Genomic DNA, 115,343 nt, shown 5'->3' on the forward strand with positions numbered 1-115,343 from the left:
AGGGCAGTGCAGGGTCACGATGATTGTTTGAAAAGAGACGTTGGAATAAGAGGTGGGCAAACGCGTGGGCCACGCGGGAACTAGCTCAGCAATTCTTCGAGGCGTTGAAGCTGCGCGTTCAATCCCGCTTTGATTTCACCACCGGTTTGTCGAACAGCAATCTCGCTCACCGCCAACGACGCGTCAGGGACCACCTGGGATTGTTCGGGAAGATCCGGCGATGCAAGTAGCTCGTCAAGTTGCTCGCCAATCTGAACTAACATCTCAGGATGCACGGCGATGCTCAACCGCGATGCGGACCGAGCGCTATGGACGGCTTCAGTCGCCCAATTCACCATCAGGCTTGCCTCATTGGCAAGTTGGTGTCGACAAACTTTTTCAGCAGCAGCTAAAGCGATGGTATGGAGCGATTCGACGTACGAGTTCATCCAAGCTTCGTAGTTACGGTGCATTTCGGCGACCGCTTTCTGAACCATCTTCAAACTGTCCGCAGCTTGTTTCTTCGCCTCCGCCTTAAGCTTTGCATCAGCGTCTACTTCTGCTTTCTTCAAACCGTCTTGGTAGCCTTGGGTCGTCGCTTCGGCTCTTAAGATCGCTGCATCTTCGCGAGCTTTCTGCAGCAAGTCTTCAACTTGGCTCTGGCACTGCTTCAACCGCAGGCGACCTTCATTGGCAAGATCGTCTAGGTTGAATCCAGCGAGACCCGAGACTTCGCGAGTTGCATCGGTGTTGTGCTGGGATGTGTTGGTCGACTTCAGTACGCTGGCCATGGTAGTGCCTTTAGTTCGCTTGATGCGGCAAGCTATGCAGCAATGAGGTTAGGCTGGCTGGAAGACGATCGAGAAGCTCTTGATCGAACGGAATCCAAAGAAAGTGAGGCGAGAGCGACGCGTTCTTTCGCATCATCGATGTCACGTAAATTAAGTGAACTAAGATTGGCCATCTTAATGCGAACGATCTTGGCTTGATCCTTCGGCAAGATTGCCAGAGCGGCTTCCGCAACCGGATTGGGCAATCCGCAGAGAGTCAGCATCGCCTCTTTCGTTTCGACCTTGCCAAGAGATTGACAGAGTTCGATGGGTGTCAGGCCAATCAAGTGATGGTGAATTTGATCGGTTGAAGTGAAGGTCTCAACTTGGCTTTGGGGTGACTCAGGAGTGAGTGCTTTATCGACGCCCGCAGAGTGTGTCGAAGGTCGACTGGCGACTTCCGGTTCTTCCCGGACAACTCGTAACCGATGAGTCAGATCGATCGCTGAGACATCGGCATCGGAACGCCCCGCGTAAGCATCACGCTGAGGAACGGATTCTTGAACCAGGGCATCGCTTGGCAACGGTGGTTCAACAACGTTCCCTTGCGGCCGAGCAGCGTGTGTCAACTCAGGCTTCACCGCTGCAATTTCTGGACTGGCACTCGACGGCATGGAGGCGAGGATTGCATCAAGCTTGCGTTTGCCTTGCTCGGATTGAGACCGAATTCCGTTTTGATCGATCAGTTTGCGAAAATGCGTTTCGAGATCTTGAGCGGTCGCTGGATCCACGTCTCCCATCCGACCGATGCGGCTAAGCGTGACTGTCCGCAGATGTAGTGGCAACAACGGCAACACCGCACCCGCTTTTTCAGGTCGCACCGACGCTAGCACAATCGCGATGGCTTGAGGATGCTCGGCAACCAGCAATGAGGCAAGATCTTGATCGGCGACCTGGTTCAGGAAACCAAGTGGTGATCCGCTCGTATCGGAGGAGTGCAAGGAGTTCGACTTCACCACGGAAGTTCCCGAGTACATCCCGGGTTCCATTCCGCCAGCCTGGTTCCCCATCGGTAATGCCGAGGGATGACCGGACGTGGGATCACTCGGTTGCGAAACGATGGAAACCTTGAACGCTTCCACCGCTCGTCGACGTTCCAAAGGGTCAACGTCGGAAAGCGAGGTCATCGTCCGTCGCAACGCCTGCTTCGATTCGGGATCAATCGTTCCCAGCAGTTTCGCGACCATGGGTGCCGGCAACGTGCTTAACACGATCGCTACTCGGCGCAGCATCGCATCGCGATCGTTCGCCGTCCGTGTTGCTGCATGACTCGTCGCCATCGTCACGTTGACTTCTCCCTAACCAACCAAGATCGTCGATTCCTTCGACCACCCGTCTTTCGACTCCATGGGACTTTAGGAAAAGTTGCCAGAAATTGGAAAGACCGATATCGCGTCGTGGAACACGAATTATCGCCTTTGCGAATCGTTAGGTTCGGCCGTCGGCAACACACACGACGAATTCGTCGCAAATGTCGCGATAATTGCGATACCGATTTATCCCAAGTTCACGCTTGTGGCCGATCTGCGATTGTGGGCGATAGGGGCCGGGACCGGGACCGGGGCCGATCGAAATTGATTGCGGACCCAGGGCTCAGGCCGCCTCGCCAATCCAACTGCGAATCACATTCGCAGCGACTTCCGGATTATCTTCGACTAAACCCAGCAACTCTTCTTTCAGGGTTCCACCGGTAATAGTCATCGAATCACCCTCTTCCACTTCCTCTTCCGGTTCCGCTGGTGGCTGGGGCAGTTCCAAGCCAAAGCCCTCGTTGAATTCCGGAGGAGTCGAACCGCTTCCTTTGGCGGCGGAGCGAGCGACCAACAAGGCAGCAAGGCCAAGGAACACGAGTGCAATCGTTTGCCAGGACTGAGCAAGCCAGTTCAGGGCGATCTTGGCCGTTTGCGGCGGTGCTGCAGCCACGGTAGGAAGATCCACCGTCTCTTTCACAGTGACCAAAGGAAAAGCATCATCACCTGCGGCCACGCCTGGTAAAAGGGGAGTGACAATGGCCTGAATACGTTTTTCAATGTCTGACTTCAACCGAGTCAATTTCGTTTCATCGATCTTGATGTCTTCCGGTTTGATCGAGTTGTCGAGTTGCAGTTCTTGGGTGATGTACTGCTGACGATAGAAACTTGGCGGCAACCCAATCGAAACGGTAACGCGTTTGACCTGCAGCGAAGCCAGTCGCGAATTCTCGTATTCCTGTCCGGCTACCCCACGAGATTCACGATCGTCTTCCTTCACCCGACTCGTCTCGACAGTCTCTTCGATGCTTTGCGGACGGTTGCCGATCGCGTTGGGCACAGCCCCGGGGACACCCCGATTTTGCGGCTGATTGGTCGTCGATTCAATTTTTCGATTCTTGCTGAACAGATTAGTTGGTTCGGCATCGTACTTTAGCGTCGTTTTTTCCACGTCCATCTGCGGATCGATTTCTGCGGTCACGGCAATCGTTGCGGGATAGCCAAGCAGCAGCTTCTTAACCTTTTGGTCAATCCACATCTCCGCTTCTTTTTGCTTCCGCAACATTGGATCTTCATCATCGGAAAGCGAAGATGCCGTTGGCGAGTTCGCGTCGATGACTTGGATGTCGTCGGTACCCAAACCCGCGTAGGAAGCTTGAATCAAATCTTTGATCGCCAGGATGCGTCCACGCGGCAGCGCCGAGGACCCCTCAGGCACCACGAATACGCTGCAAACTTGAGGCGTTGCTCTACCGAGCCCAATTCGTTCCCCCCGATCATGCTCGACCTTCGCCAACATGATCTCTGGGAACGCCATGATGGTGGCAGCAAGTTCTTGTTCCTTCGCAACCATTTCTCGAGCCTCACGAAGATCGCTCGAGTCGAACACAGTGGTTGCATCAATCGCATCCTGGACTCGACTTCGCATCGACATCGGAAGCGACGATGAATCTTCAAGCGCGGCAAGATAGTCACTACGGTTCTGTGAAGGAATCTGAATCCGCGAACCCTCGCGTTTCCAATCGCCCAATCCTGCGCGGCTGAAGGCACGTTCAACGGCCGCCAATTCTTGACTACCGAACGATTGTCCTCCGAAAAGAAACTCCTTCCCGGAAGAGTTGTCGCCACGAACCAAAAACGCCAATCCGATCGTAATGGCTAGCCCCAGCATCACCACGATCACGCGTGATTGCATGGGCATGGAAACAAAAGCTTCGCGTGCCTGATCCGACGACTCTTTGAAGAAACTCATGAACGTTGATATCTAGACGTAGGTAGTTGGAATATGTGCAGCGTCGGTCATCACGCTTCTAAATCTGAATTTGCTGAACTTCGCGATAGGCTTCAATCAGCTTGTTTCTTACTTGCAACATCATGCGAAATGCGAGGTCGGCTTTTTGAACGGCCGTCAACACCTCGGCCTCATTGACGTCACCGCCGGTTAGCAACGAATGCACCATTCCGTTGGCATCCATTTGCATGGAGTTCACGTTCTTGACTTCGCCAACGAGAAGCTCAGAAAACTTCCCGAGTCCATCGGTGGATTGAGTCTTCGCTGCCCCAGCACCCAACGACTTGCCCGCGAAGTCGCCCAGCGGCGACATCGGACGTGGAGGCGGTGCGAGAGGACCAATGGGACGCATAAAAAAAGAAACCGATGTCAGTCGACAGAACTATTCGCTAAGCCAGGATGGTGAGTGTTTCGCGACTAAGATTCTTGGTGATCTCCATCACACCAACGTTGGCTTCGTAGGCACGAGTCGATTCGAGGGCGTCGACCATTTGCGTGGTAAGGTCGATGTTGGGATACGCCACATAGCCCTTTCGTTCCCCATCTTGAATCGCCAAGGGGTGAGTGGGTTGGTAACGATACAGGGGTTCGGATTCGTCCAAACTAACCTCGGCCACCTTCACGCCGGAAGCTCCCGAGATTGTCATCGTATCATCCGTCTGAAACACAACCTCTCGCGCCTTGTAAGGGTTGGGCTTTCCAGTCTCGTCGGTAAGTGACGACATATTGGCGATGTTCCCCGAAACGGCGTTCAAACGCGTACGTTGGGCGACCAACGCCGAGGTGCTGATGTCTAGTGCTTTAAGCATGGCAGGACCGTGAGGCTAGGGTGAAGGAATTAGGCGCGTTCAGTGATCGCGGCTTGCAGCAATGAAAACTGGCTTCGCATGGCTGTGATCGCGAGACTGTGCATGTGTTGGTTCTTTGCGATTTCAGTCACTTGATGTTCAAGGGACACGTCGCTGCCATCGTGAAAGACAACTTGTTCCATCGCATCACGCGGGCCTCGAATCATGTCTTCCCGCGTCGAAGGCGACACCGACTGCGGTCGAGTGCTTGCTTCGATCGAATCCGACAATGCAGAGTGGAATTCACCCACATCGAGATCGCGGGAACGGTAGCCCGGCGTATCGACATTGGCCAAGTTGCCGGCAAGCAATTCATGACGGCGCTGAGCAAACATGGCTGTCTGTTCGAGTGCCGGTATCGCGGTGGTTTGAAAAAGGTTGATCATGAAAGCACCTGTCTTTGAATGAGCCTAAGCAGCCATCCGCCGTTGGCGTTGTTCAGGTGGAAATGCAATCGTGACGCTTCCGCCACCTTGAGGACAGTTTTGCCAACGCAATGTTGCATTGACTGCGGCCGCTGCCATCGGGCGGCTTTGAGCACGATTGCTGATGTCTCGTCCGGTGTCGGCGATCTCGAGCTCGATTCCACAACCCGTGTCAATCGCGATGATTGTCAGGTCGCCACCATCGACCATCTCGTCGAGCGATTGGCGGATAATGGAAGTCAACAGATCGCAGGTTCTAGCCTTGTCGGCCGGAACCGGAAGACTGGTGTCGATGTCGAGTTCCAAGCAGATGGGTGATTGATGCTGAATCAACATCTTGCCAGCAACAGATTCCACCAGAACGGCTAAAGAATCACATTGCGTTGGGTCGATCCAATGATTTGACATGGTCTGTCTCCAGGAAAGGAATAGCGACCACGTTTTCTACGAGAGCCCGTCTTTTTGGGCACTCCTTTGCGGATCGCACCTTGGCTGATAAGCCCCACAGGTGGATCAACGCAAGATGACTTTAGCAAAACTTAGGCGTGAAACTGAATTCTTTGTGATTTCGACCTCAGTTGCTCGACAAATCAAGCCTTGCTCCGCTCGACGAACCCGATGAATTAGTTTGACCGTAGGCTTGTGATCGAGAGTAACCCGCAGCGGCTTGCTGGCCACTGTTCAAACGACCTAGCTGTTCTTCCATGTCACTACGACTGGCTTGCAACGTAGCTTCACACTGCGCCTCGATGGCTAGCAACTGCAGATGCATCTGCTCGCACTGCTGTTGCCGATCGCGGCACTGCTGGCGGACATCCTCACTTTCCCAAACGCGAGTTAGCGGATCGTCTTGTAAAGCAGGCATTAATTGGTCAGTGATACGTAAGAGCTGTTCGATTAGCTTTTGCTTTTGCGACAAAATCCGCATCAGGTCCGACATCCGGTTCTCGTCAATCGTCGCAACTTGATGCTCACTCAGCTCGGTCAATTGAGAGAGCGCTTCGAACTTTGCGTCGACGAGCTGACAAAGGGTATTAGCGTCCATAAGTGGTCGTCCTGGGAAGTTCGTAGTTCATCACGTCAATCATGTGTTGATGGGTAATTGCGACTAGCTGGCGTTGGAACTGATACGAGAGTTCATCCAAGTGAGGTATTCCTGCCAGCCGCGTCGATCAAAACGTGTGGTTTCTTCGAACCGTCCATTCCAATCATCGGGAATACGTCCCAGGACAACGTTAGCTTGCTGGACCAGCAGGTCAGCTTCTTCTAGACGCCCGAGTTCCTTCGCACAATTTGCACGTCCGAGAATCGCTTCCAGTGCAATGGGCTCGTTCATGTATCGCAGTTCAACGGCACGGTAAGCGGTCGCGGCTTCGTCGAGCCGCCCCATCTCGCGCAAGGTTTCCGCTTCGGCCAAACTGCAATTGCGCAGAATCATTTGCTCTTTAGCCGGCAAACGCACCTCCTCTTCGCGGCTAGCAAGGTGACGTTTCAGATCACTAAACCCAGCGTAGGCAATGTTTAGTTCCTGGTCAGCCTGCGTCCGCAGAGAACGGCGAGCCGCTTCAAGAATTTCGGGCGATTGAGATTCCTCGCGAGGCCATCGGGAAGCCATCACGTGTGCTCGCGCGGACAAGTAAGCAGCAGATTCAGCTCTCGGGATCGGCCAATAACGCTCAACGGTTTCATCCAAGTAACGAATCGCATCCTGCAGAACCGGTTGGTTCTTTCGAAGCATTTCTCGACGATCAACCGCCGAGTCTGATTCAGCACTCAACTGGTTCTGGTACGCCTGTTGATAGAGCAGTTCGCCAAGGGTAAATAGCGAATCTCGCCAAGCCGGACTCTGTGGCGTCAGCGAGCCGTCTTGAAGATTCCGCATCAAGAACTCTCGCGCCTTATCAAAATTTTCCTTCTCGACTAATCCTTGCGCAACCAGCAGTCTCGCATCGTATCGAATTGGATCGCGTGGATACTCAACAATGCAAGTTTCCACCTTTTCGATCGCTTTATCGATATCGCCTTCGGCAAGCAAGGCCCGCCCATAAGCGACAAACGCGCGGGGCAGACGTGATCGTTCTTCGTATCGTTCATACGTTTCAAGCATGCTGATACTGCGGCGAAAGTGACGTCCTTTTTGATACGCCTCTATGGCCGACCAAAGCGTTGGCACGTACTCATCGGTGTCGAATCGCAGCTTCGCAGCCTGCTCAAACGCATCGCCCGCCGCACGGTACCGAGACCGAGCCAGCACCGAGGCACTGCGTGCCACTTCGCCGCTGACGTCTGTGCCGTCTTGAATGGTCGCCTCGGCCCATTGTTGGTAGCCAATTCCTTCTTGGATCAATGCCGTTGATAATTCAATGATGGGTGGCAAGCTACGTGCGGTATCAATCGCGTTGGCGTGGTCTCCGCTATTTCGAAGCACCGCGATTGCCTCGATCAGTCGACGGCTAAACTCTTCGTAAGAAATAAGCCCGATATCGAATCCGCTTTTGTCGCCCAACTCACGAATCATGTAGCGAACGGTCTGCAAAACTTCGACTCCGCGTCCCCGGGCAGCCAAGTATTCGATTTCTTCTAAACCGCCAACAATCGCTTCGCCATGAAAAGGTCGCTGTTGGCGAACGCTAGTGAGTTGCGACAACCCCTCATCAGCATCACCCACGCAGAAGAGAGCGCGTGCTAGCCAGATCTTTGACCTTGCGGCCGTCTTGGGCCTTGCTTCGCGATGCAATCGACCAAGTCGCACAATGATTGGATCGAGCATCAATTGCGCGTCCGAGCGATCGGCGAACGGTTCCGGTGGTTCTTTCCCGAAGGCGGCGATCGCTTTCTGCACTTCCGCTATGCAAGAGTGCAATTCAATGCGATCTAAGAAGTCTTGTTGTTCGGTTTCAAGCAGCACATCATCAACACGTGGCCGCAATTCTATCTCGCGCACCATTTGGTCAGCCTCTTGATACTTCCGAGCCTGGACCAATGATTCCAACCGAATCACTTCAGCTTCCCATCGCTGTGGGTGACTAAGCGTAGGATCGTTTAAGTACCGAGTGATGGTATCGAGTGCTTCCAGGCTATGGTCACCTGGAAGTCGAAGTTCAGCACGTGCGATAAGCGGCAACAGTTCTCGCTGCAACTGCGGAGATTGACTAACGGCTTGCCGAAGCGCGAGTACGGCTTCGACATAGCGACCGAGTTCATAGTACGTCTTGCCGATGATGCGATTGCCTTCGGTGATACGCCCCGGGGGAAATCCACCTTTTTTGGCAGCTTCAAGAGGACCGATCGCATCGAGAAACAATTGGCGTTTGGGGCGGTCCCCCACCGCTCGCATCGCGCGATCAAAACGGCCAGCGCCCACCAGGAAATCTCTCACGCGAATCCACTCAGCCTGCTCACGTTTCTCTTCGTCAAGCTTTTCTTGAAGAGCGGGGCTTAACTCGGTTTCTTCATCAACGGCCTCAGCGGAATCTTCCGATAGCGACTCTTGCCCCAATTTGTCCGGGTCGGTTGCGAATTCAACGGTCTCGGCCAAGTCACCGGCCAAAACGACATTCCCAGCAACGTACTCCTGTGACGCCAGACGCAGAATTTGATGGGGATCCGAGATATCGGTACTCCACCAAAGCGAGAACAACAAACCAAACCCCGCCAAGCTAGCGATTGCCGCAACGCCCATCGCCGCAACCGAGACCATGTCTCGCTTGGCGGACGCACTGCTGCCGTCGGATTGTTGAGATTCAGGTTCGGCCACGTCTTCCCATCCTTGGTTTGTAAGGTGGGTAAGTATCAGAAGCCCGGGACAATTGGCAAGATCATCCCCATTTTCGAGCGAGTCTATCCGCCGCTGGTAAAGCGGCTAGGCTCGCGTGAAACTCGCTGTACGAGAATAGGAAGTGAATCAATTGCCGCACAACGGACCAAATCATCTTCAAATCCAAGCCGGATCAAGTTTCGTCCTCCGCGAGTTTCACGAAACGTACGTGCGATTGAATCAGTTGTCTCGCGATGCCCAAAACGATTTCGCCATGCGTTGATCACAATGGCAGTGCTGTCACAAGATTCGACCGAAGGATTCAAGTTCGTCAGCCGGTCCGCGATTGCACCGGCCAACCAGACATCCTCGCCGGTTAGATATCCGTCGGTGCCAGCGCAAACGAGCAACACCGATTTTTGGTTCCGAATGTGCTGAGCCGTTCGCGTCAAGTTCAGGAAACTGACGGCGTAGACCGCGCGTGCCAAAGCCGCCGTTGCAATTGCCCGAGTCCCATTGGTCGTGGTCAAAACGAGCGTCTTTCCGTCTACCCGATCTGACGAATATTCGGCCGGCGAATTCCCCAAATCAAAGCCGTCAATTTTTTGACAGGCTCGTTCGCCACATAACAACGTGTTCTTACGGTCACGAGCTGCTAGTTTCACGGCTTCGTTTACCGTTAGACAAGTGACGATCTCGCTAGCGCCTTTTGCCAATGCCGTGGTCATTACGGTGGTGGCACGCAGGACGTCAATCACTAGCGCAACATCCACTCGTTCGACATCAAGGCGGCTACCGGGCGATAGGGAAGTGTATAGTTTCAAGGTGGGTGAAAGTGAGGCTTTCGATGCAAAGAGAACGGCTGATTCGACCTGATTAGGGTGTGAAGTAGCGGAGCCAGTTTCGGAAGTACTGTCCGGGCACGTAGGCTTTGGGTTGGCCTATCAAACCCTGCCCGACTTGCACCATGTTTTGCTCTTGGCCGAACGTCAACAATGACCCCACAGGTGCCGCTGATGCCGTCGCAGGCACCGCCGGACCGAGGCTTGGATAGGACGGCGGTGCAACACCACCCGGCATGATCGCCGGAGCCGCAATCTGAGCCGGAGGCGCTAGGTAGGGAGTACAGGGAACCGAAGTTTGATAATTGACCGGAACACATCCCGAAGGTGAGGCCGCTGAATACGTCGACGGCCCCGAGACACACGCACAATTATCCAACGTGGCGTACTGGTTGGACAACATTGGCTGGCTTAGTGGCTGCAGATCGCTATCCATCGGCACCGGAAAGGATTGAGGCTGCGAATATCCGCCTGCTTGCGGCAATGATCGCGGCGTTGATAACACAGAACCCTGCATCGACGGTCCTTGAGGCAACGGCGAACCGGGTAGTGACGAACCGGGTAGTGAAGCATTGGGTAGCGACGGCGGTTGGCTGAGACCGGTGTTGGAATCGGGCGCCGGATTCAAGAACGCACCTTCGGGCATCGCCATTTGCATGGCCGTCTGACGAACGCTTCCTTGGTCGCGGTAGGCTGTCTCGCGGACCAAAACGCTTTGCCCCACTCTATCGCTCGAACCATCGACATTACTCGAACCATCGAATCTAGGGACCTGATCGTTGGTCATCGTCGAATTGCCGTCGAGTCGACCACTACGGTATTGATCGACGAGGCTCGCCGATCCGATGGGGCGCATTCGGGATTGCGGCGAATCGACCTGTTGCGCTCCAGCGGTCAATGGGAACATCACGATGGCCACGACGACCAACATGGGTCCGCGGGTACTCGGTGATATCGGCATGAAGAGAATTCCTCGTTGATTTTTCATGTTCGTCAGTCCTTCCATAGGCGAATTGCTAGTCATTGAATTGGTTACGATGCAAGATCGATGCCGCTGACGTCCGTTTTCAACGAGTTGCCAAACTTAAGTGAGGCGATCGCCAACGGCCCCACCTAACCACAATGAAACATGCGATTGAAATTTGTCCGACTCGGACATGCATGAGAGGCTGAATCAATGCAACGATGTAATTGTTACAAGCGATTGAAAGGGCCGAACCTAAGCGATGTCTACCGACGAGTTTCCCGCTGCGTCGTTTCCCGTTGCTTGGTTTCCCGCAGACTCGTTCTCAGTGGTCTCGTTTTCAGTAGTCTCGTTCTCAGAGGTATCGTTTTCAGTGGTCTCGTTCTCAGCGGGTGCCTTTCCCAACAAGCGAACGAGTGTTAGCAACATTATCACCCCCATCGCCAAACAAACCCATGGCGAAACGTTCAAAGCAGAGGGAATCGTCCCGGCGGCGACGCAGACAATCCCAACGAGTAGTGCGTAGGGAAACTGAGTTCGCACGTGAGCCAAGTGGTCGCAACCGCTAGCGCGACTCGACAATACGGTGGTATCAGAAATTGGCGAGCAGTGATCGCCAAAGATCGCGCCCGCTAAAACAGCGCCGCATGTCGATAACGCAATCGCTCCGCCCGGACCGGAAACTGGATCCAAGCGAATCGCGAGTGCAACGGAAAGCGGTGTCAGGATTCCCATCGTTCCCCAACTGGTTCCCGTCGCAAATGCCATGGCACCCGCAATCATAAAAACTACCGTGGGTAGCAATTGTGGATCCAATCGTTCGGACAAAACCGCCGCCAAGTATCCGCCTGTGTCGAGCTTGTCCGGCTCCGTCATGGCGGACAACGCCCAAGCAAACCACAAGATCAACATCGCAGGCATCATTTGGCTAGCCCCGCGCAGCACAGCCATCCCGAGTATCCGATAGCTAATCCATCCGATGATACGGTGCAGCCCAAACGCCAAAACCAAACCGACCGCTCCGCCTACGATCAATGCCAGATAAGAGTCGCCTTCGCCCAGTACATCGCTAACCGTCTTTAACCAACCCGACGTACCATTCCTATCGACGTCGGCGCCCTCGATGCCAGTGACGACCAATACGATCAACACCGATGCCACGCACCCACATACGGGCAAAACAGCCGCCAGCCACAACAGACGAGGATAAGAGGTAACGCGTTCCCCCGATGATTCATCGGAGGTTTGATCTCGGATCGCAAGCGATGCTTTTTCAGCTTTGGCCATCCCTGCAAAGTCGCGTCCCGTCCATGCGATAATGAAAACCATCGCCAAGGCGAGCCAGGGATAAAAACGATAGGCAATCGACTGCAAGAACATTTCAAAGGCGGCGGTACCTTCGGGAACACCCGCGATACGAAGCCCGTCGGCTATGTAACTGATCTCGATCATCGCCCACGTACTGACGACCGATAAGCCAGCCACAGGCGCCGCGGTGGAATCGACAAGGTAAGCCAACTTCTCTCGTGAAATGCCGAACTTGTCGGCGGTGCTGCGCATCGTGCCACCCACCAAAAGCGTGTTGGCATAGTCGTCAAAGAAAACAGCGAGACCAGACGCAGCGATTAGGCACTGACCACCGCGCCGCGTCCGAATACGGCCGGACAACTTAGCGATCAAGCACTGCATTCCTCCGCCGGCTTCCAATACTCCCACCATCGCGCCGAGCAAGACGCTGAACAACAGCGCTTGCAGATGCGTGGTCGAAAACACCGACACCCACATCGATTCATAAAACACGCTGAAGCTGTCCCACCAGGGCGCACTGTTTTTACGAGCCAGCAAAAGCGAGCCGACAAACACACCCGAGGCCAGCGGCAGCACGACTCGCCGCGTGGCGATGGCAAGGACAATCGCAACAAGCGGCGGAAGCAAAGATTCTGAACCGCCGGAAAACACGCTAGTGCTTCGCTGCTGCCGACCCGAGCACAGGCGGGACGAGGAAGTATTCGTCGTCAGTAGAAGGAGCGTTTGCCAGGGCGTCTTTACGATCGAGGCTAGCAACCGACTCATCCGCGCGCCAACAATTGTCGACATCTAGCGCGGTCGTCATGGGTTCGACGTTATCCGTATCGAGCTCGGAAAGCTTGTGAACAAATCCGAGAATGCTTTCCAGTTGCGGCCTGACCGATTCAACTTCGGCAGCCGAAAGTTCCAACCGCGCAAGCAACGCTAGCTTGGCAACATCATCGTTGGACAAGGACATTCGCGAATCACTCAGTAAGAGCAGCAGAGCATGGAGACAATGACAAGCGAACCGCCTGTCATACAGGCAAGCTACTTCTTGCTTGCTTTTCCGCTGACATCAAACGGCTTGGTTTTGACCGTCTTTCGCACTACACCGCTGCGAATGCATTGAACACAAATCCGCATCGACTTGTTCTCGCCACTCGGAGTGGTGACGTGAACTTTTTGCAGGTTCGGAATGAACTTTCGACGGGTGATGCCGGTGACTTTGGTACCGACGCCACCAAGGTATTTCGCTTTACCACGCGTTTCGATGCGGTTGCCCATTTGGACTTTTTTGCCGCAGACTTCACATTGGCGTGCCATGAAAAATCTCAGTATGTGATGAATGATTTGGGGGAGTTTGTTTTGGGAAGCCCGGCAATATACAGACCATCGGACTTCCCGTGAAGCAGGAAAAAATTAGTCCGTTCGGTCTAAAGTTCACGGGAATTCGTGCCGATGGACCAGATAGACACCCTAACCGGCAAACCTTACCAAGCCGGACGAGTCACCCCAATCCGATCCGCTGCGTGCCTAAATCCCCGTGTTTTGGGCACCTATAGCGGTCGAACCAAGCTCGTACGCCTTACGCGTCAGCCCTTCCAACACGCTCATCACCATCGGATTCCGGAAGCTACGTCCTCCCACGGCTATCTCCCATGAAAACAAAATTTCAACGCTTCTTGTCGATGGTTCCGATCTTGGCATCCAGTCTTGCACTGTGCCTTAGCGGCTGTTCAGCACTGCGTTTGCCTTCGATGAACGTCCTGACGAGCAAAACGATGGCCACACCAGGCCTGCCAACCATGCCCGGTTTTGGTGGAGCCGAAGAATCAACCGATCACTACGTCGCGACCGACGGAGCGGCCCCGTTGCCCAGTACGGCGTCCGAAATGGTGTATTTTGCGACCCGCCAAGCCAAGACACAGGGTGGGATCGTGCTGCACGTCGAAGGTGCCGAACCGCCAGTACGCGTTCTCCCTTTGCCGGAAGATGGTCGCGGTGTGTACGTCAGCCAGTTGATCTCACAATCAGGAGTCGACAAGAAATTGGGTTCGATGGAGGCGACATTGTTCCGACACACGCCATCCTCAATCAACGGAATGCCGATGGACTGCAAGATGACCTCCGACGGACGCCAAGTCCGACCCGAAAGCGATTACGCTCTTCAACCCGGCGATCGCCTGCGAGTCCGCAAATCGTCCAGTGGCGGCCTTTCCGGAATCGTGGACCTTGTGCTCGCTCGCTAGCATCAGCCCGTAGGCCAAATTTGCATGATTTTCCAAGGCTTCTCAGGTTCAATTGAACACTCCGAGGGTTCAAACTGTAGAACGAGCTAGGCCGAGGCAACTTTGCCAGGTTCAGCCAACTGAAGATCCGCAATGAATGCGGATGTCATTCGATTGCGTGGGACGAGACAGATCGAGCCTCCTCGCTTTGCTTCCGTCGGAAAAAGATGCTTGCTGCTACGTCAATGCCGAGGCTCGTCAAACGATGCCCATCGAACCGGGCATGGCGGCATTGGTGTGGATCAGAATACGCAGGATCAAGCCGCACCGACCGCCAAGGTTTTACCCTCGTTGAACTTCTCGTCGTGATTGCCATCATCGCGATATTGGTTGGGTTGCTATTGCCCGCAGTTCAAGCTGCTCGTGAAGCGGCGAGACGAGTGCAGTGTCAAAACCGGGTCAAACAAATTGGCTTGGCGATGCACAACTATGAATCAACATACAAAACTCTGCCTTGGGGAGCCAAAGGCGGATGGGGGCAAAGTTGGACGTCCGACATCTTACCGTTCTTGGATCAAAACCAGATCGCAGCGATCGTTCCGCAAGGCGAACCCGGCTTTGGCAACAACACCACCGTAACCCCCGACGGTAGCCGCTTCCGCGAGCTCGCCAGAACGTTGGTCCCCACCTTTCGATGTCCGAGCCAACCTGGACCGACCCACTTCTCACTTGCCGATGATGACATCTCGGGGCGTGCCATTAATTCCTATCTCGGAAATGCAGGCAGCAATGTCACCCGCAACGGCTACACGTCGTCGCTGACATCGGGGCAGGGGATGGATGATTCCAATGGAGTGCTACGGGTTGCAAATTGCGTGTCCCGCCCCTGGCTTCCGCCTCAACCCGCAGCCATCAAGTTCAACGCCATTCTCGATGGGCTTACCCACACGGTGCTGGTGGCCGAGACGAAGTACATTGATTTCTTCGATTGCGATATCTGCGACCACTACGCTCTTTACCACCCAGAGTTTGATCGCTCGCAGGGTTCAGATTTTTCTGAAGTTCTGTTTTCGATGTACTACCAAACCAATCGAATTGTCGCGGTCAAACGCGAGCTTGAAATGTCGGCCGGAAGCTATCACCAAGGTGGTGTTCATTCCGTCTTCTGCGATGGCTCCGTTCACTTCTTAACCGACTCGATGGACGAAAGTGTACGTCGAGCCATCGGGTCGCGAGCTGGCGGTGAACACTATGATCAAACGGCAATCAATTAGCGCGTTCAACTAAGTATCGGTGCAGGATTGAACGGCATTGCTACGTGAGGCCTCAGTCCAAAGGCTTGACGCGAAGATTTTTGAAGTACACCTTGCTCATCGGATCGTGGGCTTGTAACGCGAACGTTCCTTCCCCCAACAATCGCTCAAAGCTTTTGTCAAATGCCTTTTGGTCTTCGGGCTGAGTGTATTGGACCATCGTCTTGCCGTTGACCTTTAGAGTCACCTCATTTCCCTTGACGATAATCTCTTGTGTGTACCACTGGTTGTCCTGGATACCGTTGGCAGCCAATTGGTCGGCGTCGACGTTTTCGACCGCGTACAGACTGCTCGTTTTCTTAGGGTCTTTGTGGCTGACATTAACTTGGCATTCGAAACCATACTTCGGCCATCCCGTCGCTTGATACTTGGTGTGAAAGTAGATCCCGGCGTTGCTTCCCGGTGTCGTCATCACGTCGGCTTTAAAATGAAAGTTCTTCAGCGGTGCAAGTTCGCCGTCGTAGAACAGGTGGCATCGTTCGCCCTCACAAACCAACATGCCATCAACCACTTGCCATGCATCAGAGTTCTCTTCAGCCTTTTTCCATCCGTTCAGTGACGTTCCGTCGAAGAGAGAAACGAATCCAGATTCGGCCTCAACGGCGACCGTATTTTCTAACGCCTCCTGGCCTTGTACTGAAACACACAACGGGAAAACGAATAGCAAGACGCAGCAAAGATTCTTCATCGACATGGTGGGATAGTTGGTTGGAGGGAACGCCGACTCGATGAGTCGTGTGGGCAAAAAAAAAATCGCTGTCTGAATCATAATTCAGACAGCGATCGTGATGTTGGACTTCCAAGCGAGCCGTTGTGATGTATTTCCTTCGTGATCGAAGAACTTACAGTCCAGCGTCAGTGGCTGGCAACTCGTGGGCTTCGATCTTCTCGCCGAACTTCTTGCCGTCGGCGCTTTCCTTCTCGTTAGCTTTCTTGAAGCCTTCGAGGATCTTAGCTTTGGCCTCTTCTGGATTTTCTTTCAGGTAGTCCTTCGGAAAGTCTTCCTTCTTCAAGAACTCATGAACCGCCTTGCCATACTCGTTGCGAGCCTTCTTCTTGTCGGGGTGATCTTTGACGTGGCAAACGTTGCAGTTGACCTTCTTAACTTCCTTGTAGAAGGCTTCATTGCCATCTTTGGGTGCGAACTCGTTCTTCCATTGCTTGCCAAACTCGGGGGTTGCCATCGCAGTGGTTGCGAAGCCAATCGAACATGCCAACAAAATGACCAATCGTTTCATTCATTCTCTCCAGTGGAGTAGGTTTGGTTGAGAACCCCGAACTACGTAATCCCGGTCTCGTTCAAAGAGGGTTTTCAATACTTGGGGATTTTCAAAAAAGGTAGGCGTCAAACGGGAGGTAGATGACTCAAAGATTGTGATCGTAGTGAAGACAACGTCAATCCATTGGATGACCGGTTTCTGACGATCAAAACACAATTCATCGACCGCTAAGGTGGGAAAAGCGGGATTTTCACCTCCCGCCCTGAGACCTAATTAAGCCTGCCTGACCCCAAATGTCAAATCTAGCAAATTGAATACCGTAACTCAGCGGGGTTTGAAAACCCGTTCCCGTGACGAAGCACCGGGTCCGAATCGAGAAACTAGAGGCGGCAAAGGCAGTGATTTTTCGTCAAATCCCGGCGTCAAAGTCTCGTCCTGACGATAGTCCGCCGGGCGATGAAGGCTAAAGGGACCATCGGGCAAACCGCCCAACGACCAAAGGACATTCCACCGCGGAAGGTTTTCATCCATCCAGTCGCGTGGCTCTTGAGCCAGCACACTTGTCGGAGTCGTTACCACTTGCCCATCCGCAAAGGTCAATCGAAGGATCGGGTCCACTAGTGTCGGTTGAACAACATACGCATTGGATGATCCCTCCATTCGCAGCACCGCGCCTTCGCCACTGGCACTGATACTGGAATCTCTGATGGCCGAACCGATGACGCCGTCAGTACCGACCGACAACGGTACGTTAATGAACTCGAATTGTGGTTCGCCTGGGTCAACGATAAAGACACTGTTGCGGGCAATGCGATAAATCGAGAACGGATAGGAACCACTGACTCCTAGTCGAACCCGCCCGATGCCTGCCGAAGCTCTCGCGGTAACACGTGACAGCGAAAGTTTCATCGGACCAGAACTAGTCGTTAGCTCTTCACGTGCGCCCGACGTATCGATCATGTACCGAGTCACTGCCATAAGGCCGTTATCCCAGTTCAACCACAAACGCGCCGCGTAGTCCATGTGGATCATCGTCATTTGACCACGCACAATCACATTGCTCAGATCCAACTCCACTAACGGGAACGGATCTGAACTGCTGGACCGACGCTGTGCCGCGGTTGGCAATTTTTCAGGATCGGTGACGTAATCAAACGCATAAACTTCATCTCGGAGCGCGGAATTGTTGACGGTGATCGTGCACTGGCTCATCCGCGTTTGGCTGCGCGGTCCCAATTCGAACAGCGAACCACCATCGACTTCACCTTCGGGGACATCCCAAACAAAGTGAACGCCCTCGAACGCAATAATACTTGATCCTAACGAACACATCGCCGGTCGCTGCATGGCGACCACATCGTTTGAGTCAAATTCAATCACGGTTCCGCCGACCGACGAGAAGACACGCATGTTGTCCGTGTTGATCTTCAATGGTGAGCTGACGATTTGCGAACTGGCGAGTTCAATTTGCTCAAGTTGATATCGGTTCGCAATGTCGACGGCTTGTTGCAACGACGTCAATCGCAATTCACCAGCGCCCACTTTGCGAAGTGACGCTGCCCCCGAAACACCGAAGACTCGTATTCGTTCCGGCACAAACTCAATACCCATTTCATCGAACAAGCGATCGCCATCGTCGATGATCCTTGTCGATTCCGCTCCGATCACCTTACTTGTTTCGCTAAGGATCGATGTACTGCTATCGCGTGAACTGCTATCGAGTGGACTTCCCGATTCAGCCATCGCTACCGCTGATCGAGAAGCATCCGCCGACGGGCGGGCTTGAGGGTCCGACAAGGTTTCGGGAAATGGAAGCGCCGACGGGGACTCTGTTTGAAGATTCGAGTTCGTCAAAGAATCGCTCGCAGGCCCCACTGACACGCCACCATTTGCAGCCGAAGCGGTCATCGCAGATTCTGAAAACGGTGAGTCTGCCGAACCGCGCACGGCATCCCTGGCTGCCGAATCAGAACTTGTCTTGTTTTCAAGTTCCGACATGATCAGGCGATTGGGCACATTGGGGATGCTGATGTCGGCTCGCGATACCGCGGATTCCAAATGCAACCAACCAGCTATCACCAGCAATAACAAAACAGCCGCCGCCCAAGGGAAGTGCTGTTCGAGCCGTGACAGCAGTGAATGAGGCCGCTCGGCACCCAAAGCACCAAGGCCACCGGATCCGAGCGTTAACGACAGGTTCAAATTGTCCCGAACAGCCACTTCTCGAAGATCAGCGATCAGGTCCGCAGAGTTCTGATAGCGCCGGGCAGGCTTCTTAGCCAGCATCTTTTCGATGACGGCAGCCAGGTTGGTGGATACCTCGCTTCGCAACTCGCGTGGATTCGGTGACGGCGAGCTTTCGTGATTCAGTAACTTTTGCAACATCGTTCCACCGGGATACGGCGGACTGCCCGTGAGCATGAAGTAAAGAGTGCAGCCGAGCGAATAGATGTCGCTGCGCAAGTCCGCGTCCCGCGGATTCTGGGCTTGTTCAGGTGAGATGTAATCGAACGTTCCCAACGTGACGCCACTGGCCGTCATGTCCTCGCTGAGATCTAGGTTTTCACTTCGAGCAAGTCCCATGTCGACAAGCTTGATGGTGCCTTCACTGCTGATCAAAACGTTTGATGGCTTGACGTCGCGATGAACGATACCGCGATCCGCCGTATGTTGAAGTGCATCGGCTAACTGAGCGGTATAAAAAACAGCTTCATCGATCGGCAGCACACCATTGCTATTGACCCAATCACGAATGTTCGTGCCCTCGACATACTCAAAAACAATGTAGTGCCACTGCGCGCGATTGCCCGCTCCAAACACTTTGGCGATCTGAGGGTGGTCGAGCTTGGCGGCACTTTGCGATTCGTTTCGAAACCGGCGTTGCAGTTCCGGATCGTCACCAACGAAGGGTATGACCTTGATAGCGACCGTGCGATCGAGTTGTTCATCATGCGCACGAAACACAGCGCCCATGCCGCCACCACCGATCAATGCGTCGATGCGAAAGTGATCGAGATGCTGCCCTACTAAAACTTGTGCGACCGCGGCGGGCGTTTGGCGTCGGTTATCCGAGTTCGCTGGTGAATGACTTTTGACAGACGAAGCACGAATTACCGTCTGGGCGTCTTCGAGAATTTCTTGGCCATCATTTCCAAGTGGCGATTCAAGATGTTCGGGTTGTGCCGGTGGTAGGGCCGCTTTCGCAGTCGCGTCATCGGGCAGCGGCAGATCATTATCGGCCGATCTTGGAATCGTCGATCCGTCGGTTCGTGGAAAAGAAGGGTCCGAAGCCATGAAAGGATCGCTATTTTGGACTGCTGCGAATGCAGAAAGACAAGACGACGTCGGGTCGACACCGTGCCTTTAGTCTAATTCGCATGCCAAATCTGGTCAATCAAACCGTCCCTGATCACCAACGACCCGATCTGCGTCAAATGGCCTCAGCCGTATTTAAAAACACGAATCAAAAACACAATCGAATCGACACATCTTGTGACTTGCCACTTCTTTGCCGATCGCCCGCTATCACTCAAAGCGTGATAAAGTAGCACCAGAGCCTTGGCCACAAGTTTGCTCAGTGCCAAGGTGGGAAATCAATCGGCAGGAGCTTGCATCATGATGGCTGTGATTGTTCTGGGGTTAGCGTTCGCGGCATCAGCCTTGGCCTTGTTTTGGGCCAGGCGATTCTTTGTCGAAATGATGAGTGCCGACGAAGGCACTGAGCTGATGCGTGAAATCGCGGAAAGCGTTCGCCAGGGCTCTGATGCCTATTTGCGACAACAAAACCGCGTGGTTGCCATCGTGTTTGTGCTGGTGGCCATTTTATTGAGCGTGGCAGCCTTTGGCATGAACGTCATCGGACCCTATGTGCCGATCGCTTTTTTGACCGGCGGCTTTTTTAGCGGTTTGGCAGGTTGGTTTGGAATGCGCACCGCCACTCAAGCGAGCGGACGAACCGCAGCAGCGGCTCGCATCTCTCTCAACGACGGATTGCAAATCGCATTTCGCAGCGGCGCCGTGATGGGGCTTACCGTGGTTGGGCTCGGCTTGCTCTACATCACCGTATGGTTTGTGGTTTTGTATTACTGCGTTCCGCTGTGGAGCGACACACCGATGACTTTGGCCGAGATTAGCGTCGCAATGCTTTCGTTTGGAATGGGAGCAAGTGCGCAGGCACTATTCGCAAGAGTGGGCGGCGGCATCTTCACCAAGGCGGCGGATGTGGGCGCCGACTTGGTCGGTAAAGTGGAACAAAGCATGGCGGAGGATTCACCTCGCAACCCCGCGACGATTGCGGACAACGTGGGCGACAACGTCGGTGACGTCGCCGGCATGGGCGCGGATTTGTACGAATCGTATTGCGGATCCATCCTAGCGGCATCTGCGCTAGGGGTTGCTGCGATGAGCCAACTATCTGAACTCCCGGAAGGCATGGATACCACAACGGCACAATTGCAGGGCCTGCTACTTCCCATCGCGATTGCTGCCGCCGGGATCCCTTTGTCGATGATTGGTGTGTTCGCGGTCAAAGCGGGCGACCAACTATCGCAAAAGTCGCTGCTTCATTCACTCGCTCGTGGAATCAACCGATCGACGTTGTTGGTCGTCATTGCCTCGATCATCGTTACGTACTTTTTGATGCCCGCCATTCCAGGAACACTCTTGTTCGGGTTCCTGCCGGGCATTTCCTGCAGCATTGTGATTGGATTATTGGCGGGCTGGTTAATCGGCCAGTGGACTGAGCGAGTGACGAGCGATGAATACACTTCGACTCAAAAGTTAGCTGAACAGGCGGAAACGGGATCGGCAACAATCCTGATCAATGGAATCGCCGATGGCATGATGAGCACGTGGGCTCCGGTGGTCGTGATTTGCGCAGCGATGTTGGCTTCATTCGGATTTGCCACCGGCGGACAGTTCAACGAACCAACCTTCTTTTCTCTTGGTCTGTACGGTGTCGGCATCGCAGCTGTGGGAATGCTTAGCACACTTGGAATTACTTTGGCGACGGATGCCTATGGGCCAATCGCTGACAACGCGGGCGGCAATGCTGAAATGTCAGGACTCGAATCCACCGTTCGCGCTCGCACCGACGCCTTGGATAGTTTGGGCAACACGACCGCAGCCACCGGTAAAGGATTCGCCATCGGATCCGCCGCACTAACCGCATTGGCACTCCTCGCGGCGTACGTCGAGAGTGTTCGTGATGGATTTGTGCGTTGGGGAGACGAGGTGGCAATGGAGGAAACCGCAGACGGGCTCTATCGAGTCTCGCCACAAATCTTGGTTCAAAAGCGGGGCGAAACAAACCAAACCTACTTGATCCTTGAACCCTCTGCGGATCGATCAGTGGAACATCGAGAATGGAAAGCAGCAGCGAACGGAAAGATAGACGATAGCGTTGCCGAACTCCCCGGGACAAACCACTTTGGCAAACTGTTCACCAATGACGCGATGATTGTCTCGGCTAAGGACGCGAGCTTGCGTGATTTCTTAACGTTCTATGACGCGACTTTGATTAACCCACGTGTGCTAATTGGAACGTTTCTGGGCGCGATGAGTGCGTTTTTGTTCTGCGCATTGACCATGAAATCGGTAGGTCGAGCGGCCCAAGGAATGGTGCTGGAAGTGCGAAGGCAGTTTGTCGAAAATCCTGGAATCCTCGATGGAACAGCGAAGCCCGATTATGAACGCCCGGTTTCGATCAGCACCAAGGCTGCTCAACGCGAGATGATTCTGCCCAGCGTGATTGGATTGACGTTGCCGATCGGAACCGGATTGATTCTGGGAGTCGCTGGAGTTCTCGGATTGTTGACCGGTTGCCTCACCGCAGGCTTTTGTCTTGCCGTGTTCATGGCCAACAGCGGTGGTTCATGGGACAACGCCAAAAAGTACATTGAAGCCGGCCATCACGGCGGCAAAGGTAGCGACGCTCACAAAGCGGCTATCGTCGGCGACACAGTTGGTGATCCCTTCAAAGACACTTCCGGACCAAGCCTCAACATCTTGATCAAGTTAATGAGCATGGTCAGTGTCGTTGTCGCCGGTTTGGTGGTGCGGTACTCACTCGTTTCGCTGGGGTGGTTCTGATCAATCGCGGGTGGTTCTGATGGATCAAGGCTGGTTCTGATCAACTCAACAACTCTGGATCTGATCAACACAGTCCAGCACCGAATCGAATGCCTAGTTGAGGTCTTGTTCCGCTTCGGCCCAAACGCGAGGTTCGTCCTCGTCCCACTCGACATGGATCACGCTTGGATTGCAGCATACGGGGCAATCTTCCACGTAGGATTGGCTACGGCCAGCGACTGGATCCAGCGGGATGACAATTTCTTCGCCGCAACTATCGCAAATGTAGGTCGCTTCGTCTTGCATCTTGTAAACCCTATACTGGTGGCCGAATTCGAATCCGTCTGTATCTATTGCATCGTGTATCGTCATGGCTGGCAACACTGACCTCGCATCCTTCCTGCCAAAATTTGGCCTCGATAGCTTCCGTCCTGGGCAACGTGACGTCGTTGAAGCGGTTCACCATGGTTCGGATGTCATGTGTGTGATGCCCACTGGGGGTGGAAAAAGCCTGTGCTATCAATTGCCTAGCCTGGCTCGCCAAGGAACTACGATTGTGGTTTCGCCATTGATCGCTTTGATGAAGGACCAAGTCGATTCATTGCAATCGCTCGGCATCCGAGCAAAGCTCATTAACAGTAGCCTTTCGGCGAGCGAACAAACCGAAGTGATGAACGAGATGGCTGCGGGCCTACTCGATCTGGTCTACATCGCCCCCGAACGATTGCGCAACAGCCGCTTTTTAGAAGCCATCAGTTCCGCCAACGTCACGCTGTTGGCGGTTGATGAAGCGCACTGCGTCAGCGAATGGGGTCACGATTTTCGGCCTGACTATTCTCGCCTAGGAATCTTTCGCCAAAAGTATCTCGGCAATGTGCAAACCATTGCCTTAACTGCGACCGCCACACCGTTCGTACGTGACGACATCGTATCGTTGCTGGGACTGCATGAGCCCAAGACGTTCGTAACCGGATTCGCTCGAACCAATTTGCGATTCTCTGTTCATCATTCCAAGACCGATGGCGAAAAAGATTCACGACTGACGAGCTATCTGCAACAGCAAACCGGTTCGGGGATCATCTATGCGGCCACGCGTAAGCGTTGCGAAGAGCTTGCCGAATGGCTTCCCGAGAAAGTCGGACGTCCGATTGGCGTCTACCACGCTGGTTTAGATCCCAACCAGCGACACAAAGTGCAAGAAGCGTTCATGAAGGGTAAGTTGTCCGCGATCGTGGCAACCAATGCGTTCGGTATGGGTATCGATAAGTCCGACATCCGATACGTCGTTCACTACAACTTACCCGGCAGCCTAGAAGCGTATTACCAAGAAGCAGGGCGAGCCGGACGTGACGGCAAGAACAGCGATTGCGAATTGCTGTTTTCGTATCAAGATCGCTACATCCAAGAGTTCTTCATCGACAGCCGTTATCCGTCTCGGGAAACGGTAAAGAAAGTATACGAGTATTTGCTTTCTCTTGAAGAAGATCCTATCGAGATGACGCTTGAACAAGTCCGTCAAGGGTCGGGCGTTAAAGATGGCAGCGAAGCGGTGGGCACCGCGGAAACGCTGCTTGCGCGCGCCGGGGTGATTCGCCGAATGGAACCTTCCGGCGGTTACGCGATGGTGCGAATTGATTCGAACGCTCCAACGCTATTAGATTTCCTACCCAAGGAAGCGAAAGTACGACGCAAAGTGATGCTGGCCATCGAAAAGATTGTGGGTCGGCGACGCAATGAGGACGTTTACTTCAAACCCAATCGCTTAGCTGAACTTGCGGGCGTGGATCGAGACCCCTTGGCTCGCACACTTCGCGAGTTACGAAAGCTTCGGTCGTTCGATTATGTTCCGCCGTTTCGGGGCAGGGCGGTGCACTTCATTCATCGTGATCGGCCTTTCGATGAACTCGAAATTGACTTTGAAGAACTAGAACGCCGTAAGAAAGCCGAACTCGACAAGCTCGAATCGGTGATTGGATTCGCCAATACACCTAATTGTCGTCAACGCTTGGTGCTTCAATATTTCGGTGAAGCCAACGCAACCAACTGTGGAACTTGCGATCGCTGCAGTCCTCTCGATGGTTCGGTGGGACGAGGTAGCGATGTTTCCGTTTCGAGCGAGATCAAAGGCGTCGACTCCGCAGCGCTCATCCGAGGCATCCGTGTCGTGCTTAGCGGTGTCACGCGAATGCACGGCCGGTTCGGCAAGAATCTTGTCGCTCAAATGTTGTGCGGGTCGAAAAACAAGAAGCTCCAACAATTGCGTCTGAATCGGCTGAGTACCTATGGATTGCTTTCGTCGCTCAAGCAATCGCAAGTGGTTGACGTGATGGATGTGCTGATCGCCGCGGGCATGTTGGAACAAAAAGAGGTCAGCGAGCGTCGTCCCACCCTTCATATCACTGACGCTGGCCGCGAAGTGATGCTTGGAAAAGTGGATGTTCCAGCGACCATTCAGATGTCGTTTCCTTTAGCGAAACTGCTGGCCAATTCCGTTGCCAAGTTGGAAACCGGCGACATCCAAACCGAATCAGCAGGAACCGACAACGAAAGTTCCTGCGAGGGAAGTCCAAACGCCGAAGATGAAACGACCAAGGAATTGCTGGAAACAATCAAACGCTGGCGAAGGAAACAATCGGCGGCTTTGGGAATCCCAGCATTCCGTATTCTGACCAATGCGACGCTCGAACGTCTTTCCGAAGTCCGTCCGATGTCGACGTCGGAACTTGAGGTCATTTCCGGCATCGGCCCCGCGACGATGGAGCAGTTTGGGTACGACATCGTCGAACTGATCACCGGCTTCATGCGGTCCCGTGACGAAGTTGCCGAATTGCCGTCTTCTGAACTAATCCCAGAGCCTGAAGTTTCAGAGCTTGAAATCCCAGAACCTGAGATTTTAGAACCTGAGCTAGTCTCAGGTTCCGAGCTAATTCAAGAACCAGAGCTGAATTTGGAACCGGAATCTGAGCTGGCGCTTGCTACCCAAGACCCGTCGGCATTGGAAAACGAGCCTTGTTCGGAAACGGAAGCACCTTCTGCGGTTCACACGGACCAACCCAGTGACGTGACCGCCCGAGCCGCCGGCACGCTTAGTTCAGAGGCCTCAGCCGACGCTTACTGGACTTGGCGGCTGTTTCGCGATGGTTACAGTGAAACGCAAATTGCAGCGATTCGACGGTGCGGCGTAGAGTCGCTGCTAGAAGACTTGATCTGGGCAGCAAATAACGGCCAATCGGTCTCGCTGGAATGGATTAGCGACGAGCCGGCTCGACAACGATTATCGGCCGCGTTGACCACATCGACCAGTGTCGGTTAGTCACTTAGCTTGCCAAGCACTACAATTACGTGGCCGGCGGTCTTTGGAAGACCTGATTTGCCGACGCTCTCGAAAAACTTGACGGAAAATAAGGCTGAAAATCAGCTCATGGATAATCAGAACAACGAAAAAACACCTCCAGGCCAAGAAGCTCAGCCCGCTCGACGCGGCAATAACTCGCTGCTGATCGCTTTGATCTTGGCTGCGCTGGTCATGATGCTTTTCTACAGCCGCACGGATGATCGCTCGGTCGTTTCAGCCAGTTTCTTCCTCGAACAGCTCGAAAAAGAAAATATCGAGCGAGTTCGAATCGACGAGGATCGGGTAATTGGTGAATTTAAGATTCGGCCCGATATTCCGGCATCCGCGAAGGCCGAAACGGCATTGGCCACCGGCAGCGATGGCGACGAACAGAAGTACCTGAAGGAATTCGCATTCAGTCGCCCTACGGATGCTGGGTGGGTGGTGAAGCTGGAAGAGCGACTTGAAAACTCCAAATCCAAGATCGACTACGGCTATGCGCCTCGTGACAACACCGCTCAGTTGCTTTACTTCTTGGCGATGGTCGGGTTGCCTTTGGCGGTGTTGCTGTTCTTCTTCATGATGCTGCGGCGAACCCGTAGCGACATCATGGGCGGTGGATTCCTGTCTGGATTCAGCAAAAGTCCTGCCAAGCGGTTCGAAGCGAGCGAGAAAATGATCTCGTTTGACGATGTTGCGGGACTCGAGGGGGTTAAAGCCGACCTTCAAGAGATCGTTGATTTCTTAAAGACACCCGAGAAGTTTCAAAAGTTGGGTGGGCGGGTTCCCAAGGGTGTGCTGCTCAATGGGCCTCCCGGAACAGGGAAAACGTTGCTCGCTCGCGCCGTCGCTGGTGAAGCTGGCGTGCCGTTCTTTTCAGTCAACGGTAGTGAGTTCATTCAAATGTTTGTCGGCGTCGGTGCTAGCCGAGTGCGTGACCTCTTCAAAACAGCCAAAGAAAACAGCCCGGCGATCATTTTCATTGACGAAATTGACGCAGTGGGCCGTCAACGAGGCGCCGGCCTGGGTGGTGGACACGACGAGCGAGAACAAACGCTCAACCAGATCCTTGGCGAAATGGACGGCTTTACCGGAAGCCAAGCTGTCATTGTGGTAGCGGCCACGAACCGCCCCGATGTGCTTGACCCCGCTCTGCTTCGCCCCGGACGTTTTGACCGACACATCACAGTCGGTCGCCCCACGATGAAGGGCCGCGAGGCGATCTTCAAGGTGCACGTTCGCGACGTTCCGTTGGCCGATGACGTCGACCTTCGACGCCTCGCCGCCGGCACGGTCGGCTTAACCGGTGCCGATATTCGCAACATGGTGAATGAGGCTGCGTTGTGGGCAGCCCGCAACGACAAGAAGATCGTCGACATGAGCGACTTTGACTACGCTCGCGATAAGATCCTAATGGGTGCCAAACGCGAGGAAGTCCTTCAAGAAAGCGAAAAGGAAAAGACCGCTTACCACGAAGCGGGACACACGTTGACCGCTTGGCACCTTGATGGTGCTCACATCGTTCATAAAGTCACGATCATTCCTCGCGGTCGCGCTTTAGGTGTCACTCAGTATGTCCCCAACGAAGATCGTCTGAGTGTTTCCAAACGAGAGCTTGAACATCAGTTGATCGTGCTACTCGGGGGCCGAGCTGCCGAGAAGATTATCTACAGCGAAACATGCGTCGGTGCCGAGAACGACCTCGAACGGGCAACCAGCATTGCTCGTCGGATGGTCACTCATTGGGGAATGAGCCCTAAGATCGGTCCGGTAAGTTACAAGACCAGCGATGAAGACCCGTTCCTCGGACGCGAAATTCATCAGTCACGTCAATTCAGCGAGCACACGCAAGAACTGGTTGATGAAGAGGTTGCCCGATTGTTGATGGAGGCCGACCAAAAGGCCGAGCAACTACTTCGCGAACATCGTAGCGAACTCGAAAAGATTACTCGCGCTCTGTTGGAACATGAAGAACTTGGCGAAGCCGAACTGACTGACCTGATTGGTGAGTCGATCCAGGTTCGAATGCGAAAGAATGATGTTCCCGGCAAGATCGTGGCACCCGAAAGTGCTGCCGAACACCGTCCAGGACCTGTCATCAATCAAGATCAACCTTCGACTTAGTCCAGCGGCAACAGTCCAGCATGAGTAAGAAAAAGCGGCCCAAGCAACGAGCGGAGTTTCGCAAGAACTACCAGGGCCGCGTTCGAACTGGCGATTTGACTCGTGACTTTCATGATGGCAAGTCAGATCAATTGGCCGATGTTCGAAAAAGTGAACGCGTCAGCGGCAAGGGTGAGCTGACGCGTAAACGAACGGTCGCCGAGGACGAGTCCGTCAACGCTGGTGCCGGTAACGAAAACTTGCTTTACGGACGGGTGATCAGCGTACACGGACTCAAGTGTCGTGTACTCGATGACCAAGGCAACGCATTCGAATGCGCAATCCGGCAAGTCTTGAAATCAATGAGTATCGACGGACGAACCGCCGTGGTTGCTGGCGATCGCGTACGCTTTCGAGCCGAGTCGTCGATCGATGGCATGATTGAACAAGTCGAACCGCGACACGGCATCATCAGCCGAACTAGCCGAGGTCAGCAACACATCCTCGTCGCTAACGTCGACTACCTGTTGATCATTGCCAGCGCCGCAAGCCCCGAGATTAAACCGGTACTCATAGACCGCTTCTTGCTTACGGCTGCGCAGTGCAATGTTCAACCCATTCTGGTCGTGAACAAAGTAGACCTGATAGAGCCAGTGTTGTTGCAACAACTCATTGGCGTTTACGCGTCGCTGGGAACGCGCGTTCTAATGACATCGGCCGAAACCGGCGTGGGCGTTGATTACCTACGCCATCTGCTTGCCGGAAAGCAAACCGTCCTAGCGGGGCAGAGCGGGGTAGGGAAGAGCAGCCTGCTAAATGAAGTCCAACCGGGCTTAGGTTTAGCAGTGGGTAGAGTTAGCGATGACAATGACAAAGGACGCCACACCACAACTGCATCACGACTGATTCCCCTGGACGCGGGTGGTGCGGTCTTTGACACACCCGGGATCAGGCAGTTTAAGCTGTGGGACATTTCGGCCAGCGAAGTTGCCGGATTGATGCCCGATCTTCGTCCCTATGTTAGTGCTTGTCGGTATCCCGATTGCCTGCACCTAAGCGAAGATGATTGCGCCGTAAAAAACGCCGTCGCCGACGGTCGAGTCGATGCGCGTCGATACGACGCTTATTGCCACCTGCTCGAAAACGACCTGCTGCTCGATTCCATTTAAACTCAAGTGCCAAGCCATCTCTGATGCCTGCTCAATGCTACATCGGGGCATCGTCGTCGAACGAAAAGTCGTCGTCGTCATACTTGTCAGCGTGTTCGTTGTCGTCGTCGCTTCCAAGACCGACTTCCCCCGTGTCCCCTTCAATCAACTTTCGCATTAATTCGTCAATCGGATCATGGCGGATGGCAAGCGAGTCGTTGTGAGCGAGTTTGCGAAGATGAGGTCCAAACGAATTGGATTCGTTGACAACAACACTTAGCATTCGTTTGATCTGAGTATTGCTGATTTCGCCGTCTTCAATCGGCAATGCAGCCTCCACGACAACCTCGTCGGCACCGCTCAGTCGCCCAATGACCATTTGGTCGTTTCGATGTGCCATGGCTTCCCAAACACGACAACGCCCTGCGTGATCAAATTCGTCGAGGTGGACAAGCGGCTGGCTGCGGATAAGCAAGCACTCGCCATCTTCAAGCAGCCGAACATTGACTCCGGTTTTATTGCCAAACATCAAAAACCAAGATCCATGCTCAGCGTCTTCGCCCGCGCGAAAATAACGCAGTTCTTCTTCCTCAAAAAAAGCTTCGATTCGAAATTGGTTTACCGCCACGTCGTGCTCCTAAAATTTGAGTTCGTATCAACTCAGCCAACCTGATTGTCGCGGCTAGAGCCGAAAAGTCAAAATTTCAGTCTCTTCCTATACCCCAGAGAGAGGATTTAGCGGCCAAATCCGTGCCCAAAAGACTCTTTAGGAAAATTGACAACCAATGAAGCGGCAAGGTTCGGCAAGGTTCAGGGCGAATTCACGATGAGGCAGTCGCTGCGCTCACTTTTTGGACTCCTCGCGATGGACAGCCTACGCGATGATCTCACGACGGTTCTTTACGTAGTCCCACAACACGAACCGGTCCAAGTCACGCCCACTGGTGAAAAACACACGTCCCTTGGTCGTCTGAGCCAAGCGTTGAGCGAAACGAACATCCTCTTCGCTTTGTGACCAACTGGGAATCAAAAAAATGTTGATCGTGATGTCCTCTTTCTTACACATCATTGCTTCCCGCATCGTTGCTTGCTCGGTCCGCGGATCCGGCGGGTAGAGCATGAATAGTTTTTCCTCTTCGAAATGGGCGGTGGGCAGGCCATCGGTGATCAGCACGATCTGCCGATTTGGCGTATCACACGTCGCCAAGTTGCGACGCGCAAGTTGCAAGGAGTGTTGAATATTGGTGAAGTGAGGGTGAATCTGGGCCTCACTGATGTTGGGATCGCTCATGTCCGCGTACAACTGCACCCACGGATCATGGATGGTGACCGGCTTGGGCATCATCTCTATGATCTCGCCCGGAGTTCGCAATTTCGCAAAGGTATACATCTCGATGAATCGCAAGAAATCACCTGGGTATTCGCTTTGAATCAATCCCTGCAAGGCGAGAGCCATCCGCTTGACGTTGATGTATTGACCGTCATACCGCATCGAACCGCTCATATCCATGATGACGGCGGTAGCACATTTGGGATGGTTGCGAGTCTTATGAACTTCGATATCGTCGCTACGCAATCGAATCGGACGCTCGTCACCTTGCCGCAATAACGCATTGATTATCGTTTGCGGCAAATCAATGTTGGCGACACTATCGCCAAATTCATACGACTTGGTTTGCTGTAGCTCGACGGCTCCTTCACCAACAACGTCACCTTCGTGGCGGCCAGTACGCGAAGGGGCTAGTTCACTGAAAATCCGTTGGAGCAAACGTCCTTGAAAGATTTTGTAGGCCTGAGGGGTCAACCGAAAACCTTTCCCATCAGGATTTTTTTCCAATCCCTGACGTTCGGCCTGCTCCCGCATCAAGTTTTCGACTTGGCGACGCATCTCTTCGAGCTGCTCCATATCGCCAGGCTGAGCAAACTCAGACAGTAGATCCATGTCGATGATCCCGATCTGAGCGTTCTTGGCCGCTTCTTCGAGCTGTTTGAGCAACTCGTCGATCTTCTCCAGTTCATCTTTGACTTCAAGTGCCTTGGGAACACTCATCGACTCGTTGCCAGTGAACGTGTACTTCGTCGCCAATTCCTCGATGTTGTGCTTATCGCTCATACGTGCCGCAACTTGCATCAGCCCGCGAGCAAGTTCGCCGTTGTCATCGTCGGTGCGGTACCAAAGCTGTTCGATCATGTACGGCTGTTCGTACGTGACGGCTTGATGGAACGCTTTTTCCATCTTCTTGGGCACGTTCAGGTTTTTCGCAGTGTTTCGAAACGCCTTGCGGGCTTTCTTTTCAACCGCTTTTGTTTCGTAGGTCTCAAGGATCTTGCGTTTGCGTTCTTCAAGCATGGCACGAAGCATGTCCAAGCTCGGACCTAGTCCCGCAATCTGGCTCGGATCCAACTTAACGGCCCGTGCGAGTTCTTCTTCGGTAAGTTCTTTGTAGTTGCCGTACATCATCGCTTGCTCAAACGCCGGTGAGACCAAATCCGGTGGCGGTTGATTGGGCGGTGGGAACTGAACCGGATCGTACTTTTGATAGGCGTGAATCACGCCGCCGGGACGGTACATGCGGGAAGTCTGACGTTTGGAAGGTGAAGGGTGAAAGCTCGCCGCGGGAGCCAATTGGGATTATGACTCGTCGCGTAGAACGATCTAAATTTCGTACTGAATCTTTCCGTGCCGCTGACTACGGCTAATTTTGTCCAAGGCGTAGAGTCCGGCTAATACAAACTCAACACAACTTGCACGAACGGCTTCATTGTCGGAAGAATTCACTTCGAATGCCTTGTCCCACGCTGGCGGGACACTCTGCAACCGCTCTGCGTAATCACTGCTGGGAAGCATATCACCCACTTCGATCCGAACGCCGCTGCGGAAGATCTCAGCGATCTCGGCAAGCCCGTGTTCTTCGATGTACTCGGCAAAAACAACTTGAATCGCTTGCGCAATGGTAGCATCAAGCACTTGTTTTTCACCCATTTGATGAGTGCCCATCAAATCGAGTTCCAACTTGCCCAACGATGACGAATACAAATGCCCAAAATCGCTGATTCGAGGCACAGCCGGCTTTTCATTGTGAATGATGCCGCGCTGCCGTGCCGACGCTACCAACGTTCGGAAGTTCGCTAGTGAGAAACGAGCAGATACACCCGAGGCCTGATCGACATACTTGCTAAGTCGGGCTTGGTTTGTAATTTCCTCGACGAGTTGGTACATGAAATAGGGAACCTGAACGGGATACTCGCCCTCAAGTTCACGCCCCACCTCTTGCTGCAGAATCGCAATTCCCTGATCACGCTCGCTGGGATAGTGCGTTTGAATGATCGTACCGATGCGATCCTTCAACTGGGGAATCACCTTGCCACTACGGTTGTACGTCGAAGGATTCGCAGAGAACAGAATCATCACATCCAAGTTGAATTGGATTGGATAGCCACGAATCTGCACATCTCGTTCTTCGAGAATGTTGAACAAACCAACCTGCACAAGTTCATCTAGTTCGGGCAGCTCATTCATTGCGAAGATGCCACGGTGAAGCCGAGGAATCAGGCCGAACGACAAAGCTTCCTCGGCGCTCATGCTGACGCCGCCGGTCAGCTTTGCTGGGTCGATCTCGCCAATGATATCAGCAAACTTTGTTCCAGGGCTCAATCGTTCGGCATAGCGTTGATCACGATGCCACCATGCGATCTGGATATCTTCGGGATCGTGCTCGGCAACGAGCCGTTTGCCCAATGCCGAAATCGGGTTGGTTGGGTCTTCGTGAACGGGCAGATCTGGATGCTTGATGTACGGGATCCATTCATCCAAAAACCGCGTCAACATTCGCATGATGCGACTCTTCGCTTGTCCCTTTTCACCCAGGAACAACATGTCGTGTCCTGCCAGCAACGCGAGATTAATCTCGGGAATTACCGTGTCGTCGTAGCCTACGATTCCGGGAAAAAGTTCTGTACCTGCAGCGAGCATTCGCGTGAAGTTATCACGAATCTCGTCTTTGACCGATTTGGATTTCCAACCACTGTCGAGCAAACTTTGCAGCGTGGTCGGTTGGGGAGGTGCCAAAAGAGCATTCATTCGAGCTGACCTGAAAGTGTCCAAGACTGGTAATACGGCGATCGTTTGCGACTGCCGAATTGTAGGTGCTTGAACAGCGACTCGAGACACGAAGTCAAAAGTTTATCGACCACTTTTGCATGCACGAACTGAGCCAACCGAGTCCGATCGGACTATTTAACGGTTGGAAACCGTAAGGTGTGGTGGCAAGAGTTCCTCAATCGCGTCGATTCGGCGGCTAGCTTCGAGACGCTCGAGCCCCTCAGAGGAATCATGCACGCGATTAAGAATATCGATCGCATGCAATCGCACAGAGTCGCGCACACGTCCATCAAGACGCTCGGCAACCTTCTCCCATCGCAACGCAACCGAAAGCCAATCTTTCTGGAGATCTGCTACCGCATCGACCTGCTTGATCAGGGATATTTCTTGGCGAGCAACGCTGGCGATCTTAGGATCGGACGCTTGGTCGAGAAACGATAAACCGTCGCTCCAATTGCGAAGCATCAAACACAAATAACGTCCAAGCAATGGTGCCTCTTCGGTAGAGGTATCGACCATTGATATCATGCCATCGCGTTCCATCACGCGGCGGTACGATTTGGATAATCGTTCGCAAACCTTCAACGTATCCGCATTCTGATTCACGACCGAAGCGAGCGAGAAATCACTGGCAAGGGGAAGCGAACGTTGCATTGCGGCATGAATCTGGGCTGCAGCCTCAAGCGAATCGTTAGCGAAAACTCGCTCGAACAATTGCACACCTTCGCTTAGATACTGATCATGTTCTTCCGGTAGATTCAAAACCGATTGCAACTGCTCATAAGCGTCGGCAAGCGATTGATCCGCGTTACGCGAATCAAGCTCAACGGAAATTGCTTCCCGTGATTCAACAACGACCGACTCGGACCCAATTAAATCGGATTCGGAGCCTTCCATTGGCGTCACAGGTTCTTCAGATTCTTGATCGAACGAATCGAAACCCGCAAACGGATCGGGAAGGTAGTCTCCCTGCATGATCTCGGCGTTGTCAGAGGCCATGGGGATCTCAAGCGAGTTGTTACGATCAAGCGATCCAACATTTGCGACGCTTGCCAGGTCGTTTTCGCCCGGTGCCGCCGACGAAGACTGACTCGAAAGTTGTTTCTCGAGATCAACGATCACATCGGAATTAGATCGATCTGTCGCCAGACCATTTACGGGTACGTTATCCATGGAAGGGCTAGCAATGGCTGCGGCCGCTTCGGTGGGGATTTCAGTCGGACCTGGACTTGCAATGACCGGACCTTTTCCTGCAATGACCGGGGCAACCGCAGGATTCATCACGCCGATGGACAGGGGCGCAGCGGTCGGCGGCGCCGGTTCCTGATGAACGGAAGGTCCAGCGACTTTATCAAGAGGCGCCATTGCGTCATCAGACGCGGATGCGTCAACCGACGCAAGCATTGGATCACTGAGTTCGCTGGACTCCGTAGCGGACGATGCAGCGTCTAGCACTTCAATGTCTAAAGATTCACGCTCCTGAGCACCAACAATGCTTGAATCGATACTCGTTGACACACTAATCGCTGACGCATCAATCGACGTTTTGACAACTTCAGAAACGCCAGATTCGAGCTTTGGTTGCGCCATCTCGGCGGGGTCTTTACTTTGAAGATTGGTCGACCGGGATTCCAACAGCACGAACGAGACACTTCGGCGTATCGAAGCAACTCCCAATAAACTACCGATCAGCAACCCGCCCATCGCAAACGCCAACCAGGGGCCAACCAATCGATGACGGGCTCGTCGAAACTTGCGACTCAGTGGTGACGCAGATAGCAGATCATCGTCGCTAAGAGTGATTCGCCAAAGCTCTTCGCTGGAATCATCATCCTCATCACTATCCGAGACTGAATCGAAGCCTGCCTGAAAACTTGATGCCCCATCGACACGAAAAGCCGACTCCGGTGTGAATCCTGGAGGACGTCCAGCCAACAACAATGCTGACGCTGCCAAGAACTGTTCTTCCGAAAACCGAGTCTTGCCAGCGACATGCAGTGTGTTCGGCAAAATACGGCCGACGTAGGCTCGTTGGTGCGGATTCGACCGCTGACGAGGATCCATCAATCGGTAGGCGGAGGTAACCACGCGAGATAGCTGGCGCTCAACTTGTTCCGATGGCGACGCCAACTGTTGCTCTGCCAAAGTGTGGGCGCTACGTGCGGCCGCGCTACGAATCACACTGAGGCGAAACTCGTTGGTGCGAACACCTAAACGCCGAAAATCTTCAACGTTTAAGGCAATCGTTTCGGTGGGAGTGGTTGGCATCTTGAGCGGAGAACTTCTGAACCTGTGAGACGTTTGCTAGGCTCAAAAATTCCTCAACAAGGGCGGAGAAACGTGAAGGTGAGAAAATGTAGGTAGGAGCAAAGCTGCCGAATTCCATCGTGCAGGCTGCCCCTAGTATCGCACGATCGAGGGTACAGACACGATTTTCTTATGTCGGGAAACATAAATCCAGCGGGAAAAACAATGCTGAGGAGATAGACGCCCGTACGGCTGGGCTAATGGTGTCCGAGGTGATGAATTTTCTGAAGCATTGCAATAACTAACCCCACAAGAGGAGTAAAACGCCTCCTTCAAGCCTCAGAATTGCAAGCAATAAAACCGCTTTCACCGAACGATCACACCATTTCCAATGATCGCAACGCCGAATCAAGGGATGGTAATTTCCAACCAAACTGCTCGTTTGCGATCTGCTCGACGTCGCGCGTCCTCGAGGATGGTTTCGAGATTTCCATCGTAGTTGTGCCGGATTGTTCGTGATCCGTAATGAACAACGATCTCACGATTCAGATCGAGCCCGGCCTGAGGACGAAGCAGCAATCGCACTCGATCCGCCGGTGCCTTGAACCTGATTTGGTTGCCCTCGTTGATTGTTCCTTCAACTGGCTTCGATCGAATTTTAGGTGCGTCGTCCCACAGGATCGGATCGATTGCGGTGCCGGGCTTCAAATCTAATAACTCCACCCACCAAAAAAACTGGTCGCCCTGGCGGATCATGTTTGCTTCAAATTCTCGAGGTATCGGTCGTCGCACATGGGCCGAACTCGACATCCACTCAAAGAACCTGGGCGTCTCCTCATAGAAGTACTCACGCCCTCGGCCCCGATACATCACCACCAATGCATCGTGCTTGTACGACATGTAATCGTCCATGATGCCGCCGCTTGCCCGGCTTCCGTCGAGTTCCCCCATCACGAGATACATCGGCACGTATCGCGAATTGGGCTCGTAGTGATGAACCGTTTTGTCCGGCGTGGCACTAATTGCAATCAAGCCAGCCCAAAGATCAGGATGAGCAAGGGCAATGTCCCATGCGGCCGTTCCACCTTCACCTTGGCCAGCCAGAAACACTCGATCGGAATCTATCGAACATCGCCTCATTGCATCTCGCATTGCCGCCAACACTCGTTCATGTTCGGCGGGCGTGTACTCGTACCGGCGTTGAGCAGGCCGACTCCAACGTGGTGCGACGACGATGAACCCATGACGCGAAGCGTGACCAAGCCGAGATGCTAATCCACCTTCGGCTTGCTCGTCATTCAACTGATCGTCTAGTTGTTGCGTGACAGACCCGACACCTCCCGACCACCAATCAATCTGTGCGGCGTGATCACTTCTCGCCGGATGCAGCGCAATGAGGCACGGGTAAGATCGAAGCGGATTGTATTCTGGAGGTAACTGAATCACATACTCGGCAAGATCAGTTTGCACCGAATGCATGCCTTCCACACGATCACTCGCCGACCCTTCGGGCCACGATCGCGTGGGCACAAGCAATGGCAACATCTTATCGATGTACTCTGCCTGAGCCCCTTCTAAACTCCTAAGTTGATCCAGGATCGCTTGGTGTCGATTTCGATCGTCGGTCCCCAAGTAATCGGCAACCAAGTCGCGAACCTGAACCAAAGACGTCACCACGCTAAGGTTTTGCTCGCCTGCCCCCGCCCCCATCAACCAACCCGAAATCGCCAACGCAACGCGGTTGTCCAAAGCAATTGTTTCGGACTCACCCAATCGTGAGTAATCACTCAGTCGCGACAGAGTATCGGCGGATAATCCCTCGCTGATCTCTTGCACAATTGCCTTCAGCTTTCCTTGATCTGCGGCGGCAAGCTGTGCGACCTGTTCGGTCAGCAGCCCGGTCAACCGTGCTGCTTCGAGTCCAGAGGTCTCAATTTCTTTGCGTGCATCCTGAACTTGCAAACGAGTGATTCGCCCAACATCTTTGACCGGGAAGTTATCGAGGATGCGGGCCGCCAACCGATGCTGCCCCGCTTTATTTCGGATTTTCGCTTCATCCAAAAGTTGAGATGCCTGCCGCTCGGTAAGAGCAAGAACCTGCTTCGGCAGATCTGTTTCTTCAGGAAAATCAATGATCGTTTGCTGCAACGCTCGTTTTGCATCGCCGAACCGATCAGCAGAAATGTAAAACCGCACGATCTCTAATCGCGCATTCAAGTCGGTTTCATCAAACTGCGTTTTGAAGAACGCATCCAACGTGCTGGAGTCCATTGTGCTGGTGGCAACACGCATTTCCCAAAGCAAAGACGGTTGTCCTTGGGGAGGCTTAAGTGCCGACAAGACTGCGTACCGCGGGTTAAGTTCCGTGATGCCCTGGATGACTTTTACCGGGCCCGTCGGCCCGCGAATTTGCAACAACCGACGCCCGAATTCATTGAAGGGCGATACACCGAGCACGCTGCCCAATCCGCCCACCGATTTTCCGCCTAAAGGGATTGGCTGCCAAAAGTCGATCCGTTGATCCAGATTCGGTTTGTCGATCGGAGGCACGGACACCATTCCTTTGCCATGGAAATAATGTCGTCGCAATCCATCCTCGATCAGCCAGATAGGCCGCGAAGTGAGCTGGGTGGTCGTGGACGCGCCAAAGCCCTCCTTTAGCGTTGCGATCTCGGCCTTTGACCCAATCACAACCATGCCGTTCTGCAATTGAAAAACCTGCTCGGTGTAAGCCGGCTTAACCATCATGAGCACAAGCATGAATCCGAAAAGCGTCGGGCATCGCTTGAGCATTAGACTTCGATCGAGAATACCTCGGGGATTATTCATGATGTTCGATCCCCGCGACCGCCAGCTAAAATTTTCACAGCCCGACGAAGCGAACGACCAATGGGCGCCACACCTTCACGGACGGATTCTACCGCTGGCATGGTTTGGTCGATCCAGTGCTTAGCATCCACCCAAGACTCAGTTCCCATCGGATTCCACAACGATGTGGATTCCGAATGAGCCACGGCTGCGATTCCAAGCGCCGGCATACTTGATGCGGCAGAAAGCTTAGACACCGAGGCCCCTTTCGACGAAACAACCGCTTGCTGATTACTATGCAGTCTTTGAACTGGAACACTCCGTGGAACCAAGACACTTCGCGCATCAATGCGATTGAGTTCAACGCCTTGGAGTTCACTCTCGTTCACACCGATGGGATCAAACGGTGAAGCAGCCAGGTCAGGGCTAACGAGGCTACCTTCTCTTTGCGATGGATCGTCCCCACCAGGCCGCGAGTGTACAGGCAACATTTCGTCTGACGTTTCGATTTGCAGCTTCGCGATATTTGTTGTTGAGCGTGACTGATGAAATTGAATCATCGCCCACATGATTGTCGCAGCGACCGCCATGGTCGCAATCGTCCGACGCGACCTACGTGGTTGAGCTGGCGTGCTTATTCGCTGCGTTACGTTTGGGTCGTCCACAATATGTTTGCGAGAAGCAGAGTTGCCAAAAACGGGGTCGTCCGAAAATTGCTCTGAACGAAAGGCGACGGCGTCGAGTTGGCAAACCATTGAGAAACGTGCGCCACAACCCGCACACAACTGAGCGTGGCCGCACAACTCCGCATTTTGACTTGGCGATTTTCGCTGGTCGAGAACATCGTTCAGAAGCTCGGCAAATTGATCGCAACTCATGTTATCGATGGTGGGGTCACTATCGCTCATACGTTGACCTCCCGATTCGACAACGAAGACCTTGATGGCTGAGCGGGTTGTCGCCCAATGACTTCGCGACATCGCAGGTGATCAATGATCTGCAAACGTGCACGATGAACCCAGGTCTTTACGGTACCGATAGGATGCCCCATCGATTCGGCAATTTGCTCGTAGGAACTTTGCTGGTGGTGGAAGAGCTCAAACGCAATCCGATGATTCGCGGGTAGGATCGTCATCGCCAATTTCAGCTCTTCACTGAGCTGCTCCGCTGCACGAGCTTCATTCTCGATGTCGGCGGTCGGCTCGATCACTGGTGTTAGCGAACGAAATTGCCGCCTAGCAGCCAGGAAACTACGACACCGATTCCCAGCGATCGTCACGATCCAGGGCTCAATTGGCAAACGTTGATCCCAGTGATCAAAATACCGAATGATGCGTGAGAAGGTCTCTTGCGTAACGTCCTCGGCATCTTGCTGATGACCGAGGAATCGCAGACAGACCCGGAAGATCAACGAATGATAGCGGTCCGCGAGAACGGCTAGCATCTCGCGTTCGTCACTTGGCAGAAGGTTCGCAGGGAGCAATGTTGCGTCGATGGATTTGGAATGCTCCATGAATCATCTCGCAAGTGAGGTGGGGTACTGAGGACTGCGTTAGCTCTCGTCGAACAACGTAGCAGACATCCCGATCACCAAATTTATCTAAATTTCCGCGAATGCGAAGATAAAGGTTGAAGCTATCGACCGCTAAAAAACCGCTTCAGGGCGTTGTCCGCTGCATCACGAGAATTATCGGTCATCGCCTTCTTCAGTCCATCAGGCAATTTACCCGGTTTCTTCTTTTCAGGACGTTTGCGTACGGTGCTATCGTCAGAGTCCTCAACCGATAACTCAGTGCTGTCGCCCCCGGATGATGATTCTTCCATCTGGTCCATGCGGAATTGCCGCGTCTCGGGATCCGACAATTTGCGGACACGATCGATTTGATCCGCTTCGTCTAGCCACGAGCTAACGTCGACCGCTTCAAACTTACTATCCTGAGAACCAGCCTCTACCATCCGCGATGCAGCGTCACCAACGTCTGCGACTTCAGGCTTCTTGGCGGCTTGCAGTCCATGTTCGATCAGAACTTCAAAGTTGAGCTTGCCGATTCTTAGTTGGTCACCAGCCTTAAGCACCTTGGCTTTATCAACTGGCAATCGCTGATCATTAACAAAAGTGCCGTTGCGACTCTTCAAGTCTTGGACCAAGACACGATTGTCTTTCAAAACGATGATGCAGTGCTTGCGACTAACGGATTCACTCTTGGGACGAAGCTGACACGACTCGCTTCGGCCAATGAGGAATTTCTCGCTAGAGATTGCAATCTCTTTACCTTCATGGCTGCCCGTTTGGACCTTGAGCTTTACCTGCATGGATCACCTTGAAGAGATTTGACGAGCGATTGATATAAACTTGGATGCGACGATGTGACTTGCAGGCCCACATCCATCGGCGAATATTTGGCTACGAACGAGCACACGTTCACGGACGAACATACTGCGAATGATGTGCCGGAAGTAGGCGGTCCCTTGGGGGGCTTGACCCGACCACAATCTATCCTCGCTAAGACGCTCCGCGTCCATGTACGAACACCAAATTAGGACTTAAGACAAGCTGAATCTTTCAGGGTTAATTATCGGCAGTACCGAATCGCATCGCCTCTATTCTACGCACAATTTTGAGTGAGAGAATGCCGATCCGGCAAGTTCAACGGCATCTTATACCACCTTGGGCAATTTTAAAGCGACTTAACCACCCACCAGAGGCATAAACGAGTCATCTAGCGACGATGCATCCAAGCGTCGCTACCAAATCGCTCATCCGCAATCTCAGCCATTCGGGCAAGTTCATCTTGAGTTGGTTGTGATGCCACCAAGTTCAGATTGAGCTCTTGCCCCAACTGATCTGCGATAGGCGAAATCAGTTCTCGAGGGACGCCAACCTTTGCCCCCAGATCTCGGATACCTGGTAACTCTGGAGCAAGCGAACTAGCACGCACGAGCAAACTTCCATGCTGCAGTACAGAAACCCGCCCACGTCGCTGCGCGCTACCGAGCACTTTGTAGCCGGCGACAATCAAGTCCTGCTCGGTCCGACGTTGAAAGCAGAGGAAAGGCTGGTCCCGACGGGCTTGCCCATCTGTGTTGGAAGCAAGTGCAGTTCGCGTGCGGTGATAGGCCGCTGAGTGATAAAAGGGAATCGCAGTTACTCCGATTCCGGATAGGACGTTGGCTATCACGCGATGGACTTTTTGATACAGCTCTGCATCTGCACCACGTCGACTATCAACATTTCGAACGACCAGACTGTAGGTCAATTCGTGTTCATGCAAAATCGCACCACCACCCGAAGCGCGACGAACACAAGCCGCCGATTGACTGGGGACGTGCTGACCACGCTGGTCGTAAGCCTGGAAATATCCCAGCGAAAGTGTGGGGACCTTCCAAGTGTAAAATCGTAAGCACGCGGCAGGTGCGGCTAATTCATTTTCAACAACCGCGTCGCGGTGCGTCGGATGACCGTCCTCATGAACACCACATTCAGAATCATCACTGCGTCCTGAGTCACCACGTTCCGATGAGCCAACACGTTCCGATGAGTCAACACTTTGTCCAGAATTGACAGCACCAAGCCGATCCATCGACTCTAGCAAGGCTTGGTCCAACGCCATGTTATCGGCTGGAGCCATCGGCTCGGAAACAATCAAACGCCCCCAGGATTGATTCGTCACTTTCAGCCCGAAGCAGCGCACTGTTTTTCATAAGCAGCGTGATCGAGCAGTTTCTCACGCCCAGCATCGCCATCCACTTTGACTCGAATGATCCAACCAAAGTCGTATGGATCATCGTTAAGTTGCTCAAGCGAATCAGGTAGTCCTTCGTGGACTTCCACAACGGTGCCACTGACGGGACTGTAAAGCGGGCTGACTGCTTTGACCGATTCGACTTCACCAAATTCATCGCCGAACTCAAGCACTTTGCCTACTTCTGGCAAATCCATGTAGACCAAATCGTTGAGCTGTTCGATGGCAAACGCAGAAATCCCGATCGTGGCGATTCCATCCTCACCAGCAAGGTCCAACCATTCATGCGTTTGAGCGTAGAGCAACTTTGACGGATCACGAGACATGAACGTTTCCTCGGGGGCGAAGTTCACAAGATGAAAACTGAAACAGACAACAACGATGAGCTTACCAAGATTCACTGACCTTCAAAAGAACGCCACCCCAGCTTGGATTTGCTGTCGCGTTTGCCACTGGGACCACTTATTTTGCGCGACGATAGAAAGGCAGTTTGGTAGCGACCGCCTCGGCATTTTTCCCGCGAATGTCGATGGTGTAGCGAGGTAGATCCGCCACACCGGCGTCAATGTATGCCACGGCAATCGCTTTGCCCAACGTGGGGGAAGGACCGCCACTAGTGATCACTCCCACAGGTTCGCCGTTGGGTCCTAGAACCGTTGATCCTTCACGCGCGGGGCGCTTGCCTTCAAGGATTAGCCCACGTCGCACTCGCTTGGGCCCCTCACTGGCGATCTGGCGTAATGCCTCGTCACCGATAAACCCACGACCTTCAAGATTGCAGGCGAAAGTTAAGCCTGCTGTGATCGGGTCGATGGTTTCGTCGAGTTCATGTCCGTAAAGTGGCATCGCCGCTTCAAGCCGCAAGGTATCGCGTGCTCCGAGTCCAGCCGGTGCAAAGCCAGCCTCGCGACCGCACAACAATACGTTTTCCCAGATACGCGTTGCTTCCTCGGCCCGGACGATCAGCTCGAAACCATCCTCGCCAGTGTACCCCGTGCGACTAATGATGACTGGTTTGGAAAACTGATCCGTGATGACCGTGCGATAGTACTTCAAGCGTTTCGGGTCAAACTTAAACAATCGCGAGCATACTTCCATCGCCATCGGACCTTGGACAGCGATCATCGCCGTCAATTCCGTTCGATCCGAAACCGTGACAGTGGGATAGTCAGCCAAATGCGGCACGATCCAATTTAGAATTTTCTCTCGATTGGACGCATTAACGACCATCAAGTGGAAACGACGTTGGGAAGGCGTTTCTAAGTTTGAAACCAGCACATCATCGAGGACACCGCCATCGGCATTGCACATCAATCCATATCGAACTGTACCGATGGGCATATCGCTAACGCGGCGAGTTAGAAGATGGTCAAGCAATTGCTCGCTGCCATCGCCGTCAAACCGCAATCGCCCCATGTGGGATACGTCAAATAGGGCAGCAGAAGTCCGGCAAGTTTGGTGCTCGGTGACGATCGACGAGTACTGAATCGGCATTTCATAGCCGGCGAAGGGAACCAAGCGGGCACCGGCGTCACGGTGCCACTGAATCAAGGGTGTTGCATGCAGGTCAGTCGAAGTCACGGAAATTTCACTCGTCAAAGAAGGGAAGGGACTCACACAATGTACGCATCCAAGCACAACCAGTAACCTACCCAACGGCAAGCGACCGCTCCCAAGCGAGGGCATATCGTCGCTAAGATAGTTAAGGCAACGATCGCGCCTGCTACCCGCAAGTCGATGGCGGATCGCAGACCATTGCAGCCATTGCCTATCGACTCTGACTCTCACTTCCCTTTGACGCCGCGAGCCTGAATGTCTGTTTTGCTTCCCGTGATTGATGCTGGATTGCCCACGGGTATTGTGGCGCCTTTTGGACAACGAATCCGTCAGCTCGATGGTGATTTCACACGCACCTCTTTGGCGAATTTGCAAATCAACTTGGGAAAACTGTGTAATCAGACCTGCACACATTGCCATGTCGAAGCGGGGCCCACAAAGACTCGCGAGAACATGAACAGCGAGGTGGCGGACCGGGTAATGGAGCTAGCGTCGCTGACTAAGCGATTGCAAACGGTTGATTTGACTGGTGGCGCCCCCGAGATGAACCCTCACTTCCGTCGCTTGGTTCGATTCTTTCGTTCTCGCGATTTGCAAGTCATTGACCGTTGCAATCTCACCATCTTGACTCAGCCCGGCTATGAAGACTTAGCGGACTTCTTAGCGGAACAAGGCGTCAACGTCGTTGCCTCGTTGCCATGCTACTTAGAGGACAACGTTGACGGCCAACGAGGCAATGGAGTGTTCGCTCGCAGCATCGAAGGCATTCGCATGCTCAACGAACGAGGCTACGGAAAAACATTACCGCTCGACTTGGTCTACAACCCAACCGGACCATCGTTGCCACCTGACCAGACCGCTTTGCAAGCGGATTACAAACGCGAACTGAAGGCACGCTACGACATTGAATTTAACTCGCTGTTCTGCATCACCAACATCCCAATCAAGCGGTATGCCCAGTATCTTGCCAAACGGAACAAGCTAGATGACTACATGCGTTTGTTGGCCGATAGTTTTAATCCAGCCGCCGTTTCGTCGGTGATGTGCCGGTCGTTGGTTTCGATCGGTTGGGACGGGGCAATCTATGATTGCGATTTCAATCAGATGCTCGAAATACCATTGGCCGGAGAGCCGCGTCAGTCGGTTTGGGACATCAACACATTTGACGATGTCATCCATAAGTCAATCGCTACAGCCGATCACTGCTATGGCTGCACCGCCGGTTCGGGCAGCAGTTGCGGCGGAGCCATTGTAAACGAGTGATGGTCCTGTACATGTATGCTTGCCTTACCTTTCTTGAGTTGATGCCTAGATGTTGAACACTGAATCCGCCGTACGTGATCGCTACACCGACGCTGCTCAAAATCAGGAACCCGCCCTTTGTTGCCCCGTCAATTATGACCGACGATACCTCGAAGTAATTCCGCAAGAGGTGATCGATCGAGACTACGGGTGTGGCGATCCGTCAAAGTATGTCAACGCCGGCGAAACGGTTTTGGATCTCGGCAGCGGAGGCGGAAAGATTTGCTTTATCGCTTCGCAGGTGGTCGGCAATCAAGGAAAGGTGATTGGTGTCGATATGAACGACACCATGTTGGAATTAGCTCGCCGCAGCCAACGTGAAGTGGCACAGAAGATTGGCTACGACAACGTGACCTTTCATAAAGGCAAAATTCAAGACATGGTGATCGACCGTGACCGCGTGGACGCGTACTTGGCTGAAAACCCAGTACAGGACGAACCTGGGCTACAGCGGCTCGAGGCGTTCATGACAAACATGCGGCAACAGTCACCGATGATCGCTGACAACTCCATCGACGTCGTGGTTAGCAACTGTGTGCTCAACTTAGTCGACGGCAATGAGAAGGAACAACTGTTCCGCGAGATATTCCGGGTACTCAAGATCGGCGGCCGGGCGGTCATTAGTGACATCGTCAGCGACGAGGCGGTACCGTTGGCGATGCAGCAGGACGCTAATTTATGGAGCGGCTGCATTTCCGGCGCGTTTCAGGAACGGGAGTTCTTACGCGCGTTCGAGCGAGCGGGTTTCATGGGTATTCACATGCCGGTTTTGCAACCAGAGCCCTGGCAAACAGTGCAGGGCATCGAGTTTCGATCAGCCACCGTGATCGCGTACAAGCCAGATCCCAGCGGTTGTTTCGAACACAACGAAGCGGTGATCTACCGTGGGCCATATCGACAAGTCACCGATGATATGGGCAATGTGTTCGAACGCGGTCAACGCACAGCCACTTGCCGAAAGACATTCACGATGATGACATCCGAACCCTATGGTGATGACTTCATTGCGGTTTCTCCGCTGACACCGATCAGTGCGGATGACGCCAAACAATTTGATAGTTCCGCGAATGCTCTTCGTTCCCCTCGCGTGACCAAAGGCAAGAACTTTGACTTGACCATCATGGGCCAAGATTGCTGCGGCGAAGAAAACTGCTGCTAACTCGAGTGACTGACCGTTAGTTCTTCAACGTCATAGGCGCACTCGCATCAAACGAAATTTTCGACGACACCGATCCCATCGATTCCAACGCGGCGAAGCAAATTCGCGACTTGAGTCAACGTGTCCGGCGTGCTCTGGTTGACGTCGTGAACAATCACGGCGCTATCAATCACAGGAGCCAAAATCTGTGCTGCTTGAAGATCGAGCACGGGACCATCAATGATTAGCAAATCAAAGTGCTTCCGCAATGATTCAATCATATGAGCACACTCTATGTGCGATGGCTGGTCAGCCGGACGCATCGGCAAGAGAGGCAGGAACGTCAAATTATCTTCAATTGCATGGACCGCGATCTCTCCGATCGGCAATCGTTGGCGGACATGCTCAATCCAGCCGAAATCCAAATCCAGGCGCAGATCATCGGCAAGCGTAGGATCAGCTAAATCGGCATCAATCAACCCGACGCGTAGACCGGACGATGCAGCGGCAAGTGCAGTTCCAATAGCAACCGTCGAACGCCCTTCGCCCGCCAGCAGACTGGTGATCAACATGGTCTGCAATCCTCCCGTCGCGGCTTCGCTGATGCGATCAGCAAGATCCTGAAAAAGAGAACCTTCGAAGAACAAGTCGGCAATGGTTTGAGGGACGTCAAAAACCTCTACCTCCCAACTGGCCCGAATCGGAGTCGTGACGCCCACACCGGAAGAGGTTGGTGATTCATCGACCATGCGACGGTCGTGTTCGCGTTGGAAGTGAGGCTGGGTTTCTGTTGCGGACGCTGCATAGTGATAGGTTGACTCCGCGGGCGTGATTGGCTCTGCGGGATAGGTTTCCACGAATAAGCTTGGCGAAGCGGCGTGCGACTCCGGTGCATGCTCAGGTTCAGAAACGGGCGGCTTCGTTGAAGATGGGGTTCGAGGGATCGAATATGCCGTGTGGATGTGCTGAAGGTGTCGGTCATCTATCCGAGTTTCCACGACATTTGCACTCACCTGCGATCGCGTGGTTGCTGGACTAGCGACTGGCACATGACTGGTATGAGTGGCGATTCGCTGGCTACCACTATCGATACGCGTGATGGCATCGTCGACCGTACGAACCCATGTCTCAGGCGTACGAATCGCCTCAGTCGTACGATTCAGCTCGGTGGCGTTCGCGTGTTGAACACGATTCGCGTCTTGCTCAGCCGCCGATATGGTCGGATTGCTGGGCTTGCTTTGGCTTTGACGAGCGAACGCTTTGACGAAGGCTTGACCGGTCGTACTCATGATAAAATCGCGACAGTGAAAGATTGGCAAAAGACAGTGAGGAAAATCGACAGCCTCGGAACTAGGAAGCGTCCGGAGCTACGCTTGGCATCGGCGGCAGGTACTGCAACCAATCGGCAACGCCGGCGGGTGTAGCCGATTCTTCGTAAGCAGCGTCGAACTGCATCGGAGCGGAATCCGCTGCACGTGCCGCCATTTCAAGTTCTTCAAGCGAAGGTGCATCGATCGAAGGGCGATTCGGCATGCGACTTGATGCTGGACGAATCACGGAACCGTCGGAAGATGACGATTGTGCGAAATTCGATGAATCGAAACCTGATCGCGTCAGGGATTCATCCGATGGTTCGACTACCGATTCACTGCTCGCGGCGTCGTTGCTAGCGATCGTCGAAACAGCCGGCGACCCAAGCGAAACGGTCGCATCCATTTGGTCGGGCCGAGTTGGTTCAGGTCTAACTCGCGAATTTTCGCCAGGAACACCATGGTCGGTGTGTGCATGCGCGGCCGATGCCGAATCACCCGCCAAATTGTATGAGGGAGCTGCACCGTGCGCGACAGACGCATCGCTTGGTCGCGCCGCGGAAGGCGTTTGAGAAGATGGCGTCATCAATCCCGATGTCGATGATCCCGATGCCATCTTAGTCGAGCTAACACTGTCCAACGGAACTTGTTCGCCACTGGGCGCGGAAATCCCGAGCTCATCTGAAACCACAATCTCACCCGCATCGAAATCCAACACTGATTCCGATGCAGCGAATTGATCTTCAGGAGTCGACGATCCCCGACGACTTGTCCATACCGCTGCCACAACGACGATCAGCAGCAGCACAACGCCTTTGCGATGGGCAACCACCGTTTCCATCCAACTACGACCGGCAGGCTGTCCTTCGTCGCGACGATGACCAGCGGACCGAACCTCGGTTTGCTGATTTGCATCTTGTTCGGACGAGACCATGTGGTCGAGGTTGCCGTTTTGGCCGAAGCCTGCCTCGCTACGGACATGCTCGGCGAATGCATTGTCGCCCAGTGCTTCCGGAGCGGGTCGACCGAGGCCGAGGTCCTGGTACCGGTCGGCTGAAAAACCGAAACTCGGTGACTCTGCGGACGCGAACTCGTTTCTCTGTGCAGTTTCGATCGCTGAACTGGCTGGTTGCTCAGCAAAAGAGGACGCCTTGGCCTCCGCACCTCGAGCTGTTGGAGTCAGATCTCGCAACTGGAACAACGTGGGTGGCAGATCGGTAGATCCTAGTTCTGCAGCGTTGGCCGTCGACGCAGGCTTGCCTGCCTGCCAACGACTGTCGTTGTTAGGCCGATTCGGCGAGACAGTCATACGAGTGTCCTGGTTTGAATGAAAAAAGTCTTGGGGAACATAAAATGACTTGGCTCATTTGCAGTGAAACGAGCGGTCGACGCCGGCAAAGACGTCAACGATCCCCCATGGAATGCATGCACTCTTCATTTATCGGATCGGAGTGTTCACATCTTGAGGGATCTGCGGAATAGACAAACTCGAACGATCAGGCAAGATTGAATAGCGAATTCAGTGGTCTCGAAGTGCCTAAGTGACCAAAAATCACGTTCCGGGGACTCAACCTCGCCTAATCAAGTTGCAAATCAGCTTGCTCAATCGCGTCCCGGGCCACTTGGAAAGCTGCGAACCGGGAACAAGCTGTGGACATTCAGCGAAAACCAGCCAAAATGCTGGTCTCGGCCCTCGGTGTTCTTATGCTCCGTGGCCAAGAGCCCCTGCGTCGTCAGCGATTCGCTGACCGCTCCCCATCACAGCATTTCCTACCCGTCATGCTGCGATTTCAACTCTAGTCGTGAAACTGACCCGAATCCCATGCTTCAACCCAACGCTACTGAATCCCAGCTCAACGAATTGATCCGCGAACGAGTATTGCTGCTCGACGGAGCGATGGGGACGATGATTCAGCGTCTCGGATTCGATGAAGCTGCTGTTCGAGGGGACCGATTCGCTGATCACCACAAGGATCTGAAAAACTTTTCCGATATCCTGTGCCTCACGCATCCTGACAAGATCACCGATATTCACGATGCCTACTACGCTGCGGGCAGCGATATTGTCGAAACCAATTCGTTCGGTGCTTCGCCCGTGGGAATGATCGAATTCGATCTTCCCTTGGAATTGGTTGACGAGATCAATCACGCTGCCGTCGCGTGCGCTAGAAAGGCGGCCGATAAGTGGACAGAGAAGACTCCCGACAAACCTCGCTTCGTGGCTGGGTCAATCGGTCCGACAACTCGCCAGCTTGCAATTAGCACCAAAGAAGACCCCGCTCACCGTGACACTACGTTCATGGAGATGGTCGAAAGCTATCGTGCGCAGGTCAAATCCCTTTGCGAAGCTGGCGTCGATATCCTGCTTCCCGAAACAGCCATCGATACGCTTAACCTGAAAGCGTGCTTGTTCGCGATTCAAGATTACTTTGATGGTGGAGGCCGCCGCGTGCCCGTGATGGCATCGGGAACCTTCGCCGATGGTGGGCGAACATTTGTGAGTGCACAAAGCGTCGAAGCATTCTGGACCGCGATCAACCACTTCCCGTTGTTGTCGGTCGGGATGAACTGCGCTCTTGGGCCTGACGTGATGCGGCCGCACATCGAAGAGTTGTCCAAAGTTGCTGGGATCCCGATCTCATGTCACCCCAACGCTGGACTGCCCAATGAAATGGGGCAATTCGACCTGGGGCCTAAAGCGATGGCTGACAAAGTCGGCGAATACGCTGAAAACGGTTGGATCAATATTCTCGGTGGCTGTTGCGGCACCACGCCCGATCACATCGCGGCGATGGCTGAACGCGTTAAAGGTCTCAAGCCAAAGCAGGAGTCATCGATTCCTTCCTACACGCGATTATCGGGCCAGTTGCCGATGGTGATGCGTCCGGAAATCCCATTCACCATGGTCGGCGAACGCACCAACGTCACTGGCAGCCGAAAGTTCGCAAACCTCATTCGCAACGAAAAGTTTGAGGAAGCGGTCGAGGTCGCTCGCGAACAAGTCGAAAACGGTGCAACCATTATCGATATCAACTTCGACGATGCGTTGCTTGATGGCGAAGAGGCAATGACTCGCTTTTTACGTTTGATCTCTGGTGACGATGTCGCGGCATCAGTGCCCGTGATGATCGACAGCAGCAAATGGGAAGTGCTTGAAGCGGGGTTGCGAAACGTCCAAGGTAAAGCGATCGTCAATTCGATATCGCTCAAGGACGGTGAGGCCGAATTCCTTCGCCGCGCAAGGCTTGTGCGCAAGTATGGTGCCGCCGCTGTCGTGATGGCTTTTGACGAAGACGGGCAAGCCGCCGACGAGGACAACAAAGTTCGCATCTGCAAACGCGCCTACAAGTTGTTGACCGAGGAAGCCAACTTCCCGCCCGAAGACATCATCTTTGACCCGAACATTTTGACCGTCGCAACGGGCATGGACGAACACAACAACTATGCGGTTGATTTTGTAAACGCCGTCGCTCGGATCAAGAAAGAGTGCCCGGGCGCAAAAACCAGCGGTGGTGTCAGCAACATCAGCTTTAGTTTTCGCGGCAACGACCCCGTGCGTGAAGCCATTCATAGCGCGTTCCTCTACAAGGCCGTTCAAGCGGGCCTCGACATGGGCATCGTTAACGCTGGTCAACTTGAAGTCTACGAAGAAATCCCCAAGGACTTGCTCGAACGAGTCGAGGATGTGCTTTGGAATCGACGTGATGATGCCACGGACCGCATGCTCGAATTCGCAGAATCGGTGAAAGGCACCGGTAAAAAGAAATCCGGTGAAGACCTAACCTGGCGTGAACAACCAATCGCTGGCCGCATGCAGCACGCGTTGATCAAGGGAATCGACAAGTACATCGTCGAGGACACCGAAGAAGCGAGGCAACACTATGACAAGTGCTTGCACGTGATCGAAGGCCCATTGATGGACGGCATGAGTGTTGTAGGCGATTTGTTCGGCCAAGGCAAAATGTTCCTGCCGCAAGTCGTCAAAAGTGCTCGTGTGATGAAAAAGGCAGTTGCCTACCTTGAGCCTTTCATGGAAGAGGAAAAGCGGCTTGCTGGTGTAGAGAACGACGCGGCGCGTGGCAAGTTCTTGATCGCAACGGTCAAAGGCGATGTCCACGACATTGGTAAGAACATTGTGGGCGTCGTTTTGCAGTGCAATAACTACGAGGTTATCGACCTCGGCGTGATGGTATCGTGCGAAAAAATCCTCGAAGAAGCCATCAAGCAAGGTGCCGACATGATTGGCTTGAGTGGGCTGATCACGCCTAGCCTTGATGAAATGGTTCATGTCGCTCGAGAGATGAAGCGAGCCGGTATGACCATGCCGTTGCTTGTCGGCGGAGCCACCACTAGCGCGAAGCACACTGCCGTTCGTATCGCTCCGGCTTACGATGGTCCAGTTGTGCACGTGATGGATGCTAGTCGCAGCGTCGGCGTGGTTGAAAAGCTACTTAGCACAGACAACCGAGACGCTTTCTTAAGGGCCAACGTCGAAGAGCAAGAAAAACTCGCTGCCAGTTATCGTGAGCGGACTCAAAAGCTAACGCCTTACGCTGATGCGTTGAAGAATCGTTTTGCTACGGACTGGAAAACAGTCCAGATCGATAAGCCGGAATTTACCGGAGTGCGAGTCTTGAAGGACTACTCACTCGCTGAGATTCGTCCTTATATCGATTGGTCGCCGTTCTTCATGACATGGGAACTTAAAGGCAAGTTCCCCAAGATTTTCGACGATGCTGTTGTCGGTGGGCAAGCCAAAGAGCTGTACGACGATGCTAACAAGATCCTCGATCAAATCATCGCCAATGGTTCGCTGACCGCCAACGCCGTGTATGGGTTCTGGCCTGCTGCGTCCGATGGCGATGACATCATCGTTTACACCGACGAAACTCGCACCCAAGAACTTAAGCGACTGCATTGCCTTCGCCAACAATGGGAACGCAAAGGCACGACTGACTATCGGTCGCTCGCTGATTACATCGCCCCAGTCGACAGTGGTCGTGAAGACTACGTGGGTGGCTTCGTGGTCACCACCGGCATCGGCGCGGAACAACTTGCTGCTAAGTACAAAGCCGATCTCGACGACTACAACGCCATCATGGTGCAAGCCGTTGCGGATCGTTTAGCCGAAGCCTTTGCCGAATTGCTACATAAGAAAGCGCGTGTCGAATGGGGATACGGTCAGTCGGAAAATCTCAGCACCGAAGAAATGATCGGCGAAAAGTATCGAGGCATTCGGCCGGCGGCTGGGTATCCGGCTTGCCCCGATCACACCGAGAAGCGGACGTTGTTTGACTTGCTTGATGCTGAGAAGAACACGAGTGTGGAATTGACGTCCAGCTACGCAATGACCCCGGGCGCAGCCGTCAGCGGTTTGTACTTTGGTCATCCGGAAGCTCGCTACTTTGCGGTCGACCGAGTTACCAAGGACCAAATCGAAGACTACGCCAAGCGAAAGGGAGTCAGCATCCAAGAGTGCGAACGTTGGCTCAGCCCCAATCTCGCGTACACCCCAGAGTAGCCGCGTGCGCGCTCTGCGGGCTACCTTGCTTCTTGGCCAAGCCCTTTCTTTAGTCTATTTGCAACCACGCTTCCTCGCCGAGGAAGTGTGGCAGGTCCTTGAGGGTTGCTTTTTCGTTCAAACGCAGCGACTAAGTAACGACGATTAAGTAACGACGTGGTCGTGCTTAGCGATGCTGGCCGAACCGTGACAAAGATTTGCTGGTTTTCTCAAACCACATGCTGAATGAACCTCGCATCGCCATGTTCGATTTCTGCGAACGAGGCGTGTGCGGGAACTGGCTTGTAAACGCGGAAGTGTTTCATCAATCCCAAAGTCGCCGCGCTTTCAAGCGGCCCCACGAACGCGGACGTGGGAATTGCAAAATCGGTTTGCTTGCTCCAGTGCTCTAGCTGTTCGGAAGACAAGAAATAGCATCCCGAATGAGGATTCAACGGTCGCATGAATCGAATCGAGCGTCCTAGTGCTCGACCATCCAAGAAAGGTGTGTCAGAAATGTCTTGAAAACTTGCGGTCGCCGCAGAACTGACGTCACCATCGATGTAACACTTCCGCAGCTTGCCAGAGGCTTGGCATTCGTATCGATTCGGTTGCAAGACGTTGCGCGGCGAGGTCATCTCAACGAACCATGACAACTTTGTGATCAACAATGGATCGTGAATCCAAATGTCATCTTCCAAATAAGCATAGTGATCGTACTGGCCCAAACTTTCCGCCAACACTCGCTGACAAGCAAACCCCAACTGATCTGCCGGTTCATCTACAACGATGTGCTCGACGACCTGGTCGGCGCCCAGGATGTCGCCTAACAAATGATCCGAATGGTTCGTGACCATGACAACCTTAAGCAACTTGTCTGTCATTTCGTTGACAGGAATCACACGACGATCGCGAATTTGGATCATTCCTTGAGCAGCGCCAAAATTCTGGTGCAGCAAACGAATCGTCTTCGCCAAAACTGCAGCGCGTCGACTGCGGTTCTGGACCGTTTCGGAACCGTGAAGAAGTGATTCGTTAGCCTTGTGCTGGCTGGAAAAATAGTGGGGAATCGCAACCATCAAACTCATCAGGCGGACTCCCCAGGGATATCGTTTTGCTTCACGTAGGTGCCTGGATAAATACTTTGATCCGGCTTGATACGGTAAACCAATTGGCGAGCACAACGTGCCGATAGCGGAACCCAGTTCATCACTCCCGTGTCGATGACCACATCGACATCGGAATTCTCGTTCACCAATCGTCGCACTTGCTCGCTGATAGTTGCGTAGAGCAATTTCCGAGCGCGTTGTGGTGGGACGCCTTGTGACATGCGAGCCATGTCCCATTTGGCACTCCGATAGAGCCGATTGATCATGTGACTTATTCGGCGATCATCCCACTCATGAAACTGCGTTCGCAATTCATCATCATGATCCAAGTGAGTCACCCAACGATCATCGTAGACATCGCCGCGGATGCCGTGGAATTGCAACGAGTCCAGCAAATCATCATCTTCCTCACCCCAACCTTGATAGACACAATCGTGCAGTTCGGCTTTGACAAACGATGACTTTTCCGCCAGGAATGTTCCGCCGGTGCCTTCAAGAATTGACGAACTCCGCAAGAACAGCCCCCTCTTCATGCGATCTCGCAAATGATCGGCAAAGTCGGGTGCAAGAATGACGTCTGCATCAACAAGGCACACCCAATCGGTCGGACTTGCCAAGATCCCGGCATTCTTGGCCTCGCTGCGATCAAACTTTGTTCGTCCCTCGACTCTTACCACTGTCACTTGGCTGGTGTCAAAGTTCTCTCGCACCCAATTTCCCGCACCATCCGGACACGAATAGTCGACAACCACAACATGACTATGAGGCTGGGCGACCAGCGTTGGCAATGTTTGCTTCAACTGGGAAAGCCGTCCCATGCATGTCGTTGAAAACGTAATGCGATTGTCGTCGGAATACTGATTCACACCGCGAACACGCCTCGCAGACGACGAACGCGGACCAACAGCGTCGACGAGTTTTAACAGATCAAACTTCAAAGCCCACGCCGCTGTTTCGGCAACCATTGAACTGGTTTGCTCTGAATCTTGGGCGTCTGATGAAAGTTCCACACTGAGTGCGGCAATCGAATTCGACCTTGCAGTTGTCCCGCTACCCAAGGAATCTAACAACCGTTGAGTTGCAGCGACCGGAAGCCTGGCTGCGCCACTGTGGTTAGCAAGCGGAGAACCAAACAGGTCGTTAAGGCTGCCCAATGCTTGATCACCTCGACATAGTGCTGTCTCTGCATCCAACCAAGCTGAAGGATACAAAGAGAAAAGTTGTTCCGTCGTCGGGTTGGCGAGGCGATGGTCGATGAATCGAGCCGGATACTGATGGGGAGCATCGGCTTCTACTGGCAGCTCGTTCGACGGTGCTGAATCGGTAGCCTGACGGTACCGGGAAATTTGCATTCGCTGTTGATTCCACAGTTCTTCAGTAGCTGCAATGACATTCTGCCAAGTGAACTTAGCTTCGACGCGGCGACGGCCCGCATCGCCCATCGCCCGACGAAGCCCGTCATCTCGGAAAAGTGCAACTAGCCGCTGTGTCACCTTGTGCGGATCCACCCAGATCCCCTGTCCGACTCGTGCGAGAAAGTGATCGTAGGTAATGTCTCCCTGCATCATTTCGTCAATCGACTCTGATCCGATTCCTCGTATCATCGCGGTCGGAATCAAGAATCCCGTTTCTTCATCCACCACGGATTCTCGATAGCCATTCCAATCGCTAGCAATGACGGGCAACTTGCGACTCATCGCTTCGATAATCGTCAGACCGAAGGTTTCCTGCACACTATCCGCCAAGGACACAAACACATCAGCTAGGTCCCACACCCGATCTCGATTGTTGGGCTTAGTTGCGTCCACGAATCCGACCTTGACGTTGGGAGCCACACGTGCGGCTTCGCGAACAAACGCATCACGAACTGCCTCGTTTGCGAACCATCCCGCCATGACCAATGTGATCGGCTTGGAAGTGATGCGTTGGGCTTGCTCACAAGCGAACATCAACGGCAGCGGGTTGCTCTTGGAATGATGAGACAAACGCCCCACGAACAAAACGACGTTGGCATCGTCCGCGATCCCGAAATGACGCCTAGCCGCCACGCGGTCATCTGAAGAAGCAGGACGATGATGATCAAGATCAACGCCAAGCGGAATTGTCTGTAGCCTCAGTGTTGAGCGTCTACTCGCACTGCTTGTTTGCGCAGACTCGTTCATCAATTCAGACCAGTGCGAGATAATCGCATCGGCAGTTGCCGCCACAGCGGATGATGTGCAGACGAGACGATCATAAGGCTCGACCGGCGACATTACAAAATCTCGCAGCGCGGAAATTGCAGTTGGCGAGCACAAGGCATGAGTGATACCGCAAACAGCAAATTTGTCACGTGCGTGTTGATGACGCAGCCAACTCCAACGGCTCGATGGAGGTTGCGGTTCCCAAACGACTCTTGGGCTCCCGCGGCCAAGCCAAAATCTAGCATTCTTCAGCGGGCCCAAGCGAATCACTTTCTCTTGGGGAGAATGTTGAGCTAACGTAGCTTCCAACGATGCTCGATCCGCGTTCTGGTATAGCAAGAACCCGAGCGACTTTTCTTTCCCATACTTGAGCAACGCTTCCAACCAATGTCGGTTGGCAACCTCACGACCAACCAGGCCGGCTGGTCCGTGACTAGGCGTCGCACTGGGTGAACCGACTATCGTTTCACTGTAGTACTGTCTCCGGTATGGCAGTACCGTACCGGCGGCAATGGGACCGAGCGTTGCCATTCGGGGATTATCCTTGGAAGAAACAAACTCATGAGCACGACTCGACAGTGTCATCGTTGGAGTCTGCGATGTACGATCGGTCTCTATCGTAGACAAAGCCAAATCAATCGCCATGCCACAATACCACTCATCACATAACCGCGCACCCTATGCACATTCTCTTTTTGCATTCGAACTACCCGGCCCAATTTGGTGAGATCGCCGCTAATTTGGTCGCCCAGCATGGCGATCGCTGCACATTTGTAAACGAACGCGTCTCTGGCGATCAACAAGGGGTGAAGTGCGTCACCTACAGACCCGCGAGCGGAGCGACCAAGCAAACGCATTTTTGCGCAGCAACGTTCGAGAATCAAATTTGGCGTTCACATGCTGCCGCCGAGTCGGTTGCGCAGTTGTTCCGAAGCAACGGGGCGCTCGCTCATGATCGCCCTGACCTGATCGTTGCTCATAGCGGCTTCGTGTCGGCTCTGTTCCTAAAAGAAGTTCTTCCTGAGGTCCCCGTAGTCGGCTACTTCGAGTATTTCTACCACCGATACAACAGCGACTTTGATTTTCGATCCGACCTTCCGCCACAAAGCGAACTATCGGCGATGCGGCTGCAGGCACGCAACGCAATGCTGTTGCTCGATCTGCATCACTGCGAAGCCGGCTACTGCCCTACTGATTTTCAACGCGAGCAGATTCCAGCGGAGTATCAACCCAAGTTGCAGACGATCTTCGACGGCATCAATACTGATTTTTGGAAACGCGACGCTTCTTTATCAGAATCACACGCGACGCAAAGAATGGTCGCGGGAGTCACAATTCAGCCATACGAAAAAGTCGTGACGTACGTCAGTCGTGGATTCGAATCGATGCGAGGTAGCGACCAATTCCTAAAAGTCGCCGACCAAGTCTGCAAAAAGCGAAGTGACGTTCGGGTTATCGTTGTCGGTGAGGATCGGATTGCTTATGGCGGTGATGCAAGGTTCACCGATGGCAAAACCTTTCGACAATGGGTCATCGACAACAATGATCTTGATCTTTCCCGTATTCATTTCGTTGGTCGGGTCTCGCGTGAGGAACTCATCCGCGTATTCTCGGTTAGCGACGCACATCTCTACTGGACGGTGCCATTTGTCCTTTCATGGTCAATGCTCAATGCCATGAGTTGCTCGTGCCCCGTGATCGCAAGCAACACCGCTCCGGTGCAAGAAATGGTTCGCAATGGCCAGAACGGACTGCTAGTCGATTTTTTCGACATTGAGCGTTGGGTTGAGTGTGTTTTGCAAACGCTGGAAAGCCCGCCCGAAACACAGCGAATGGGCAGCAATGCGCGTCAGACGATTGAGCAGAACTACTGCCTCACGTCTTGCCTGGATAAAATGCGATCTCTGTATCAGAACGTACGCATGCGTTGAAATAGCTTTACTTCTGTGTTTGGGGGTAGACATGAGGTTGATTAACCAAACGGACATCGCTGCCGTGCCAGAGAAATCCTCCATTTGTTCATTGCTGTTCGCACTTCCACCGGCTATCGTAGATCCCCTCGACGGCAGGGAACAGCTATGCAGGTTCGGGATTGGCGACTTGGCGTGATTCGCTGTGCTCTGACCTTGCATTTAGGCTCGATTTGCCTTGCCTGAATTCAAACTCTAGTAAGTTCAGCCGATGTTCAAGCGGACCACTCATCAAGCGCGTCTACGCAAACTCCGCCAACGTAAACTTCTACACCAAAGAAAACTTCTGTTCGAGAAGTACGAGGCCCGCAAGATGTGGGCTGGCGACACCTTCGCGGTCGCGAGGCCCCAAGCGGCGGGTGACTTACTTGATCACTATGTCGATCAGGATACTCCGGTTCACAACACGCAAGCCATCGAAGACATCACGTTCGTCTATGGCAAAGATTCAACGGCTCCGGATGTAAGCATTGACGACGATGTCTTTGCGGGTGATTGGGGTGGGCTTGGATTTGATCAAGTCGGAACGGCCCGGAACAACACCGGACAAAAGCAAATCCTTCTGGACACCGACCGTGACAGTGATGCGGAATACCTATTCCACTTCGGTGCGGGAACGGGGACCGGAACCGCGTTCGGCGGCGACTTCAACGGCGATGGGTTTGGCGACGTCGGTGTTTGGTTCGCTGATCCCGGTGCTGGGGCCGGCATTATCATTCACTTGAAGTACGGTTCGACCACCGGCGATGTCTTTCCTCGCAACCAAGCCAACACATCTCCGATTACACCTGATGCGGTTTTTCAGTTCGGACTTAAAGCAACGGACGTAATCGTTGCAGGTGACTTCTCGGGTGACGGCCGAACCGATATCGCCGCGGTGCGGAACAACGGCGCCAGCCCCAAAGATTGGTTCATTAGCAATGCGGCTTCCGCTGGTAACCCTTATCCGAATGATAATTCGGTGATCGGCGTTTCGAACACCTACCAATTTGGATTGACCGCACACATACCGATTGTTGGTGACTGGGACGACGATGGCACCGACAATTTTGGAGCCATCAGTGAAGGCACCAACGGCGGTGGGGTTAACGAGTGGTTTCTCGACACGAACTTCGACAGCACTGCGGAATTGACCGTGGACTACGGACTGCCCGGTGATATCCCCTACACAGGACGTTTCGCAGATGTGCTGTGGGATGGAGAAGCCCCCGGTGACGGTTGGATCGACGCCGCGAACTGGTCTGGTGATGCGGTTCCGACAACGGGGCAATCGGTCCTGATCGATCAACCAGGCTCGTTGACGGTGGATTACGATTCGGGCGATCGGACTTACAACACGGTCGTTGCGTCCGAATCAATCGAACAAAATGGTGGAAACTTAGTGTTGGATGGCAACATCCAGATCCCCTCACTGATCAACACCGGCGGTACGTTGCAGATCGTCAATAACGCAAACATTGACGACTTGACTGTCAACGTCGAATTACGACTAACCGGAAACGTCACGCTGACGGATCCTTCGGTTGCAATCGGCGGAGTAGTTCGCGCATATGGCGGCGATGCGACGTTCGGAAACGACATTGTATTGAGCGGTGTCCTTCCACTCGATGATGACGGCAATGTCTTGACGTTACAGGGAGACATCAGCGGGACGGGATCCATCGACAAAGTCACCGGCAGTAGCGGTACGACGATCCTTGCGGGAACCGGCACTTACAGCGGCGAAACGGTCATTCGTGCTGGCGTGCTGCAGTTGAATTCTAGTGACGCCATACCGGACGCCTCGCTTGTCTCGTTTGCAGGCCCCGGCAACCTGGATTTGAACGGCAACTCGATCACTGTTGAAGGCCTCAGCGGTGGTAGCGGCTCGACCGTTTTCATGGACCAGAGCGAGACGCTGACGTTAAATACTCAAACCTTTACGACATCGTTCGACGGAAACATTTCGGGGAATGGGAACGTCATCAAGAATGGCACTCAAACAATCACGATCCGAGCAGCCACTACCTACACTGGCTCGACGGTTATTAATGATGGAACCGTTGTGGTAAACGAGAATGCCACTTTGGGCGACGCTGCATCCGGGACCACGATTGCTGGGACCGGCCGTGTCACGCTAAATACGGGCACGCATACCGAACCTTTCTCACTTGCCGATACAAGCCGCTTGCGACTCAATGACGGTGCTACGCTCAATGGTGATATCGATCTGACATCTGGGTCCAGTCCACGCATTGAAACTTTAACCTCATTTGTCTCGGCGACGATCAACGGAGTTATCAGCGGATCGACCACCAACAGCGTTCAGATTCGTGGCGGTGGAACGATTACTCTTGGATCCGACTCAACGTACACCGCGCCCACGGTGGTAACCGCTACCACGCTGTCGACCGATCATGTGATGTCGACATCTAGCATCCACTTGAGCAGCGGAAGCCGTCTCACTGGAAACGCAACCATCATCGGATCTTTGAACGCTAATAGTGGCGGCAACAATGTAATCGCCCCCGGCAATAGCCCGGGTGTGATCAACGTCGGCGACTTTGATTTGGTCGCCGGCAATGCGTTGGAAATTGAATTGGGTGGGATCGGATCGGGCGTCGGCACAACCTACGACCAAGTCAATGTGACCGGCACGGTAACGCTTGCCGGCACACTCGATGCGATATTCTTGAGCGACGTGGTTTTCAATGAAGAGTACGTCATCATCAATAATGATGGTGTGGACGCAGTGCTCGGCGAATTTGCAGGGCTTCCTGATGGTTCCCAGGTACGTGCCGGAGCAGCGACTTTCATTATCTCCTACAGCGGTGGCACCGGTAACGATGTTGTGCTCACGTCGCAGAGCACGACCAATTCATTTTCCTGGGATGGTGGCGGCGACGGATCGAACTGGAATGATCCCGCAAACTGGGAAGGAGATGTTCTTCCAGGGATTGGGTCCGACGTCGTAATCCCCGCCACGGCAGGAACCGTTTTTTCGACCGGCAGTGTTCTCGTTAACTCGGTATTTAGTGAGTCGGCGATTGTTCTTACAAGCGGATCATTTGCGTCTGCCGGTGAAGTGGAAGCACCAAGCGTAACGGTCGATGGAGCGAACTACGTTGCGGATCATACATTGACGACCAATGCGTTCACGTTGGACTCAGGCACGCTGACGGTCACGCCAAATACATCAATTAGCGATAGCGATATTGATGTTTCAGGCGGCACGATCGAAACCGAACTGACGGGATCTGAGTTCGTCTTTGATAGTTGGATGACACTGACTGGTGACGTCACAATCAACAATGCGAACGACCTTATGCTCAGTGGCCTGCATTCAGGCACGGGCGGGATCATCAAGAACGGATTGGGAGTCCTGCGATTAACAAACAGCAATTCGTACGAAGGCGTGACCACGATCAATGCCGGTGAAATCTTCCTATCAAACAGCGGACTGCTAGGAAACAGCACCAGTGGAACGCTTGTCGATGGCGGAGCCGCTCTGCGGATTGGCCAAGGAGTGATCAACAACGACGAAGTGACCTTGCAGGGAATCAACCCAAACTTGCTAACGTCCGCTGGCGCGACGGCCCGCCAAGATGCAAATGTCATTCTGGCGGCAACCAATGACGCCACGATTCTGGCAACCAGTCAGTTCACCATTCGAGGCCAAATCAGTGGATCAGTTTCCGGAGCGGGGCGACTAAACGTTGGCGGTACGACTGACGCTGGTACGATGCAGCTTCAGCCTTCGACCGACAACACGTTTTCCGCAACCACGATCGTAGCCGACGGCAGCCTTCAAACGCTAACAAGTGACACGATTGCGGTCCCGGGTGACATCGTCGTGGGCGACTCCGATGGCACGCGAGCGTTCTTGTCATTAGCTCGACCCAATACCCTGGCAACGACGTCCAATGTGACGCTGCTATCGGACGCTTACTTCGATCTGGACACTCGCAATAGTGGCAATCCGTTCGCGGTTGATCAAACGATCAATGACTTGACTGTCACTGCAACATCCTTGGCTGCTCCTGTTCAAACGGCGTCCCAGATTGATACGACCAGCACTCAGCATGCCTTCGTGGGGACACTAACGGTTGCGGGCACCTACACTCAGGTCGCAAGCAGCGAAGTGACCAGCATCACAGGTCAATTGGCGTTGACCAATACCGCAAACGCATCCAACTTCGTCGTTCAAGACGGAGTATTCGAACCCGATGTGACGCTGATTAATGTTTCGTCATTGGTGGATGGTGCGACGGCAACCGAATTGAATCTCTCGGGCGGCGGTACGTTTGACATCGACGGCACTACCTCGCACACCGGAGGGACCTCCATCGCGAATTCGCACCTGAACGTCGATGGATCGGTCGGCGACGTAGAAGTGCGAACGGGCGGTATTCTCAGCGGCGTCGGAACAGTCGGCGATGTGACGACAACCGGCGATGGGGTGATCTCCCCCGGCAATAGTCCTGGAATACTCATCACGGGCAATTTCAACCTGGGTAGCGGCGCGTCGCTGGAAATGGAGATCGGTGGAAACCCGTTGGCTCCGGGAGTCACGTTCGATCAGGTGGACGTCACCGGAACAGTGTCGCTGGCAGGCGATCTCGACGTGGTGATGATTGACTCGACCGCTGGCGGTTCGGCTTTCACGCTCATCAATAACGATGGGGTCGATGCAGTATCAGGGACCTTTGCTGGACTTGCCGAAGGTGCAACCCTAGAGATCCCCGGGGGACTTTTCACCATCAGCTACGTGGGTGGTGACGGCAACGACGTCGTTCTAACGGCAACCGTCAGTTCATTCATCGTCACCAACACCAATGACACTGGCGTTGGCTCGCTGCGGGACGCGATCAACGACGCCAACGCCGAGGGTGGTGGCGTTCCGATCCCGATCGGCTTCAACATTCCCGGCCCCGGCCCACACACGATTCAGCCCGCGTCAGCGCTACCAACGATCACTCGTTCCATCCGTCTAGACGCCACCGGCGAACCCGACTTCGCGGGCAATCCGATGGTGGAGATCGATGGCAGCCTTGCGGGTGCGACCACGGATGGATTCGTGTTGAGTGCCGGATCCAGCACGATCCGAGGGCTGGTGATCAACAACTTCGGTATCGATGGCGTCGTCGCAAACGGCAACAGTAACTCAATTGTAGGAAACTGGTTCGGACTAGATCCTGATGGATTAACCGCACAGCCTAACGTGCGAGCGATGCGGATTAATTCGGACACGAACTTTATCGGCGGTCCAGATCCGAGCGATCGAAATGTAATGAGCGGCAATTCAAACACCGCTGTCTATCTAACCAACGGTGCCGATAACAACACCTTCGAAGGCAACTATTTCGGCCTCGACTGGACGGGCACAATCGCGGTTCCGAACGCCGGGGGTGGATTGGGCAGTGACAACGCCAATGGAATTCAGTTTGGCGTTGCTGGCGGCCAGCCCAACGTTGTCGCTGGCAACATGTTGACAGGAATTACGCTTTTTTCATCGAGCAATCCGGTCATTGTCAACAACTTCTTCGGAACGGATGCCTCAGGCTTAAACGCGATTCCAAACAGTTTTCAGGCGATCAGATTTACTGGAACTTCATCGGGCGCTGTGATCGGTCAAGTAGGAGCCGGAAACGTAATTGTCGGCAGCTCAGGCAATGCAACCCCCTACGCGATTCATCTGGACGAAGGCAATCTCAATACAGTCATTCAAGCAAACCTGATTGGTATTGGAGTTGATGGGAGCACCCAATTAGTCGGCGAATCAGGCATTCAAATCGACTCCACAGCAACTGGCACCACGATTGGTGGAAGCGGCGTGGGCGAAGGGAATGTGATCAGTGGGCACAGTGACACTGGCATCATTACATCAGCGGCTAACACCACGATCGAAGGCAACCTGATTGGAGTCGCTGCCGACGGCGTCACCATCACTCCGAACCATATTGGCGTTCAATTGGATGGAGCAACGCCGCTGACGCTGGGCGGCGATGGTGCTGCCGCCAACACGATTGTCGGCAATACAGGGGGCGGAGTGATCACGACCGGCACTGCCAACCAACTGCATGTGATCGCCGAGAACGCGATTTACGGCAACGGTGGGCTCGACATCGACCGGGGGAATGACGGTAGGGACCTGGCCATCGTATCGATTGACCCGGTCATCGGCGACGGATCTGGCGGAATATCGGGAACACTCGATTTACCCAATAGCACCGCCTACGATGTCTATCTGTTCGAGTCCGATACACTGGGCGGCGAGCGAACGTTTGTCCGCAAAATTAGTGCGACGACACCTGCGGCAGGCACTGGTCCTCACGCTTTCTCCGACGCTGGCGCAGTCGATCCATCGAAGACGTACAGCGCCTACGTCTCAGGTGCATCCTTTGGTTCGAGCGAGTTTGCACCTGCGTTGCAGCGTTTCATGGTCACTAACACCAATGACAGTGGACCAGGGTCTCTTCGGCAAGCGATCATCGATGCGAACGCTGACAACTTTAAGGACTTGATCAACTTTGATATCCCTGGTGCCGGTCCACACACGATTTTGTTGGCGACCGAACTCCCCGATATAGTTGCAGTCGTGGATTTGGATGGGACATCCCAGCCCGGCTACGCTGGCGTACCGTTGATTGAATTGGATGGCGACGGGAACGCGTTTACAGAAATGTTGGCACTTAAGCCCGGTAACACTTCGGGCAGCCGGATTGCTGGATTGTCGGTTTACAATGCAACCGGGACTGGAATACTGGTCACTGGCATCAACAATGTTGAACTGGTCGGTAACTACGTGGGAGTCAGGGCGGACGGGGTTTCGCCGGGAGTGAACCCACTGGCCGTCGGAGTTGACATCGTCAATGCAACAAACGTCATTGTTGGTGGATCCGACGCCGCCAGTCGCAATGTTGTCTCCGGCGTCACCACGGGCATTCTGGTCAGCGGTGCCACGTCTAGCGACAACATCATCGAAGGCAATTTCATCGGCACCGATCGTTTTGGTTTCAATGCAATCGGGAACGCCATTGGAATCGTCGTTGATTCAGGTGCGTCCAATACATTGATCGGACAAGCAGGTGGGTCTCCCAATGTGATTTCTGGTAACACCAGTGGAGGAGTCTTGGTGCTAGGCATTGGCACCAATGGTACGGTGATCCAAAATAACTTTATCGGAACCGATCGTTTCGGCAACTCTGCGCTTGCCAACGGAAACCAAGCCATCGATGTACGGCAAGATCCCGATCCCGTGATGATCGGCGGCGATACTCCGGAGCACCGTAATATCATCGTCGGATCACCGGCGGCCACCGAAGTTATTCGCATTCAGAATGAAGATTCTCTCATACACGGTAACTTCATCGGCACCGACGTGACGGGCATGTTGGCCCTGGGCGGACAGACCGGAATCTTGATCGATACTACGGCTGCATTCACCAAGGTTGGTGGCTCGGTCGATGGGCAAGGCAACCTGATAAGTGGCCTGTCCTCATACGGTGCGATTGATCGCGGCGACTCGACGTTTTATCGCGGCAACTTGATTGGCACCGATGCAACGGGACTAGCAACACTTGGTGTGGTTGATGCCGGCATCTTCTTGGACGGTGCAACCAGTTCCTTGGTTGGATCCGCGAATGCCGGCAATACGATTGCGGGAGTCGCCAACGGACTTGCTGCCGCCGGTCACGGGATTCTGCTGAGCAACGGTGCCGGTGGATCAGGAAACCCAATTGAGATCGAGGGCAACCGAATCGGCGTCGGAGTTGACGGCACAACGCTGTTGCCCAATGCCACTGGCAGTGCCGGTATTCAAGTCTTGGCGGGAACACGGGCGACGATCGGCGGATCCGGCAGCGGACGCCCCAATGTGATTGGGGGCGCGGGCGTCGGTGTATCAGTCATCGGCGACGCCACGTTGGAAGGCAACTTCATTGGCGTCTCAGATGATGGCGTGAGCCCGCTACCCAATCAAACTGGCGTGATTCTCGCGGGGACTACAGCCAGCTTGGTGGGCTTCGACAACACGATCGCATTTAACTCCGGCGATGGCGTCGTGCTTTCGGGTTCACTGGGTACTCATATCGTTTCGCAAACCAGAATCCACTCCAACAGTGGTCAGCCAATCGTGCATTCGGCAGGCTATCAAGGCGCGGCAATCAGTTTGTCGCTTGCGCCAATCACCGACGGCGGGTCTGGTGGCTTTACGGCAACTGCCACGGGGCTTTCGTCGGGCGAAACGGCTAACGTGTATTGGTTCGACAGTGACGAACCCGGGCAGGCCCAAAGGCTACTCGGTTCTACCTTTGCCACTGCTGACGCCAGTGGTAATGCGACGTTCACCGACGCTAATCCGCTGCCCGGCGGAAAGTACATCACCGCATATTTGTCCAATTCTATCCTTGGCACTTCGCTGCTTTCCAATAGCGAATTCACGGGCCTGTCGGTCACGACCACCGCCGACTCCGGACCTGGCTCGCTTCGTCAAGCGATCATCGACGCCAATGTCGATCCCAACCATGACGTCATTTCATTTATTATTGCCGGAATTGGACCGCATGTGATTACCCCGGTAACGCAATTGCCCATCATCACGAGCCCCGTGACGATTGATGGTTACGCGGACATCGACGCATCCGCCAATACACTTGCGGTCGGCAACAACTCGGTCATCGACTGGCGAATTGATGGCGGCAACACGCTGCTACGGGGGTTGGATATTCAATCCGATGATGTAACCGTTCGAGGACTCTCGATTGTTCGATTCTCTGAAGCGATCAGAATCCGCGGAGCATCAAACGCTTCTATCGAAGGCAATTTCATCGGATTGCAAGAAGACGGGTCGACGCCGCAGCCGAATACGACGGGGATAAGCGTGACATCGTTTGGTGGTACTCGCGATGTAACGATTGGGACCGATGGTGATGGGATCGGCGATGCAGGTGAGCGAAATGTGATCTCGTGGAATGGCACAGGAATCAGCGTTGTCGGCGAAGTCCCGAACGTTGTGATCGCTGGCAATTACATCGGCACCGATCGCACCGGCTTGGTGAACCACGGCAACATCGGATCCGGCATCGAAACGCAAACGGGAATCATGGTCGGTGGGGATTCCGTACTGACTCGAAATGTCATCTCAGGAAATGGTGGCTCAGGCGTTAACGCATTTGGCTCATTCGGCGGACGTACCGAAGCTCAATTGGCTTGGTATGAGTTTGAGAACGACTTGAACGATCGACTGGGAGGTCCAGCGGGCATTGGTCCTGCAAGTTATTCCGGCGGCGTCAGCGGTGACGGACTAGATGTTTTCTTTCCCGCAGCGGCAACTATTGTTCCGATTCCCGCAGGGTTGGACCTGAACAACGCAAGTCTGGATTTCTTCGTGGGTGCTGACTTTGGCAGCGAGACCGATGGGACTTACTTGCCGATCGTTCACGCCGGTTCGTCGGCTAACGACTTTGTGTTCACGGTGGGGCTGGTCGTCGATAATCTGCGTGCGAATGTTCGTGCCGCGTACCAAGCCGGCGGCGAGACGTTTGAACTGGTGACACCGGGCCGGTTGATTGACGATCAATCGAACAATCACGTCACCGTCACCGTTGGCGATGGACAGGTCAAGATTTATGTCGATGGTGAACTGGCCGCCTCGCAGCCGCTGGTTGCTTTGCTTCCCTCGGTCCCCGGCGGCTTGCTGCTTGGCAGTGACACACCAGACGCATCGGGCACCAACACGATCGCTAAGATTGACGAACTTGGCATCCACGGCCGGGCGCTCGATTCCAGCGAAGTTCTGGCGATCGCACTGAGAAACGGGAACGGTAAGGCAGGCCCGATCATCCAAGGCAACTATATCGGCCTGGGTGCGGACGGGGTAACGTCGCTGGGCAACGCAACGGGCATTGAAATCTCCGCCATTGGAACGTACATCGGCGGCCTTGAACTGCGCGAAGGCAACGTGATTTCCGCCTCCGTTGACAGCAACGCTGGTGGAATCGCCGCAGCCTCAGTCGAGGCAATCACAATCGCAGGAAATCACATCGGTGTGGATGCTATTGGCGACTTAGACCGAGGCAACGCTGGTTACGGAATTTGGTTTGACGGCGGGGTGAATGATTCACTTGTGACTGGAAATGTCGTCAGTGGCAACGACAACGGCGTCGTGGGGGGAGCTTCTAATATTGCGTCCTATTACTCGTACCGTAATCGCATTGAAGGAAACTTTATAGGCACCAATGCCGCCGGGACTGTGGCCATCGACGCGACCGGAGGCGCGGGCATCTTCATCCGTGATGGTGCGGGCAATGTCATCGGCGGGCCATCACCGTTGCAGCGGAACATTATCAGCGGAAACAACTCCGCAGCGATCGCACTCTACAGCGGTGACGCTTCGACAACGGCTCGCCAAGACGCCGTTGGCTGGTGGCAAGGAGAAACGACATTCACAGATTTGGTCGGGACGTTCGATGGCTCCGAAGTCGGCGGCGTTAGCTTCGGAACCGGCCGAAACGGGGGACAGGCGTTTGTCCTGGATGGTGTCGACGACGCGGTCAATTTGGGCGAGCCGCATGACTACACGCAGCCGTTTACTGCCGACCTTTGGTTCAACGAGTCAGCAAATCCTGTTTCATCGGTGCGAACCATCGCCTCGTTCATGCAAAACTTGCTGACTACGGCCAAGGGCGTGCGGATAGACTTGGGTGCCAACAACCGATTGAAGATCGTCGTTCCAACGGCACCGGGCGTGGAGTCGGTCGCAACGGGATCGACTGAAATTAAGCCGAGCGATTGGCACCATTTGGCGTTGACTTACGATGGCGTTGGCCAGTTTCAACTCTGGCTCAATGGCTCAATTGAAGCATCGCTGTCGGAGACCATTCTCAGCACGGGGGACAACGAAACCTTCATTGGCTATGGGTACACTTCCGTCGCTGGTAGCACGGGGGCTCAGTATTTTGCTGGCCTTGTTGATGAGTTCGCCGTCTTCAGTTCACGATTACCGGCCGACGAAATCGAGCGACTGTATCTGACTGGAGGCAACGCAAAGGGGTTCACACGGATCGAAGGAAACTACATCGGCACCGACGTCAGCGGCTCGATGGCAATTCCTAACAGCGCAGATTCATTTACACATTCAGCTATTGGGTCGGAAATGCGTGGCGTGTTTATCGGAGGAACCACATCGGTTCCAGGCCGAGGACTCGGAAACGTTATCAGTGGTAACATTAAAGATGGAATCTATTTCAACAACCGAAGCGGCGCGGTCATTCGTGGAAACATCGTTGGGCTAACCGCCGACGGCATGAGTGGCCTTGGCAACGGAGGTGAGGGGATTAGCTTCGTTGACCAATCTTCGTCTGGCGTCGGCTATCACACGGTTGGCGGCAGCCAATTTGGCGAAGGCAACGTCATCAGTGGCAACGTGTCTCATGGCATCTTGCTAGTCCAGGCGAACTCAGGAGTGCGTATTCAAGGGAACTACATTGGAACTGATATCACCGGTAGTGTAGATATTGGAAATGCCAATGGAATTTCGATTTCGTCGGGAAGTGACAACCTTATTGGCACCAACGGTGATGGGATCGATGACGAGGCCGAAGGTAACCTGATCAGTGGGAATACCGCTATCGGTATCTCGTTAGACTCGGCTGATGTCGATGGTGTCACTATCGCAGGCAACGTGATCGGACTCGATGCCTTTGGATCCAATGAATTACCCAATAGCGTTGGCATCCTTCTGCAAGGCGGCGTTCAAAACGTAACGCTTGGTGGCGTTCTGGCAACACAACGCAATGTCATTGCGGGCAACACCGCCAATGATTTGTTTGTTTCGGATGGAACTGGAGTGGGTGTTGATGGGCTGACGGTCATCAATAACTACTTTGGCGTGGATGTATCGGGGACATTCATCCCGGGTGCGTTTAGCGGTGGAGGCATCACGCTGCAGGAAGGCGATAACGTTCGCTTCGGGGACAAGAATATCCCTGGCTCGGGAAACCTGATTTCGACGGGTGCTGGTCAACAACTTGACGTTGCCGACGTCAATGGATTTGAGTTCTATCGCAACCGGATCGGTACGAATGCTACGGGCAACCAATCTCTTATTACCGACGTGAACTCGGGTGATGGGCTGCTCATCCTCGACAGCACCGGTGTTGTGATCGGCGCTCCGGGTGCCGGAAACCAACTGACCGCAGGAAGCTTTTCCAAAGCTGCACTGACGCTGAACAATATCGACGGTGCAATCGTGCAGTCCAATCGTTTTGGCGTGACCGCCAATGGAGTGAGTGGATTGGGGCAATACCGAAACGCAATCTTCATCGGCTTCGGTCAAAACAACTTGATTGGCACCAACGGTGACGGCATCAACGATCAAGCCGAGGGCAATCAGATTATCGGTGGGAACAACTCCTCGCCGACAATCTATCTGTCCGAAACGAATACGAACACGATCGCAGGAAACACGATCGGCCTGACCTCCGATGGCATTAGCAGCCTGTATACGGGAAGCACTGGAATACTAATGGAGGATTCAGGATCGAACACGATTGGTGGAGCATTGGCGTCGCAAGGCAATGTCATGGCGGGCCTGTTGGACACCGTGATCGACCTTCGGGGTGATTTGTCCAACAACAACGTCATCCAAAACAACTTGATCGGAACCAACACATTGGGCAATGCTGCTGGCGCTCCGGCGCCGATCGGCATTCTCGTCCAAGCGAACGTCAATGGAACCATCATCGACTCCAACACGATTGGAAACTCGATTGTTGGCGTGGACATCGAAAACCTTAGTTCGTCCACGACGCTCACGTCGAACTTTCTCGGCATCAATTCGGCCGGCGGTGCGATTGCTAACACAAACAGCGTGATCGTTCGCGATGCAGCAACGTCCGTGGCGATCGGTGGCACGACAACCAATGCCGGCAACGTATTTGGTTACCACAACAGCGATGCATTGCTGATTGAAGGTGGTTCGGCAATTGAGGTGATGTTCAATCGCTTTGGCGTAACCGCGAATCTCGCAAGCGTTCTTTCCAATGCAACATTTAATCAGGCGGCCGCGATTCGCATCAGTGATGATGTGGACGACCTGAGCATTGGTACCGATTCGACGGGCGTTGCCGTTCGTCCCAACATCATCGGTGGCTTTGGCGTTGGCTTTGAAGTGGCGTCGAATGTGACGCTTAGCAATGTTGAAATCCGAAACAATTCAATTGGCACAGACCTAGCGGGTGTAACGTCACTGGGCAATCGCGGTGCAGGCATTAGGGTTCCCAACAGCAACGTTGACATTATCGCCAATACGATAGCGTTTAACGATGGTCCAGGCATTTCGTTTGACGATGGCATAGTCACGATCAGCGAGAATCAGATTTACGACAATTCAATCGGGATCGACTTTGAGGGCGACGGAAGGACGGTGAATTCGGGCACCGACTTGGCTGTGAACTTCCCAACCATCAGTGCGATACCGGGGTCGCAGACGATTGTGTCGGGAACCTTTAATTCGCTAGACGAGTTTATCCCTCCAAACATTGGCCCTTTGGAAGTTATTACCCTTGAGTTTTTTGCGTCGCAAACTAATCCGGCTTCGGGTGCTTCGGCTGAACGTTTTCTAGGTGCCTTTACGCTTGAAGCTGCGGCAGGGCCATTAACGTTTACAAACCAAGTTCTATCCGGGGCTACGTTGTCGGGCGAATACATTACCGCAACGGCGACATTCCGAGGAAGGACGAGCGAATTCTCAGAGGCCGCTCAAGCAACGAACAACCTTCCGATCACCATCGACGACGATGACTTAATCCTGACGGTCCTTGAAGGCGATGAAGGCTTTGGTGACCCCACCGTAGAAGCACCTGAAGGGAAGGTCGTGCGATTGGATGGGCTGTTTCAGAACAGCGACGGAACCGATGCGCACACCGTAACGATTGACTGGCGTGATGGCAGTCCTGTCGATGTAATTTCACTTGCCCCAGGCGTACGAGGCTTCACCGGACAACATGTTTACCAAGACAACCGCGCTGGAGAATCGCCGTATGACATCCGGGTCGTCGTCGCCGATGACGATGGTCAAACGGGACTTGCCATTCGGCCTTTGACCGTAACCAATGTCGCCGCTGAGTTTGACGGCGAACCGAGCATTGAAGTCCGGCGAGATGGTCAGTTGGTCACAGAACCTCGCGAGGGTGATGTCGTTCGCGTTTTCGGCAACATTGCTGATGCGGGTAACGATACTCACATCGTCACGGTACGGTGGAACCAAGCACTCGACGATGACGGCGATGCACTTACTTCGTCACCTGTTTCTACCCAAGTGGTGTCCCCTGGTGTCCTTGCATACGACCTGTCCTATGTCTACCCAGACAACGGCAATTTCGACATACAGATCGAGCTTAGTGACGACGACAGTGGCACTGCGATTGCTTATCAATCCGTTACAGCGTCCAACGCCGACCCGATGGCTGAGATCCTAGCAACCGAACAAGTGACAGAAGGAAGTTCGATCACGTTGTTTTCTAACGTCTCGGACCCTGGCTTCGACGACACGTTCACCTACGAATGGACACTGTGGAATGAAACCGGCGCGTTGACAACGTCCACAAGTGATTCGCTTACGTTCACCCCGGAAAATGATGGCACCTACGGCGTTTCCTTATCCGTGACCGACGATGACGGTGGTTTCACAATCACAAATCACGAGTTTGTTGTCGTCAACGCGGCACCGGTAATACCATCGGCAAGCTTGCAGTTGGTTGACCCGTCAGACTCAAATGCAATCTTGACGAATGTCGACGAAGGAGACTTTGTTCGTTTAGTCGGTACGTTCTCTGATGCTGGTGTGTTAGACGAGCATACGATCGCCATTGATTTCGGCGACGGAGCAGGCCTAGTCACGGGAACGATTGAACCGTTGTTGGTAGCGGATCAAGAGGTACCAGGTCACTACACGTTTTTCGTCGATCACCAAATCTTGGATGACAATCCAACCGGAACCACCAGTGACACTCTGCTTGCCAACGTAACCGTCACTGACGATAGCAACGCTGGGGCGACGGAAACGCTTGCTGGTGTAACGGTTTCCAATGTTGCGCCAGAGGTGCTGTTGTTCGATGACGGAAACGACGGCGGCATGCTTCGCTTAAGAGCAGAGGCCACTGACGTGTCTCCGCTAGACACATTCACCTACACGTTCGCCATCGATGGAAATGCATATCCCGAGCAGTCCGAACCGAAAATCGCCGTCACTCGTCCCACCTCGGCCATGTTCGATGTAATGGTGACCGCGACGGACGATGACGGAAATAGCATGACCGCGACGGTGAAGTATTTCAGCGGTGATGACAACGCGAATTCGATCACGATTGATGACGCGATGGTGGGGACGGCCGGTCAAGCTTTGGTTGCAACCTTTGGCGGCAACGACATGACCACAATCATGACATCTCCCGGAATCAAAGTCGTCGTCAACGCTGGCGACGGTGAAGATACGGTGCTTGGTGGCCAAGGGAATGATGTGATCGATGGGGGCGAAGGTAGCGACGTCCTCAATGGTGGCGATGGCGACGACATTTTGATCGGTGCTGCAGGCGATGATTCCTTGATAGGCGGTGCTGGCAACGACATTCATGAAATCATTCCCGGAAGCGACAAGGACATCGACGAAACGGGGGGCGGTAACGACACGGTCAGCTTCCGCCGCGTCACTCGCGCGGGCTTACGCGACGATGGTGTAACGTTCAATCTTTCGATGACCGACAGGCCTCAAATCGTCGATCTCGAAGGCAACACGGTGACGCTGCGTGGTGCTATTGAGAACGCGACGGGCACCAGTTTCAACGACACGCTGATTGGTAACAGCGAGGTCAACCGTCTTGATGGTGGCGACGGCAAGGATGTGCTGCGGGGTGGGGCAGGGGACTTATTGTTCGGCGGTAGCGGCAATGACGCGATCTTCGGTGGGGCCGATGGTAGTGCGATGCTTGATGGCGGCACCGGCGACGATGTGGTCAACGCCGGCAGCTTTGGTGACCAAGCGCTCGGCGGCTTTGGCAACGATACGATCTACGGTGGTGGCGGACAGGACACTCTCGGCGGTGGTCAGGGGAACGACTTGATCTTCGGCGGCTTCGGATTGGCTGGTTCTGGAATCGTCGATCAGATCGATGGTGGTGAAGGCGATGACGAAATTCACGGTGGCAGTGGCGATGACCGACTATTCGGTGGCACTGGAAATGATGCGATCTTCTTGACCAGCGGCGCGGGAGCGGATTCGGCCCTCGGCGGGTTTGGCAACGACACAATCTATGGTGGCGGCGGTAGCGATGACACGCTCGGCGGTGGCAGCGGCAATGATCTGATCTTTGGTGGCGTCGGTGGCTCCGAGCGTATCGACGGTGGCACGGGCGACGACGAAATTCATGTCGACGGTGACCAACTTGCTTTTGGTGGCTATGGCAACGACATGATCATGGTCGGCAATACAGCCGGGGCAAATGTATCCGGTGGTGACGGCAGCGACACTATTATCGGCGGCGGCGGTGGAACGCTCGATGGTGGCAGCGGCAGTGATTTCTTAAGCGGCGGCTTCGGGTCAGGCAATCTGCTCGGCGGAATTGGCGATGACACCATCTACGGCGGCAGCGGTGACGAAACGCTGGGTGGGGGCGGGGGCAACGACCTGATCTTTGCTGGATTGGAAACCGACTCGGGTAACGACGTCGTCCGTGGCGACGAAGGCGACGACATTATCTACGCAGGACTTAGCAACAGCCTGCTCGACGGAGGCGAAGGTCACGATTTGATCTTTGCCAAAGAAATCAATCCTGATGGTCAGGACTTAACTTTCACGGGACTTGGTCTCGGTAATGCTGTCGACGGCGGTAGTGGCAACGACACCGTAGTGGGGGGAAGCGGCAGCGACGCCCTCGGTGGTGGCAGCGGCAATGACCTCATTATCAGTGGTGACTTTGCGAGTATCTCGGGGTCGATGTTAGGTGGGCTTGGTGATGACACGATCTACGGCGGAGCTGGCGGTGACACACTCGGCGGCGGTGGTGGAAACGACTTGATCTTCGGCGGTAACTTTGATGCGTTCCCGATCGATAGCGAGTTTGTGCCAGCCAATGGTGGTGGCGGAAACAACACGATTGATGGTGGCGAAGGTGGCGATACGTTAGTTGCTGGCGACGGAGTCGATATGTTGATCGGCGGTGACGGCAGCGACCTGTTGATCGGTGGTCACGGGGTCGGTGGAGGTGTCGCAGGTGAAGACACAAAACTGATCGGCGGCAAAGGCAACGACACGATCTACGCCGGCAGTGGCGATGACAATATTCAGGGCGATGAAGGAAACGACTTGATCTTTGCCGGCTATGTGCAGGGCAATCGTCCAACATCCGGTGGTGGGAATAATTTGATCTTTGGAGGAACCGGAAACGATCGCGTTCAAGCGGGACCGGGTTCCGATCGCGTTTTCACGGAGGCTGGAAACGACGTGATCATTGGTGGCGTATACGGAGCAACCACAGGCAATAACGATCTTTACCGAGGTGGTGATGGCAACGACACATTGCTCGGCGGTGAGGGCGACGACACCATCAGAGGTGATGGCGGGGACGACTACATTGTCACTGGTGGCGACTTCACGGACTTCAGTGGTCTGGGTAACGACTTGGCCATGGGTGGAGACGGCCACGACACACTTTTGGGCGGTGGCGGCGGCGGAACGGACATGCTCAAGGGCAACGCTGGCAATGACTTGATTTTCGGTGATTTGCTCGGCCCATCCAATGCCAGTGGCGGAACTGGAAACGACACCATCGACGCTCGAGGTGGCATCCAAATTGCCGCCGGTGATCGCGATGATGACTTGATCGTGGCTTCGTCGGATGTGACCAGTGTCGATGGCGGCGCTGGCATTGACAGTCTGCGTTTCGAGGGCGACCACGACCTGACGCTCACTGACCTGACGCTCACCGTCGATGGCGATCCGGCGATCAGTGTGACGGGTTTCGAATCGGCAAGCCTTACCGGCGGGGATGGCAATAACACGATTACAGCCGCTGACTTCAGCGGCGACGTCACGCTCTCAGGTGGAATCGGCGATGATGTCCTGGTCGGCGGTGCTGGCAATGATCGGCTCATCACCGTTGGCGGCAGCGATTCGCTTAGTGGAATGTCCGGCGACGATGTTTACGCGTTTGGACGCGACGCCGCAGGTACGGTGACTATTCTCGAAGCTAGTGGCGAGGGTAACGACCACATCGACTTACGAGACCTTTCTCGCGGTGTGGCGATAGACCTTAAAGATGCATTCCAACAATCCATTGCGATGGACTTGGATGTCATCATTGCCAATCCAGGCTTGACGTCACTCGCCGAAATTGAATCGGTAACGGGAACTGCATTCGCCGACACAATCTATGCCAATGATCTTGACAACACCGTATACGGATTAGGTGGTCGCGACTTGATCGATGGACGTGGCGGCGCAGATATCCTTTATGCCGCTGGGACCCGATTGGTCTACTTAGATTTTGAATCCGTGACGGACATTGGCGAGCACGTTTACACGCAAGCTGAACGTGATGCGATTACGACGAGAATCGCAGACGACTTCGCTCCCTTCGACGTCCTTGTTTCGCAAACTCAGCCTGCATCCAGCGAAGAGTTCGTCACCGTCTTGATCAATGCTGGAATTCCTGGGGGAGCCAATCGAGCGGGTATTAGCGAGAAGGTTGGTTTCCGTGAGTTGCTCGGAAATAGTACAGTTCGGGTGGATGTGAACGTGTTCCTGCGCGATGGTGGGAACGGGTTGCCATCAACGCCTGAGAATTTCATTGCACTGACCAGTACGATCGCGGCTCACGAATTGACTCACTTGTTTGGTGTGCGTCACCAAGATGCGTTCGGTGACGTGGGCAATGGCATCTACGCTGGGTTGGCCCCCGACCGGTTCCGTCCAGTCTACACAGGACCATCGTTGGCGAGTTCTACGATTAATCATCTGATTTCGTCTCCAGCATCGATTGGAACGACACTGGTTCATGCGGCAGGCAACCCGTACTTGGGCCCACGTGAATCGTTAAAACTTGCGTTTGGTGAATCAGGCGACACGCTGACTGAACTGTCCGATTCCCAAAAATCCACTGCGGTTGCAAGTGGGCAAACGGTGGTGGCGCAAGAGATAGGAACCTTGCAACCGATCCGCTTACCTGTCACCACCGGCGCAAACGAAACAGGAAACGTGGTCGCAGATGTCGGTGCTGCTGCCAGCGTGGTCGTAGGATCCATTGAAATCGATCAGGCGACCGGATTCTCGGAATCAGATTACTACACTTTCCACGGGGTTGCGAACCAAATCGTGACCATTGAAGTGATGAGCCAGACGTTGCGTCACCGGTTTAGCGACACCATTGACTCGGTCCTGCGACTCTACGCTTCAGACGGTTCAGCTGTTACCGAAATGGGGTCCAGCACGTCGCTGCGGAACGACGACACGTTTGAAAGCCCCGACAGCATCTTGCTCGATGTTGTTTTACCCGCTGACGATACCTACACCGTCGAAGTGGAAACATTCAGCTTCCGCAATCCGGAATATGCAGTTTTCCCCAATGATCTAAATATGGATACCGCTGCTTTCTGCATCGCCAACCCAGACAACTTCAACTGCACCGACATCGACACGGGTCGGTACGAGTTGCTGATCTACACGATCGGAGGAGAGTCTACGACAGAGGTTGGTGGTGACACTTTGATCGGCGGCAGCGGACCTGACGAGTTTATTGGCAGTAGCGGTGATGAGTCGATTCCGGATCTGGATGCCGATGACACCGTGAAGGATCCTTTCGGTTCCCTGGTCCAGGCTATCGCAATCAATCCTATTGCCGGTCAACAAACCGCTGAAGGCTCACCAATTAGCTTTACGGTTTCCGTAGTCGATCCGCTCCTTGAGGGAGTTACGTACAGTGTATCTCCGAATGATAGCGGCTCGCTGCCGAACGGCATTACACTGGATCCGGTAAGTGGTGTGTTCACCTACGCCACAGATGACGAGGCAGCCTTTGACTTGCGTTTCATGGCCACCGACCAGACCGGCAACCTGGGAATCATTACGGTACCGTTCGAGGTCTTCGGTGTAGCGCCCGAGCTGAATGTTGTCGCCAATAGTGACCTGCCTCTTGGCGGGAACGGAGATACAGTCACAGTTTCGGGAGTCATCACGGACGCGTCACCCGTCGACACGTTCAGCGTCCAAGTTCATTGGGGCGACGGTTTTAGTGAACCAGCGATCGTAGCTGCGGATGGCTCAATCAACCTTTCACACACCTATGCGGCCGAAGGCCCCTATTCGGTTACCGTTGAAGCGGAAGACGACGATGAACTGACGTCAAGCGTCACCATCGACGTAGTGGACTCGAGGCTTGCATTGATCAGCGGGGTGCTGTACATCAGCGGGCGGTCAAGTAACGACTACATCCGCATCCGTCATATTGGAGATGACCTTAAAGTCAGCGGTGTGGGGCGTTCAGAAACATTCGCGGTCTCTGATATTGAATCAATCGAAGTTCGATTGGGGGAGGGACGCAACATTTTCATCGCGGATCCGACCGTACCAGCTCCTATGACAATTCATGGTGGCGGCACACTCAACATCATTCGTGCTGGAGCAGGCGATGACACTATCTATGGCAGTACGGGACGCGACATCATCAATGGCCGCGGTGGGGATGACCTAATCGAAGCTGGTGAAGGGAACGACATTATTCAAGTCAGCGGCGATGAATCTGTCGGTGATACAATCCTCGCTGGCGATGGCATCGATCGCTTACAGTTGATTCACCAGAACGCCATTGTGCTGAGTCAATTCAGTGCCGCAACATCCAGCACGGAAATGGTCATTGGATCATCGCCCATTTTCGGAACCGAACAATCCGACACATTGAACTTTGCTTATGCAACTCGTTTCGATCCGACGGCCATCGACGGACTCGGTGGCGATGACTTGATCATACTGTCCGATGCGGCTTTTGTGCCTGTTGACGCGGGATCGGGGAACGACACGATCCTTGGAAGCAATGGCGTCGACCAAATCGACGGTGGTGTTGGCGACGATCAAATTGCTGGTCAAGGAGGCGACGACATTCTCATTGGCGGACTCGGAATTGACCGGTTCGATTTCAATCCAGGTGACGGTTTTGACACGATCAATGACTTTGACGCATTTTCGCTTGAAGCTATCCAGCTTGGTGACTTCGGCACTATGCGTGACGAAGTGGCTGAGATACTAGCAGTTTCGAGCCAGCGAGAAAGCGACGTGGAAGTTGAGTTGAACGGCCTGGATCGCCTACGTTTGATCGACACCGCGTTGGAAGATCTCGACGCTGACGACTTTTTGTTTTAGATAAATTCTTGTTACGGAAGCGATACGATGCCCCAGAGCCCTCATAAGCCATGGCACAACTCCGATAGTTTGATCAGCGAACCCTGGTTGACCGAGTTGATTCAGTCGTACGAAAAAGATTGGCAAAGAGTTATCGAATCGTCGGCCTCTGAGGCGAAGATAGAAACGCCCAGCTTTGATGCGTTGTTGCAACGACTCGAACAGCATGAGATTGATGAAAACAAGCGAACACTCGCGAAGTCAACTCTGCGATTAATTGACCAGTACTATCGTGAAACACTCGACACAAAGATCTCAGACGATAACCGCGATGATAACAACTCTCGCAATTCGTCATACGAGGAACCAACCATTGATTCCTTCTCGCCTGCCGATGCCAACTCGGCTCAAGAAGTCACACTCGATACAGGTGCTATAGACCGCGACGTTGCTGTTGAATCAAGATCTGAAAACGAAGTTACCATAGCAGGGAAATCAGCACCCAGTGGTGAACTTCCCGTTCGCGTTCATCCGGGGAGTGGATCGGCTAACACCCCTGTCGAAGGTATGGACGACACTGCGGACTTTTCGGTCGGCGAAGCACGTGCGATTGGAACCGCAAAGGTAGGCCGCAGTAATATTCGACCCTCAGCAAAGGGCAGGTCAAATTTCAATGCGTTGCCACCGGGTGAATCGATCGGTGACTACGAAATCAAAAGTGTGCTTGGCCAAGGTGGCATGGGTGTCGTTTACTTGGCAAATCAAAAAAGCCTTGACCGACTTGTAGCACTCAAAATGATTCTGGACGGAAGTCGCGTAAATCAAGCAATGCTAGATCGTTTTGACGCTGAAGCTAAAGCAATTGCGAAGCTTCAGCACGAAAATATCGTGCGGATCTATGAAGTTGGCGAGCACGACGACCACCCGTACTTTTCTCTTGAGTTCATTAAGGGAGCAACACTCGGTGATTTAATCCGAAGCAATCCAATGACCCCGAGCGAAGCTGCTAGAGTTCTTGAGTCTGTCGCCAGAGGACTTCAATACGCTCATGAGCAGAATATCATTCACCGAGACATCAAACCGGCGAATATTCTGCTAACAAGCGACGGTACCCCGAAAATTTCGGACTTCGGATTGGCTCGTGAGATAGAGCGAGACCAATCGCTAAGCATCACAGGCGCGGTCGTGGGAACCCCTGGATACATGGCACCCGAGCAAGCCAGGGCTGCCACCGACATCGGTCCTGCCGCTGACATTTGGGGCATGGGCGCCATGCTATACGCAATGCTAACGGGTCGAGCTCCATTTGTGGGATCGAACCCTGGCGAATCCGTGATGATGTTGCTGCGGGAAGAACCGGTTCCTCCTAGTCGTCTGCGAATTAAGATACCTAAAGACCTAGAAACCATCTGCCTCAAGTGCCTTGAGAAAGATCCTTCGCGACGCTACATCGACGCGAGACATCTTGCGGATGACCTTGCCAAATTTCAACGTGGCGAACCTATCTCTGCCCGCCCCATCTCCTTATGGGAACGATTAATTCGTTGGTGTAAACGCAATCCTACAATCGCGGTGCCAAGTGGTCTTGCCGCTTGTTTGGCATTGGCCTTAGCCGTCGGAGGACCGCTAGCAGCAGGCACAATCTACCAGCAAAAAACGGAAGTCGAAAAATCAAACAAAGCTCTCGAAGTTAGCAACAACAAGCTAGTTGTTAGTGAAGAAGAAGAACGTAAAGCGCGCCAACTTGCCGAACAAAACGAACAGCTCGCTGAACAGAATGCCGAGCGTGCCAGAGCATCCGAAGCGGTCGCCGTAAAAGCCAAGGAAACCGCTCAGCGAAATGCCGAATCCGCTCAAGCCGGGTATAAGCAAGCCGTTGATGCGCTGAAATCACTTGTGTTTGGAGTGCTAAGAAAACTTGATGACCGCCCTGGCATGAGTGATGTGCGGGAGGAACTGCTTAATACCGCTCGAGAAGGACTCGCAAGACTCGATTCGACCGCGTCGGATCCAACTCAAAACAATATCATTGCCGCGGGGACACTGCGTCGACTCGGCGATGCGAACCTTGAAACTGGTAGAGTCGAAGCGGCTCGACAATGTTACGCACGATGTCTTGACGTTGTCGCATCACTTGACAAGGAAAACAAGCTTCCCGGTCGATTCCACAATCTTTCCACCGCACACGATTTACTCGGCCAATCACTTCGTGCATTGGGAAAGATGAATGAAGCGAAGAGCCAATTCGAAACCGCACTCACTCTACGAAGACAATGGCTTAATCAAGAACCCAGCAATCAAGGAGTCCGACAGAACATCGCCGCAACGCTGGGTCGGCTTGCTTATGTTGACATGGACCTGGGAAACCTAGACGCGGCACAGGAGTGGTTCGAAGAATCCGCTCAAATTCGCGAAGACTCGGCTAAGGACGACCATTTTTCAATTGGTGCCCAGCTTGAATGGATCGGCGCCAAATGGTCGTTAGAAAAACTGAGAGTCCGAAACGGCGATCTGAAAGCTGCGACAGGAAATCTTACGAAGATCGCTAAAGACCTTAACAAGATTAGCGACGAAAACCCTTTCATGGTTGCCCCCGCCTGGAATGCTGGTCTTATGCAAGCGGACCTCGCTACCTGGAATCTATACCTAGGGAATCATGCAATAGCACTTCAGTTTGCGAACGATAGCGCAACTCGACTACAGAAGCTCAAGAAGCAGGAAAAGAAAAACTTAAAGCTCAGTGAAAGCCTCGCCGAATCACTTCACCTCAAGGCCATTTGCATAAAGCTTCATTCAACGGAGGCTTCCGATGAACTAGATGCGACCGCTCAACATGCATTACGTGAAGCAGTTTCGCTCCGTCAAGAAATATTAGAGGCGGATCCCTCCCTAGGCTTGATTCAACTACGTCTCGCAAACGACTTGGCTCAGCTAGGAGAAACCGACCAAGCGAAGAAGATTCTTGAGCAAATCGAGATTCCCAGTCATGCTCACAGTTCGTGGTGGCAAGCGTTCGCGGTTGCCAATGCACAACTTGCTACCGCCTTGAAAACCGACCCAGCATACAGTGGAAACAGTGACGGTTTAATCAAACAACAGAACTATTTTAGTGAGCGAGCAGTCTCAGCTATCAAAGCGGGCATGGCCGAAAATCAAATCCCCAGTGCATTTGTGAAACTTGCCCCAGAGATTACATCGCTTCGAGAACTTCCAATTTGGGATGAATTAGTCGATTCCCCCTAACCTCACCGTCCACACGTCTCGCTTGTTTGTTGCTCAATGCTCTCGAATTCGACAATGTTGACCACATTATGCGTTCAAAACTGGAATTTGGATGAGATGTAAATAGCATGTCTTTGAGGATGCAAATCGAGAGACTCTCAACGACACTGCGTACCATTGTCCCCTGCAAATCATTATGAACCGTACTGTAAAGACTCAACTTGAGGAAACTCGTCGATCGTTTGCGTGGTCGGAATCTAGAGTCGTTCGATGCTTAATTTCATACTGTTTTGTTGCATTGATGTTCTCACCTGCAAAAGCAGCATTTGTGATTGAAGTAGACAGCGACACGATGTTTGCGGGTGAAACGAAAACACTGAATGTCACGATTCGAAGCGTGGGAGTACCGGACGACTTAAACTTCTTTGTTTTCGACTTAGTCTTGACTCCGATTACTCCTTTGCCAGCATCATCTGATGATGTCAGATTTGTTGACCCAGGGATCTCGACAGAGCCATTTGCAGCAACGCCAAGTTACGTATTTTCGGGAAACAGCAACGCCGCTATAAGTGGCAACGCGATTACGTCGACTACTCAAACATCGTATGCCAACGATACGCTAACCATTACGGATCTCTCTGGTGACTTTAATGACATACCCGTTCTTACCAGTCCGACGTTGATCGCACAGTTTGACCTACAGACGGCGATGAATGCCGCAACTGGGATCTATGAAGTGTCCGTCATCGATCCATTCGCGGATGACTTCAATGGTACCGAACCTGCTATGAGTTCAGTATCAGGTTTTATAGAGATCACTGTTGTGCCTGAACCATCCTCAATGCTGGGGCTAGTTGTTGGTATTCTCGGTGGACACCTGATCTTGCGGCGTAGGCACCAACAAGACTTCCGTATGCGGGGCATGACATGACCGCTTTGCCTGCAGATAAGTGATATCATTGGTGGAGATCATTCCTGAACTCCTCCGCCTGTTGAATGTTTGTATGCGACCTTTCTTCGTTGCAGTGCTCGTGAGCTTCGCCGGCCATGCCGCGTCTCATGAGCCAACGTCTTTCGATCATTCCATTGGGGCCATTGGCTTTTCGATTCCTGATGGGTTCGACATTGAAAGGATCGCCGGCGAACCATTGATCAAATGGCCGATTGTGGCGGATTTTGATCGCGACGGAAACCTTGTGGTTGCTGAATCGGGCGGTGTGGGCACGCCAATTGACGCGCACAACCAAAAGCAGCTTCACAAGATCATTCGACTTGTCGATACCGATCGCGATGGTAGTTTTGACGAACGCATTGTTGTCGCTGATCAATTTGCCTTTCCTGAAGGAGTGCTTTGCGTTGGCGACAGCATCCTTGTAGCTGCACCGCCACAGATTTGGAAATTGACCGATAGAGACGGCGATGGCGTTTGTGAAGAACGTAGTGTTTGGTTCGATGGTGGAACGGTGACGTACTGTGCCAACGACCTGCATGGTCCGTATCTCGGACCGGATGGCTGGATCTATTGGTGCAAAGGAGCGTTCGCGAAACAAAGCCATATGTTGGTTGATGGGCGCGAGATCCAATCATCCGCTTCTCACATCTATCGCCGCAAACTTGATGGCGGGCCGATCGACATGGTAGTTGCCGGTGGCATGGATAACCCCGTCGAAGTAGCCTTCACTTCAACCGGTGAACCGTTCTTTACCAGCACTTACCTTGTTCATCCGAACAACGGAAAACGAGACGGAATTGCTCACGCGGTTTACGGGTCCCTGTTTGGAAAAGACCACTCCGTCATTCAAGATCACATCAGGACAGGTGACCTGATGCCCGTTATGACTCAACTCGGCGCGGCTGCTCCCAGCGGACTTGCGTGCTTGAATCGTTATGACATAGTCCCATTCGATTCAAACGGTAATGATGTCTTAGTAGCAGCCCAATTCAATCGGCAACGGGTAACTGCTCATCGGTTGATCCCAATGGGCTCTAGTTTTAAGACAGAAGACCACGACTTGCTGATCGCTGACCGCATTGACTTTCATCCGACTGATGTCGTTGAGGACGCGGACGGAAGTTTGATCGTGGTCGATACCGGTGGTTGGTACGACCTATGTTGCCCCACGTCCCGGGTCAATCAGAAAACAGCAAGCGGCGGAATCTATCGACTCTCGAAGCGTCAAGAATCGACCACCCAAACACGGCAACCGGTCATCTGGTCGACGCTTACGCGAAACCAAAATTGCGAGCTTGTTCTCGACTCCCGACCTTGGGTTGCCCGCGAGGCAACTCTGCGGTTAACCGACGCGGATATCGGCAAGCTTCGGGAGCTAGCGATGATTCCACGATCTTCAACCGCGAGTCGGCTGCGCTGCATCGGTGCACTAACGAGCCTAGGAAGTCCCGCCGCGCTCAACCAGATCGCTTCATTCATCGACGACCCCCATGTTCCGGTGGCTATCGCAGCGGTGCGAGCAATCTCGCTTCACCGAGACAGTCGAGCAGTTGCAAAACTCGTCAATTTGATCGATCACGACAACCTTTTTCTGCGTCGCGCAGCGGTGGAAGCTCTCGGCAGAGCAGGGGATAGCGATTCCATTTTACGCCTCTTCTCGACCGACGACGAAGGAGATCGTCATCTCGCTCATTCAATCGCATTCGCCTTGATTGCGTTGTCGCGAGCGCATCCTGAACTCGACTTGCTACAGATTGCGAGCAACGACGACGAGAAGCGACTTGCTTTGCTGGCTGTTTCTCAAATTGATAACGGGTCACGACTCAAGCCCGCTGATGTTTTCGCCTTGGCAAGTAGCGATGACGAATCCTTGTCAAACCTTGCCATCACCGTTCTCGCTGAGCATCCTGCGTGGGCACAAGAACTTATGCCTTTCCTACAGACATATTGGTCTGACCTAAACCATCACGGTGACAAACTTGCGACGCTGCTGTCTCACTGGAAATACAATCCAGAAATTCAAGACTTAATCAGAGATTGGATTTGGTCGGTTTCAGGCATCGACGATGATCCGCAGCGCCGTATTCATGAAACCTACTTGGCCGAGCATTTCGATAAAGTTTCACCCCCGAAACTTCCGGCCGCCTGGATTGAACCATTGGCGCACTGGCTGCGATCCAGTGAAGGGCGTACGAAACTTGCACTTTCGATTGCGTTGTCCAAAGTGGATGCGGATCTTGCAACTTCTGAAGCGTTGATTGAGGCTATAGGAAGCTTGGCTGATCAATCCGCAGAAACAGGCCAGAAATTGCGTTGGTTGCGATGTCTGCCGTCGGGATCTGGAATCAACGAGACAACCACAGAATCCGTGATGGTCGATGCGTTTTCTAATCTCGATCACTCCGATCACGATGTGGCGAAGGAGGCGATGCGTCGAGTCAGTCTATCCGCGTCAGCAGCCCGCAAGGTGCTTGATAGTCTTGCATCATTACCCTCGCTGGATTTGCCTATCGCAATCCAAGCGATCAAGCGGCTAGACGATGAAACCTTAAACTTGTCATTGCTGAAGCGGCTACGGGAGCTCAATTCTGCGAAGACGCTCGCACCCAACTACTTGACGAATGCGTTCAAGGATTCATCGCCGCGTGTTACCAGCGAGGCTCAAGAAACGTGTGAGGCTATTGCTAGACCACCGGTGGAAATCGGTGATGCCGTCGCGGTTTGGCAATTAAAATTGGTTCCTGGGGATCCGGTCAAAGGCTTGCAGATTTTCCACGGCACGAAAGCCCAATGCGGCGCATGCCACACCATGGGTTTCGTGGGCGGAAACGTGGGTCCCGATCTAACTCGCATTGGTTCGTCGCGAACGATGGAAGCAATGCTTGAAGCGATTCTTTACCCGAGCCAGCGACTGGAACAGAACTATCGCTCGACAAAAATCTTGACGATCGACGGCGAAGTTTTAAACGGGCTAGTGAAGCGACGCACAACCGCGGTGGTTGAGCTTCAAATCTCAGCGGACGAGACGAAAATGATCTCCACCGACGAAATCGAGGACGAGCGTCCCAGCGAAATATCCGTAATGCCCACCGGACTTGCTGAACAACTCTCCATCGAAGAGTTGTCGGACCTGATGGCGCTTCTGCAAGCAGCAAAGTAGTGCATGCATGGCACATCCTTTCCTTACCGTAGCGGCTACGAACTCTTCGTCGTACGGTAGCGTTCAATCAGTGCATTCGTCGAACTGTCATGCGAAAGTTTGACATCGCTTGACTGCAGTTCTGGGATGATCGCCTTCGCAAGTTGCTTTCCAAGCTCGACGCCCCACTGATCGAAGGGATTGATGTTCCAGATCACGCCTTGGGTGAACACGCAATGCTCATACAGGGCAACCAATGATCCAAGTACTCGAGGGGTGAGCTTGTCTATCAGCAATGTATTCGACGGTCGATTGCCCTCGAAAACGCGATGAGGTACCAGTGATTCGCTAGTGCCTTCCGCACGCACCTGATCAGCAGTCTTGCCCATGGCCAGCGCTTCACCTTGGGCAAATACGTTCGCCATCAACTTGTCGTGATGGTCACCAATGGGATTGAGCGAATTCGCGAACGCGATGAAGTCGCAGGGGATCAAATGTGTCCCCTGATGGATCAACTGATAGAACGAGTGTTGCCCATTCGTACCTGGTTCGCCCCAATAGACTGCACCAGTGTCATAGCTCACTCGCTTGCCTTCAAGCGTGACACTCTTGCCATTGCTTTCCATTGTCAACTGTTGCAGGTAAGCAGGAAAACGACTGAGATACTGGTCGTATGGCAACACGGCAAGCGTTTGAGCTCCGAAAAAGTTGGAATACCAAAGCCCCAACAAGCCCATGATGACTGGCATGTTCTGATCCAGGGGAGCGGTCCGATAATGGGTGTCCATCTCGTGGAACCCCGCAAGCATTTCTCGAAAACCATCGGGCCCAATCGCCAACATTGTCGACAAGCCAATTGCCGAGTCCATCGAATAGCGACCGCCGACCCAATCCCAGAAGCCAAACATGTTGTCGGTATCGATCCCGAACGCTCGTACCGCTTCGGCATTTGTCGATAGAGCAACGAAATGCTTGGCAACCGCTGACTTGTCACCCTCGAGACCATCAAGCAACCAAGCACGCGCGGTATTTGCGTTGGTCATGGTTTCCTGAGTTGTGAACGTTTTCGAGGCCACGATGAAAAGAGTCTCAGCAGGATCAAGGCCCTGGGTCGACTCAGCAAAGTCAGTCGCATCGACATTAGAAACGAATCGCATTGTCAACTCACGATTGCTGTAATGTCGCAATGCCTCGTATGCCATTACCGGACCGAGGTCCGACCCGCCGATACCAATATTGACGACGTTTCGAATTTTTTTGCCCGTGTGCCCCTTCCATTCGCCGCTTGAGATACGGTTCACGAAGCTTGCCATTCGGTCGAGCACTTCGTGAACGTCGGGAACGACATTCTTGCCATCGAATACAACCTCGGCCCCACGTGGTGCTCGCAAGGCTGTGTGCAATACCGCCCGGTCCTCAGTCGTATTGATTTTTTGGCCGGAAAACATCGCTTCGATGCGATCGGGCAAAGTGGCACTTCGAGCCAACGCGACCAGCAACTTCATTGTTTCACCGGTCATTCGGTTCTTGGAATAATCCAGGAACAAACCGGCGGCTTCGAGGGTGAACTTCTTTCCTCGTGTCGAGTCTTCCGCAAACAAGTCGCGCAGGTGCCGGTCCTTGATCTCCGTGTGGTGCTGTTGCAAATTCTTCCAAGCATCACTTTGGACAAGCGTGTTCGACATCGGTGTTTCCAGGCTGAATAATGGTGATAGCGAATAAGCTCGGTGACAGTCACCCCGCTCTCAATTCTCAATCTATCATCCTAGAAACCCACTCGCGGGGAAAGCCGTGACGTAAACGTTAGTAAACGTCTCGGACATACCTTTTTTCGTCCACCAGTCGTTTGAGATAGGCTTTCGCATCGTCGGCTGACATGTTGCCTTGTTCTGCAATGATATCAGCGAGTGCTCGATCGACGTCGGCCGCCATCCGAGATGCGTCGCCACAAACGAAGAAATAGCCGCCCTCTTGAATCCATTGCCAAAGCTCAGACGCGTTTTCTCGCATTCGATCTTGGACATAAACCTTCTTGTCACCATCGCGACTGAACGCCGTGTCGAGTTTAGTGAGCAAGCCACTGGACGCATACTTCTTGAGCTCGTCTTCGTAAAGAAAATCGAACGCTTCGTGTTGATCGCCGAAGAATAGCCAGTTCTTACCCGGCGACTTTTGAGCGTTCCGTTCTTGCAAGAACGCCATGAACGGTGCGATACCAGTGCCAGGTCCCACCATAATCATGGGCGAGTTCGGATCTCTAGGGATGGTGAATCCACCATGATTGGGCTGCGTGAATACTCGCACCGTGCTTCCTTGCACGACACGATCAGCCAACATGGTACTTGCAGCGCCCTTTCGAACCCGCCCCTCTCGTTCATACACCACTTTGCCGACGGTTAGATGAACTTGGTCACCGACTTGGCTCATACTCGACGCGATTGAGTAGAGACGTGGATTCAATGGTTCCAGCGTTTCGAGGAACTCGGTACATGTTAGCGATTCGACATTGGCGACTTCCAATACATCAAGCACATCAAAACCTTCGGGAACCCCCTCGTCGATCATGGTGTGCAAGAGATCTTTGGCTGTCTCTTCGTTGGCACGAGCAATGACCAGTAACAGCAACTCGTCCGAAGGATCTTTCAAACAGAAGTCCTGCTGCAATGCTTCGCGAAGCGTCTTGCGACTACCATCGGAAGACGTCAAAGATAGGTTGGGATCAGCGCCGATCCGGTCGATAATTTGCGAAACCAGTTCGCCGCAGTTCTCGGGATAGATCCCCAAGGCGTCCCCGACTTCGTAGTTCAGGCCAGAGCCTGCGAGATCGATCGCCACATGCCGCGTATCCTTTGCCGAACCCTCTTTATTGAGAGGACGTGATTCAATAATCGCTGCGCCATAAGGATTGGATCGTGAGTATCCGTTTGCCGCACCGTTGGTTGCTGGCGTGCCATTGGTGGCCGATTTGCCATTCGTTTCCGCACTACCGCCTTCCTTTAGCAATTGCTTGATCATTTGCTTTGTTTCCTTTCCGCCAGGACTGCAAAGCGTTACGTTTGATTCGGCTCCCGATTCGATTGCTTCGGCGTAAGTTTGGCATAGGTAACCACACGAACCGCAATTGAGCTGTGCCATCGCCGCCATTAGCTTTCGCTTGAGCGGTTTTCCTTCCGCCATTTCCATTCGCTCGACGATCGGAAGTGTGGAATCGTGCCAGGGAAAGTCATCGTCTTCTTCGCTATCCTCACCAATCAATTCGGTGGCAACACCGGCCGTCGCTAAAGCGGTACCGGCATCCATTCCTGGCTGGATCCCCATCATGCCAGCGAAGAATCCATTTAACCACGCACGTTGTTCTTCGTTGAACGGCGCGCTACTTGGAATGAAACTACTCATAGGTCTACCAAAGATTCAATGATCAAACAAAACGAACAACACTAAACGCTCACGTTCAACAATGACTTGAGCTCTTCGTCACTACTGCGACTTGCAAACTGAACAAAACTTTCGCCTTCCTGACGTCGTTCTAGATAACCGCCCACGATGCATGCGATCGTTTGAGGACAATCTTCGGCCACGACATACTCGAATAGCAACCGAGCGATTCCCTGACGATCGCCCCAACCGCCGCCTAGATGAATGTGGTATCCGTCCACCATGTCATCCCCGCGTTCGACCTTACAACCAATGAGTCCGATGTCGCCGATGTAGTGCTGAGCACAACTGTGATGGCAACCAGTGACGTGAATATTGATGGGCTGGTCAAGCTCGAATTGCGATTCGAGGGCTTCAGCGATTGCCATGGCGTTTGCCTTCGTGTCGGCGGCAGCGTACTTGCATCCGGCACTCCCCGTGCATGCGACTAATCCCGCCCGAAAGGAGCTTGCTTGAGTGTTCAATCCAATCGCTCGAATCTTTTCATCAACCTCGTTGATGTCTTCGTTGGCAATGAATGGAATGATCAGGTTCTGCCACACCGTGAAACGGATTTCGCCATTTCCGTATCGCTGTGCAATGTCAGCTAGTGATCTGGCTTGGTCGCTAGTGATGCGTCCCACCGGCAAAACGACACCGACATAGCTCAAACCCGGTTGTTTCTGGAGATGAAATCCGACGTGGGCGGATCGGTCCTCGTTGTGAGGAACACTAAGCCGAGACTGGTCGACACGTCTTAGCTTTCGACCGATTTGCTTCTCAACGGCTTCAAGAAAAAGGTCGAATCCCATGTCGTCCAATACATATTTCAACCTTGCTTTCTTGCGATCCGTGCGGTCACCCGTTTTGACGAAGACTCGCACGATTCCGCCCGCAACCTCGTAGCATTCGTCGGCGGTTAGCAACACGCCGGTTGGTCGAGCAAAATCCTTGTGACCAGTAATCCCACCGAGAGTCAGTTGAAAGTAAACACCCGCTAGTAGATCTTCACTAGCGTGTTCTGGGGTTACCAACACGGCATGAAAGCCGATGTCGTTTGTGTCGTCCAGTGCCGACACCTTCCCGCCACCATCGAAGGCAATGTTGAACTTGCGTGGCAATCCATACATCTCGCGATGATTCAAAATGTAGTTATGCATTCGCTTGGCCAACGGAATGGTTTCTACTAATTCCGTGCCATCAATACCGGACAATGTGCTGGCGGTGCAGTTGCGAATGTTGTCGCCTCCTGATCCGAGGCTGATAACATCGACGTCGCGAAGTCCATACAGAATATGGGCGGCCTGATCAGCGGGAATTTCGCGAAACTGCAGGTTCGCGCGAGTGGTCACATCAATGTACCCACCGGCTGAACGATCGCTTAAATCAGCCAAACCTCGGAACTGCCAAGCGTGCAAGACTCCGCCGGGAATTCGCATTCGGCACATGAATGAATCTTGCGCGGGTGCAACGTGAAAGAGCCCGTGAAATTTTGTTAAAAAGACATCGGTACCTTTAGGGAACGTTCCCGCGTTGCTTCTAGCGATGATCTCGTCCCACATATCAAGTGGATTCTTCTCTCGCTTTGCCTTTTCCTCAATGCTCAGTTTCTTGCCGGCAGCTTCGGCATCGGCTTGAGCTTGCAGAGCAAGCATCTCGGGACGGCTTGCAACTACGGATCCGTCAATGGTGCTTGCACCGCCACCTACCTTCAGGGTTGTCCCAGTCGGTGAGCCACTACCGCTAATAATCGGCAGATTGCTGACGGCGCGAGCGACATCGGAACCGAATGCGAATCCCGACAGGAATTGTTTTTGCTCTTCCGAGAAAGCTTTGTCAGTCATACGAACAGATCTACTCGATAGGTTTCAGGAAGACCGCTCGATCCTAACCGCTGAGTTCTTGTAACTCGGTTGGCGGCTGTAAGGATCAAAGTGGGAAAGAGTTAATTGATTAGTGGCTTCGTAATGCATCGGCATAAATGCTTGGCCAGAACGTACGGTGGGAACCACCATGGCTTTCGCAAGTAAGCTTCCACGCCGCGATGTCACCCGAACCCAATCGCCATTGGATACATCCATCGACCGGGCATCCAACGTATTGATTTCGACGTAAGGATCGCGGGGATACAACTTTCGCAAGACAGGTGATTTGCTTGTTCGCGTCTGCGTATGCCATTGGCTAACCGTGCCACGGCCCGTCATAAGCATTACCGGAAACTCATCATCCGTTGGCTCGGGCATCGGTGTGACAGCGGCAGCGATCAGCTTCGCCTTTTCGTCGTCGTGGTAAAATTTCCCGTCCGCGAACAAACGCCGCTGAGGTTCAGGAACATCACACTCTGACGCATCTCTTTGTGACCATGGCCACTGGATCCCGCCGCAACGATCGATTTGCTGGTAGTCATTGATGCCGGAAATATCACAAGGCTGGCCAACACTCAATTGTTGCATCAAACGGAAGACAGCTTCCGGGTCTGTCCATTTGGCGAACATCTCGTCCAGCCCCCAATAGTGGGCGACTCCACGAAGAATACTAAAGTCCGAGAGTGCTAGGCCGGGTGCCTTGCGAACCTTCTTGATCAGACTGTATCGGCGTTCGCTATTGATGAACGTGCCATCCTTTTCACCCCAAGCAGCGGCAGGCAAAATCAAGTCGGCATGCCGAGCCGTTTCGGTCGAATGGTACATGTCTTGAACGACAAGAAAGTCGAGCTTGTCCAGCAGGTCGCGAGCTTCACCTTGATGAATCCAAGAATGAGCGGGATTGGTGGCAATGACCCACAAGCCTTTGATCTCATCGCGACGAATGCCTTCCATGATTCGGTCGTATGACCAACCAACCTTGGTGGGAATTGAATCGACGCCAATTCCTAGTTCACGAGCCACCTTTTCTCGATCGCCAGCATCTTCAAACTTATGATGCCCGATCAAATTGGTCGTATTGCTCCACAATCGTGAACCCATTGCGTTGCATTGACCAGTAATGCTATTCGCACCAGTCCCTGGACGTCCAATGTTGCCCGTTATCAATGCAATATTGATGATCGCTTGAGCCGTACGAGTTCCCTCGTAGCTTTGGTTGACTCCCATCGTCCACCACAAGGAGACCGCTTCCTTGGTGCCAATCGTATCGGCTGCTCGAATGATTTGTTCTTCCGAGATACCAGATTGCTCAGCTACCGAAGCAGTCGTGAATCCAGCAACGTGTTCGCGAAGTTGTTCGAAACCGGTCGTATGCTGATCGACAAATGAGTGATCAACGTATCCGCGTTGGATAATTTGATTTGTGATCGCGTAAAGAATTGAGAGATCATTCTTGGGTCGAAGCTGCAAGTGTTGCGTTGCCGCCATCGCAGTTTCGGTACGCCGCGGATCAATGACGATAATCTCAGGTGACTTCCTATTCCGCAGCACCCGTTCCCACATGATGGGATGTCCGATGCACGGATTGGAACCCACGAACACTAAACAATCACTTTGCTCAAAATCGTCGTAGGTGTAGGGCGGCGCATCGAATCCGAAAGACTCCTTGTACGCAGTGACGGCCGTGGCCATGCATTGACGTGTATTTCCGTCGCCGTGCACCATGCCCATTCCGAACTTGGCAAGTGCACCAAGGAACGCCATCTCTTCCGATGCGATCTGGCCGGTGCTCAAGAAAGCAATGGATTCTTTACCATACTTGTTTTGAATCGACTTGAAGCGATCAGTAAAAAGCGTCAGTGCGGTGTCCCACGAAACGGGGTCAAAGCCACCGTCGGGCTTTCGAACCAATGGGTCGGTAGCTCGGTCATCGGAATCTAAGACCCGCAAGGCCTCCCAACCCTTGGGGCACGCCATTCCTAGATTGACGGGATACTTTGTTTCCGGCGTCAGGCCGACGGCCTCGCCATCGCGCATGTGCAAACGCAGGCCGCACCCGGTAGCGCAAAAGCCGCAAACGGCGGTAGTAGTGGTGTCTGCCGCAAGCGTGGAAGGCGTCATTCCTAGACCATGCTTGCCCGGTTCCAGCAAGAGCTCGCGAGTCATTTTGCCAGTACGAGCTTGAATCAACTGCGGCAGTTGACGATCCGAAGTTCGGTCATCCGTTCGAGTGAGTGAAGGTAGAGTGCTCATAAGATTTACCTAAAAGGTCCCCGGCATGCGGTCGTAGACAACACTCTTGAAGTACAACAGTCGTTCCAGCATTTCGCCGGACATCAATGAAGCTGCTCCAATCAACAGCATGCTTCCGGCGATGAGCGGCGACACAGGCGAGATCACCGACGCTAACAAGACGACAAAGCCACCCACAGCAGCCGATATGATTCGCCCATTGCGAAGTGGTTTCATATGTCCCTTGATCAAATCGGCACTGCGACGATCCTTATCGTTGCATCGTTCGATAGCGCCGAGATGAATTTGCCATTCCCAAATAATCTTCACGATCACCACGCCAACGGCTGCGAGTCCAAGGACCGCACCTGACGTGCCCGATCCCAAAAACGAGGCCATTGCGGCAACCAGCGTCAATCCGGCAACGAGGCCAGTAGCAAAGAAACGCCCGAGCGTGCGTCCCGAACGCCATAACTCTCGGTTGGTGGCGATGTAGATCATGGCACTGCAGTACAGTCCGACGATGCCGGTCACGATCGACAATCCGAGGGCCGCCTTACCCGCCCAATCGGGAATCCAAGTCGAGATAGATTCAGGTACGTAGTCAGCGAATGCAGGCATCCATAGCAGAACCGTGGCAGCACCAAGCAGTCCCATGTACTTGCCAAGAATCACGGCCTCGCGACTAAGCCAACTCGTACGAAGCCCCAAGAATATTCGCCAAGCACGCAACGGTCGTCCCAAGTGTAGTGGCGCGACGTTGAGTCCGATCCCGCCGATCAGTAACGCCACCAATGCGGATACCTGAGTCAGCCGCTCCGACGTTCCCGCACCCGCCATAACCCAACCGAGTGACAAAGTACGTTCGACGAGGATGATTCCAACGCTGATTTGGGTAGCCACCAACATGACCGCTAGGGGCCAATGGCTTTCGGCAACTTCGTCGACACCGCGATCCTGCGGCACCGCCGCGGCAACGGCTTCGCGGCGAACAGATTTGTAACGTGTTGAAGGTTTAGTAATCTCCGATAGAGGCGCGTCGGGCGCAAGTCGTTGCCCGTCGTCGAAAACGGCACCCCGATCAACTAACTTGATGGCGATCGCTTCGTTGGGGCAAGCTTGCACGCACGCGGGTGCTTCGCCAACGGAAAGCCGCTGATGACACATGTCGCACTTACGTACGATTCCCAATCGTTCACTGTACTGAGGCACTTCGTATGGACACATCATCATGCAGTACTTGCAACCGATGCACTGGTCATCCAAGTGTCGAACGATTCCCGTCAATGGATCCTTCTCGTACGCTCGCACTGGACATCCATTAAGACAACCTGGGTCTTCGCAGTGATGACAGGCCGTCGTTACGTGCCCAACCGTGGGCAACGACAAGCTGGGCGACGATTCATTCGTAAGTGAACCGTTCGATGAAAGTTTCTCGAGTGGCGTCTGGGCTGGAAGCACCTCGCCGATGGTGATCGTGCCGACGCGTCGCCACGATTCATCTTCGTCTAACCCGTTGAGAGTATGACATGCGACAACGCATGCTTTGCAACCACTGCATTGGTCCAGGTCGACTTCAAAGGCAAACTGTTGATCAGCCGATGGAGGCGTCGCGGGCAACAGACGACGGTAGTATTGCTCCTGAGCCGGTGCAATCACAGAATCATCGGCATCGTGAAGGGCACTGAATTGTTCGACCGCAGACAACGATTGCTGTTGGCGCAGCAGCTCATCGACGATGTCGAATTTCGATTCGGTGAAGGGCAGGGTAGAGGACATAGCAGTGAACGAATTTCAAGTCTCACGAGCAAATTGATCGCAAGAAACTCAGCTCGGAACCAATGGTTCAGAACATGAGCGTCGTGACGCTTGAAAGTGTCTCTCCCTTGTAGGTGGGAATGGCCAAACCACCATTGATGGTTTCGGATACATCCGTGCCTTCATCACATTGGCGTCCTGCCAATAACGCTTGTGCGTTCGTCGAAATCGTGGCACCACCATGCTCTAACGCCAGTCCCGGTAGTCCAGCGTTCAAAGAAAGTTCAGTGTCTCGAGGCAATTGCAGCGATGCATCAAGTCCCTGATACGCGGCACCTTCCATCACGAACTTGTCGGCCAAAACGTTCCAAACTTCGTAACCGCGAGCGATCGGTGTTGCCTTGGAAGAAATCAAAACCACGACGGTCATTAGCACGTCATCATCGAGCACTGGCAGGGCGATCGCCGTTTCGAGCAAACCCGCCGATGCACCCGCCGCACGAAGGAACCCGGGATGATTGGGCAGGTCGTCATGAATCACGGCTTGGCCGGACGCCCAGGCTTGTCCTGGCAACCCGCTACCACGCTCAAATCGAATGAACGAGCTGACATTGGAAAATCTTTCGAGATGTGCGAAGTAACCACCGCGCAACGCCACCTCCTCATAAGGACCTATCGGTTCCCAAAGCTCAAAAACTCCGGCACCGAAACTGACTGGCTTCAAGGCGATGACGGCAACGCTGATAACTTGACCACCGCGATGCACAGGGACGGCGATTGCCGACGAAATCGTCGGATGATGATCACCTTCACCCTTGGGTTGACAATAGATTTCGGCCGCACCTGATTGAGCTGACTTTTCTGCTAGAAAGCTCAATGTGGTAGAGTCGTTGTCAGCGATCTTTGCATCTATCACATCGTATGTACGAACTTCGTCCACCAATGATGATGACTCGAATGTCTGCAGAACACTCTGTATAGGCGAAGAAGAATGGGTTGACGAAGAAGAAGAAGAAGAAGTCGAAGGCTGGTTCATAAGGACACCGTCCCTTCTTCTTTCGGCTGGGATTCCGTGATCGCTTTTCGTTTCTGCAGATCTTGCTTGAGTTTTTTGTGGTCCTGATCTTCAAGGAACTGAATCATTTCCGCGCGATAGTCGTAGTACTGCGGGTGATCCAAAACATCCGCCCGAACACGAGGTCTTCCGAACGGAATTTCAAGAACTTTTCCTACGCGGGCGCGAGGGCCGTTGGTCATGATGACCACTCGATCGCTCATGAACAGAGCCTCGTCAACATCGTGCGTGATCATCAGAGTCGTCACTTTGTCACGCATCAGAATTTCAAGCAGAATCTCTTGCAATTCCATGCGAGTGAGCGAGTCCAACATTCCAAAGGGTTCGTCAAGCAGCAGCATCTTGGGTTTGAGCGCGAACGCACGAGCAATGCCAACTCGTTGCTGCATTCCTTGACTCAAATCCTTGGCACGTTTATCGAGGCTGCTTCCCAAACCCACCAGCGTCAGATAGTAGCCAGCGATGTCGCGTCGTTGAGCTTTGCTTCCATGCGGATAGACCTGATCGACGCCTAACAAAACGTTATCGATTGCGGTCATCCATGGCATCAAGCATGGTGATTGAAATACGACACCGCGATCGGGGCCAGGACCGTCAATTTCATGGTTTGCAACGACGATTCCGCCATTGGAAATATCATTCAACCCCGCAACCATCGACAACACCGTGGACTTGCCGCATCCCGAGTGCCCCAGCAAACAAACGTACTCGCCCTTGTCCATGTTTAGATTGAAGTCTTCGACAATCACGGCAGGCCCATTGGGCGTGTCGTAAGTTTTGCCGAGGCGATACATTTCGACATATCCGGCCATGATGCGTGGGCTCTAAAAAAGTAGGCGGTGGGAACAACGAGCGGGGCGTAACTAGGTCGTCGCGTTAAGGATGGATTTTCTAGGTAGGGACAAACTTCGGGGCTGCAAATCGGGCAGTTCAATGAGAGGAGCCGTGGACAAGGACTCTTCGTCGTCACGAGTCTTTTGACGTACAGCTACCAAGTAATTGGTGACCGCGTTGCGAAGCCCCTTGAAGGTCGTATCGTGGTTAAGCTCGGACGCACGTCGCGGGCGATCGAGCCCAACGGTAAACGTCGGGCCGAGTGATGCGTTGGGACCAGGATTAAGCGGCACGATTCGATCGGCCACCAAGATGGCTTCATCTACGTCGTTGGTGATCATCACACATGTCTGACGTTCTTCTTCCCAAATCTTTAAGATCTCTTCTTGCAACACACTTCGAGTCATCGCGTCGAGCGCAGACAACGGCTCGTCGAGCAACAGAATTTTGGGTTTCATTGCCAGCGTACGCGCAAGCGAAACACGTTGTCGCATTCCACCGGAAAGCTCGTGTGGCCGTCGGTGTGCGGCGTGCGTCAGCCCCACCATCTCGATAAACTTCTCGACGTGATCGCGACGTTCGCCTTTGCTCCAACTGCGAAACACGCTGTTGACGGATAATGCGATGTTCCCTCGAACGGTCAACCAAGGCAGCAGCGAATAGTTCTGAAAGACAAGACCTCGATCGGGACTTGGTCCTTGAACCGGCTTGCCTTCCATAAGAAGCTCACCACGGTCGGGCGTTTCGAGCCCGGCCAACAACTTCATGAACGTCGACTTTCCGCTACCCGAGAACCCAACCACCGCAAGAAACTCACCCTCGCGGACGTTCAGATTGATATTTGACAGTACCTCGTTTCGAGTCACGCCACTTCCGAAACCCTTGCAGACTCCCAGCATCGATAGAACCGGGGCGGCAACGGTGCGTCCCACACGTGCTTCGATTACAGGCGGTGTCAAAACAGCAGCACTCATGGCGATACTCGCGAAGAGAACGTGGAACTCGGAAGGTGTATTTCTGCCATCCATGGCCAAAGTTCGTAGGAACCTTGCTTCCTTGCGTGTCGCCGCGAAGCGACTGGTGAATCGTTATTAAGCCGGCGAAGGGTTTCCGAAGCTGACTAAGTTGCGAAGGCAAATCATGATCCGATCAAGCACCAAACCAATCACGCCAATCACGATGACGCTGAAAGCAATCCGGGCGTAAGTCAGCGAAGATCCGTTCTGAAATTCATCCCAAACGAACTTTCCGAGGCCTGGATTCTGAGCAAGCATGTCGGCTGCGATCAGCACCATCCAACCAACACCTAAGCTGATCCGCAGTCCTGCGAACATCAACGGCAAGCTAGCAGGCAAGATGATCTTGAAAAGTTTTTGCGACCAAGAAAGCTTCAAGACCTTCGCAACGTTCAGGTAATCTTTGTCGACACTGGCCACGCCAAGAGTGGTGTTGACGAGAGTTGGCCAAAGCGAGCACATGGAAACCGTTGCGGCAGAAATCAGAAACGCTTTGTCGAAATAGGTCTCGCCTGGCTTTGAGTTCGAATAGGCCCAAATAATTACGATTGCGGCGAGCGGCAACCATGCCAGCGGCGAAACCGGCTTGAACACTTGAATAAACGGAGTCATCGCGGCGTTGAACCATGGGCTCATCCCACACAGCACTCCGACGGGAACTGCGATCAAAGTTGCCAAAACGAAACCAAAGAACACCGTGTAAAGGCTGGTGTAAATTTGATCGACAAATGTCGGTGCGCTCGTTGGCTTGTAGTTCGCCGCTGCAACCGCGTGCTTCTTAAGCAACAATGCGTTGGCAAGCAGTATTTCCTTGTCAGCGACACTTGCATTGGCGGCTTGGCGTTCGAGCTTCCTAGCGTCCAACATGAACCGAACTGCTTGTCCAGCCTTTTCTTGCTGCTTCGCTGTATCAGCTTCCCGTTGAGCTTGATGCATCGCGAACAGCTCCTTGCCCGCCACCCAAGTCTCGGTAGGGCTAGGCAGCTTAGCGCTGTCAGTCACGATGGCCTTGGCCGCAGCAGACCACATGAACAGGAACACGAGCACCGCGAACACGGGCAAGAACACGAACTTGGAAATCCCAACCATTTGCTCTTTGGGATCTTCCCCCGCAGCAAGGCGAACAAACGGCTCAAGGACTGGCAAACCAGCTACGGTACAAAACCTAAGAGCACTACCACGCCAATTCATAAGACACTTCGAAAAAGAGATACGGTTGCAGGGACAAACAAAGGCGATGGACTATTTTTTTGCAAAGGACTCATCATCCTTATTTCCAATTTCAAAACTGTTGATGTACCCAATAGGATCCAGTGCGTCGTACGACTTTCCATCAATGAAATCGCTTGTCGCAACTCGATATCCGTCGTAGTCAGCGGCGGGAAATTCGTTTGCATCGACCTTGCCTTCGGAGATCAACATTTCAGCCGCCTTGCGATAGATCGCTGGCTTGTAAATCTCTTTGGCGGTTTCTGCATACCAAGACGCTGGTTTTGATTCGGTGATCTGTCCCCATCGCCGCATTTGGGTCAAGAACCAAATGCAATCGCTGTAGTGTGGGTAACTTGCATTGCCATCGAAAAAGACATTGAACTCAGGCATGGGACGGACATCCGTTTCCTGAAACACAAACGTTCCGGTCATCGAATTGTCGATCACGTCAACATCCGCACCGACATAGTCTTTGCGGCTAAGAATTTCACAGGCTTCTGGTCGATTAATTAACGTTCCATCCGCGTCTTTCTCATCCAGCCATTTTCCAGCCCGAATGAGCGCCTTCACGACGGCAACATGCGTGTTGGGATACTTCTCGTCCCAAGCCTTGCTGACCCCGAAAACTTTCTCTGGGTTGTTCTTCCAAATGTCATAGTTCGTCGTGACAGGCACCCCAATGCCTTTGACAACGGCTTGCTGGTTCCACGGTTCACCGACGCAATACCCGAGAATAGTGCCAGCCTCGAGCGTTGAAGGCATCTGAGGCGGCGGGGTTACTGAAAGAATCACATCGGCGTCGACGGTGCCCTGGATATTCTCTTCGTCGTAATAGCCGGGCTTGATGCCGGATGCTGCAAGCCAATACCGAATTTCGTAATTGTGGGTTGAGACAGGGAACACCATCCCCATATTGAACGGCTTTCCCTCTTGCTTGTAGCTATCGACAATTGGCTTTAGCGAAGCGGCACTAATGGGATGCTTGGGCTGAGGCTTCTTCAACTCAGGATCGTTCTCCTGCATCTTTTCCCAAATCTCATTACTTACCGTAATGCCGTTGCCGTTGTAGTCGAGACTATAGGCAGTGATGATCGGCGACTTGGTTCCGAAACCGATCGACGCACCAATTGGCTGCCCAGCAAGCATGTGAGCGCCATCAAGTTGCCCGTCGATGACGCGGTCAAGAAGAATCTTCCAGTTGGATTGAGCCTCAACCTCGACACTCAATCCTTCGTCGTCGAAATACCCTTTCTCTTTCGCAATCACCAACGGAGCACAATCCGTCAACTTGATAAATCCAAACTTCAGCTTTGGTTTTTCGATCTCAAGCATCGCCGCGACTACAGATTCACTCGAAGAGACCGGCTCCCCTGAAGCAGCCTCTGATTGTTCGATCTTCGCTGCTGCCGCTTCTAGATCTTCAAGAGTTATGCCATCGCTGCTGCAGCCAATCAGTGAAACCAGCCACAAACTGAGCACCAATTGAAGACATGACGAGTGACAGAACAGCACGCGACGAAACATAGACGAAGCCAAAGTTCAGGAAAGAGAGAATAGAAGCGAGCTCTCGAAGAAAAGCCGCAGGCACAAACCGCTTGCGTAGAGACATGCTCGAAAGACGGATGCCGATTACTCGGGCAACCGACCAGGTAGAAAAGCGTTTACGCACTCACCGTGCCAACTCAGTTTCACGGACGTTGCAATGCCAACAATCGTGAAATCAACACCCTTAGGCGTTCCGTTAGGACACTTCACCTCCGTTGAAAAGCTGACGAGTCGGACTCGCAAAACCGGGTGATGCTCCCGGAATTGGCATCTGCTTAAGCATTGGGCGTCAGACTTTGGGGTCGCCCGCTCAGTAGCGAAGTCAGCGTGTTGGCAGCAACAATGACGCAAGCCTGCGCTTCGATTGCCGCCGAACTGCAATCGATAGGGGTGAAGTCACTGCGGGCAGATAGCCAGAGTGCCCGTCATCGTGACATAGCTTGTGGAAGTTTGTTCCGGTCTTATCGATTGGCCGACTGTGCCTGGGAATTTCATGAAAGCACACTTCCTCACCGATACGGAACGTAGGGCAAGGCGCGACTCGATTGAGTCGTTGATGGCCCGTATCGCCGAAGGAATGGTGATGCAGAGGCTGAAATCGAGTGGCGGCACGGATCAGCATCAGCATGGCTTTGCTCAGCGAGCATCCTTGACTGTCATTGATTCTTAGATCTGATCTTTCTCTTGAAGATGGAGCCTTCACTCATGTTCGCCAGTAATCAAAAAAGGCGGCGCGTACTCGCACTGTCGATCGCTTCGAGCCTATTTTGCCTTCCGGCGGCACTCGCGGACTCGCCTCAATCTCAACAGGAACTCGTTGAATTGCACGTGAGCGAATTGGTTCAGCAAGTCGTCGACTACGCGCCACTTCAAGACTCCGGCCTCGACGCATCCAGTGCATCAGCAGAGCTCGCGGAAACGCCTCAGCTATCAGAGATGCCCGATACCGCTGCCATGCCCGATCCGATGCCAATGCATCAGTATGCGGATCCGACCTACACGGCTACTCCTTGCCAATGTTGCAATAGCACGTGCTGCACCAAAGAAAAGAAAGACGCAGCAACCGCGAAGATGAAGGGTGCCTACAAGGGCGTCTTCTATGCGAACGACTTCAGTTACCTGAACGACAAATGCTACGACGGACCTGAGTTCTGCGGCGATTCGCTCAAGGGTCTCCTCAACGGAAAACTAGACCTCGGTGGCGAAGCTCGCGTTCGGTATCACAGCGAAAACAATCACCGCGGCCTCGGTTTGACGGGCCGCGACGATGAGTTCTGGCTCACTCGCTTGCGATTCTTCTCGAACTATCGAATCAATGAATACTTCCGTGTCTATGGCGAATACTTGTACGCCGATTCCGGAGGAGAGTTTTTCAACAACCGTCCGATCGAAGAAAATCGTGGCGAGATCCAGAACCTTTTTCTCGATACCAATCTGACTGAGAACTTGAGTGTTCGTGTCGGTCGCCAAGAATTGTTATTCGGTGAACAACGTTTGGTTTCGCCATTGGATTGGGGAAACACCCGCCGGACATTCCAGGGTGTTCGGGGAACTTATCAGGGCGACGATTGGACCGTCGATGGCTTCTTCACGAACCCAGTCAATCGCAATGCAGCCAACGAATCGAAGATTGACGACGCCGAAGAGGACATTGATTTCTTCGGTGTGTACGCTAGTACCTCGAAGTTTGACGTGGGCACCGTCGACGCTTACTACTTAGGCCTGACCAATGACATCTTGGACTTCGACTACCACACTATCGGTAGCCGGGTCGGGGGCAAGAGTGATGGCGGCCTTCTTTACGAGGTCGAAGGTGGAGTTCAGTTCGGCAGCAATAGCCCTGGCTACGGCAGCCACAGTGCTGGTTTCTTCACCGGTGGTCTTGGCCGCCAGTTGAACGTCGCCAATGATTGGAAGCCAACCGTTTGGGCTTGGTACGATTGGGCATCGGGTGGCGACGATGTTCCCGCAGCTCGCGGCGACAACAGCTTCGATCACTTGTTCCCATTGGCTCATAAGTACAACGGATTCATGGACTTGTTTGGTCGCCGCAACTTGCACGACGTGAACTTCCAATTCATCACGCCAATCATGGGTCCCAAGGTCAAGATGATTCTTTGGTATCACCACTTCTTCTTGGATCAAGCAACCACACCCTACGGTGTGACCATGCAGCCGTATAACGCAAATAATGCAGCCCGTGACAAGGAGCTTGGTCAAGAGATTGACGTGCTATTCAACGTCGACTTGAACCCTCGCAACAACGTCTTGATTGGTTACTCGCACTTCAACGCAGGCGAGTATTTCAAGACAACGCCAGGTGTCCAAAGCTCCGACGATGCTGACTTCTTTTACTTCCAATACCAAACTCGCTTCTAATCGCGAACCTTGGCAGTAGCTAAACGACAAACGCCGCGTGAAGAATTTCACGCGGCGTTTTCATTGCTGTTGACGAAACTATTTCTTAAGCGGAATCGTCGGTGTGATGTTCTCGAGATCAGTCCACAACGTGCCTTCGCCCGCGTAAAACAACTTCAAATCTAAGTTGGCAGGCAATTGTTCAGCAAACTCCCATTTGTTGAACGCTGCTGGTGATCCGAAAGCCTGGACGGCCAAGCGAAACTTGTCTGCGCTCGCTTCGCTGCTCATTTTCTCGGCCCCCGATTCGGCGCGTCCGATCATCACCGTTTTCTGGGCGTCGAGTTCGGCAGTTTCGCGATCGATCTTGGCAACCAATTGCTCGGTGGCAGCAGCGATCTCGCGAGCTTCCTTTTCCCCTTCGGCCAGCACACCAGCCCGCAATCGGTCGGTATCCACACGAATTCGTTCCGCTTCCAACTCGACTTTGGATTCCGCTTCACGCAGATCAGCTTCGATGCGAGCCGTCTTGGTTTCCTCGTCCCTGGTCAATCGCAGTTCGTCCGACACGTACCCCTTTTGAATGGGCTGACGAACTTCTTGCGGAATGTAGATGTGACGCACTAGGCCGTAGAGCAGCGTGATATTCTTCTCGGCGAGAACGTCTTTGAACTCGTCACTGACCGCCGTTTGAAACGCTTCGCGTGATTCACCTATCAACAGCTCAACGGCGCCCATCTTGGACCCATTGTTTCGACAAATAGATTCGCTTTGCGGTTCAATCACCTTTTCTTCGACCGCGGCGATGTTCCCAAACGTACGAACGATTTCGGCAGCATCAGCCGGCAACACGCCCCAAATCGCACTGAAGTCCAACTGGATATCGAAACCATCATTGCTGGGAAAGTTAATTCCCGTATCCGTCACCGCTAAGGGCTCGCCTTGTTCGTCATAAAGCGATCGTCCCGAGGCGTCTTTTTGTTCGGACACTTGAATACTCGTTTTTCGGAACCCAACATCGATCAGGTCGACCTGCTGCTCTTTGGGATTGATCGGATACAGCCCCGGTTGCAATACCTTGTCTTGGATACCGGGCAAGAGACCGAGTTGCGGGTTGTCAGTTTGCATGGTTACCACGCCCACATGACCCGTAGGAATCTCGACCCATCCACCGACCTTTTCTTGCCGTCCTACCTTCACCTTCTCACTGCCGACGATATTGAATTCGAAAGCGTAGGGGTTTGCTCGATAGCGTCCAGGACCAAAAACCTTTCGCAAAATCCCTTTGTGCTTGACGCGGTCGGTGCCATCCAAATCCCCATCCACCAAGAACTTGCCCGGCGGCAGAGGCGTGCCGATCTTACTGGTCACCACGGCGATCTGACCTGGCATGACGACGAAGTCCGGGACAATCGTTCTTTCCCAGTACAGTGGATTGAAGAAGTGCCGACCGGGGCCGCGCATTTCCTCTTGCACGCCGACTTGTCCGTCACGCGCCATCGAACCGGGTTCGGGATCCTCACCACCGAAAACGATGCCACCTTTGTACCGAAGTTGTAGCGAGTGACCGTCTGGAACATAGACTCGGCACACGAACCATTCGAATAGCCCTATTGCCAAAAGGATTAGCCAGACCGAGCTGAACACGAACCCAATCAGCGATTTGTTTTGTTTGATACTCACTTGGATTCTCCATCAACGGATTCTGATTCATTGTCTGTTTGCTTCGCGGCGCTCGGGTTTGAGTGATCATTGAACTCGCTGAAGATGTCCATCAGTGGGCTATCAGCAGTATTGACCATCATCTGGCGAAACGCGGGAGCCATTTTCTTGAGCATGACCCATCGAGCGTACTCGTCACCATTACCGTCATAGGCTTCCACCGATTTTTGCCACCCCGCAGCTTCGGCTTCGTTTTGAAAGTTGATCACTTCCGCGGCCGCTTTGCCTCGCGCGGTAATCGCCTCGGACTGATCCGCTGCGGCGGCCAATTCGACTTCGGCGACTTTCAAACGTTGCTGAGCTTCGATAACGGCGACTTCTTGAGCACGTTTGGCTTCGGTCGTCAGCTTAACAACCTCTTGCTCAACGCCCACGAGAACTTGCTTCTGCTTCACGAGTTCTTGTTCGACCTTAAGCTGTTGTTCGCTAAGCTGTTGCTCGATTTCCTTAACGTACTGCTGAGCCTGCTGAGTCGCAATTTGTCGCTCGCGTACTGGTTTCGCGATTTGTTGCGGTGGTGAAATTCGCGTGATCAACGCTTGGATGATTTCGATGCCTTGACTTTGACAGGTCGCACCAATCGTGGCTTGGAAATCCTCTTGAAATTCCGATCGCTTTTCACCAAGGATAAAATCGCGTCCTGAATTATCGCTGCCTCGTAGTCGGCAAAACGAACGAGCATTCGGAAGAATGATCTTCTGGATGATTTCCTCTTCGACAATCGCGTTGTTGCTACTGTCATTCGTTTCGTCGTTGTAAGTCACAAATACTTCTGCGGCTCGATCCGGATCGACACGAAACTCAATTCGCCCATCAAGCTTGACCCAAAAACCGTCGCGGCTAGGAAACCCCATTTCACCCCCGGTGGAAAGATTGAATCGTTGGCTACGACAATCAACTAAGTTGACGCGAGCAACGTAGGGGTTGATGTAGTAGACACCGGGATCGAGCGTTTTCTTTTGCACGCCGCGCTTGCCATCGGCAACGATTAGCTGGTTCGGATCCTCTGCCATCGGTGCTGATAGAAGCGTCACGACACCTTTGAAGCCGGCTGGCACCACAACTGGCTTATGAAGTTCGACCAACTCGATGTAGTTGTCTCGCATCGGATTAGGCTCTGTGCCGGCTTCGTAGCTGATCGCGTTGAGCGGGTAACGTCCCGGCCGAAGCACTTCGCCGAAGATGCCTTTTTGGGAGGTATCATCGGCGATCAGGTTTCCGTACCCGAGGTTCTCGCCATAAAGACGAATGCGTACACCTAAGCGGTTTTCGGGCACCTCGACTTGATCAACGATATCCCAATCCCATTTCCAAGGGTTGTAGAAGTAGCGACCTTCCGCAAGCACTCGTTCCTGGATGCCTTTGAAGTTTCCAAACTCAGCCTCTGGAACGATCTCCATTTCGTTGGTCAGTTCGGATCCCGTCTTTTTGGTAAGGACGGCTATCTTTCGAGAGGGAACTTCGACACGACAAAACAGAAAAGCCCAAATCGATAATCCTAATAATCCGGCTAAACTGAATAGGATGGCGGCACCTAAGCCGCCCGAGCGAAGCCAAGGCTTTGCTTGTCCGCTGGCTTGAGAATCTTCAAAATCGGCTGACATTTGCAGCTCCGAAGGGAAAACATGAGGGGGAATCGTGATACCGCTAGCCTGTTTGGCACCAAAGGTTAGCTCACCGAGGCGCGGCATCCGACAAATTCTCGGTTCATCTCATGCAACTGGCTTGTTCCGGCAACGTTGGGATTGCTCTATTCTGGATACATGGATATTCAAAATGAACTTGCCGATCGCGTCATGCGCTTCGTCGTCTCGCCCGACTACCGACCCTGCAAGCCCAAACAGATTGCTGCTGAACTAGGCTTGGATGACGAATACCGCGAGGTTCGCCGAACGGTGAAACAGCTCGTCCTCGAAGGTCGACTCGTGTACGGATCGAACCACCTCGTTTACAGCAGTGGAAGCGTTGGAGGGGCGGCTGATTCGATCCGCGGTACTTTCCGAAGGGCGCTTGGTGGCGGCTTTGGATTCGTACGCCCCAATCATGCCGAGGACGGCGCGGACATTCCCGAAGACTATTTTGTCCCGCCGGGCAAAACGATGGGCGCTCTGGAGGGCGACTTAGTCGAAATCAAAATCCGCCCGGGACGTCGTGGTGAGGACGAAGCGGTCGTTTCCAAGATTCTCGAGCGAGCACGTCGTCAATTCACTGGTACGTTTCGCTTGTCAGGAAAAACGCCGGTTGTCTTTCTTGATGGAACGCCATACGACAAACCCGTTTCGGTCGGTGATGTTCGCGGATTGCCACTTGAGAACGACGACAAAGTGTTCGTTGAAATGGTCGACTTTCCCGATGACGAAGGGGAGGGCGGGGAAGCGGTTATCTTGGAACGCTTGGGCAGCAGCAAGAATCCAGCCATTGATACGCTTTCGATCATGCGTCAGTACGGATTGCCTGATGAGTTTCCCGAAGCGGTTATCAATGAAGCACGCCAGCGAGCTGATGAGTTCAACGACGAAGCCGTTCCCGAAGGTCGCAAAGACCTCACCAAATTGCTAACGATCACGATCGATCCGTTTGATGCGCGTGATTTCGATGATGCAATTTCACTCGAACGAGAACCAGGTCGTTGGCGACTTTGGGTCCATATTGCCGACGTCAGTCACTTCGTTCAGGTCGGCGGCAAGATTGATGAAGAAGCTCGTAAGCGTGCGACCAGTGTCTATTTGCCTGACCGCGTCGTGCCAATGATCCCCGAGATCATCAGCAACCACCTTGCTTCGTTGCAGCCCGACAAGATGCGTTTGGTGAAAACGGTTGAAATCGAAATGCTAGACGATCTGACTGTCACGCATACCGAAGTTCACAACGCGGCGATTCATAGCGACATGCGTTTGAACTATGAACAAGTAGATCAGTTCTTGGCGGCTCCCGATAACTTCACTGAAAAGTGGGGCCAGGAAGTTTGCGACTTGCTCGCTCGAATGCACAAGCTTGCAATGCAAATCCGTAAAGCACGATTCAAAGCCGGATCGTTGTCAATGGACATGCCTGACATCAAGTTGGACATGGACAAACAAGGCAAGGTGAAGGGTGCGTATCGCGTTGAGCATACCGAGAGTCATCAAATCATCGAAGAGTTCATGCTCGCCGGAAACCAGGCGGTGGCAACATGGCTTGATGACTTGAAGCTCGGATTTCTGCACCGAATCCACTCGCCGCCCGAGCGTCGCAAACTACGGCAATTGACGATGTTCGTGAACGATCTGGGCATCAAAGTGGATTCACTAGAAAGCCGGTTCGAAATTCAACGAGTCCTTGATACTGTGGCAGGCACACCACTCGAAGACGCCGTTAACTTCGCCGTGCTCAAGAGCATGAACAAGGCAGTCTATGGACCGCAGGCCGAAGGCCACTATGCCTTGGACATGGAGCATTACTGCCATTTCACAAGCCCAATTCGACGTTACCCCGACCTCACCGTGCATCGCTTGGTGCAACGTTTACTTGATGGCGAAAAGACGCCCGATGACGCCTTTGCCACATTGTTGAAACTGGGCCATCACTGCAGTGACATGGAACGCAACGCCCAGAAGGCTGAACGTGAATTGATTGAGTTGAAGCTGCTGCATTTTCTGAAGAAGCACATCGGCGAAACGATGGAAGCGATCATTAGTCGCGTATTCGCAGATGGCTTGAATGCACGCTGCGTGAAATTGCCCGTCGATGGATTCATTCCGGTCACCACGCTTCCCAGTGACAAATACCGGTTCGAACGTCGCGGAAACATGCTGATTGGTTTCAAAGAAGGCAATCGCTTTCGATTGGGTGACCAACTGACAGTGAAAATTGTCAAAGTTGACTTGCAAGAACGCCAACTTTTCTTGGAATGCATTAAGAATCACAGTGCAAAGAACGACATTGGGGGCGGCGGTAGAAAGATGGCCAAGAAACCCAACTACAAGATGAAGCGTAAGTATGAACGCCGAGCTGAAAAGAAAAAGCGCCGACGATAGGACTCTGTCGCAACGGCCAGCGCAAACAAGCTTCCGCCTCCCTTTGACTCGTTCGTTCTTTTGGTGCTCCCCGTGTCCCGCTCGCGTTCTCGGTATCTTGTTGCCGCACTAATCACAGCTATTTCGATCAAGGTTGCTTTGATCTTGATGATGGGGCCGGCGGCAATCGCATGGGACGCGGCTCAGTATTGGCGGTTGTCGACGCTCGTTCTTTCAGGCGACCTGTTCTTTCTAAGTGAACCGATTGCCTACCGGACACCGATTTATCCCTGGATGCTGGCGCTCATTCGGGCCATGACGGACACGTACGCTTTGAAGGCGATCGTGACGGTGCAGGGTGTGCTCTATGTAGCATCGGCTTGGATTGCAAGCGTGATCGCCAAACGTGTGACCGGTCTTGAGAGCGCCCAGTGGATCACGCTCGCATTGTTATTGCCGGCTGTCTCCGCAATCACGTTCTACGCGACAACGTTGTCGGAGCCATTGTTTGTGTTTGTGATGATGGTCAATTCACTGGCTGTGCTGGACTATGCGAAGCACGGGACCGGCGGACGAGCGGCTTGGATGGCGGCAACCTTTGCGTTATTGATTTTGACTCGCCCGATCGCAATCTTGCTGTGGGTTGTTCACCTGGCTTTCTTGCTGGTGATCCACCATCAGAAAACGACCCCAGTCAGCGACTTTGCCCTCGTTCGAAAGCCTCTTGCGGCGAAAATGGCCCAGGCCGCGATTGCCGTGGGTGTGATGACTCTAATGATTGCACCTTGGATTGTCCGTAACCACGTGCTATTCGACAAGTTTTTCCTCACCAAGTTCACTGGCCGAAACATCTGGATTGTCACCTTCCAAGATGGATCGGGTGCAGGCTTGCCGATGCCTCAAACGCCTGCCGCAAACGAACTGACACGTCGACTCGAACGCGTGGATGCAGCGGACGAATGGCAACTGACGTGGCAGACAGCGCACGCATTGGTAGCGTCAGGTTTGTCGGATCCAGCCTGTGATGACTTAATGAAAACCGTCGCGACCGATGCGATCAAGTCTGATCCTGGCAAGTTTGGCCTGAAGGCGGTTCGACGCATCATCAACTTCTGGCGAACTCCGATCACGGACTTGCCGCTCCCTGCCCCCGAAGACCGCTACTCGAGCGTTCGACGGTGGCAAGTTCAGATCCCGATTGCGGAAGCGGCTATCGACAATCGCGCGGGGAAACACCTTTGGGTCAATTCTGTTCTGATGCTGGCGATGATTACCGCAGGCGTCATCTTGATTGCTCGAAATGCAACTCGATCCTATGGCGTGTGGATAGTCGGTATCCTGATGTACTTCTGCGTTGTCACAGGGATCGTCGAAATTCCCGCGTATCGCTATCGGATGGTGGTGGAACCCTATGTGGCGTTGTTGATCGGATCCGCTGTTGCTGTTTCCGCAAATCACTGGATTAGAAAACGATCCGATAAACCTGCAAACTAAAACTTCTTCATGACTGAGCCATTGAACGACAGCAACGAAACCAATCTCGAACTTTCGGTGGTGATGCCCTGTCTAAACGAAGCCGACACGATTGGAATCTGTGTCGAGAAAGCGATGCATGCGATGAAGGAGGCTGGCATTTCGGGGGAGGTGATCATCGCTGATAATGGAAGCACGGACGATTCCAAGAGTATCGCGGAAGCTTTGGGCGCGCGCACGATCGATGTCGCTGAACGAGGCTATGGAGCGGCGCTGATGCATGGCATTGAGTCAAGCCGCGGGAAATACGTCATCATGGGCGATGCGGATGACAGCTACAACTTCCTTGAAATCCCTCAGTTCGTCGACAAACTTCGCCAAGACTTTGATTTGGTTCAGGGGTGCCGTCTTCCGCGGGGCGGCGGCCAAGTGCTTCCCGGTGCGATGCCATTCTTGCATCGTTGGTTTGGAAACCCCGCATTGTCTTGGCTGGTGCGATTGATGTTTCGCATCCCCATCCACGATGTTTACTGCGGAATGCGAGGTTTCACCCGCCGTCATTACGATCGCTTGGATATGCGATCGCCAGGGATGGAATTCGCAACCGAGATGATCATTAAGAGCGGTCTGCATAACGCGTCGATGGCGCAGGTTCCAATCACACTGCATCCCGATGGACGTAAAGAACACGGACCTCACCTTCGAACATTTCGCGATGGCTGGCGAACGCTGCGGTTGTTCTTGGTGTTCAGTCCCAAGTGGACGTTCTTCCGCCCCGGATTGCTGTTGGTGGCGATCGCGATTTTGGGATACGCATTGGCTATCCCTCAAGTGCGAATCTTTGGTGCGGCGTTGGACGTTCACACGTTGTTGATCGCCAGCTTGGCCGGCCTACTGGGTTGGCAATGCATTCTGCTCGCAACGCTTGCGCGTATCTTCGCCGCTCGTGAAGGCATGATGCCACCTCATCACAAGCTCGAAGAATTGACCGTGGAAAAAGGTCTGGTTTTCGGCATGCTTGGCACCTTGATCGGAACTGGCTTGATTGCCGTTGTCATCTATCAGTGGTGGCAGGCTGATTTCGGACCGCTCGACTACCCTCGCACCATGCGGTTTGTAGTTCCCGGAGTGACGTTGATTGCGGCAGGCTTTCAAACGTCTATGGCTGCGTTGATGGCCGGCGTACTAAAAATGCATCGTCGAGATCCCATTGCCCCGGCGAATTCAAAGGTGACCGATTCGACGCCGGTTTAGGCCCTCCCACACGATGGATCGAGTCGCTGGACTAGACCTCGTCTTGAAATTCCAGATCAAACGCTGCTGCAACTGCCGCGTTGGTTACTTTGCCTGCATGAACATTCAGTGCACGTCGCAATGGCAGTGAATCCTTGATCGCAGAGTCAATTCCCATTTCAGCAAGTCGGGCAATCCAAGATATCGTGGCATTGCACAAGCCATAGGTGCTCGTCCGTCCCACCGCACCGGGCATGTTTGCGACGCAGTAGTGAACCACTTCATCAACAACAAACGTTGGATCGCCATGCGTCGTAGGTCGCGTGGTTTCGAAGCAACCACCTTGATCTACCGCAACGTCGACGATCACGCTGCCCGCCTTCATGCGACTTAAGTCTTCGGCGCGAACCAGTCGAGGCGCTTTGGCACCAGGAATCAACACTGATCCGATCACTAGGTCAGCTCGTTCAAGTTGATCAAGAATGTTATGACGATCACTGTAGAGCGTGTTCACATTGGCGGGCATCACATCGTCGAGATATCGCAAGCGATCGAGGTTGACGTCCAGGATCGCAACGTCAGCTTGAAATCCAGCCGCAATACGAGCTGCGTTCGCACCAACAATTCCACCGCCCAGCACAGTGATGTGTGCCGGTGCTACGCCAGGAATACCACCGAGCAGGATGCCCCGGCCCATTTGCGGTTTTTCAAGATACTTTGCACCTTCTTGAATGCTCATTCGACCGGCCACCTCGCTCATCGGAGTCAGCAGCGGCAAACGCCCGTGTTCATCGCGCAAGGTTTCATACGCCAAGCATGAGGCGCCGCTATTCAACATCGCATCGGTAAGCTTCAAGCTTGCTGCGAAATGAAAGTACGTGAATAGAACTTGTCCCGTTCGAATCAGGCCGTACTCTTCGGGTTGAGGCTCCTTCACCTTGACGATCAGATCAGCCTGCTCGAATACATCTCGGCCACTTGCAGCCATCTCGGCGCCGGCTCGCAGGTAGTCGTGGTCCGGCAATCCGCTTCCCAGTCCAGCGCCGGCTTCGACAATCACTCGATGTCCGCGGCTAACTAACTCTTCCGCTCCCACTGGCAACATCGCAACACGGTACTCGTCGGACTTCACTTCGCGTGGGACGCCAATGATCATTCGTAATTCTCTTTATCGAACAGCTTGCAGGGGGATTAGCAGATTCTAGCGTGAAAGCATCAAGCAAGCCCACACTGGGTTGCCGGACGAGCCTCAGCCGAAAGGGTAGTGATCATAGAAGTCAGACGTTCTCGCAATAGCCCTAACAAGGGATCCTCCTCGCCTCGCGCCGACTTGTGGGGCGGTACAACAATCGCATCGTCACATTGAATGACGACTTTTAAAGGCACCGCCACGTTTGCGGTCCCCAAGAAAGTTTCTTGCATCCTTTGAATGGTTTCAACGATCCTTGTGTCCGTCGCGAGTTCTCGATCGAGATAGCAGGTTGGGTAGGACAGTAATTCTTGAGCTAGGTCCGCCTTCGTCGCGTAAATCCGCAATGCCTCGGTTTCGTCTGACGTGTGAGGACGGGCAAAGTAGCGAGCTACGACTTCGCTACGGATCGTCCGCACGCGATCACGAATATCAGGTCCGGGTATCAAGTTTAGTTTTGATTCGGCTTGTTCGAGCAAGGCACGCATCAATTGGTCGCGTCGCTGGGGAAGGTCCCCCGTACCGACATTGCCCACGTGTTCAATTTCTTTCAGTGACAATAGACCTTCGGCGACGCGAACGGTTCGCTGCAGAATGGTATCGCTGGGCGAGATCCGCCAACTCAGTCGATCCTCTAGCTCGCTCAATTGCTCATTTGCCCAAGAGGTAATGTCACCCTGGCAAAGATACTTTAGCGCCACCGGATGCATCACCACTTGCCCATCGCTGGTCTTAGCTCGTTTCCGTGCCGCAGTACGAGCAATGAAGGTGATCCCTTCGAGCATGGGCTTAAGCACATCGTTGGTGCGATTAGTCGTGCCTTCGGGAAAAAGAATCAACGGTCGTTCTGCATCGGCAAGGATACCAATTGCCATCTCAAGAGACTGACGATCGGATCCCTCGCGATTGATGCTGAAACCACCCATTTTTTGAATGGCAAACGAATCCAGCCAGCCTTCATTGAAGAGATGCCATGAAGCCATGGCGAAGACATGCTGGCGAAGTTCCCTTGCTGGCCAACCCAGCACCAACGGGTCAGCGTATCGACAATGATTCGGTGCAAGCAGAATACCGTCGCCACGATCGACTGATTCCCGCCACCGATCAAGTCCGCGACATTCAAAATCGACGACGCCTTCTTTGCGGTGAAGGTAGCGATCAA

The 115,343-nt window shown here is 53.5% G+C and carries 65 protein-coding genes (1 of these 65 cut by a window edge); 18 read left to right on the forward strand and 47 right to left on the reverse strand.

What is annotated here, in order from left to right:
• Positions 1–80: 80 nt before the first annotated feature.
• The 14 genes from Pla22_RS02985 to rpmB form a co-directional block, all read right to left on the reverse strand.
• Positions 81–770, reverse strand: coding sequence for a FliH/SctL family protein (locus Pla22_RS02985; RefSeq protein WP_146513284.1), 690 nt, complete (start codon positions 768–770; stop codon positions 81–83).
• Between the two features lie 32 nt (positions 771–802).
• Entirely contained in the window at positions 803–2,089 is a 1,287-nt protein-coding gene (locus tag Pla22_RS02990) for a hypothetical protein (RefSeq protein ID WP_165440495.1), read from the reverse strand.
• 313 nt (positions 2,090–2,402) lie between these two features.
• Positions 2,403–4,031, reverse strand: a complete 1,629-nt coding sequence (locus Pla22_RS02995; protein WP_146513286.1) for a beta-cystathionase — start codon at positions 4,029–4,031, stop codon at positions 2,403–2,405.
• A 58-nt stretch (positions 4,032–4,089) separates the two neighbouring features.
• Positions 4,090–4,422, reverse strand: coding sequence for a flagellar hook-basal body complex protein FliE (gene fliE, locus Pla22_RS03000; protein WP_146513287.1), 333 nt, complete (start codon positions 4,420–4,422; stop codon positions 4,090–4,092).
• Positions 4,423–4,459: 37 nt separating this feature from the next.
• Positions 4,460–4,879: a flagellar basal body rod protein FlgC gene (flgC, locus tag Pla22_RS03005; RefSeq protein WP_146513288.1), complete on the reverse strand. Its 420-nt coding sequence runs from the start codon at positions 4,877–4,879 to the stop codon at positions 4,460–4,462.
• Between the two features lie 29 nt (positions 4,880–4,908).
• The gene (locus Pla22_RS03010; protein ID WP_146513289.1) at positions 4,909–5,304 is read right to left on the reverse strand and encodes a flagellar basal body rod protein FlgB; all 396 of its coding nucleotides are present in this window, start codon (positions 5,302–5,304) and stop codon (positions 4,909–4,911) included.
• A gap of 24 nt (positions 5,305–5,328) precedes the next feature.
• Positions 5,329–5,751, reverse strand: a complete 423-nt coding sequence (locus Pla22_RS03015) for a nitrogen regulation protein NR(II) (RefSeq protein WP_146513290.1) — start codon at positions 5,749–5,751, stop codon at positions 5,329–5,331.
• Between the two features lie 166 nt (positions 5,752–5,917).
• Positions 5,918–6,388 carry a flagellar export chaperone FlgN gene (locus tag Pla22_RS03020; RefSeq protein ID WP_146513291.1) on the reverse strand — a complete coding sequence of 157 codons (471 nt, stop codon included), beginning with the start codon at positions 6,386–6,388 and terminating at the stop codon, positions 5,918–5,920.
• 63 nt (positions 6,389–6,451) lie between these two features.
• Positions 6,452–9,100, reverse strand: a complete 2,649-nt coding sequence (locus Pla22_RS03025; protein ID WP_146513292.1) for a tetratricopeptide repeat protein — start codon at positions 9,098–9,100, stop codon at positions 6,452–6,454.
• Positions 9,101–9,183: 83 nt separating this feature from the next.
• On the reverse strand, positions 9,184–9,924 hold the full coding sequence (locus Pla22_RS03030) for a 2-phosphosulfolactate phosphatase (RefSeq protein WP_146513293.1): 741 nt from the start codon (positions 9,922–9,924) through the stop codon (positions 9,184–9,186).
• A gap of 52 nt (positions 9,925–9,976) precedes the next feature.
• Positions 9,977–10,930 carry a hypothetical protein gene (locus Pla22_RS03035; RefSeq protein WP_146513294.1) on the reverse strand — a complete coding sequence of 318 codons (954 nt, stop codon included), beginning with the start codon at positions 10,928–10,930 and terminating at the stop codon, positions 9,977–9,979.
• Between the two features lie 231 nt (positions 10,931–11,161).
• Positions 11,162–12,865 carry a Na+/H+ antiporter NhaC family protein gene (locus Pla22_RS03040; protein ID WP_242631762.1) on the reverse strand — a complete coding sequence of 568 codons (1,704 nt, stop codon included), beginning with the start codon at positions 12,863–12,865 and terminating at the stop codon, positions 11,162–11,164.
• Position 12,866: 1 nt separating this feature from the next.
• Positions 12,867–13,172: an Asp-tRNA(Asn)/Glu-tRNA(Gln) amidotransferase subunit GatC gene (gene gatC / locus Pla22_RS03045; RefSeq protein WP_146513296.1), complete on the reverse strand. Its 306-nt coding sequence runs from the start codon at positions 13,170–13,172 to the stop codon at positions 12,867–12,869.
• Positions 13,173–13,243: 71 nt separating this feature from the next.
• A complete protein-coding gene (rpmB, locus tag Pla22_RS03050) occupies positions 13,244–13,519 on the reverse strand; it encodes a 50S ribosomal protein L28 (protein ID WP_146513297.1) in 276 nt (91 codons plus the stop codon).
• A gap of 335 nt (positions 13,520–13,854) precedes the next feature.
• Between rpmB and Pla22_RS03055 the strand changes: the two genes are divergently transcribed.
• Together Pla22_RS03055 and Pla22_RS03060 are read left to right on the forward strand one after the other, a co-directional pair.
• A complete protein-coding gene (locus Pla22_RS03055; protein WP_146513298.1) occupies positions 13,855–14,445 on the forward strand; it encodes a hypothetical protein in 591 nt (196 codons plus the stop codon).
• 224 nt (positions 14,446–14,669) lie between these two features.
• The gene (locus tag Pla22_RS03060; RefSeq protein ID WP_146515191.1) at positions 14,670–15,698 is read left to right on the forward strand and encodes a DUF1559 domain-containing protein; all 1,029 of its coding nucleotides are present in this window, start codon (positions 14,670–14,672) and stop codon (positions 15,696–15,698) included.
• A gap of 52 nt (positions 15,699–15,750) precedes the next feature.
• On the opposite strand, the gene Pla22_RS03065 is transcribed toward Pla22_RS03060, so the two are convergent.
• From Pla22_RS03065 to Pla22_RS03075, 3 genes are all read right to left on the reverse strand, one after another.
• A complete protein-coding gene (locus Pla22_RS03065) occupies positions 15,751–16,431 on the reverse strand; it encodes a 3-keto-disaccharide hydrolase (protein ID WP_242631763.1) in 681 nt (226 codons plus the stop codon).
• A gap of 148 nt (positions 16,432–16,579) precedes the next feature.
• Entirely contained in the window at positions 16,580–16,975 is a 396-nt protein-coding gene (locus Pla22_RS03070) for a hypothetical protein (RefSeq protein WP_146513299.1), read from the reverse strand.
• A gap of 306 nt (positions 16,976–17,281) precedes the next feature.
• Positions 17,282–20,251 (reverse strand): serine/threonine-protein kinase, encoded by a 2,970-nt coding sequence (locus Pla22_RS03075; protein ID WP_146513300.1) that lies wholly within the window; start codon positions 20,249–20,251, stop codon positions 17,282–17,284.
• 321 nt (positions 20,252–20,572) lie between these two features.
• On the opposite strand from Pla22_RS03075, the gene Pla22_RS03080 reads away from it, so the two are divergent.
• Positions 20,573–23,047, forward strand: a complete 2,475-nt coding sequence (locus Pla22_RS03080) for a sodium-translocating pyrophosphatase (protein ID WP_146513301.1) — start codon at positions 20,573–20,575, stop codon at positions 23,045–23,047.
• A gap of 93 nt (positions 23,048–23,140) precedes the next feature.
• On the opposite strand, the gene Pla22_RS03085 is transcribed toward Pla22_RS03080, so the two are convergent.
• On the reverse strand, positions 23,141–23,398 hold the full coding sequence (locus Pla22_RS03085) for a CPXCG motif-containing cysteine-rich protein (protein ID WP_242631764.1): 258 nt from the start codon (positions 23,396–23,398) through the stop codon (positions 23,141–23,143).
• Between Pla22_RS03085 and Pla22_RS03090 the strand changes: the two genes are divergently transcribed.
• The 3 genes from Pla22_RS03090 (at position 23,397) to rsgA (ending at position 29,632) form a co-directional block, all read left to right on the forward strand.
• Positions 23,397–26,339, forward strand: coding sequence for a RecQ family ATP-dependent DNA helicase (locus Pla22_RS03090; RefSeq protein ID WP_146513302.1), 2,943 nt, complete (start codon positions 23,397–23,399; stop codon positions 26,337–26,339). The two genes, Pla22_RS03085 and Pla22_RS03090, sit on opposite strands and share 2 nt — an antisense overlap.
• Before the next feature lie 108 nt (positions 26,340–26,447).
• Complete coding sequence (gene ftsH / locus Pla22_RS03095; RefSeq protein WP_146513303.1) at positions 26,448–28,484, forward strand: ATP-dependent zinc metalloprotease FtsH; 2,037 nt, start codon at positions 26,448–26,450, stop codon at positions 28,482–28,484.
• A 20-nt stretch (positions 28,485–28,504) separates the two neighbouring features.
• On the forward strand, positions 28,505–29,632 hold the full coding sequence (gene rsgA, locus Pla22_RS03100; protein ID WP_146513304.1) for a ribosome small subunit-dependent GTPase A: 1,128 nt from the start codon (positions 28,505–28,507) through the stop codon (positions 29,630–29,632).
• Between the two features lie 37 nt (positions 29,633–29,669).
• Here the strand turns inward: rsgA and Pla22_RS03105 are convergent, their stop codons facing one another.
• The 11 genes from Pla22_RS03105 to gcvT all read right to left on the reverse strand — a co-directional run bounded on the left by Pla22_RS03105 (position 29,670) and on the right by gcvT (position 44,092).
• A complete protein-coding gene (locus tag Pla22_RS03105; RefSeq protein WP_146513305.1) occupies positions 29,670–30,239 on the reverse strand; it encodes a YbjN domain-containing protein in 570 nt (189 codons plus the stop codon).
• Between the two features lie 246 nt (positions 30,240–30,485).
• Positions 30,486–32,183: a vWA domain-containing protein gene (locus tag Pla22_RS03110; RefSeq protein WP_146513306.1), complete on the reverse strand. Its 1,698-nt coding sequence runs from the start codon at positions 32,181–32,183 to the stop codon at positions 30,486–30,488.
• 84 nt (positions 32,184–32,267) lie between these two features.
• The gene (locus Pla22_RS03115; protein WP_146513307.1) at positions 32,268–33,692 is read right to left on the reverse strand and encodes a magnesium chelatase; all 1,425 of its coding nucleotides are present in this window, start codon (positions 33,690–33,692) and stop codon (positions 32,268–32,270) included.
• Positions 33,693–33,848: 156 nt separating this feature from the next.
• Positions 33,849–35,981, reverse strand: coding sequence for a hypothetical protein (locus Pla22_RS03120; RefSeq protein ID WP_146513308.1), 2,133 nt, complete (start codon positions 35,979–35,981; stop codon positions 33,849–33,851).
• 387 nt (positions 35,982–36,368) lie between these two features.
• Positions 36,369–38,789 (reverse strand): carboxylesterase family protein, encoded by a 2,421-nt coding sequence (locus tag Pla22_RS03125; RefSeq protein WP_146513309.1) that lies wholly within the window; start codon positions 38,787–38,789, stop codon positions 36,369–36,371.
• The gene (locus Pla22_RS03130; protein ID WP_146513310.1) at positions 38,786–39,676 is read right to left on the reverse strand and encodes an anti-sigma factor; all 891 of its coding nucleotides are present in this window, start codon (positions 39,674–39,676) and stop codon (positions 38,786–38,788) included. Before Pla22_RS03130 ends, Pla22_RS03125 begins: the two co-directional genes overlap by 4 nt.
• The gene (locus Pla22_RS03135) at positions 39,673–40,281 is read right to left on the reverse strand and encodes an RNA polymerase sigma factor (RefSeq protein ID WP_146513311.1); all 609 of its coding nucleotides are present in this window, start codon (positions 40,279–40,281) and stop codon (positions 39,673–39,675) included. The genes Pla22_RS03130 and Pla22_RS03135 overlap by 4 nt, the downstream gene beginning before the upstream one ends.
• A 122-nt stretch (positions 40,282–40,403) precedes the next feature.
• A complete protein-coding gene (locus Pla22_RS03140; RefSeq protein ID WP_146513312.1) occupies positions 40,404–41,081 on the reverse strand; it encodes an FHA domain-containing protein in 678 nt (225 codons plus the stop codon).
• 407 nt (positions 41,082–41,488) lie between these two features.
• Positions 41,489–42,439 (reverse strand): lipoate--protein ligase family protein, encoded by a 951-nt coding sequence (locus Pla22_RS03145; protein WP_146513313.1) that lies wholly within the window; start codon positions 42,437–42,439, stop codon positions 41,489–41,491.
• 2 nt (positions 42,440–42,441) lie between these two features.
• Positions 42,442–42,837 carry a glycine cleavage system protein GcvH gene (gene gcvH, locus Pla22_RS03150; protein ID WP_146513314.1) on the reverse strand — a complete coding sequence of 132 codons (396 nt, stop codon included), beginning with the start codon at positions 42,835–42,837 and terminating at the stop codon, positions 42,442–42,444.
• 136 nt (positions 42,838–42,973) lie between these two features.
• Positions 42,974–44,092 (reverse strand): glycine cleavage system aminomethyltransferase GcvT, encoded by a 1,119-nt coding sequence (gene gcvT / locus Pla22_RS03155; protein ID WP_242631765.1) that lies wholly within the window; start codon positions 44,090–44,092, stop codon positions 42,974–42,976.
• A 231-nt stretch (positions 44,093–44,323) separates the two neighbouring features.
• On the opposite strand from gcvT, the gene arsS reads away from it, so the two are divergent.
• A complete protein-coding gene (arsS, locus tag Pla22_RS03160; protein WP_146513316.1) occupies positions 44,324–45,331 on the forward strand; it encodes an arsenosugar biosynthesis radical SAM (seleno)protein ArsS in 1,008 nt (335 codons plus the stop codon).
• 52 nt (positions 45,332–45,383) lie between these two features.
• Positions 45,384–46,529 (forward strand): methyltransferase domain-containing protein, encoded by a 1,146-nt coding sequence (locus Pla22_RS03165; RefSeq protein ID WP_146515194.1) that lies wholly within the window; start codon positions 45,384–45,386, stop codon positions 46,527–46,529.
• 47 nt (positions 46,530–46,576) lie between these two features.
• On the opposite strand, the gene Pla22_RS03170 is transcribed toward Pla22_RS03165, so the two are convergent.
• Both Pla22_RS03170 and Pla22_RS03175 read right to left on the reverse strand, forming a co-directional pair.
• The gene (locus tag Pla22_RS03170; RefSeq protein WP_146513317.1) at positions 46,577–47,797 is read right to left on the reverse strand and encodes a tyrosine-protein kinase family protein; all 1,221 of its coding nucleotides are present in this window, start codon (positions 47,795–47,797) and stop codon (positions 46,577–46,579) included.
• A gap of 61 nt (positions 47,798–47,858) precedes the next feature.
• Positions 47,859–49,127 (reverse strand): hypothetical protein, encoded by a 1,269-nt coding sequence (locus tag Pla22_RS03175; RefSeq protein WP_146513318.1) that lies wholly within the window; start codon positions 49,125–49,127, stop codon positions 47,859–47,861.
• 513 nt (positions 49,128–49,640) lie between these two features.
• On the opposite strand from Pla22_RS03175, the gene metH reads away from it, so the two are divergent.
• Complete coding sequence (metH, locus tag Pla22_RS03180) at positions 49,641–53,339, forward strand: methionine synthase (protein WP_146513319.1); 3,699 nt, start codon at positions 49,641–49,643, stop codon at positions 53,337–53,339.
• A gap of 209 nt (positions 53,340–53,548) precedes the next feature.
• Here the strand turns inward: metH and Pla22_RS03185 are convergent, their stop codons facing one another.
• Together Pla22_RS03185 and Pla22_RS03190 are read right to left on the reverse strand one after the other, a co-directional pair.
• The gene (locus Pla22_RS03185; protein WP_146513320.1) at positions 53,549–54,406 is read right to left on the reverse strand and encodes a calcium-binding protein; all 858 of its coding nucleotides are present in this window, start codon (positions 54,404–54,406) and stop codon (positions 53,549–53,551) included.
• Positions 54,406–57,195, reverse strand: a complete 2,790-nt coding sequence (locus tag Pla22_RS03190; protein WP_165440496.1) for a glycosyltransferase — start codon at positions 57,193–57,195, stop codon at positions 54,406–54,408. The genes Pla22_RS03185 and Pla22_RS03190 overlap by 1 nt, the downstream gene beginning before the upstream one ends.
• Before the next feature lie 95 nt (positions 57,196–57,290).
• Between Pla22_RS03190 and Pla22_RS03195 the strand changes: the two genes are divergently transcribed.
• From Pla22_RS03195 to Pla22_RS03215, 5 genes are all read left to right on the forward strand, one after another.
• Positions 57,291–58,541, forward strand: a complete 1,251-nt coding sequence (locus Pla22_RS03195) for a glycosyltransferase (protein ID WP_146513322.1) — start codon at positions 57,291–57,293, stop codon at positions 58,539–58,541.
• A gap of 352 nt (positions 58,542–58,893) precedes the next feature.
• Positions 58,894–79,968 (forward strand): LamG-like jellyroll fold domain-containing protein, encoded by a 21,075-nt coding sequence (locus Pla22_RS03200; RefSeq protein WP_165440497.1) that lies wholly within the window; start codon positions 58,894–58,896, stop codon positions 79,966–79,968.
• 27 nt (positions 79,969–79,995) lie between these two features.
• Entirely contained in the window at positions 79,996–83,190 is a 3,195-nt protein-coding gene (locus Pla22_RS03205; protein WP_146513324.1) for a serine/threonine protein kinase, read from the forward strand.
• A 280-nt stretch (positions 83,191–83,470) separates the two neighbouring features.
• Positions 83,471–84,100, forward strand: a complete 630-nt coding sequence (locus Pla22_RS03210; RefSeq protein WP_165440498.1) for a PEP-CTERM sorting domain-containing protein — start codon at positions 83,471–83,473, stop codon at positions 84,098–84,100.
• 73 nt (positions 84,101–84,173) lie between these two features.
• Positions 84,174–87,281: a PVC-type heme-binding CxxCH protein gene (locus tag Pla22_RS03215; RefSeq protein ID WP_146513326.1), complete on the forward strand. Its 3,108-nt coding sequence runs from the start codon at positions 84,174–84,176 to the stop codon at positions 87,279–87,281.
• A gap of 35 nt (positions 87,282–87,316) precedes the next feature.
• Here Pla22_RS03215 and pgi read toward each other — a convergent pair whose 3' ends face one another.
• The 10 genes from pgi to Pla22_RS03265 all read right to left on the reverse strand — a co-directional run bounded on the left by pgi (position 87,317) and on the right by Pla22_RS03265 (position 102,190).
• The gene (gene pgi / locus Pla22_RS03220; protein WP_146513327.1) at positions 87,317–88,945 is read right to left on the reverse strand and encodes a glucose-6-phosphate isomerase; all 1,629 of its coding nucleotides are present in this window, start codon (positions 88,943–88,945) and stop codon (positions 87,317–87,319) included.
• 118 nt (positions 88,946–89,063) lie between these two features.
• Positions 89,064–90,656 (reverse strand): sulfite reductase subunit alpha, encoded by a 1,593-nt coding sequence (locus tag Pla22_RS03225; protein WP_146513328.1) that lies wholly within the window; start codon positions 90,654–90,656, stop codon positions 89,064–89,066.
• 41 nt (positions 90,657–90,697) lie between these two features.
• A complete protein-coding gene (locus Pla22_RS03230; RefSeq protein WP_146513329.1) occupies positions 90,698–92,518 on the reverse strand; it encodes a NirA family protein in 1,821 nt (606 codons plus the stop codon).
• Between the two features lie 24 nt (positions 92,519–92,542).
• Positions 92,543–94,792, reverse strand: a complete 2,250-nt coding sequence (locus Pla22_RS03235) for a molybdopterin oxidoreductase family protein (RefSeq protein WP_242631766.1) — start codon at positions 94,790–94,792, stop codon at positions 92,543–92,545.
• A gap of 9 nt (positions 94,793–94,801) precedes the next feature.
• Positions 94,802–96,550, reverse strand: coding sequence for a DmsC/YnfH family molybdoenzyme membrane anchor subunit (locus Pla22_RS03240; RefSeq protein ID WP_146513330.1), 1,749 nt, complete (start codon positions 96,548–96,550; stop codon positions 94,802–94,804).
• Positions 96,551–96,617: 67 nt separating this feature from the next.
• The gene (locus tag Pla22_RS03245) at positions 96,618–97,565 is read right to left on the reverse strand and encodes a GAF domain-containing protein (protein WP_146513331.1); all 948 of its coding nucleotides are present in this window, start codon (positions 97,563–97,565) and stop codon (positions 96,618–96,620) included.
• Positions 97,562–98,416 carry an ABC transporter ATP-binding protein gene (locus Pla22_RS03250; RefSeq protein WP_146513332.1) on the reverse strand — a complete coding sequence of 285 codons (855 nt, stop codon included), beginning with the start codon at positions 98,414–98,416 and terminating at the stop codon, positions 97,562–97,564. The genes Pla22_RS03245 and Pla22_RS03250 overlap by 4 nt, the downstream gene beginning before the upstream one ends.
• Positions 98,417–98,467: 51 nt before the next feature.
• Entirely contained in the window at positions 98,468–99,412 is a 945-nt protein-coding gene (locus Pla22_RS03255) for an ABC transporter ATP-binding protein (protein WP_146513333.1), read from the reverse strand.
• Between the two features lie 117 nt (positions 99,413–99,529).
• Entirely contained in the window at positions 99,530–100,645 is a 1,116-nt protein-coding gene (locus Pla22_RS03260; protein ID WP_146513334.1) for an ABC transporter permease, read from the reverse strand.
• 51 nt (positions 100,646–100,696) lie between these two features.
• Positions 100,697–102,190, reverse strand: coding sequence for a CmpA/NrtA family ABC transporter substrate-binding protein (locus Pla22_RS03265; RefSeq protein WP_146513335.1), 1,494 nt, complete (start codon positions 102,188–102,190; stop codon positions 100,697–100,699).
• Between the two features lie 726 nt (positions 102,191–102,916).
• On the opposite strand from Pla22_RS03265, the gene Pla22_RS03270 reads away from it, so the two are divergent.
• Complete coding sequence (locus Pla22_RS03270) at positions 102,917–104,590, forward strand: alginate export family protein (protein WP_146513336.1); 1,674 nt, start codon at positions 102,917–102,919, stop codon at positions 104,588–104,590.
• 78 nt (positions 104,591–104,668) lie between these two features.
• On the opposite strand, the gene Pla22_RS03275 is transcribed toward Pla22_RS03270, so the two are convergent.
• Together Pla22_RS03275 and Pla22_RS03280 are read right to left on the reverse strand one after the other, a co-directional pair.
• Entirely contained in the window at positions 104,669–106,252 is a 1,584-nt protein-coding gene (locus tag Pla22_RS03275; protein WP_146513337.1) for an SPFH domain-containing protein, read from the reverse strand.
• Positions 106,249–107,982 carry an SPFH domain-containing protein gene (locus Pla22_RS03280; protein ID WP_242631767.1) on the reverse strand — a complete coding sequence of 578 codons (1,734 nt, stop codon included), beginning with the start codon at positions 107,980–107,982 and terminating at the stop codon, positions 106,249–106,251. The genes Pla22_RS03275 and Pla22_RS03280 overlap by 4 nt, the downstream gene beginning before the upstream one ends.
• A gap of 72 nt (positions 107,983–108,054) precedes the next feature.
• Between Pla22_RS03280 and rnr the strand changes: the two genes are divergently transcribed.
• The 3 genes from rnr to Pla22_RS03295 all read left to right on the forward strand — a co-directional run bounded on the left by rnr (position 108,055) and on the right by Pla22_RS03295 (position 113,013).
• Positions 108,055–110,307 carry a ribonuclease R gene (gene rnr, locus Pla22_RS03285; protein ID WP_146513339.1) on the forward strand — a complete coding sequence of 751 codons (2,253 nt, stop codon included), beginning with the start codon at positions 108,055–108,057 and terminating at the stop codon, positions 110,305–110,307.
• A gap of 72 nt (positions 110,308–110,379) precedes the next feature.
• The gene (locus Pla22_RS03290; protein ID WP_146513340.1) at positions 110,380–111,780 is read left to right on the forward strand and encodes a hypothetical protein; all 1,401 of its coding nucleotides are present in this window, start codon (positions 110,380–110,382) and stop codon (positions 111,778–111,780) included.
• A 9-nt stretch (positions 111,781–111,789) separates the two neighbouring features.
• Positions 111,790–113,013 (forward strand): glycosyltransferase family 2 protein, encoded by a 1,224-nt coding sequence (locus Pla22_RS03295; RefSeq protein WP_146513341.1) that lies wholly within the window; start codon positions 111,790–111,792, stop codon positions 113,011–113,013.
• 31 nt (positions 113,014–113,044) lie between these two features.
• Here Pla22_RS03295 and ald read toward each other — a convergent pair whose 3' ends face one another.
• Together ald and Pla22_RS03305 are read right to left on the reverse strand one after the other, a co-directional pair.
• Positions 113,045–114,148 (reverse strand): alanine dehydrogenase, encoded by a 1,104-nt coding sequence (gene ald, locus Pla22_RS03300; protein ID WP_146513342.1) that lies wholly within the window; start codon positions 114,146–114,148, stop codon positions 113,045–113,047.
• 59 nt (positions 114,149–114,207) lie between these two features.
• A protein-coding gene (locus Pla22_RS03305) for a lysophospholipid acyltransferase family protein (RefSeq protein ID WP_146513343.1) crosses the window boundary here: on the reverse strand, positions 114,208–115,343 show its 3' portion. The gene runs 88 nt beyond the window's last position; 1,136 of the gene's 1,224 nt are visible here — the last part of the coding sequence; its start codon lies off the right edge, out of view; its stop codon occupies positions 114,208–114,210.

It is taken from the genome of Rubripirellula amarantea (assembly GCF_007859865.1).
Taxonomy (GTDB): domain Bacteria; phylum Planctomycetota; class Planctomycetia; order Pirellulales; family Pirellulaceae; genus Rubripirellula; species Rubripirellula amarantea.

Excerpts from the sequence above, each read along its gene's own strand:
- Pla22_RS02985 (WP_146513284.1), bottom strand. The coding sequence starts at position 770 with ATGGCCAGCGTACTGAAGTCGACCAACACATCCCAGCACAACACCGAT.
- Pla22_RS02990 (WP_165440495.1), bottom strand. The coding sequence starts at position 2,089 with ATGGCGACGAGTCATGCAGCAACACGGACGGCGAACGATCGCGATGCG.
- Pla22_RS02995 (WP_146513286.1), bottom strand. The coding sequence starts at position 4,031 with ATGAGTTTCTTCAAAGAGTCGTCGGATCAGGCACGCGAAGCTTTTGTT.
- fliE (WP_146513287.1), bottom strand. The coding sequence starts at position 4,422 with ATGCGTCCCATTGGTCCTCTCGCACCGCCTCCACGTCCGATGTCGCCG.
- flgC (WP_146513288.1), bottom strand. The coding sequence starts at position 4,879 with ATGCTTAAAGCACTAGACATCAGCACCTCGGCGTTGGTCGCCCAACGT.
- Pla22_RS03010 (WP_146513289.1), bottom strand. The coding sequence starts at position 5,304 with ATGATCAACCTTTTTCAAACCACCGCGATACCGGCACTCGAACAGACA.
- Pla22_RS03015 (WP_146513290.1), bottom strand. The coding sequence starts at position 5,751 with ATGTCAAATCATTGGATCGACCCAACGCAATGTGATTCTTTAGCCGTT.
- Pla22_RS03020 (WP_146513291.1), bottom strand. The coding sequence starts at position 6,388 with ATGGACGCTAATACCCTTTGTCAGCTCGTCGACGCAAAGTTCGAAGCG.
- Pla22_RS03035 (WP_146513294.1), bottom strand. The coding sequence starts at position 10,930 with ATGAAAAATCAACGAGGAATTCTCTTCATGCCGATATCACCGAGTACC.
- gatC (WP_146513296.1), bottom strand. The coding sequence starts at position 13,172 with ATGTCCTTGTCCAACGATGATGTTGCCAAGCTAGCGTTGCTTGCGCGG.
- rpmB (WP_146513297.1), bottom strand. The coding sequence starts at position 13,519 with ATGGCACGCCAATGTGAAGTCTGCGGCAAAAAAGTCCAAATGGGCAAC.
- Pla22_RS03055 (WP_146513298.1), top strand. The coding sequence starts at position 13,855 with ATGAAAACAAAATTTCAACGCTTCTTGTCGATGGTTCCGATCTTGGCA.
- Pla22_RS03060 (WP_146515191.1), top strand. The coding sequence starts at position 14,670 with ATGCCGAGGCTCGTCAAACGATGCCCATCGAACCGGGCATGGCGGCAT.
- Pla22_RS03065 (WP_242631763.1), bottom strand. The coding sequence starts at position 16,431 with ATGTCGATGAAGAATCTTTGCTGCGTCTTGCTATTCGTTTTCCCGTTG.
- Pla22_RS03070 (WP_146513299.1), bottom strand. The coding sequence starts at position 16,975 with ATGAAACGATTGGTCATTTTGTTGGCATGTTCGATTGGCTTCGCAACC.
- Pla22_RS03075 (WP_146513300.1), bottom strand. The coding sequence starts at position 20,251 with ATGGCTTCGGACCCTTCTTTTCCACGAACCGACGGATCGACGATTCCA.
- Pla22_RS03080 (WP_146513301.1), top strand. The coding sequence starts at position 20,573 with ATGATGGCTGTGATTGTTCTGGGGTTAGCGTTCGCGGCATCAGCCTTG.
- Pla22_RS03090 (WP_146513302.1), top strand. The coding sequence starts at position 23,397 with ATGGCTGGCAACACTGACCTCGCATCCTTCCTGCCAAAATTTGGCCTC.
- Pla22_RS03085 (WP_242631764.1), bottom strand. The coding sequence starts at position 23,398 with ATGACGATACACGATGCAATAGATACAGACGGATTCGAATTCGGCCAC.
- ftsH (WP_146513303.1), top strand. The coding sequence starts at position 26,448 with ATGGATAATCAGAACAACGAAAAAACACCTCCAGGCCAAGAAGCTCAG.
- rsgA (WP_146513304.1), top strand. The coding sequence starts at position 28,505 with ATGAGTAAGAAAAAGCGGCCCAAGCAACGAGCGGAGTTTCGCAAGAAC.
- Pla22_RS03110 (WP_146513306.1), bottom strand. The coding sequence starts at position 32,183 with ATGTACCGTCCCGGCGGCGTGATTCACGCCTATCAAAAGTACGATCCG.
- Pla22_RS03115 (WP_146513307.1), bottom strand. The coding sequence starts at position 33,692 with ATGAATGCTCTTTTGGCACCTCCCCAACCGACCACGCTGCAAAGTTTG.
- Pla22_RS03120 (WP_146513308.1), bottom strand. The coding sequence starts at position 35,981 with ATGCCAACCACTCCCACCGAAACGATTGCCTTAAACGTTGAAGATTTT.
- Pla22_RS03125 (WP_146513309.1), bottom strand. The coding sequence starts at position 38,789 with ATGAATAATCCCCGAGGTATTCTCGATCGAAGTCTAATGCTCAAGCGA.
- Pla22_RS03130 (WP_146513310.1), bottom strand. The coding sequence starts at position 39,676 with ATGAGCGATAGTGACCCCACCATCGATAACATGAGTTGCGATCAATTT.
- Pla22_RS03135 (WP_146513311.1), bottom strand. The coding sequence starts at position 40,281 with ATGGAGCATTCCAAATCCATCGACGCAACATTGCTCCCTGCGAACCTT.
- Pla22_RS03140 (WP_146513312.1), bottom strand. The coding sequence starts at position 41,081 with ATGCAGGTAAAGCTCAAGGTCCAAACGGGCAGCCATGAAGGTAAAGAG.
- gcvH (WP_146513314.1), bottom strand. The coding sequence starts at position 42,837 with ATGTCTCGTGATCCGTCAAAGTTGCTCTACGCTCAAACGCATGAATGG.
- arsS (WP_146513316.1), top strand. The coding sequence starts at position 44,324 with ATGTCTGTTTTGCTTCCCGTGATTGATGCTGGATTGCCCACGGGTATT.
- Pla22_RS03170 (WP_146513317.1), bottom strand. The coding sequence starts at position 47,797 with ATGAGTACGACCGGTCAAGCCTTCGTCAAAGCGTTCGCTCGTCAAAGC.
- Pla22_RS03175 (WP_146513318.1), bottom strand. The coding sequence starts at position 49,127 with ATGACTGTCTCGCCGAATCGGCCTAACAACGACAGTCGTTGGCAGGCA.
- metH (WP_146513319.1), top strand. The coding sequence starts at position 49,641 with ATGCTTCAACCCAACGCTACTGAATCCCAGCTCAACGAATTGATCCGC.
- Pla22_RS03185 (WP_146513320.1), bottom strand. The coding sequence starts at position 54,406 with ATGAGTTTGATGGTTGCGATTCCCCACTATTTTTCCAGCCAGCACAAG.
- Pla22_RS03190 (WP_165440496.1), bottom strand. The coding sequence starts at position 57,195 with ATGACACTGTCGAGTCGTGCTCATGAGTTTGTTTCTTCCAAGGATAAT.
- Pla22_RS03195 (WP_146513322.1), top strand. The coding sequence starts at position 57,291 with ATGCACATTCTCTTTTTGCATTCGAACTACCCGGCCCAATTTGGTGAG.
- Pla22_RS03200 (WP_165440497.1), top strand. The coding sequence starts at position 58,894 with ATGTGGGCTGGCGACACCTTCGCGGTCGCGAGGCCCCAAGCGGCGGGT.
- Pla22_RS03205 (WP_146513324.1), top strand. The coding sequence starts at position 79,996 with ATGCCCCAGAGCCCTCATAAGCCATGGCACAACTCCGATAGTTTGATC.
- Pla22_RS03210 (WP_165440498.1), top strand. The coding sequence starts at position 83,471 with ATGTTCTCACCTGCAAAAGCAGCATTTGTGATTGAAGTAGACAGCGAC.
- Pla22_RS03215 (WP_146513326.1), top strand. The coding sequence starts at position 84,174 with ATGCGACCTTTCTTCGTTGCAGTGCTCGTGAGCTTCGCCGGCCATGCC.
- pgi (WP_146513327.1), bottom strand. The coding sequence starts at position 88,945 with ATGTCGAACACGCTTGTCCAAAGTGATGCTTGGAAGAATTTGCAACAG.
- Pla22_RS03225 (WP_146513328.1), bottom strand. The coding sequence starts at position 90,656 with ATGAGTAGTTTCATTCCAAGTAGCGCGCCGTTCAACGAAGAACAACGT.
- Pla22_RS03230 (WP_146513329.1), bottom strand. The coding sequence starts at position 92,518 with ATGACTGACAAAGCTTTCTCGGAAGAGCAAAAACAATTCCTGTCGGGA.
- Pla22_RS03235 (WP_242631766.1), bottom strand. The coding sequence starts at position 94,792 with ATGAGCACTCTACCTTCACTCACTCGAACGGATGACCGAACTTCGGAT.
- Pla22_RS03240 (WP_146513330.1), bottom strand. The coding sequence starts at position 96,550 with ATGTCCTCTACCCTGCCCTTCACCGAATCGAAATTCGACATCGTCGAT.
- Pla22_RS03245 (WP_146513331.1), bottom strand. The coding sequence starts at position 97,565 with ATGAACCAGCCTTCGACTTCTTCTTCTTCTTCTTCGTCAACCCATTCT.
- Pla22_RS03250 (WP_146513332.1), bottom strand. The coding sequence starts at position 98,416 with ATGGCCGGATATGTCGAAATGTATCGCCTCGGCAAAACTTACGACACG.
- Pla22_RS03255 (WP_146513333.1), bottom strand. The coding sequence starts at position 99,412 with ATGAGTGCTGCTGTTTTGACACCGCCTGTAATCGAAGCACGTGTGGGA.
- Pla22_RS03260 (WP_146513334.1), bottom strand. The coding sequence starts at position 100,645 with ATGAATTGGCGTGGTAGTGCTCTTAGGTTTTGTACCGTAGCTGGTTTG.
- Pla22_RS03265 (WP_146513335.1), bottom strand. The coding sequence starts at position 102,190 with ATGTTTCGTCGCGTGCTGTTCTGTCACTCGTCATGTCTTCAATTGGTG.
- Pla22_RS03270 (WP_146513336.1), top strand. The coding sequence starts at position 102,917 with ATGTTCGCCAGTAATCAAAAAAGGCGGCGCGTACTCGCACTGTCGATC.
- Pla22_RS03280 (WP_242631767.1), bottom strand. The coding sequence starts at position 107,982 with ATGCCGCGCCTCGGTGAGCTAACCTTTGGTGCCAAACAGGCTAGCGGT.
- rnr (WP_146513339.1), top strand. The coding sequence starts at position 108,055 with ATGGATATTCAAAATGAACTTGCCGATCGCGTCATGCGCTTCGTCGTC.
- Pla22_RS03295 (WP_146513341.1), top strand. The coding sequence starts at position 111,790 with ATGACTGAGCCATTGAACGACAGCAACGAAACCAATCTCGAACTTTCG.
- ald (WP_146513342.1), bottom strand. The coding sequence starts at position 114,148 with ATGATCATTGGCGTCCCACGCGAAGTGAAGTCCGACGAGTACCGTGTT.